The organism is Maridesulfovibrio pacificus (SeqCode), from assembly GCF_048612815.1.
GTDB lineage: Bacteria > Desulfobacterota > Desulfovibrionia > Desulfovibrionales > Desulfovibrionaceae > Maridesulfovibrio > Maridesulfovibrio pacificus.
In genome coordinates, this window is the sequence record NZ_JBLZNE010000001.1 from 1,755,067 (window position 1) to 1,870,409 (window position 115,343).

The following is a 115,343-nucleotide window of genomic DNA, read 5'->3' on the forward strand; positions in this document are numbered from 1 at the left end:
CGATATCAAGAGTGCGGATGATCACCGGATCACCGTTCATAGCCTTGGCAGCTTCCACGTATGCTTCGAACTGCTCCTGCTCATCCGGTTCCTGGTCACGATCCTGAAAAAGGAATTCGGTACGGAAAAGCCCTACACCCTCTGCGCCGTATTCCAGCACACGAGGCGCATCGGCAGGAGTACCTATATTACCCATGACCATAATTTCAGTGCCGTCCACTGTCCTGGCCGGGGCAGCACCTTTAGCCTTGGCTTCTTCACGATCAGCCAGCCACTGGTCACGCTTGGCGGATATTTCATCCAGCTTGGCCTGATCCGGAGCAGTCCAAACCATACCTCGAAAACCGTCCAACGCAATCATCTTGCCATCGGAAACCTGCTGAAAGCATTCCCCTGTGCCGATAACCGCCGGGATACCCATGGAACGGGACAGAATTGCAGCATGGGAGGTTGCCCCACCTATCTCGGTAACAATCCCGAGCACTTTTTCAGGGTCCATTCCGGCAACATCAGATGGTGTAAGATCATGAGCCACTATGATAGATTCGCGTTCAAGCCTTATGGCCTGCTCACCTTCTCCGGTAAGCACACGCAGTACGCGCCCGCCGCAATCCATAACGTCTGCGGCACGGGCCTGCATGTATGCGTCATCAAGTCCCCGGTAATCAGCAGCCATCTTGTCCATGACCTGAAACCATGCGAACTCGGCATTGACCTTTTCAGCGAAAATCAGATCAGCAGCGTTGTCACGCATATCCTTGTCGCCAAGGATCAAACCGTGCACTTCAAAAATTGCGGCATTGGCCTTGCCTGCGGTCTTTTCAGTTTCACGCTGCAAAGCCTGAATATCTGCAAGAGCCGTTGCGATTGCCTGATCTAGCCGCTTAGCTTCGGCATCAGTATCGGAAGCTTCAACCCGCTCCACTTCCGGCAAGGTTGCCAGATGCGCATAGACCGGACCGACAGCATAACCTGTGGATGCCGGAGCACCGGAGACAAATCCTTCTCCGCCGGCCTTGCACGGTTCGGTTTCCATGACCACTTCAGCTACGTCTTCATCACGCTCACCGAAATTATCGGCATGCAAAGTCTTCAAGCCTTCAATGGCCTGTCGCGCGTCAGGTCCGGTCGCAGTGACAGTGATGGTTTCGCCATTCTTGACTGCCAGCAAAGCAACCTGATTGATGCTCTTACCGGAGGCTGTCTTATCACCCTTGCGGATCTGGATGGCAGATTGAAATTTACCGGCCACTGCAACAAGATTTGCTGCCGGACGGGCATGCAATCCCATCTTATTGATGACCAACAGGTCGCAACTGACCTCTTCGCCTTCCAAAATGTCTTCCTGAACGGGACCGGCAGTCTGAACAGACTCTCCGGTAATCGGGGCCAGCTGCTCAATCTTTACATTCAAAGCTGCGCCAGCTTCGGCACTGACTTCTTTAAGAGAAGCGCCCACTGAAGCCTGCACTGCTGCAGCCATAGTTCCTTCAACAATAGGAGCCGAGCAAAGCAGAACCTTTTCCTTGACCTCATCGGGCAGAAAATCGAGCGCAGTTTCAGCACTCATGAGTGCGCTGCCAAGGTCCATTATGACCAGCACACCGTCTTCGGATTGTGCGGCAACGGATTCAATGGCCATCATAACCTTCATAGGGTCGGTACCGATGGGGTTGTCCGGATCATCGATGCCGCCTGCGGCTTCCATGACCACAGAGCCGCGAGTCATCTGCTCAGCCAGCTCCAAAACACCCTGAGCCAACATCTGGCTATGGGAAACAATTACTAATCCTACCATATTTAAATGCCTCCGGCGGCTCTCCGAGGGCCAGAGAAACTTTTTGAAAAAAGTTTCTCTGGACTCTTCAAAAACTTTTAATAGGGCTTCGCCACTTTTACGCAAAATTTTGCGATATATCAGTAGACAAAAAAATAATACGTTTTGGGATTCTTAAACCCTTTTGGAAAAGGGTTTGAGGCCCCCGGCAGGGCCGCCGGAGGCATATCACTTAAGAAAGAACTTCTTTTAAAGTTTCCAGCATGTAATAAGAAGAAGTTGCACCGGGGTCCTGATGACCGATGGAACGTTCGCCGAGATAGCTGGCGCGTCCTTTTTTAGCCTGCAAGGGGATGGTGTCGGCAAGGGCCTTTTCACCTACGGGCAGTGCAGCTTCAACTATGGCGAGAACATCATCACCGTTTCCGGCCTTCTCTTTAACCACTTCGAGCACAGGTGCCCAAAGGTCATACATGGTTTTGTCACCAAGATCAGGACGACCACGCTGGAGAATACCTTCAACACCAGCTTCGATTACTTTAGCGAAATCTTCGGGACTGAGTTCTTCCTTACCGCCCATGATCATGCCGCCCTTCATCCAGAAAGTACCATACAGGGGACCACTGGCACCGCCGACGCTGGACATGAGAGTCATACCAACTGTCTTGAGGATGGTACCGATATCTTTTGATTCTACGGTGGGCAGCTTTTCCATGACCTTACCGAAACCGCGGGTCATGTTGATTCCGTGGTCAGCATCACCGATAGCGGCATCGAGTTCAGTGAGGTATTCCTTTTTGTCGGCATAAACTTCGTTAAGCTTTCCGAGCCATGCAATAAGTTGAGCCTTGTTCATGGACATTTTCTATCCTCCAAAAGATGACGCCATTAAAAACTGGGTCAGGTTTAAAATTACGGTGGGCATATACGATAACAGCGTCAGCCCGGAAATACTCTTTGAAAAAGAGGTCTTATTTCTAAAACGGTAACGCAGACGTGGAAGAACTCTCCCACGCCTGCGCATTTTAAACTAATAATAAAGCAAAGTTAAGCCTAGCGTACAAAACCGGGAGTCTGTGCCGGAGCATCCCAGAACTTAAGCATTTCATCATCAACCTTAAGCAGAGTGATAGAGAAACCCTGCATTTCCAGAGAAGTGATGTAAGGTCCGACCAGATTACGGACAATGTTGATGCCCTTGGCTTTGCAGACTTCATCAAGCTTTCTGTACACAGCGTAGAGCTCGGAAACCGGGGTTCCGCCCATGCTGTTAACAAATGCGATAACGTTGTCGCCCTTGGCAAACGGCTCATCGGTCAGCTTTTTGTCTTCCCATTCGCTGCCGTTCCATTCGCGGACAGTGCGGGAGTATGCGGGGTCATCGATGATCTGCTCAGCTGCATACTGGGTCATTTCATCAACAGACTTAAGGGGCATACGCTCAATACCGGGCTCACCGTGGATACCGATACCCATTTCAACTTCGTCTTCACCGAGTTCGAAAGTGGGTTTGCCTGCCGCGGGAACGGTGCAGGAAGTCAGGGCCACGCCGAAAGAACGGCCATACTGGTTTACCTTGCGGCAGAGATCGGAGCATTTTTCGAGGTCGTACCCTGCTTCAGCAGCCGCGCCAACAATTTTTTCAGCCAGAACAGTAGTACCAACGCCGCGTCTACCTGCAGTGTAGAGACTGTCCTTAACGGCTACGTCATCATCAATCAAAATATTCTGAACCTTTACGCCTTCTGCTGCAACGAGTTCAGCAGCGGCTTCAAAGTTCATCACGTCACCAGTGTAGTTCTTTACCATAAAAAGAACGCCGGCACCGCTGTCTACGGCCTTGGCGCATTCGTACATCTGGTCAGGGGTGGGAGAAGTAAAAACTTCACCGGGGCAGGCGCCATCAAGCATACCTTTACCGACAAAACCGCCGTGCATAGGCTCATGACCGGAACCACCGCCGGAAACAATAGCTACTTTTCCTTTAACAGGAGCATCTTCGCGGACTACGTAGTAGGGATCGTAGTTTACTTTCAGTTCAGGATGAGCGAGGGCCATACCCTCAAGCTGTTCCTTAACCACATTTTCCACATCATTGATCAATTTTTTCATAGTTAAAATCACCTCTGGTTCTAGGTTCCTTACGTGATGGCAACATTAAATCAATTGAGAAACGTTGTCGACAAATGAACGCCTTTTTTTTCGCTTACATTTAAATCATTTTTATTTACGGAGTAAAATTTTCATTTTCGAAAACATTTTCCTTAATATTTTCCGTTATAAATGACCGTCATCGCTTTTTCATTCATGAGACAGTTTCAATTTAAACAAAATTCACGGGATTATATGCAGACTCTATCAAATGAGCACATAATAAAACCAAAAATCCTCCAGCAAAACATTTTCACTGGAGGATTTTTTTTACATGGTACGGATTCTAAAAATTACTTACTCAGATTGCTCACCGACTCCCGCTCAACAAGAGTAGGTTCAACCTTTATCTGCAAACCTTTGGTTCGCTTACTGGACAACCTATCGATAAGGGTATCCACTGCCCGGGCTGCTATTTCCTTCTTCGGCTGGTGAATGGTGGTCAATGCCGGAGCTGTAAACCGGGAAATATAAACATTGTCATAACCTATGACAGACAGGTCCTGCGGCACCCTGATTCCGAGCCTTGCCGCCTCACTCAGCACACCGATAGCCATCATATCGTTACAGACAAATACGGCACTGGGCAATTTATCAAGTCCGGTAAGATAGCGCATTGCTTCAACTCCGCCCTCACAGCCATAATCACCTACCACGATCCACTCTTCACGCACGGCAAGCCCCGTCTCGACCATAGCTTGTCGATAACCTTCCAGACGTTCCTTGGCAGAGCGGCGGTCCTGCGGTCCGGCGATGCAACCGATATCAGTATGCCCCTTGGCGATTAAATATTTAGTGGCCAGACGTGCTCCGCTAAGGGAATTGTCATAAATTCTGTCCACATTATCCGACTCCGGCCCCCAGTCAAAAACAACAATGGGAACACTGCGGTCAGCTTCAATCAGATTGATGATCTCATCATTAACTTCACTGCAAAGGAGCAGCAAGCCGTCTACACGCTTCTCCTCAAGCGCATCAAGGTTGGCTTCCATGCGGTTGATATCACCCTCGGTATTACACAGAAAAAGAGTATATCCACGCTCGTAGCATCGGCGCTCAACCCCATGCACCACCTCGGCAAAGAACGGGTTGCGGCTGGCAGTAACTAACATGCCCAAAGTGCGGGTCTGCTGAACTTTCAGGCTGCGCGCAATGGAAGACGGACGATAATTCAACTCCTCCACAGCCCTCTCCACCAGCTCCCGCTTCTCGTCACTGACGAATCGGGTCCGGTTTAGAACATGCGATACAGTAGAGGTGGAAACACCCGCCAATTTTGCTACGTCTTTGATGGTCGCCATAAAATTTTATGAATTATCCTTTATAAATTTATTCACTTCTTCAAGGCTGGGAATGGAAGTCTGAGCGCCAAGACGGGTTACAGAAATCGCTGCCGCACCGTGAGCGAAACCGATAGCCCGTTCGAGACTTGCGCCCTTCTGCATGGAAGCAACCAGCGCGCCGTTAAAAGTATCCCCGGCAGCAGTGGTATCCACAGCTTTGACAGTATAACCGCCGATCAACTTCTTCCCTTCGGCACGGCTCAAAAATGCCCCCTTCTCACCAAGGGTGATCAATACCGTTTCAACGCCTTTTCCGTGCAGAACGCAGGCGGCCATTGCTGCATCTTCCTCACTCTTCACCTTAACTCCGGTAAGCAGCTCCGCTTCGGTTTCGTTGGGAGTAATCATATCAAGATTCGCCAGCAGAGAATCGGGCAAGGCACGGGCGGGTGCTGGATTCAGAATTACTTTTGTCCCGGCAGCACGGGCTTCTTTTGCAGCAAGCTCAATTGTTTCCAGTGGACTTTCAAGCTGCATGAGCAGGGTTTCAGCTTCACGGATTAAACCAAGATGAGGCTGCAAAGCTTCAGGAGTAAGCGCCGCATTGGCTTCAGCAGAAATGGAAATGGCATTTTCACCGCCGGCAGCAATCTGGATCAAAGCGATTCCGGTAGGCAGACCTTCCACAGTCATAACCGCAGATGTTTCAATTCCGTCCTGCTGAAATTCATTGATCATACGCCGCCCGAAATCATCATCACCTACGCAGGCAATAAAACCGATTTCTGCGCCAAGACGGGCCGCAGCCACAGCCTGATTGGCTCCCTTACCGCCGGGTATGATCTGATAACCGTGCCCGGTAACGGTCTCGCCGGGACGGGGAAAATTATCAACCTGCAAAACATGATCGGCATTTACACTACCGAGAACGATTAATCTAGGGTAAGCCATCTCTGATCCCTTTTTAAAATATCTGGAAGTAGTCTTAACAAGCTAGAAGCGAAGCTTACTGAAAGGTTTTGAAAGGATGGGGTCAGGGGAAGGAAAACTTTTGCAAAAGTTTTCCTTCCCCTGCCGCCGGAGGCATCAATAATTATTTTACAACCATCAAGGGGACGGGAATGTAAGCATCAACCTTTTCGCCCTTGAGAACCTTATCGGCAGTTTTAACACCGAGAAGACCGATCAGTGCAGGCTGCTGAGCAATGGTTCCGGCCATGTCGCCGCGCTTAACTGCTGCAACACCGTCATCGGTACCATCAAAACCTACAACTACAACTTTCTTACCAGCGGCCTGAAGAGCGCGGATAGCGCCGAGTGCCATTTCATCATTCTGAGCAAAAACACCCTGCACATCGCCATTAGCGGCAAGCAGGTTTTCCATTACGTTCAGCCCCTTGGTGCGGTCAAAATCAGCAGGCTGTGAAGCGAGAACCTTGAAGCCGTTAGCTTTAACTGCTTTGGCAAATCCTGCGCCACGGTCACGTGCTGCGGAAGTACCGGCCAGACCTTCGAGCTGGATAACTTTTGCGCCTTTACCCAGTTTTTCTGCCATGAAATCACCGGCCATTTTACCACCTGCCACGTTATCGGAAGCAATGTGGGAAGCAACTTTACCTGCGGATGCTCCACGGTCGAGGGTCAGCACAGGGATATTGCTGCGGTTGGCAAGACGGATAGCGTTAACAACTGCATCGGAATCGGTAGGGTTGATTAAGATAGCCTTTACACCGCGTACAGTAAGGTCTTCAACGTTAGCCAGTTCCTTTGCAGGGTCATTCTGAGAATCGAGCACGATGAGTTCGTAGCCCATGTCTTTTGCTTTCTTAACAGCACCATCCTTGAGGGTGACGAAGAAGGGGTTGTTCAGGGTGGAAACTACAAGTGCTAGGGTTTCCTTAGCCTGTGCGGAAACGCTGAGGCCCAAAGTAAGTACCAGAGCCATGGCGAGGGTCATAAGTTTTTTCATCCTACACTCCTAATGTTTTTATTACTTGCTTTTGGTATCCACCAGAACCGCTAAAAGGATGACCAGCGCCTTGGCTATCATCTGATAATAGGAAGATACATCAAGCAAATTCAGTGCGTTATTTAGAAAGCCGATAATGAGTGCACCCAGCAGGGTTCCCATAATCGTGCCTTTACCACCCATAAGAGAAGTTCCGCCGAGAACAACAGCGGCAATAGCGTCCAGCTCATAGCCATATCCGGCAGTAGGCTGAGCCGAGGAAAGGCGGGAAGTTACGATCAGACCGGACAAAGCCGAAAGGAATCCGGCAATAGCGTAAACCGCAATCTTGATCCTATCCACATTGATACCGGAAAGACGGGTAGCCTCCTCATTTCCACCCAGCGCGTAAATGTACCGCCCAAGACGGGTATGATTGAGTAGGTACCACGCTGCGCCGAAGGTGAAAGCCATGATCCAGATGGGGAACGGAATGCCGAACAGATAACCGGTACCGATAAAGGCGAAAGAATCAGCAACGTCAGTAAATCCGGTGGAGATGGGCCGTCCATCAGTGTAAACAAGGGTCAGGCCGCGCACGAGGGTCATGGAAACCAGCGTGGCAATAAATGCCTGCACCTTGCCCTTGGCAATAATAATCCCGCTGATTCCGCCTAGAATCGCCCCGGCACCAAGGGACGCGCCGACAGCTACAATTACCGGCATCTGGGCCGCAATCAGGCTGGCACCTACAGCCCCGCAAAGGGCGAGTACCGAACCTACGGACAAATCAATCCCCGCAGTAAGAATAACAAGGGTCATACCCACTGCCATAACTGCGTTGATGGCAGTCTGGCGCAGTATGTTCAGGATATTCCCGGTGGTAAAAAAATGGGGATTGAGAAAAGAAACAATGACGATCATTACCACAAGAGCAATGAGTGTTTTCTGCTCAATCAATCTATCTTTGATGGACACTGTTTTAATCTGTCCGTTAACTGCTTCGCTCATGCGACCTCCTGTCCCGTACTTAAATATAAATTCACTGCCTATCGGCCCCTGCCGATGGCGCAGGCCATGAGTTTTTCCTGATCAGCTTCTTCCGCTTTGTATTCCCCGCAGATACGCCCCTCGTGCATGACGAGAATACGATCGGACATACCCAGAATTTCGGGCATTTCAGAAGAAACAAGAATGATGCTCATTCCCTCTTCCTTGAAGCGGTTGATGAGCTGGTAGATTTCTTTTTTGGCCCCCACGTCGACTCCTCGGGTCGGTTCATCGAGGATAAAAACCTTGGGTCGATCCATGAGCCCTTTGGCGATGGCTACCTTCTGCTGGTTACCGCCGGAAAGGTTACCGACAGACTGCTCCCGCGAAGGAGTACGGATATTGAAAGTACCTATGTAGGAATCCACAGCCTCATTTTCCCGGCTGCTATCAATGTGCCCTGCTGCGGATGAGAATTCACGCAGGGCGGCGAGAGTCATATTTTCTTTAATTGAGAGGCCCAGTACCAGCCCATCCGCCTTGCGGTCCTCGCTGATGTAAGCGATTCCCGCTTCAAGGGCATCGTGTGGGGATTTGATCTTCACAAGTTCTCCAAACATGGAGACAGAACCGCCTGTAACAGGATAGGCCCCGTAAATCGCCTTCATGAGTTCAGTACGTCCTGCGCCCATCAAACCGGAAATCCCGAGTATCTCGCCCTCATGAAGGGAGAAAGAAATATTCTCTAATCTCGGACCGGAAAGATCCTTAACTTCAAGGCTGACCTGTCCCGGCTGAACTTCTACGCGCGGAAATTGTTCATCAAGCCTGCGTCCAACCATCATTTCAATGAGACGGTCTTCGTCAATCTCGTCAACCGGACTTTCGCCGATAAATTGACCGTCACGAATAACCGTAACATCATCGCAGATTTCAAAAATTTCTTTTAAGCGGTGGGAAATATAAACAATACCGTGCCCGGAATCACGAAGCTCGTTAATTACATTAAACAGAGCGGCGGTTTCAGTCTCGGTCAGGGTATCAGTGGGTTCGTCCATGATGATAACCTTGGACTCAAATGAAATGGCTTTGGCGATCTCCACCATTTGCTGCTCACCAATACCCAACTCACCCAGCCTGGTTTTGGAAGACCGTTTCACTCCCAGCTTTGCAAGCAGCTTATCAGCACTGGCATACATATCCTTCCAAAGGATACGGCCCAAGGCTCCGACTTTTTCCCGGCCGAGAAAGATATTTTCAGCAATGGACAACTCAGGAAGCAGGTTAAGTTCCTGATGGATAATGCTGATTCCGGCTTGCTGGGAATCACGAGGCCCCTTGAAATTGCAATTTTGACCGAGGTAAGTAATGAAGCCCGCATCGCGTTTATAAATCCCGGTCAAAACCTTCATAAGCGTTGACTTACCTGCACCGTTTTCGCCCACAAGACCCATGACATTGCCAGCTGAAACATTCAGGTTAACGCCATCGAGAGCTTTAACGCCCGGAAAACTTTTTTCTATATCTTCCAACCTGAGCAGTACACTCATGGTTTCCCCCTAGAAAACTACGCCGGCCTTGAAAGTAATATTCGCGTAAGGAGTGAACTCTCCGGTCCGGACAATGGCAACGCTCTTTTTCGTGTTGAGCTTGAAATTTACGTGGCGCACATAATCCACCGGGATATCCTTGCCGCGCTGAGCAGACTCCATTTCAAGAACACTGATCAATTCATCATGTCTGGCCGGACTTACATCCTTGAACTCTTCTGCCAATTCAACAGATTCAAGCTCCATTTCCATAAGTACAGCCTTAACCACATCGATAAAGGACGGAATCCCTTCGGACACAGCCAGATCAATACGCAGCACACCTTCCGGAACAGGCAGTCCGGCATCGCATATGGTCAGCGCATCAAAATGTCCCAGCTTGGATATAATATATGATAATTCAGAATTAAGAAGTCCTGTTCTTTTCATGTTCTCTCCTATGTAAAAAGCATCCCCATACGGGCAAATTAACCAACCTGTAACACCATCGAAACGGTTGCGCAATCGATTCGATAATCAATTAGCGAGACAATTCATCTTAACGCCAACGCTGGACAATTTGACTTATACTACTCAATAACACATATTGATAACTTGGAGGAATCTCATGCAGAAGATTTTAATCTGGCTCACGTTATTATTCTGTGCGCAGCCTGCTTTTGCGCAGGACACTTTAAAAGCCGTCTTACTTGTTGACCGCCCACTCCCGCAGGAAACATACATATATAGACTACTTGAGCTTGCACTAAAAAATCAGCAGCAACCATATAAATTAGAGATTGAGGTTGTTGATGCAACGCAACCCCGAAGAGTTAAGATCGTAAGTTCTTCTCCGAAAAATTACGTCATAGCGCTAGGCAACCGCTCAGAACATGAAGAACTATTACAACCCATCTATATTCCTATTCAACTGGGATTAGGACTTGGGCACAGAATTATGCTGACTCGTGCTGACGTAGAAGACAGGCTGAAAAATGTTAAAAGTCTGGCAGATCTTTCAAAATTTATTTTTGCGCAGGGTCTGGGTTGGTCGGATGTAAAAATCCTGCGTGATGCTGGACTGAAAGTTCACACCCCGGCAGATACAACCAGCATTCCGGGGATGCTTATGCGTAAAAGAGTTGACCTGTACCCCCGCGGACTCTTCGAGATTGATCTTGAATACAAACGATATGCACCGGACCATCCGGGTCTTGTTATCGACGAGAATATAGTTCTTACCTATCCATTAGCATCTTTTTTTTACGTCAGAAAAGGGAATGCATTACTGCATGATGCGATCAGGAAAGGACTTAAAAAGGCATACTATTCAGGTCAATTGCAAGACCTGATCATGACCGATCCAACATTCAGCAAAACACTCCGCAACATCCATCTAGGTACACGAGTGAAGATTGAAGTGCCTGTTAAAAATCTTGATATTAGCGAAAAAGCATTATCGGCTTTGAAAGAGTTTATTTTTATGCCCGGAAAGAAGGTCGGAGAGAAGGTGAGATAAGGAAAAACATTTTTCAGGTCATTCGGTTGATAATTATGTTTTTTAAACAACAGAAAGGCTAGCCATATAAAATAAAAAAAGGCCCAACCTTTCGGTTGAGCCTTTCTGATGAAGCATGGTGGTTGCGGGGGCCGGATTTGAACCAACGACCTTCGGGTTATGAGCCCGACGAGCTACCAAGCTGCTCCACCCCGCGTCACAGGAAGAGGTTCTACAGAGGAGACTACTTCCTGTCAACAGCTATTTACAAATTATTTAAATTTTCTTATCTCATCTCTCGATATGACAAACCACTACGAACTATCTCTCGTGATCCCTGTCTACAACGAACAGGATAATTTACGAAAACTAATGCAGGAAATTGATTCGGCCTTAGAACCGACAGATATTCCATATGAAGTAATATTTGTAGATGACGGCAGCAAAGACAACAGCCTCGCCGTTCTCAAAGATATTTCATCAACCTATCCCAAAGCCCGCTATATTTCATTTGCGGAAAACCGGGGACAGTCCGCTGCCTTCTGTGCCGGATTCGATGAAGCCCGTGCGCCGCGTGTCGCCACCATGGATGCAGACCTGCAGAATGATCCTGCCGATCTTCCGGCCATGTATGCCCTCTACAATGAAGGACACACCATGACCATCGGCTGGCGTCAGAAACGCAAGGATGTCTGGATCAAGCGGATCGCCTCCAAAATAGCCAACGCCATCCGCAACAGGCTTACCAACGAAACCGTACAAGACACCGGATGCTCTCTTAAGATCATGGACACAGCCATGGTCCGCGCAATCCCACGTTTTAACGGCATGCACCGTTTTCTGCCCACACTCATGAAAATGCAGGGCGCCTCCGTTGCTGAAATGAAAGTTAACCACCGTCCCCGTTTCGAAGGTGAATCCAAATACGGCACTATCGACCGCGCAATTGCCGGTGGTTACGACCTGCTGGGCGTGCGCTGGCTGCTGGGTCGTCATTTTTCATACAGTGTAAAAGAACGCAGCGACGACAAGTAAATGAGTGCAGTAAGCAATGAATCAAAAGTAAGCATGAAAGCCCTGATCAAGGGACTTGCCATGCTCAGCGTATTGGGGCTTTCGGTCTATCTGATCCGCTATGCCGGACTTGCCGATGCACTTGATACTCACTGGATGGATGAACATGTGCGATCTCGCGGCCTTACCGGAGTACTCACCTATGTGGGATTGGCGGCATTCTTTTCGGCTGTCGGTTTTCCCAGACAGGTGATCTGCTTCATGGGTGGATACGCATACGGCTTCGCCCTTGGCACCCTGCTCGGAACCATCGGAACCGGACTCGGTTGCGCCGGGGCATTCGTCTATTCCCGGCTGGTAGGCCGTTCTTTCATTAAAAGGAAGTTCGGTGCCCGTATTCAGAAAGTAGATGATTTCCTGAGCCGCAGTCCCTTCAACATGGCTCTGACTATCCGTTTTTTCCCATTAGGCAGCAACGTGGTCACAAATATTCTTGCAGGAGTAACCAGCATTCCGGCCCTGCCCTTTATATTCGGCTCCACAGTGGGATACATCCCCCAGAACATGGTCTTCGCTCTCTTCGGCAGCGGTGTGGAAGTATCATCCACCCTACGCATGGTCATGGCTGTGGTTCTCTTTGTCATTTCCACCCTGCTGGGGTTTAAAATCTATCGTAAATATCGCAATCAAGCTGAAGCAGTAGTGGAATAATCTCCCTTCCTTAAGAAAAATAAAAAGCCGGATGCAAACGTATTCGGCTTTTTTTTGCGATTCTACATTGACATCGAGAATCGTTTTCAATATCAAAAACATTCATCTCCCAATAAAATAACAAAAAAACAGACGTGAGATTTACTTTATGAATCCTAGATTAATAGCCAATTCACTGCATACATTGATAAAAACCAAGCAGCCTACTTTCCTCTGGGGACCTCCAGGAGTTGGTAAAAGTCAGGTTGTAGCCCAAGTAGCTAACGAGTTGGACCTCAAACTAACCGATCTGCGCGCAGTATTGCTCGATCCGGTTGACCTGCGCGGCCTGCCCCGCATTTCCGATGAAGGCGATGCAAGCTGGTGCCCGCCCTCCTTCTTGCCGAAAGACGGCAAGGGTATCCTTTTCCTTGATGAACTTAACGCTGCACCTCCTCTGGTGCAGGCTGCCTGCTACCAGCTGGTCCTTGACCGCAAGCTGGGCGAGTATACTCTTCCAGAAGGCTGGACCGTGATAGCAGCAGGAAACAGGGAATCAGATAAAGCCGTAACTCATCGCATGCCGTCTGCGCTTGCAAACCGCTTCGTGCATCTCGATTTTGAAGTAAGCACCACGGACTGGCTTGACTGGGCCGCTGCAAACAACATTGCCGAAGAACTGCTCGCCTTTATAAAGTTCAGACCCGGCCTGCTGCATGACTTTGATCCGTCCCGCAATGAAAAAGCATTTCCTTCTCCCCGCTCTTGGGAGTTTGTATCCGGGATCATCAAGTCCTCACCCAGCCCGGAAGTCGAGTATGAACTTTTCAAGGGAACAGTCGGCGAAGGTGCTGCTGCAGAATTCAGCGGATTCTGCAAAATCTATCGCAAGCTTCCCGACCCTGAATTCGTACTCAAATCACCGGACAAAGTAGCCATCCCCGAAGATCCGGCTACTGCATATGCGCTTTGCGAATCAGTAGCATCCAAAGCAGCCCCGGAACATGCCGAATCAATCATGGTCTTTGCCTCAAGGCTGCCTGCGGAATTCGCTGTTTTACTGGTACGCAACGCAGTCAAAAAGGATCGGTCCATTGTCGAGTCAGATGGTTTCAACCGCTGGGCCACCGCCAACTCGGACATACTGTTCTAGGATTTTACCAATGAATGCTGACCGTAAACTGCTCAAGGCCCGTGCCGACCTGCTCCTAAAGCACCCGTTCTTCGGTTCTCTATGCCTGCGCATGGAACCGCAGGAAGACCGCACCTGCGACGGCACATGGACCGATGGCAAAACCTTTGCCTACAATCCGCACTTTGTAGACAAGCTTTCCAATGAAGAATTGCAGGGAGTACTGGCCCACACCATCATGCATCCGGCCTGCCAGCATCACAAAAGACGCGGTAACCGCGATGTGCGGCTTTGGAATATGGCCTGTGACTACTCCATCAATTGGATTCTGTTGGAGGCAGGATTTCAGTTGCCTGAGGGTTTTCTGGATGATGAAAAGTACCACGGCAAAAACGCCGAGGAAATTTTCACTGCATTGACAAAAGACTTCGACCAGTCCGGCAACCCTGAAATAGGCAAGCAGCAAAACGGCCCTAAACGCATCGATGTAGAATACGAAGACGGACAAGGCGAAGGCAATGACCTTGAATCCGGAGAAGACGAAGAACGTTCCCAGAACGGAGATGACGGCGAATCTTCCTCAGAGGGCATGGACTCGGAAGAAATAGAAGATTCCGAAGGCGAAATCGATCAGGATCAATCAGCTGACCCCGGAGGCACCGGAGAAGTCCGCGATGCCGATGAGGCAGAATCCGGTGACGGTGACTCCGGCGAAGAAACAGATAAAGACTGGCTGCTGGCACTGGCGCAGGCCACCAATCAGGCCCGCGATTGCGGAGACATTCCCGGCGGCCTTGAGCGGCTGGTGGAAAAACTGCTTTACCCGAAGCTGGACTGGCGGGAACTTCTGGAACGCTTCATCAGTGCCAGAGCACGCAACGATTATGCTTGGACACCGCCCAGCCGCCGTCACCTGCACATGGGCCTGTATCTGCCCTCGCTCTCAACGGAACAGCTGCCTGAAGTGGTGCTGGCTGTTGATACTTCCGGGAGCATCGCCCCGCAGGAACTGGAACAGTTTGCAGCAGAATTATCATCCATTCTGGAAGCATACGACACCACTATCCGGGTTGTCTGGTGCGATCTTGAAGTTACCGGCGAACAAACCTTTACCCGCGCGGACCTGCCACTCGAACTGCAACCGCAGGGAGGTGGAGGGACAGACTTTCGCCCCGTATTCAATTTTATTGAGAGTAAAAACATTGATCCGGCCTGCCTTGTCTATTTGAGCGACATGGAATGTGGACAATTCCCAGAACGCGAGCCGGACTACCCGGTGCTCTGGGCCAGAACAGGCGGCGCAGGATATCCCCCGCCCTTCGGAGAAACAATTGATGTAATTTAGTTATGATGCGCTTCGCGCTTTTAATAAATTGATTTCGCCTCCGGCGGCTTAAGGAGCTAAGCCCCTTAAGAATCCCTATTAGTTTTAAATTTATAAGGGGAAATAATGATCATCGAATGGAACATCACAAAAAAACGCGGGAACTTCCGCCCGGTACTGACTTACACAATCAGTCTGGAAGATTTTGAAAAGGAATTGGGGCTGCCGCAGGTGGTGCTGGAATCAACCATTCCAGAACCACCGGAGTCATGGTCTGCAAGCTGCCTTCCCGGTAAATGCGAACGTAACGGGTGCGACTGTACTGCATACCGTATCTATACTCCGGACCACAAAACCGGGGAAACCAGCGGCAAATTAATGCTCCCTTGGCGGGAAAACTCCGATTATCCTGAAATAGAAGCATCTTTCCTCAAACTCAGGAATAATTTCGAAGACGTACTCAAGGAAGCATACGACAGCCACCCCATTGACGTTGAAGGCAGGCTCGAACTTTCCGGAGACACACGCCGTCATATTGCCAGCGGTCTTGTCTCCCAGCGTTTTCTAAAAGCAGCGGGATTCTGATAATTACATAAAATCATGCAGGTCCCTCCACCGGCATGTTCAGGCGTAGCCGAGTATACGGTTACGCCTTTTTTATCACCATTTCCACTTAACAAACAAACGTAGTAGAGGTATGAGAACCACCTAGATCACTTAAGGAGTCCAATCCAACCATGCCTTTTTACGAAATTTTCATTATCTCCGTGGCACTCGCTATGGATGCCTTCACCATTGCCGTTGCTTGCGGTCTGTGTATGCCTGAAGTCAGTAAACGGCAGAATTTCAGGCTCTCTTTCCATTTCGGCCTGTTTCAGGCCCTGATGCCCCTTTTAGGCTGGCTGGCCGGACTTACCGTAAAATCAATGGTCGAAACATATGCTCCTTGGATTTCCTTTTTTCTCTTAGCATTTGTGGGCGGAAAAATGATTCAGGAATCTTTCGAAACAGACGATTCCTGCGATACATACAAGGACCCCACCAAGGGCCTCTCCCTGATATTCCTGTCAGTTGCCACCAGTCTGGATGCCTTAGCCGTGGGACTTTCCTTTTCCATAATGGACTATCCCATTGCATTCCCCTGCGTCATGATCGGGATTACCGCGCTGGTGCTGACTTCATTCGGTATCTGGCTGGGTAAATCATTTGCCAAAGCTTCGAGCTACAGCCATATTGCCGAAAGGATCGGCGGAGGAGTTCTTATTTTAATCGGGTTGAAACTGCTTCTACAGTAACTCCTTAACTCTCTTGGCAAGGATATTAATTACTTTGCGCATAACTCTTTTGACAGCGGACCTGCAAGCGTATATCGTCAGCTGAACTGTAAGCAACAATCAACCGGCTTCAATTGGGCAAGCCAAAGGATGGATATTTTTACCAAATGCCTTTATTGCAACCCCCTCCCTATAAACCCAAATTTCCTCTCCAATCGGGTCATCTCCAAACAATATTTCCACGCCTCTTCCGGAAAGTCAGCCTCCCGCCTGTAGTAAAAAGAAGAATCGAAACTCCTGACGGCGACTTTCTTGATATAGACTGGCACCTTGCAAGCAGCTCACGCCTTGCTGTCATCGCTCACGGCCTTGAAGGTAATTCCCGCAGACCGTATGTACTCGGCATGGCCCGCGCACTCGTGCTCGCCGGCTGGGATTGCATCACCTACACTTTTCGCGGCTGCAGCAATGATCCAAACAAGAAACCCGGAATGTACCATAGCGGCGACACCCGGGATCTCCACACCGTACTAGAATATGGACTTAATCATGGTATTTACGATGACGCTGCCCTTATCGGATTCAGCATGGGCGGCAACCACGTCCTGAAATACCTGGGAGAAGACCCTGACAAAGTTCCCGCTAAAGTTAAAAGGGCCATCGGAATATCTGTGCCCTGTGATCTGGAAGCATCTGCTGTAAAACTCTGTGAAAAATCCAATTTCATTTACAGCAGTTATTTTTTGCGATCATTGAAGCAGAAAATAAAGACTAAACACAAACAATTCCCGGATCTTTACCCCCTAGAGAAACTATCCTCCATCAAAAACATCGTTGATTTCGACAACGCGTATACTGCACCCATCAACGGTTTCACGGATGCTTACGACTACTACCGCCAATCATCATGTAAACAAGTCTTGAACAATATCAGGGTCCCGTCACTTATTCTGAGTGCAGAAGATGATCCTTTCCTGACCCCGGAATGCTACCCTGTTGAAGATGCGGAAAATAGCCAGTATCTGTACCTGCAAATCCCCAAGTACGGAGGACACGTCGGTTTTGCCGACCTGCCCATGGAAAAACAGCTCTGGTCAGAAGACAGAACTGTGAGATTTCTGAACACGTAATTAAAAAATCCCGGAGCGGTTGCCCCGGGATTTTTTATTTTTTGTTTGCATAATCGAGTAAAGGAATAAGCATCTTGCGTAATCGCATAAAGTAGCAACTTAGATACAAAGGGGAGGTACTATATGCGGCAGTTTCAATATTCCCCGCGATCTTGCTCAATTCATCAAGCCCAAGATTTACAAGACTTCCTTTCAAAGTATGGGCACTCGAAACAACAACTTCAAACTGCCCTTCATCGATTCCTTCATCAAGAGCATCCATGAGTACCTTCAGATGGATTGATGTTTCTTTCAAAAAATCAACCAGCTTTTCTGAGGGCAGACCGACTTTTTCAAGCAGGTGCTTCTCAACGATCTTGATCAGTTCAGAATCCATGAGCCCCTCCGGAATGCCGAATTAGGGACAGATAAATCTGTCCCTATAGCCTATCATTAATCTTCACTGCGCAACTCTTCAACCAGATTCAGAAGTTCCTGAACTTCAGTAGAAAGAGAACGGGTTCCTTCCGCGGCCAATTGACTATTATGAGCATTCTCCTCAGTCATAGTATCAATTTCACCAACACTACGGTTGATCTCTTCCGAAGTTGCGGACTGCTCTTCAGCAGCAGTTGCAATAGAGCGGACCTGATCAGCTGAGTTCTTTGCAAGCTCAACGATCTCATCCAGCATATCACCAGAGGAACGTGAGAGCTCGGTGGCACTTGCCACGACCTCAACAGTAGCATCCATACCCTTAACGTTTTCACGAGTTAAAGCCTGAATACCGCTGATGCTCTTTTCTACCTCATCAGTAGCGCCAATGGTCTTTTCAGCCAGCTTACGCACTTCGTCTGCAACAACTGCAAATCCCCTGCCTGCTTCACCTGCACGCGCAGCTTCAATAGCAGCATTCAGTGCCAGCAGGTTGGTCTGGTCGGCAATATCATTAATTACACCAAGCACATTACCGATTTCCACAGCCTGAGTATCCAGATGTTCCATAGATTCCTTCAGACTGGTGGTTCGCTGCTGAATATTACCCATAGCCAATATTACTTCTTGCACAACCTTGGCCCCTTCACTGGCCTTTTCCATAGACTGTGCGGAACTCTCATTGGTTTCAGTAGCGTTCTTAGCGACTTCAAGAACGGTAACATTCATCTCTTCCATGGCAGTGGCTGTTTCAGTAACACGCTGCTTTTGAAACTCACTTCCGCGCTGAATCTCTTCTGCATTACTGGAAACCTCAGTAGTAATACTTGAGACTCTTTCTACAACCTCCTGCAGCCTATCAGCAGCAGCAAGCATACCTTCCTTCTTTGCTCCCTCTGCCCTGATCTGGGCCTCGCGGGCTTCGGCTGCAGCTTCTTCTGCAATACGAGCCTGTTCTTGGGATTCAGCTTCCTTGGCCTTGATACTTTCAAGGTTGGCAGCCAAAGTCTCCACCATAGTATTCAAAGCAACCTGCAAAGTAGCGATCTCATTACGCCCTTCAGGATTGAGGGAAACGTCAAGGTTACCCTCAGCAACAGAAGTTGCTGCTTCAGTTGATGCAGTCAGCGGATTTACAATTGACCGGACCAAATACATGGAAAGAGGCAAAACTATCAGCAGCAGAACGGCTCCCGCCCCTATGACAATCTTCATAGTAAAAGCATTAGCACTTTCATGCATCAAACTATCCATCTTACCTGCTTCTACTTCGATATTATCAATGTAAACGCCCGTACCAATCCACATATCAGTGCCGGGAATCATCATGGAATAACTGATCTTAGGTTGCACACCGGATCCGGGCTTTTCAAAATAATACTTAACAAAACCGCCTCCAGAGTGGGCGACCTTGGAAAGCTCCTGAATAAGCAGCAACCCATTCTGATCCTTCAGCCCCCCAAGATCCTTACCATGCAGAGACTTCTTAGGAGGCATGACCATATTCACCGTGCCCTTATAGACAAAGAAATAACCAGAACTATCCTCTTCAAATCGAACTGGATCAAGGGCTGCGCGGAGGAATTCAAGCTTTTCATTTTCGTCACTGATATTCTTTATTTCCACACCAAGTGAACGGGCCATGGCAAGGGTGGCCACCTTGACCTTATCCTTTTGATCCTGGAACATTATTTCTTCTGTATTACTTACACCGAGATTGGTTACATCCCGAATGGCTCCCATAAAAAATAACCCAGTCACAATCAGGAAAAGCACCATCAAAGCCAGTAGCATAAAAAACCTTGCACCTATCGACAGATTCTTCAACATAGGCCCTCCCCCTCTTTATAGTTTTAGATAAAGATGCCCTCACACTTTATCAGGAAAAAATCCAAGTCTTAATAAAAATATACACCTTTGGTGGATAAATTCAAAGTTTTTCATAACAATTTTGCGCATAAATATTTACGCAAGAACATACACTGATGTACTTATCTTTACTAAAAACACCTCCTTTTATAAATATAAGCATTACTATTCAAAACACCAGTTACAAAAAAAGGCCGAAGACTTATCGTCTTCGGCCTTTTAAAGCGTATACAGCTATATTTAAATCACATAATCGATTGCATCTCGTGAAGACACTACTTCTTTGATAAATGCAACACATTCCTGATGCAGAGGATGCACTGCATAGGCCTGTAGGTCTTCCTTGCTGTCGAACTCTGAGTAAAGCACTAAATCCCATTTTTGTGTGGCTTCAAAAACATCCACACTGACCTCAACATGTTTGAGTTCTGCAATTTTACCGTTAAGAGCCTCAATCATTTCTTTGACTTTGACTCCATTTTCAGCAGCGGTTGCGCCGGCAGCTTCCTCTTTCAAGTTCCACATTACGATATGTTTAATCATTTTTTCCTCCGTTCCTTAAGTGCATATGAATAAAGGACAATGGATGATGTATTTCGAGGCTGTATTAGAGCCTATTTTTACAGGCTCCACAAGCCCAAATAAAGTTAACTTCTAAGTTCTTCCACCAATGCAACCAAAGCAGCAACTTCACGAGAAAGATCTGTGGCAGCTTCAGCAGCAAGCATACTGTTACGGGCGTTATCCTCAGTCATTGAATCAATCTCAGTTATGCTGCGATTGATCTCATCAGAAGTTGCGGACTGCTCTTCCGCAGCAGTAGCGATAGACTGAACCTGTCCTGCGGCATTTGAAGCCAGACTTACAATCTCAGAAAGCACAGCTCCGGAAGCACGGGAATGCTCAGTAGCACCACCGATAGCTTCTACAGCGTTACGCATACCTTCAATATTCTGCTTGGCGAGACCCTGAATAGAAGTGATCGACTTATCAACCTGATCAGTAGCACCAATGGTTTTTTCAGCCAGCTTGCGAACTTCGTCCGCAACAACGGCAAACCCCCTGCCAGCTTCCCCGGCACGGGCGGCTTCAATGGCTGCATTTAGAGCCAACAGGTTGGTCTGGTCAGCAATATCATTGATCACGCTCATAACATTACCAATCTCGATGGACTGGGTATTAAGCTGATCCATAAGTCTTTCCAGTTCATTGGTCTGTTCTTGAATGCCGACCATAGATTCAATTGTCCCTTGGACCACAGTCTGCCCTTCGCTGGCTTTATCTCTGGTTTGCTCGGTGTCTTCGTTGGTCTCAGTGGCATTTTTTGCCACTTCAAGAACAGTCGCATTCATTTCTTCCATGGCAGTAGCTGTTTCAGCGATACGCTGTTTCTGGAAGTCACTACCGTTCATGATTTCATTAGTGGACTTTTCTACATCGCGGGAGATTTTCACGATATTATTCAGAACGGACTCTAGTTTATTTGCAGCTGCCAGCATGCCCTCACGCTTAGCGCCTTCGGCCTGCTGGCGAGCCTCTTCGGCCTCGGCAGCCATTTTTTGAGCGACTCGAGCCTGTTCTGCCGACTCAGCTTCCTTGCGCTTAATATCAGTGAGATTCTCATCAAGAGTGGTAGTCATTGTGTTAATAGCCCGTTGCAAAGTAGAGATCTCACTTCTACCGGTCGGGTTGAGCGTGACGGTAAGATCACCTTCGGCAACACGGCTGGCGGCATCGGTAGCTTCCTTAACAGGATTAACTATGGAGCGGACGATAACGAGACAAAGCGGAGTAAGAGCAAAAAGCAGCATAGCGAGCATGATCAACACAATCTTGGTTGTGTCGGCTTTAACAGCTGAATCAATCATTGTTGCGACACGAAGCTTTGCCGCCTCGATGTTGTCAATATAAACACCGGTTCCAATCCACATATCAGTACCGGGAACCATGGTAGCGTAAGCAAGCTTTGGCTGAAGTCCTTTGCCAGGCTTATCGAAAATATATTGCACAAAACCACCGCCGTTTTGAGCAGCGCGAGCAAGCTCACGGACAAAAAACACACCGTTTTTATCTTTTGCTCCACTTAAATCCTTACCGTGTAAGGATTTTTTAGGTGGCAAGGCTACATTAACAGTACCCTTGTAAACAAAGAAATAGCCAGACTTGTCATTTTCAAATCTAAAACTGTCAATTGACTTACGGATAAAATCTATTTTTGCATCATCGCCGTCTACAGCGTGAAGCTGTGATCCCAAAGATTCGGCTGCTGCACGGGTGGCAACCTCCACCTTATCCTTTTGACCCTGTAACATAACGTTTTCAATCTCAGTGAGACCGATATTCTCGACCTGTCTGATCTCTGCAAGAAACATAACTCCGCAGACTATCAAAAAAACCAAGACTGAAGCCAGTAAAAGGACAAACCGCCCGCCGATTGACAGATTCTTCAACATACATATCTCCCTTTTTGTTAAAAAACTGCGACGATAATATCCTACGTTGCAGCTTAGAATTCACAATACAGATATATCGGAAGCATAACAACAAAAGTTAACCCAGTAGCCGTTATACTCAAATTACGAGAATCATTATTGCCCTTGGCGACTTGCAACAAAAAAGGCTTTTCCATCGGGCGAGCGAATGGAAAAGCCTTAGATGTGCGGCCTGTAACCGGCGTTTTCAGTTGCGAGGTGAAGGTACCGGGTTTGGAGGCATTATTACATGCCGCATTTTAAACCACTGTCCGCGACCGGCAAACATAGCCGCGGACAGTGAGCGTGTGTCATGTTTTATTTTCTGCGAGCTGCCATGTATTCAGCAATGTGCTTAACTTCGAGGTCAGCACCCTGCTTCTTGGCACCACCACGGATCTGCATTACGCAACCGGGGCAGTCAGTCAGCAGTATTTTTGCACCGCTTTCCTTCGCATTATTGATTTTCTTCTCAAGCAGCTGTTCGGAGATCTTGGGGAACTTCACAGAGTAGGTTCCACCGAAACCGCAGCATACTTCTTCTTCAGCACTTTCCTTGTAATCAAGTCCTGCTTTTGCCATCAGTTCGCGGGGAGCGGCTTTAACATCCAGACCGCGGCAGAGGTGGCAGGGAGCGTGATAGGTCACGGAGTCTCCGGCAGAATCAAGGAAGTCTTCTTTTTCAACACCGAGAACATCGTTCATGAAGGAGCTGTAGTCGATGACCTTGTCAGCAAATTCCTTTACGCGGGTTGCGTACTGAGGATCTTTGCCGAGCATCTTCATGTAGTTGTGCTTCAGGTGGGAAGCACAGGATGCACACATGGTCAGGATGTAATCGCAATCAGTACCTTCGAAAGCTTCAATGTTCTGGATAGCAACATCCCTTGCGGCAGTTACTTCACCCATCATCTGCAGCGGCAGACCGCAGCAGGACTGATCCATGGGGAATTCGAGGTTAACGTCCTTATTGCGCATGCTTTCCACGGTAGCAACAGACTGTTCAGGGTATACGAAGTCCTGTACGCAACCGGAGAAAAGACCGACTTTGTACTTGGGAGCTGCAACCTTTGCAGGCTGAACCTTCGCCCACATGTCACGGAAGGGAACTTCAGCAACGGTAGGCAGTGCCCTGAAGTCATGATCAGGCATGAAAATCATGGGCAGGTGACGCATGAAGCCGTCTTTGCCCTTCACAGGTTTCTGTGCAGTCTTAGCAATGCGCAGGAACTTGTGGAAGAGTTTGCGGTTCTTCATCATTTTCGCGAGGAAGGAGGAGTACATGGGATGTCCCTCTTCTTCCAGAATGCGGGCCTGAATGTCTTTAATCAGACCGGGCAGGTCAATTCCACCTGCGCAAATTTCCTTACATGCTCCACAGTTGATGCAGTTTTGAACAAGGTTCTTGGCTTTCTCAGTACCGTGGTAGAAGTAGGTAAGGATGAGGCCGATAGCCCCGATATAAATATGGCCCATTTTGTGGCCGCCGACCATGCGGTAGACAGGACAAACGTTGGCGCATGCGCCACAGCGTACGCAACGATGAACTTGAGAGAACACCGGGTCCTTTGCGAGAGCGCGTCTTCCATTGTCCAAAAACACGAAGTGCACTTTCTTCCTGTCATCCTCAGCCGCAGCACACTCGTTGGACCCGGTGATCCAGGTAACATAAGAGGTGATCGCCTGCCCGGTAGCGTTACGGGGCAGTGCCTTCAGCACGCGCAGAGCGTCATGAAGTTTGGGAGTCAGTTTATCAAGACCCATGAGAGCTACATGAACTCTGGGTAGAGTGGTAACCAGACGGGCGTTACCTTCGTTGGTAACCAGACCGATGGAACCGGTTTCGGCGATAGCAAAGTTACCGCCGGAGATGCCCATATCAGCATCAACAAAAGCCTGACGAAGTTCGCGGCGGGCAACCTTAACAAGAGCCTGAACATCATCACCCTGCTTCTGGCCGGTCACATCAGAGAAAAGGTCGCTGACCTGATGGCGGGAAAGGTGAATAGCAGGCATAACCATGTGGGAAGGCCCTTCGTGACGCATCTGAATGATCCACTCACCAAGGTCGGTTTCAACAACCTTGAGATTAAGATCATCTTCAAGATGGTGGTTAAGAAGAGTTTCTTCCGCAGTCATGGACTTGGATTTAACGATGGTCTTGCAGTTTTCCTCTACAGCGATGCGGCCGATGATTTCATTGGCTTCTTTAGCATCTTTGGCAAGGTGAACAACTGCACCGCGCTTTTCAGCTTCTTCTTTAAACTGGGCGAAAAGTTCGTCGATTCTCTGAGCAGCTGCATCTTTAGCATCTGCGATTTCACGAATCAGAGCTTTTTCATCCATATCTTTGAACGCATTGGCGCGGCTGCCACGATAGGCAACAGCAAATTTATCCATTGCGGTTCTGAGAAAATCGTTATCAAGGGATTCCCTGATCTCTTTCCTATATTCTTTAAGATTCTTAGCGTCCTGCATGATTAGTCCTCCAGAAGAAGAATATGAAGTTCAAGGGGACCGTGTACACCGATAGCGAGAACACGCTCGATGTCGGCAGTACGGCTGGCACCGGTGATGAATGCAGTGTAATCACCTTTCATCATGTTACCTTCCATCCATGATTCGAGATCGTAAGAGTTCTCCACAAGCTTGGACTTCGGCAGAACGGCTACGTGTACTTCACTGATCATGGTAGCAAGTCTCAATTCTTCACTGGGACAGTTGACTACGATGGTTCCGGTCTCGGCTATACCGTGGTCAGCATAGGTGAATGCGATATCAATACCGCCGAGATGGTTACGAACGCTATCTTTAATCAGGGTAAAACCGTTTTCCTCACACAGTTTTTCCAGTGCTGCTGACTCTTTCTTGGTCAGTGCCGGTGCGACGATGGTTTTACCAATTTTAGTTGCACAGAGCTGCTCAGCCTTGTTGGAGAGGTTCTGTTCACAACCAGAAATAAGCATTTTACAGGCTTCTTTTTTTCCGCAGAGATCCATTGTGTACTTGTAAGCTTCATCCAGAGAAGAAATCTCTGTTACTACAGCGGACACAAGCTCAGCTTTATCGGTAAAAAGCTTTACACTTTCAGCTTTAGCTGTCATTTTTCCCCCAAATACGATGGACGCTGTTATTAACACATTGTCCGTTAATATTTCCGTAAATGACCACCATATCCCTTCCACAAGACTGGTGGCACAGCCCCTTCCTTTAAGGCTGCTACGGACCGTTTCCTTCAGGCAGTGCTTCTTAATGATAAGCCTATCAAATTCATCGGTACGAATTTGATGTAATAAACATTAATTTATTGCTGGCTGTCACAGAAAATAAAGATGCCTGTCCATTCTTCTACCGGGGTGAAGTCTTCCGCACTTCACCCCGGTTTCTTTTACAATATATACTTGTCTACAGTCCGAGAACTTTGACAGTATCGTTAGCAATTTCGAGTTCTTCGTTAGTGGCGATGATCGCTACCTTTACAGCACCGTCGTCTTCACTGATGAAGGAGGGAGTTCTATCCCAGTTTTCGTTCTTATCTTTGTTGATGGTGATGCCGAAGTTTTCGAGACCGGAGAGGCAGTTCTCACGGTAAATTTCGTCGTTTTCACCAATACCCGCGGTGAATACGATAGCATCTACACGGCCCAGTTCGAATGCATAGGCACCGATGAACTGACGTACTTTGTGGCAAGCCATGTCCAGAGCGAGTTTAGCTTTTTCGTCGCCTTCTTCGATGCGAGCGTGGATGTCACGCAGATCGTTGGAACCGCAGATACCTTTGAGACCGGACTCGTTGGTCAGGGTAGCAACAACTTCAGCTGCGCTCTGCTTGGTTCTTTCAGCGATGAAACCTACGATTGCGGGGTCAATGTCACCGCAACGGGTACCCATGATAATACCGCCGAGAGGAGTCAGGCCCATGGAAGTGTCGTAGCACTTACCGTTCTTAACTGCGGAAATGGAAGCACCGTTTCCGAGGTGAACAGTAATGATGTTGGACTCTTCAAGAGGCTTGCCGAGAAGTTTAGCGGTTTCGCGGGCAACATACTTGTGGGAAGTGCCGTGTGCACCGTATCTTCTGAGACCCCAGTCTTCGTAGTATTTGTAAGGAACACCGTACATGTAAGCCTTGGGCTCCATGGTCTGGTGGAAAGAGGTGTCGAAAACGGCAACCTGTCTTACACCGGGGAACAGTTCCATAGCGGTTTCGATACCGATAACGTGACCGGGGTTGTGCAGAGGTGCGAGAGGAATACAATCGCGAATGCCCTGCAGAACTTTGTCGTCGATTTCAACGGGCTCGAAGAAAAGCTCACCACCGTGAACGATACGGTGACCGATAGCTGCGATTTCAGCTTTGTCTTTAACAACACCTTTGTCAGCATCAGTCAGCAGGTTGATGACTTCAACCATACCTTCCCTGTGAGTGGGGAAAGGCTGCTCAGCAGTGTATTTTTCACCGGTCTTGTAAGAGATGCTACCCATCGCTTCACCGATACGTTCAACAATACCGGAAGCAAGGTCATTACCGTTAGACATGTCCAAAAGCTGGTATTTGATAGAAGAGCTACCAGCGTTAATAACTAAGATTTTCATTAAATAAGTCCTTTTTCGGCCTGAGCCTGAATTGCTGTGATTGCGACAGTATTAACAATATCCGGAACAGTGCAGCCTCTTGACAGGTCGTTCACAGGCTTATTGAGACCCTGAAGTACAGGGCCGATAGCGACTGACTGTTCGGCGGAGCGTTGTACAGCTTTATAAGTATTATTGCCAGTATTAAGATCGGGGAAAATAAAAACGGTTGCCTGGCCTGCAACTTCACTATCCGGAAGCTTGGTTTTCGCAACGGAAGGATCGATGGCTGCATCGTACTGAATAGGCCCTTCGAGCTTCAATTCGGGGTTGCGTTCCTTGGCGATTTTTACTGCTTCCTTAACCTTCTCAACGTCTGCACCCTTACCGGACTGACCGGTGGAGTAAGACATCAGAGCTACACGGGGTTCAACACCGAATATCTTCGCGGTTTCAGCAGAGTTCAGAGCGATTTCGGCAAGCTGTTCCGCATTGGGGTTCGGGTTAACTGCGCAGTCACCGAAGACCAGTACTTTGTCTTTGAGGCACATCAGGAAGACACTGGATACGATGGACGCACCGGGCTTGGTCTTGATGAACTCAAAAGCAGGACGGATAGTCTGGGCAGTTGTGGTGATGGAACCGGAAACCATACCGTCTGCATCACCCTTCTGAACCATCATGGAAGCAAAGTAAGTGGGATCGAGCATGCGGTCACGTGCATCAGACATACGGATGCCTTTGTGTTCACGCAGCTTGAAGTAGGTTTCGCAGTAGTCATCAAACTGAGGTGCAGACTCGGGATCGAGAATACGCACATCGTTCATTTCAAGACCAAGCTGGGAAATCTTACCGGCAACTTCATCAGCCTTACCAAGCAGAACGATATCTGCAACGCCGCGACGGGTAAGAATATCAGCAGCGCGAAGAACTCTTTCGCTTGTTCCTTCAGGCAGTACGATAGTCTGCTTGTTGGCTTTCGCTTTCTGGACCAGCTTGTACTCGAACATCTTGGGAGTAACTTTGCTGGACTTGCTGGTGATAAGACGATGTCTGAGTTCATCGGTCTTTACATTTGCTTCAAAGGTACCGAGGGCGGAAGCAGTCTTGCGCTGATCGTCAGGATCAATTCTTCCGTACAGTTCGCTCAGTAACTGAGTGGTACGATAAGTGTTTGTTGATACGGAAAGGATGGGGGTGGGAACACCGGTCCAACCTTCGATAAGACGATGTACGGATGCGCTGGGCTGCAGGCCACCGGTAAGCAGAATACCGGAGATATCCGGGAAAGAGCTGGAAAGACGGGAAGCCAGAGAGCTCAGAATAATATCGGAGCGGTCACCGGGAGTGATAATAAGGCTGCCGTCTTCGATGTACTCAAGGAAGTTACCGATACGCATCGCTGCGATAACATAGTCATCAACGAGAGTATCGAGTCTTCCGTGGCCGTACAGTACGGAACCGTTCAGCCATTTACGTACATCATTCATGCTGGGGTTACCCAGGCTTTCATTTTCATCGATACCGTAAACAAGAAGTTCCTGAGTGCATCTGGTCTTGCATTTGATGCTGGACAGGATTTCATTCTTTTCTTCGTCGGTAGCAGTGAGCCTGTTGATGATTGCGGCTACGGTGTCTACGCCCTTGTCTTCGAGTGCATCGATAACAAGCTGGGTGGATGCAATTATGTCGTCAGCGCTCTTCCCTCTTCCGTTTGCAACCAGAAGAACGGGGCAGCTGAGGTTGGCGGCGATTTCCGCATTGATGTCAAACTCAAAGTTCTGGTCTTTGCCCTGAAAGTCGGTTCCTTCGCAAAGCACGAAATCGTACTTCTCTTCAAGCTGGCTGTACTTGTTGAGGATATTTTCCAGCAGCAGGGAGTGTTTGCCACTGTTGATGAGTTCACGTGCTTCCTTCAGTGTGTAGGCATAGGTGTCTTCATAACTGATATCCAGATTGAAGTACTCCATGATCAGATTGATATCGTGATCGCGGGATCCGGTCTGGTTATCATTAATGATAGGACGGAAGATGGCGACATGCTGCAGGTCTCTCAGCAACAGTTGCATCACGCCAAGAGCAATGGCAGATTTACCACTCTTCTCTTCGGTGGCTGTGATGTAAAGGTTTTTAGACACTGGGATTATCTCCTGTGTAAAGCGTGAACGGCTGGAACCTTCAGAGCCGCATTTGAAGAGTCCACGCTATTTCATTTAGTTAATCTTGGGCCGGATCTGAACTTTGACGATCCTACAAACCCGGAAAAATTGTTTCCAGCCAATCCCTATTTGAACGTTTTTTAGTGAAGTAGTCCAGAATGAAATCATTCTGGACTACTTTCGTATACTACTTCAGGGAATCGGCGTAGATTTCAAGGACGTGTTTTACCTCTACTCCACCGCCGGTCTGGGACAGCATGTCACCGAGTTGCATCATGCATGCAGGGCAACCGGTTGCCGCAACCTGTGCACCTGCGTCGCGGACATTTCCTGCCTTGCGCTCACCGATGCTCTTGGAGAGGTCGTAGTGGTAAAGGTTGAAGGAACCACCGCAGCCGCAGCAACGGTTGGCTTCGTTCATTTCCTTGAACTCATAGTTTTCATTCTGCTTCAGCAAGGTACGGGGCTGTGCAGTAACACCAAGTGATTTAGAGAGGTGACAGGGGTCGTGGTAGGTGACGACCTTACCGCCCTTCTTGGCTTCTGCAGGAGCCTTAACGCCCACGATATCAACGAGGAATGCGTTAATGTCCATAGTCTTAGCTGCGAGATCCTTAACTTTTTCAATAAAAACGGGATCTTCGTTTTCAATCATCTTGGGCCAGGTCTCATGGAGAGTAGCTGTGCAGGTAGCACAGGGAGTCACCAGATAATCATAGGTTCCGTTTTCGAAAGCCTTGATGTTCTGCTTCATGAGCGCAACCATGGTATCAGCATCACCGGAAGCCAGTGTGGGGATACCGCAGCATGCCTGTCCCTTGGGCAGGAAGATTCCGACGCCGTGGTGTTCAAGAATCTTGATTGCCGCATGACCTACATTGGGGAACATCTTATCCACAACACAGCCGGGGTAGAAAGCTACCTTGAGACCGCTTTTACCGCGGGGAGTATCCAGTTCAGGATAATCCTTGCGGAAAGGTCTTTTGGCCAGAGGCATGAAGTGACGTTCACCGAGAAGCGGGTTCAGCATGGCACAGCTTGCAGCACCGGATGCCTTGTCGGCGATCTTTGCAAACGGGCCCTGAAACTTCGCACTCATTTCAGTCAGAGTGTTAAAGAGCTTGGGACGGGTAAGCAGTCCCTTGAAGATCATCTTCTTAGCGGGAGAAAGTCCCTTGTAAGAGGTAACGATAACGCGCGCCTTCATGAAGATGTCCATAATCTTTACGCCGGACGGACAGTTGGCTGCACAGGAACCGCAAAGCAGACACCTGTTAAGCTTTTCGTTAACCTGATCAGCGTCTTTGACCATTTCATGAGCAAGCTTCTCAAGAAGAGCAATCTTGCCGCGGGTCACGTCAGCTTCCTGCATGGTTTCGGCAAAAACAGGACATACTGCCTGACACATACCGCACTTCATGCAGGCGACCATCTGGTCATCCAGCTCCATGAGGTTTTGAGCTAATTGCTTGAGATCTTCCATGCTATACGTCTCCGATGATCTTGGTGGGGTTCAGAATGCCCTTAGGATCAATAGCACGCTTCATTTTCAGGGAGTACTCAAGGGTAGCCTTGGAAGTTTCTTTTTCCATCCACTTGGATTTTGCCATACCGATTCCGTGTTCACCGGAAAGGGTACCCTTGAGGGAAAGGGCAACATCAAAGATTTCGTTAACTGCTTCTTCTACGCGGTGGAACTCTTCTTTGTTACGGTTGTCGCAGAGGATGGTGGGGTGCAGGTTACCATCACCGGCGTGACCGAAGGTTCCGATGTCGATTTTGTACTTAGCAGCTATTCTTTCCAGACCTTCCATCATTGCAGGAATCTGGGAACGGGGAACGGTAGCGTCTTCAAGAACAGTAGTCGGTTTCGCACGTGCAAGAGCAGGCAGAGCGTTACGACGAGCAGTCCAGAGAGCTTCACGCTCTTCAGCGGTTTCAGCCATTTTAACTTCGTTGGCACCGCATTTCTTACAAATGTTAACAACCTTTTCCGCATCTTCGATGACTTCAGCCTGATGGCCGTCAACTTCGATGAGCAGGATTGCGCCAGCATCAGTGGGCAGGCCGGCTTTAGTGAAGTCTTCCACGTAACGGATGGTGGAATTATCAAGGAATTCGAGGGTACAGGGAACGATGTGGTTCGCGATGATGGAAGCAACTGTTTCAGATGCTTTGTGAACGTCAGGGAACACTGCCATCATAGCCTTGGAAGCCTTCGGCGGAGGAACAAGCTTAAGGATGATGTTGGAGAACACACCCAGAGTTCCTTCGGAAGCAACCATGAGACCAGCAAGGTTGTAACCGGTTACGCACTTAACTGTGCGGGAGCCGGATTTAATCAGGTCACCGTTTACATCATAGAAATCCATGCCCATGACGTAGTCTTTGGTAACACCGTATTTAAGTCCGCGGAGTCCGCCTGCGTTCTCAGCAACGTTACCACCGATGGTTGAAACAGCCTGGGAACCCGGATCCGGGGGATAGAAAAGTCCTTTAGCGGCAACCTGTGCTGCAAACTGTGCAGTTACAACACCGGGTTCTACTACTGCGTAGAGGTCCTGCTCATTAATTTCGAGGATTTTGTTGAGACCGTTAGTCAGAACAACAACACCGCCGGGATGGGGAATGGTACCACCGGAGAGGTTGGTTCCAGCGCCGCGAACGGTCATGGGCAGGCCGTGCTCATTACAAAGCCTTGTTACGGGACCGAGCTGTTCGGTAGTGGTAGGCTTAATTACGAGTGAGGGTACCTGGGGATCGAGTACCGCGGAATCGTAAGAATACGCATGGAGGTCAGCCTCTTCGTGCATGACATTTCCAGCACCTACAATCTTTTCAAAGTCTTTTGCTAATTTAGCGTTGGACATGTTTTTTTTGCTCCTGAATCTAAAAAACAATCATTTATATGAATCAATCTGGACTAATCAAACTCTCAGGGCCGGAGCCGTCTCCGGCCCTGAGGGGACGTTATTTAATTAGAACAGAGTCGGATACATTACGAAGGAAAGTACGCAAGCTACGATACCTACAACCACACCGTATACGAGGAAGGGCCATACGGTACGTTTGAGGATTGCGCCTTCCATACCGGAGAGACCTACAACAGCACATGCTGCAACAATGTTATGGATGCAGATCATGTTACCCATTGCACCACCAACACCCTGTGCTGCTACTATGATCTGACGGGGCAGATCGAGTTTAGCTGCTACGCCCCACTGGAATTCAGCGAAGAGAAGGTCGGATACGGTGTTAGAACCGGTGATGAAGGAACCGAGACCACCTACGAAGGATGCAAACATGGGCCAAGTGTGACCGGCAAGACCGGAAACAGCTTCAGCCAGTGCCAGAGGCATGGACATGTAACCGTTGGGGTTCAGTGCTGCATCAGCAATACCGGAACCGCGGAAGATGGATACCAGCGCTACAGAGAAGAACAGTGCGATGGTGGGGTTCTTCATTTTTGCGATTGCTTCTTTCCAAGCGGTTGCAGCTTTAGCTGCAGGCATGCCGTGGATGAAGATGGTCAGTACTGCAACAAGTGCGAAAGGAATGGTACCGGGGAGGTACAGAATCTTGATGGAGTTGTTTACGGATTCAAACCCGAGAATGTTTTTAAAGGGAATTGCAACACCAGCGAGCATGCCTTTCAGGCCGAGCTCGGGGATACGGGTAATAACAAGGATGAGACCGATAAGAATGTAAGGGGTCCATGCCTTAAACTGGCTCATGTGAGCTTTAAATTCACCGGAGTTTTCAGCGGATACGGAACCGGTCCATTCAGCATCCCAAGTGGAGGGTGCGCCGAAGTCCCAAGATTTTTCAGGTACGCAGAAACCTTTCTTTGCGCCGAATACAGCGATACCAAGACCTACGAGACCACCAATAAGGGAGGGGAACTCTGGTCCTACGAACCAAGCGGTAAGGAGGTAAGGAACGGTGAAAGCGGTGGATGCGAAAAGGGAGAATTTCCATGCGCCAAAGCCTTCAGACCAGCTCTTGTTTTCACCGAAGAAACGGGTCATGAAGCCGAGCATGAAAATGGGCAGGATGTAAATCATGGGAACATGCATTACAGTTGCCCACTGACCAACGATGGAGTTGAACATTTCCATGGAGGAGAAGTTCAGGCCAGGAACTGATGCTGCGATAGCCTGGTCAACATAAGAGGTCAGGTATTTAAAACCGAGAATAACCGGGGTACCAACAGCACCGAAGGTTACGGGGAAGGAGTTGTAAACCAGACACATTACAACTGCACACAGAGGGGGGAACCCGAGGCTGAGGAGCAGCGGAGCTGCCAGAGCTGCGGGAGTACCGAAACCTGCGGCACCTTCAATGAATGCGGCAAACAGGTAACCGATAATCAGAACCTGTACGCGACGGTCACGGCTGATACCCTGGAAACCATACTGAATGGTCTCCATACCGCCGGAATATTGCAAAGTATAAAGAATGATAATAGCCCCGAAAACAATAATCAGGACGCCGATAGCGGTGATAAAACCGTGAACGGTAAGAGCAGCAACGTAAGTTGCGGGCAGATTCCAGACGGCAATTGCGCCTGCAACAGCAGAAAGCCATGCAACGGGCATAGCTTTAGTAGCGGGCCAACGCAGGCCAACCATCAGTACCAATGCCAGTACGATCGGGATGATCGCAACAAGGGCTAAAATTCCTACAGACATGTTTCCTCCTTAAGCAGTGAAAAATCACTTGTGTTCTTGCCGCACTCTGATGAGAACACTCCCATCATACCACATAAGTGCGGCACAGGCTCAACGTTTTTTTGGTAAGTCTGTTGAAACGACTTCTGCCCTGCCCTCCTCTTACTACGATACCTTCCACAATTCGCAGAAAGAGGGGGTGCTGCGGACGGGCCACCTGTGCAGGCCCGTCCGCAGGCGCGGGTGGTGCTATTTGCTTCCGCTGTAATCAGCTTCAGCCATATATTTCAAGATTTCGTACCTTTCGTTATAATCTTTTTCGATTTTAGCGCGGTACTCTTTGGATGCTTCGGGGTTGAGACGCTCGAGCAGGCCGTAGCGGTTTTCGCCAGCCATGAACTCCTGCATGGTTCCGTCAGGAGCTTTGGACTCCAGAACGAAGGGGTTCTTGCCTTCATCAGCAAGCAGGGGGTTGTAGCGGTAGAGCGGCCAGTAACCGGAATCTACTGCGAGCTTCATTTCAAGCTGGGTCTTACCCATACCCTTTCTGATACCCTGGTTAATGCAAGGAGCGTAGCAGATTACGAGAGAAGGACCGGGGTAAGCTTCAGCTTCCTGGATTGCCTTCATGAACTGCTGCTTGTTAGCGCCCATGGATACGGATGCTACGTATACGTAACCGTAGCTCATCATCATGCGGCCAAGGTCTTTCTTGCCGGTGTTCTTACCACCAGCTGCGAACTTGGCGATAGAGCCGAGAGGGGTAGCCTTGGAGGACTGACCACCGGTGTTGGAGTATACTTCAGTATCCATTACGAGGATATTGATGTCGCGACCGGAAGCGAGGACGTGGTCAACACCGCCGAAGCCGATGTCGTATGCCCAGCCGTCACCACCGAATACCCAGAGGGATTTCTTGGTGAACAGATCTTCCATGTCAGCGATCTCAGCGAGAAGTTCGGTCTGGGGAGCACCGTAGATGCCGTCCAGAACTTTCTGACCGTACTCTTCGGAGAGAGCGGAATTGTCTTTGTTTTCCAGCCATGCCTTCATGTCAGCTTCGAGTTCAGCGGGAACGCCTGCTTCGACAGCTTCGGTCACGAGGTCAGCCAGTTTTTCACGGCGATGGGAAATACCCATTTCGATACCGTATCCGAACTCAGCTGCATCTTCGAACAGGGAGTTGCCCCATGCGGGACCGTGACCGTTCTTGTTGGTGCAGTAAGGAGTGGTCGGAGCGGATGCACCCCAGATGGAGGAACAACCGGTGGCGTTTGCAATGATCATGCGTTCGCCGAACAGCTGGGTGAGAGTCTTAACGTAGGGAGTTTCACCACAACCGGCACATGCACCGGAGAATTCCATCAGAGGACGCTGGAACTGAGAACCCTTAACAGAAGTTCTGCTCATGAGGCCATCCTTTTCAGGAATGGTCATGGCAAAATCAAGGTTGGGAACTTCAGTGTCGAGCTGAGAAGCGATGGGCTTCATTTCCAGAGCAGGAGTCTTTGCGGGGCAGATATCTGCGCAGTTACCGCAACCAAGGCAGTCCTGAGCATAAACCTGCATGCGGTATTTGAGACCTTTGATCTCTTTACCTTTAGCTTCGATGGTTTTGAAGGACTCAGGTGCGTCTTTCAGCTCTTCATCAGATACGAGCACGGGGCGGATAGCTGCGTGGGGGCAAACAAATGCACACTGGTTACACTGGATGCAGTTCTCAGGCAGCCATTCGGGAACGTTGATAGCAACGCCGCGTTTTTCATACTGAGAGGTGGAAAGAGGGAAGAGGCCGTCAGGCTCAAAAGCGGAAACAGGCAGGTTGTCACCTTTCTGAGCAAGGATGGGACGGACAACATCGGTGATGAATGCCGGATCATCAGATACGGCCACTTCTTCATCAGTGAGGTCTTTCCAAGATTCGGGAACATTGATTTCAACAAGGTTGGCAACAGCCTGGTCAACAGCAGCGTTGTTCATGTTGACAATCTTGTCACCTTTCTTGCCGTAAGCTTTCTTGATGGATTCTTTGAGGTACGCAACAGCGTCATCAAAAGGAATAACATCAGCGAGCTTGAAGAATGCAGTCTGCATTACCATGTTGATGCGACCGCCGAGGCCTACTTCAGCTGCGATTTTAACAGCGTCGATGGTGTAGAACTTGAGGTTCTTCTCAGCGATGGTGCGGCGCAGTTCAGCGGGAAGTTCCTTCTCCATGTCTTCAGCAGACCAGGGAGAGTTGATAAGGAAGGTTCCGCCTTCTTTGATGCCTTCAAGCAGGTCGTACTGATGTACGTAGCTGGAGTTGTGGCATGCGATGAAGTCAGCGCTGCTTACGAGGTAAGTAGACTGGATGGGGCTGTGACCGAAACGCAGGTGAGACATGGTGATCCCGCCGGACTTCTTGGAGTCGTATGCGAAGTATCCCTGTGCGTACATATCGGTTTTGTCACCGATGATTTTAATAGCCTGCTTGTTAGCACCGACAGTACCGTCAGCACCGAGACCCCAGAATTTACACTGAACGGTTCCTTCGGGAGTGGTGTCCATATCAGGACCGACTGCGAGGGAAGTGTTGGTAACGTCGTCTTCGATACCTACGTTGAAGTGGTTCTTGGGACCGGCAGCTTTCATGTTGTCGAACACTGCTTTAACCATGTTAGGACGGAACTCTTTGGAACCGAGACCGTAACGGCCGGCAGTGATAACGGGGTTCATGCCGCTTTCCATGAATGCGGTGCAGATATCCTGGTACAGGGGATCGCCGAGAGCGCCGGGCTCTTTGGTGCGGTCCAGTACAGTGATGTTGGTGCAGGTTGCGGGCAGAACGTTGAGGAAGAACTCGGTGAGGAAAGGACGGTACAGACGGACTTTAATGAGACCGACTTTTTCGCCTTCAGCAACGAGCTTGTTAACAACTTCTTCAATAGCTTCACAGCCGGAACCCATAGCAACGATAACTCTTTCAGCTTCGGGGTGACCCACGTAGTCGAAAGGCTTGTAGTAACGACCGGTCAGGTCGCCGACTTTCTTCATGCAGCTGGTTACGATAGCGGGGAGCTGGTCGTAGAAACCGTTAGCTGCTTCACGTGCCTGGTAGTAAATATCAGGGTTCTGAGCAGTACCGCGGATAGCGGGGTTCTCAGGATTCATTCCTCTTGCGCGGAAAGCTGCAACGGCATCCCAGTCTACGAGAGACTTCATGTCTTCGTAATCGATAACTTCAATCTTCTGAATTTCATGAGAAGTACGGAAGCCGTCGAACATGTGCAGGAAAGGCACGCTGGATTCGATGGATGCGAGGTGGGAAATAAGGGCGATGTCCATACATTCCTGTACGGAGCTGGATGCCAACATCGCGAAACCGGTCTGGCGGCAAGCCATTACGTCCTGATGATCACCGAAGATGGAAAGAGCCTGTGCTGCAATGGCACGGGCGGAAACATGAAAAACACCGGGAAGAAGTTCACCGGAGATTTTGTACATGTTGGGGATCATAAGCAGGAGACCCTGCGATGCAGTATAAGTAGAAGTAAGCGCGCCAGCTGCGAGAGCACCGTGAACGGCACCGGCGGCACCAGCCTCAGACTGAAGCTGTTTTACGTTGAGAACCTGACCGAAGATGTTCTTGCGGCCCTGTGCTGCCCACTCTTCTGCGACTTCACCCATGGTGGATGAAGGAGTGATGGGATAGATGGCAGCAGTATCGCTCATCGCATAAGATACGTGAGCAGTAGCTGTGTTACCATCCATAGTTTTCATGTTCTTAGCCATTAAGTAAGCTCCTTAAGAGATTTTAATGTAGTAACCTCACCGAGTAATAAAAACCTTGCTGAAACAATCGGAACCCAAGGCGCAAGGTTGAACACTCACATAACCCCAGTTATCAATTTACGTGCCAAGTTTCTGACAAATGATAAAAGCACGGATATTCAGGCGTTTAACCGCCACCAACCCTTACATTCATAAGTGAACGCTCATCTATGTCCGATTTTTAAGACACTCAAAAATCGCTTTAAAAAAAGCATCTATCTGTCATAGGACTGAAACATTGAGAGAAAAGCCCGCATCCCAACGATTATTGTCCACAGCACGTAAAAAAAGCCTTGTCCTCAAAAAAAGACAAGGCTTAGTCTTAAAAACCAGACTGAATGTTTATTCAATGATTATTTTGTGTTTCACAATTCACAACAGGCACTTACTAACGTTAATCATTTATTCCATGCTTCTTCAAAAGAGCATAGAAATGGGAACGTGAAAGACCTGATATTTTGAGGATTGTAGCTGTATCACCCTCATGTCTCAAAAGCAGTTCTTCAAGATATTTTTTCTCGGCCATACCCTTAAAAATTTTAAGTGGCGGCAGCTCTTCAGTAAGTATATCTGTCACAGTACCGCCAAGAACTGAATCGTGGTTCAGTCTCGAAGAGTCTTTTTTTTCAGACACTGGTTGAACCGCTGGCTGAGCCACATTCCGCTCAAAAGAATTACCCTCTTCCGAAAGCACCTTACCACTCTTTATGAGGTTCGATTTGGCCAATTTGATACGTAATGAATCAGAAAGATGCATTGCATAGATAGTATTTCCGGAACCGGAAGCCACAAAAGCCTGTTCGACAACATTGAACAACTGGCGCACGTTCCCGGGCCAATCGTAATTGTCGAGGACATCATAAAAATCAGAACTGGCGACCTTTGGCGGCACGCCATACTGTGAACTGAGCCGTGAAAGATGGAAAGAGGTCAACTCGCGGATATCTCCCCCTCTCTCGCGCAGCGGGGGCAAATGAATATGGATCGTCTGAATACGATAAAGCAAATCCTGCCTAAACTCCCCTCTTGCGACCATAGCCTCAAGATCACGGTTTGTTGCGGCAATCAGCCTGAAATCACTTTTGAACTCTCTATTCTCACCAACCGGACGATAAGTGCGCTCCTGCAAAACCCTAAGAAAAGACTTCTGGACCGAAAGAGGCATCTCCCCCACTTCATCAAGAAACAAAGTACCCTTATCTGCTAATGGTATAAGTCCCTTACGGTCTGCCTGCGCCCCGGTAAAAGAACCGCGCTTGTGCCCGAAAAGAGTGCTCTCTACCAAAGTTTCAGTCAAAGAGGCACAATCCACCACTACAAAATTATTCCCCGATCGCTTGGAATTTTCATGGATGGTCTGGGCGAAGAGTTCTTTACCGGTTCCTGTCTCACCATTGACCAACACATTGGCATCAGAACCTGAAGCATGGGCGATAAGATCATAACACCCTTTAATTTCGACACTCTTCCCTACTATATTATCCAGATTCAGAGCCACGCACTGAGCTTTGTTCTGCTTCTCTTCATGGAACTCAAGAGCCCTGCGCATAGAAAGAGTGATCTGCTTTACAGATGAGGGTTTAACCAGAAAATCCCAAGCCCCGCCTTGAATGGCCAGCTCAGCACCATCAGCATCACCCTTACCGGTCAGGATGATCACTTCAGGACAACCTGAGGAATCCTTAACCTGCTGTAAATAATCAAGCCCATTCCCGTCAGGCAGGGAAATATCAAGGAATACAAGATCAAAATCATCAGACTTAACCTTGGAAAGGCCGTCCCTCAAATTGTAAGAACTGACAGCTTCATGCCCGGTCCGGACAATGAGACTCTCAATTGTCTCACAAACCTGAACATCATCATCGATAATCAGAATTCTACCCATCTATGTTCTCCGTAGAAGAAAGAACTTCTCGAATTGCGTCGGCAATAATTGTTTTATTGTAAGGCTTCATTAAAACCTTCTTAACACTTTTAACGTCATATTCAACATCCGCTACATAACTGAGCACATTTCGCCTGCCGGAAACCACCAAAATAGGCAGATCCGGAGCTACATCCTGAACCATGCGGGCTAATTCAAGGCCGTTTGTATGCGGCATGTCATAATCAGTTATCATCAAATCAAATCGCCCGGGTTCGTCCACAATCAAGTTAAAAGCCGCCTCCGGCGAAGCAAGGGCTGTAACCATATACCCGAGACTCTCAAGAATCCGCGGTGTAGTTTCCAGCTGATCCTCATCATCCTCTACGAAAAGGATGTTCTCCCGTCCCATAGGCAAGGACCTGAAACTCTTACGTGCAATATCACGCAGTTGGCCCTGCACCGGAAGATAAATTTCAAACGAAGTCTTAACATCAGGAGTACTGCTCACGGAAATGCCTCCGCCGTGCCCCTTAATCAAGCCATGCACAACGGCCAGTCCAAGCCCGGTTCCTTCAGCCTTGCCTTTGGTGGTAAAGAAGGGATCAAAAATTTTATCCAGTATTTCAACGGGTATACCCGGTCCGTTATCAGAAATTTCCAAACGGATATATACACCGGGAGCAACACGCATGAACTGGGCCTGCTCATCTTCAACCTCAACAGTGGTCAGCGCAACATCAATGCTTCCGCCCCGTCCTTTCAGCGAATGAAAAGAGTTGGTGCACAGGTTCATGATCACCTGATGGATCTGAGTCGGATCCGCCATGACCAACGGCGCCCCTTCCGGGACCCTGGCTGATACCCGAATATTACGCGGCAGTGAAGCCTTAATAAAATCGACTGTCTCCTTAACGACCTCACCTATGTCAGTAGGCTTGAATCCTTCCTGTGAGGGCCTGCTGAAAGTCAGGATCTGCTTAACCACCCTGCTGCCGCGCTGGGCAGCCTTAATGGCCCGGTCAAGGTCTTTCCACGTGATAGTACCTTCCTCAATATCGCTCAGGGCCAGCTCCACAGAGTTCATAATAGAAGTCAGGATATTATTAAAATCATGGGCAATACCACCGGCCAGAGTACCGATCGCTTCCATTTTCTGGGACTGAAAAAGCTGCTTCTCAAGGTTGACCTTGCGAGTCACATCCTCAGCGGTTGAGAGAGTACCGACAACCTCGCCTTTTTCATTGTAAAGCGGAACCTTGTTAATCTCCAACCAAACCGGGTCTTCACCATCACGGATAAGGGACCAGTTGATACCCATACGCGGCTTGCCGGACTTCAGCACTTTCTTGTCCCAGACGGCAGCCTGCTCCGCAAACCTACGGTGGAGATCTATCTCCGAATCATTTAATCCAACTACCGCCCACGGCGAGCCTAGTCCAAAAAAATCAGTAAAAGAATGGTTGGCCCCCAGATAACGTTGCTGCTTATCTTTCCAACAAATCAGCAGAGGAATGGTATCCATGAGGATTTCCTGAAAAGAAAGCTGTGCCTTGATGCGCTTTTCCACCTTACGCCGTTGCAAAATGGAAATGATCAGCATGACCAGGATTAAACTTAATCCAAGAATAGAGACGATAATTATCCAGAAAACCTGCTTATCCAATTTGTAAAAATAATCAGGTTCATTAATTATTATGCTGTCTTCAGGGAGGATATCGCTATTAATATTGAATCGGTCCAGCACGTTATAATCAAACATATAATATTCATTAGTAACCTTAACGACCCGTTCTTTAGGCATCGTGCCGGTCCTAAGCACGTGCAAAGCCATCTCAGCTGCCTTGCGCCCCTGATCATTACCGGAGAGCAGCTTACCTCCAACGATCCCGTGGCCAAGCAAAAACTCCCAGACACTAAAGATCATCACCGGAGAATTTTGATAAATAATATTAAGCACTTCTTCAGATGAAAAGAGCTCTCCGTGAGCACCTTTGTAGAATGGGGTAAAAAGAAGAATTTGGTTCTCAGTCATCGTCCGGGAATGAGCCAAAAGATCAACCAGAGGCATATCATTCCAATATTCAAATTTTATCACGCCCTTGAACAAGGGTTCAGCCTTCATAATCTGCGCCTTAATGGCTCGGGAAGTAACAGACTGGTCCCCCACAACAACGACTTTGCGAACATTAGGATTAATCTTCAAGGCAAGCTCTAAATTATCCTTGATATCCGGGTTCTCCAGCACCCCGCAATAATTATCAAGACCTTCGATAAGCTCTGGACGGAAGTCATTGATTCCGCTGAAAATAACCGGCACACCGGGAAAGAAAGTATCCCGGTAACGAAGCATAAAATTTAGGGCATTATTATCCGAAACAACAATGGCTGAGAACTTGTACTTCTGATATTTGAAAACGTAATATGAATGCAGGATCTCCATGAAATCCTGATCCTTAAAACGTTTTGTGTCCATATACTCAATATGCAGGTCGATATTAAGCCCGCTGGCCGCAAATGTATCGCGAACACCATCGAGAATATCATCCGACCACCTATAGCCGTTCTGATATGAGTTCAGGTAAAGGACGTTACGCTTCTCACTGTCGGCCTGAGCGAATGAAGAAAAGAATACGCTTAAAATAAGAAAAGTTAGAGTGAATAGCTGTTTCACTTTCCATGTTCTCCGGTTAATATGCCTTAAGAGCAAAGGTAGCCAAAATCCTATTTTCAGTCACACACAAAGGCTTCCCTATGCAGCTTTTACTATATACAAGAAACGTACCGTATTTAATCAAATTTTACGTTATCTGCATAGCTTATAATCTAAAAACGCCTTCTTCGAGATAAAAAAATTGAAAAAAATCGTTATCTTCATTCTCATTCTTTGCAGCACCCCCCTGAATTTACTTTTCGGGGCATCCTCTGAAATGAAAAATGCAGCCCAGCCGGAACTAAACCCAATCCCGATTACTTTAGTAAGCGAACAAGAAGGACCGCCCCCAGAAAAAATGGCGGATCTATCTCCGTCCGAGCTTAAATACCGTGGCACCTTGATTCTGAACAGCCCTTACCCTGCTTTTGGAGGATTTTCGGATATACTGCTCAGCGATGACCGCAAAAATTTTCTGGCAATATCCGACTTGGGATTCTGGTTGAAAGGGTCCCTGAATTACAAACAGGACGGTTCCTTAAAAGGTGTTGAGCGCAAAGCCGAAATGGGCCAACTCCTCAACACTGAAGGTAAAACTTTCGCAGTAAAAAACTATGCTGACAGCGAAGCCCTATGCCGTGCTCCTGAATCAGGCTACCTTGTCGCCTTTGAAAGAGTCCATCGTATTAACCGCTATGATTCAGGCAAATCTCTCAATCTTTCCGGCAAAGCAACTTCACTATCCATCCCTGAGCACCTGAAAAACATACCTGTAAACGGCGGCATTGAAACAATACTGAAGCTACCCGACAACAGTATTTTTACACTGGCAGAGGGTGATGACTCAGTAAGCCCCCTCTCGAAAGCGGCAATGCTGGTAAATGGTGAGTGGACCAGCTTTGAGTATAAACGCAACTCTCATTACCGTCCAACTTCTGCCGGGAATCTCGCTGACGGAAGAATACTGATTCTCGAACGAAAATACCTAGGTCCCGGAACACTGGGAATCCGTTTCTGCACCATAAACAGAGCTCAAATCAAAGAAGGAGCTATTCTAACCCCGGAATTATTTTGTGAGATAAATCTCCCCATTCCTCGCGATAACTATGAAGGCATGGATATTATTAATGACGAAAAAGGAAACCAGTGGATTTACATAATTTCCGATAACAATTTCTCTCCAGTCCAACGGACATTGCTGACCTTGTTTGAACTTAAAAAAATAAGCTTCAATTAGTCGTTAAATTCTGTATCCCTGCAAATTTATCTTAAAAATTACACAACTATTCCAAGCACTTAAACACAAAACAAAATATCCATACAATTCAAGAAGATTGAATTTATTTCCATTTTTTTTACTAAGAAGCGTTGTTTTGTTCCTCTGTAGAGGTTATCTTCTTACTGGGTAAAAGTACCTTTTAACCAACGGAGGAAGCCATGAAACAGAACAAGAGTCCGAAAACAAAGCCCAAAGTGACGGCCTGCCCGATCATGAACCTGAAGGACAAAAACGACCTGTTCATGATTTCAAGTGACAATTGGAACACTCAGGACAGCCGCACATTCATTATGAATGCAGATTTCCGCCAGATGGATTCAGCAAGAGACAAAAAGTAAATAGTCTCTGACCGTCTTCCCTCCCACTCTCGCAACGTTTACTCCCTGTCGATCCCCCCTTTGAATGAACTCTGAAGGGGGGATGAAAACAAAAAAGGCACCCTACTTCTAGCAGGATGCCTCTAGGTAATTACCATTTAATAACGTTAGAAATTCTTATTAATTGCCGACAGAATTCTTCGGGAAGCATCTTCATCGCCTAAAATCCCGTATCTGACTGTAACTTCGGTCACTTTAGTAGAGACATAGGTCAGATCGATAAACACATCCTTATCAACATCCAATGCTTTAATTGACGCATCACTAAGTCTTTTTTTGCTATCTTTCACCGTCAAATTCAAATCCTGACAGGCTTTGAGAGCTGCCCTATAAGTGCTGCCCAGATCGGCATTAAACTTTTGCTTAGCCTGACCGGTTATATATACATATGTGCCGCCTGCAGCAGCCCCGCCAAGCACAACAGCTGCGCAACCGGAAACAGCAATACACAGAGCAAAAGCAAGACAGAGAGCTAAGATTCGTTTTTTCAACATAATGCAACTCCTTGGCATAAATATTTACAAATTAATTATCCTGTCACCTGCGGCTGGTCAACAATTCCTTCCGGACCGGCTCAACGTATCAAGACCAAGCCTTCCTCGACAATGACACAACGAAGCACTCACACTTATTTAGCCATCATGCAAATATGAGTTTGGATTTATAATTTTGCGAAATGCGAAATTAAAAACATGCCCCACTCACCAACAAGAAAATCGAGCAGACAAACTTAACGCAAAACATCTTAAAAGCCGCACAATAACGCGCCTGAGCTGACTATACACTTTTCCTGCCTACTTGACACCCTTACCATCAGCAGGCAAGGTAAGCCTTATTTAGGGCATATTAGTGACATCGCCTAAATTTATTTTAGAGTAAAACTCTACGCAATCCGCAACCAAAATTTTTACATCCGCACTCAAATGGCTGCAATGAAAATCGGCTGCATCGGCCCTTCCGACTCCATTAAGCTTGTTACAGAAGTTGCCGCAAGGTGCTGCCCGGACATCTCCCTGCTCACTTACGTGAGAGAACGGGCTGAAGATTCGTGGGAAGTGCTTGAACAATGTCAGCGCGAAACAAGCGGAACCCTTTTTACCGGAATTGCGGTACAGGAAGGGGCTAAAGCCCGTGGAACGATCACAAATCCCTACGAGCACATTCAGCGCGGTGGATACAGCCTTCTGCGTGTGCTTTCGGAAATGAACCGGAAAGGTATCAAATCCGGCAGACTCAGTATTGACGTGGTCAGTGACGACATTCTTGTTGAGGTTGTGCGCGAATTCGGAGTTGAACTGGAAGACATCCATTCCATGCCTTTTGCCTTGCACCTTAGTGAGCAGGAATATTTAAACCGCCATATTGAACTATACGAATCGGGCAAAGTTGAAGCGATCGCAACAGGATTCGGCTATGTATACAGCGAACTCCGGAAACAAGGACTTCCGGTCTTCAGGCTTTATGCCAGCACCCTCCAAATACGCGATTCACTAAGCAGACTGACCGGACGCATCAAAAACTTGAGCCTGCGCTCCGCCGGTATCGCCATTCAACTTGTAAAGCTCAAATCCATCACCCGCAGTTCCATCAACCAATACGACGACATGAAGAATGGCGGCAGATTTTATCTGGAACTCCTCGAATACGTTCGCGCCATTCAAGGCAGTCTCTTCAACTTCGGAACTGAAGAACACGTCATCTTTGCCACCCGAGGCCTCATCGACAGCAAACCGCATCGCGAACACTTTGAAAGACTGCTTAGCTGGGGGCGCGAACGCAATATAATTTTTTCTTCCGGCATCGGTATCGGGGCAACAGCCTTTGAAGCTGAGAAATCAGCCCGCAAGGCTCTGGATAATGCAGTTAAACTCGACAAAGGAGGGCTTTTTATTGTCGAGGGTACGCAGATTCGCGGTCCTATCGGTGAGGAAGATGAGCTGGAGTACAGCACGCATGTCGTTGACGACAAGTTGCTTGAGATGTCTAAGAAAATAGGTATCAGCCCCAGCTATCTGGATAAAATCAGGTCCCTTATGGACAAAACCCGCAAAGACACTTTTGACACCTCGGACTTTGCCGCCTGCCTTGGAATTGGCGAGCGCAGTGCCCGAAGAGTCTTAAAGAAGTTTTTGGACAGCGGTTTTGCAGAAATCAACGGCAGGGAAGTGGCAAATCAGGTAGGCCGTCCCAAAAAGATGGTCCGCCTGTTGATTTAAGGGACTCTGCTTTTTTTTCGGCGCATTTTCGGACATATTTATGTCGTGTCCGAAAACAAATTATGGTCTTGCCTGCAAAGGCATTTTGTTCAACAACTTTCCGGCTGCCATACGCAGCCAACATCAGTGGAGTGTTTTATGAATGAAGCTGTGAAAAATGTTAAACTGCACCTCGTGGTTCTCGCTCTGGTTGTAGTTTCCGAACTCATAGGCATTATGACTTTTAAAGTAGGCCCGGGTAAACTGGTACTGCTGCCCATGCTTTATGCAATGTTTATCGGAATCTTCCTCGGCCCCAAATTCTGCAAGGTAGTAAAAGAAAAGGATATGTTTCAGGCCAGCACACTTGTAGGTCTGACACTGCTCCTGCTTATGGCCCGTTACGGCACACTTGTAGGTCCGAAATTCTTTGAAATCCTCAAGGCCGGCCCCGCTCTGATTCTGCAGGAATTCGGTAACATTGCCACCCTCATCCTCGGTATCCCCATTGCCATGTACCTCGGCCTTAAACGCGAGGCGATTGGCGCAGCCCACTCCATCGCACGTGAACCCAACGTGGCTCTCATCGGTGATATTTACGGTCTCGACTCCGCTGAAGGACGCGGCGTAATGGGCGTATATATCTGCGGTACTGTTTTCGGAACCATCTTCTTCGGCTTGATGGCATCTTTCCTTGCAGCCTTTGAAATCTTCCACCCATACGCGCTGGCCATGGCCTCCGGCGTTGGTAGCGCGAGTATGATGACTGCATCTGTTGGTAGCCTCAGTGCCGCATACCCGGCAATGGCTGAACAGATTCAGGCTTTCGGCGTGGCAAGTAACACCCTCTCCGGAATCGACGGCGTATACATGTCCCTGATTCTGGCCCTGCCCATGTCCAACAAGCTCTACAACTATATTTACAAACTCAAATATAAAACTGCTCCGGAGGGCGTATAATGACTAAGCAGCAAAACCTCATAGAATCCGTAGCCGTTCTCGTTCTGGTAAGCATCATGGTCCTTATCGGTAACTATGTCGGCTTCAACAACAACATGGTGGAAGCCCTGCCCGGTATGGGCATCCTGCTTGTACTCTGCATAGCCGGTGTTGCCACCAACATGTTTGTATTCAAGAAAATCCCTTCTGTACTCTTCGTTATCACTTACGGAGTAATTGTCAGCCTCCCTGGATTTCCCATGTCCGAAACAGTCAACGCGTATGTAGCCAAAGTCCACTTTCTGGCTCTGACCACCCCCATCCTTGCCTATGCCGGTGTCTCTATCGGTAAGGACCTTGACACATTCAAGAAAAGCGGCTGGCGAATTGTCATCGTAAGTATCTTTGTCATGATTTCTACTTATCTCGGCTCCGCTGCCATTGCCCAGAGCGTGCTCAAGTTCATGGGAGACATTTAAATGGCTTTGAATTCTGAAGTTCTTGCCCTTTTTGACGAAATGAAGGAAATCCGGCGCAATATCCACCGCAATCCCGAAGTGGGACTGGACACGGTGGAGACCGCAAAATTGATCAAGTACAAACTTGATGAATACGGTATTCCTTACTCTGATTGCGGTGTGAACTCAGTGGTAGCTGAAATCAAAGGCGGAGAAGGCGACACTACCGTGGCTTTCCGTGTTGATTTTGATGCCCTTGAGATGGAAGAAGAAAACGACTTCGCATACAAATCCCAGGTCGAAGGCAGAATGCACGCCTGTGGTCATGACGGACACTGCACCTCTTTGATCGCACTTGCAGCCTACCTCTCCAAGAACCGTGATTTTAACGGCACAGTACTCCTTCTTTTTCAGTCCGGTGAAGAAGGATACGAAGGAGCGCTCAGGGTTATCGAAGACGGTTTCTTTGATAAATACAAAGTGGACTACATGTTCGGATTCCATAACTGGCCCGGACTTGAAACCGGTAAAATTGCAGTTCACAACGGTGCCTGCATGGCCTCCGAAGACCGCTTTGAAATCCACGTGACCGGAAAAAGCGGACACGCTTCCATGCCTCATGTCAGCAACGAGCCTTTTGCCGCCGTTGCGGATATCATTAAGGGTTTGCAGTCAATAATCGTCCGCAAGGTTCCTTCTCATGAACGCGGGGTTATTTCCATTACCCAGGTTCATGGCGGAAGCATGCGTAACGGAATTCCTGACCGAGTCATGGTTCAGGGCAACGTTCGCACCTGCAACGAAGATGTTCAGGATCTCATTGAAGAGTCCATCGGACAGGTAGCCAAAGGAGCTGCGACCATGTACGGAGTTAAAGCGGAGCTGGATTATGTCCGTAAACATCCGGTACTGGTTAACTCGGTTCCTGAAATAGGCTTAAAAGCAGCAGAAAAGGTTGTCGGCGCAGAAAACGTCGTTACCGACATGGAATCATCCATGGCTGCGGAAGACTACGCTTTCTTCATGAAGCACACCAAAGGATGCTATGTCTGGATCGGTAACGGTTCCGACTCCGCCGCCCTGCACAACAGCAAATATGATTTCAACGATGAAATCATGCCCGTTGCGGCAAGCTTCTTCATCGCCGTCATTGACGAGCTTCTGTAATAAAAAAAAGCGGGGCCCTCCACAGGCCCCGCTTTTTTATGCAGCTTGTTTAATCGAAATTTATTAAAGAATGTTATTCTCACGCAGCTCATTCATGACCTGCACCTTACTAAAAGGTTTGACGATATAACAACTGGCATATCCCTTAAAAAAGGCCTGACTGACATTTTTAGTATCCTTCAGGGAAGTGATCATGACCAGCTTGAATTCATCCGGTCCATCAATCTTCAATTCTTTCTCCAGATCACGCAACTTCTTGGTCGCTTCATGACCGTCCATTTCAGGCATAAGAATATCCATAAACACAGTATCGAACGGATCTTCTTCTTCATATGCCTTCTTGTAAAGTTCAATGGCATCAGATCCGTTGAACACTGCCTCACACCGGGCATACGGTGAGAGCAGTTTACTTAGGTACATGTGGACGGTTTCATCATCGTCAATAATTAGAAACCTCATATCCCCTCACTTACACAGTATCAAAGTCAGATATAATTCAAGACCTGCAATTTGTTTAATTTCTACTCTATACAATAAAATAAATAAAAAACCATAGCAACTTGAAATTCAAAAAAATACACCCATATCTGCAAACAGATTTGCCATCCCCATGCAATCTGTCAACATACTATATTAAAACAAAAAACGCCGTCCCAAAATAGAGACGGCGTTTCAGATAAAACTAAATAACAATTAGATATCAACACCGTAGGCCTTGATGACCGCCATTCCACCCTGAGTGTTATGGACCTCTTCAAAACCAAGAGCATCAAGCATAATCTGAGCTTCATAGGAACGACCACCGGTATTGCAGACCAGCACCAGTTTCTTATCCTTCGGCAACTCTTCATATCTTTTAGGAATCTCACCCTGCGGAATATTGTGCCAATGTTCAGGATACTTTTCGAGAAAAGGCTCAGCATCGGCTTTTTCACGTACATCGAGGAAGCAGTATTCACCGCTTTCGCGATTTTCCCAATACTGAGCAAACATATCCGGACCATGACCGTGGTTCATACCATTGATTGCGTTATCGGCCATATTGGCAATAGCGTTGAGAACGTCCATGGCAGAAGCAAACGGCGGAGAGTAGGCAACTTCAAGGTTGCTGACATCTTCGATCGTGGGCTGGTATTTCATGATCGCAGCCACTGCGTTGATACGGCCGACAAGAGCATCGCCACCAGCAGAAATACCCTGAATACCGAGAACCCGGCGAGTTGCCTTATCAACAACCATCTCAAGGGTCATCATATCTTTTTCAGGATAAAAATGAGCACGGTCAGCCATGATCAGCATAACACTGATAGCATCAAATCCTGCCTGCTTTGCAGCACCAAGGCTCATTCCGGTACCGGACATAGCCCGCTCGAAGATCTTAACGCACCATGAACCGGCTGCGGCGGGAAAAGTTTCCTTGCGTCCGGCAAGGTTACCGCCGATTACCCGACCCTGCCTGTTAGCCATGGACCCCATGGGCAGGAACAAGGGAGAACCGTCTACAGCATTTTTAATGATTGCGCAGTCACCGCCGGAGAAAATCAGGGGATCAGTAGTACGCATGGTCTCGTCAACAATGATACCGCCACGCTCGCTGCACTCAAGGCCGCATTCACGGGCAAGGCTGTCATTGGGAATGACACCCGCAGAAATGATGACGATATCGGCTTCAACTTCACCGTCAGAGGTAATTACGCGCTCAACCTTGCCATCACCTTCGATTCTGGAAACAGTCTGGCCGAGTTTGAAGGCAACGCCCTCTTCTTCCATGTGTTTCTGGCCCATTTTTGCCAGTACCGGACTACACATACGGGGCAGAATCTGGTCGAAAATTTCTACAACAGTGGTTTCAATGCCCCACATGTCGGAAAACGCTTCAGCCATTTCAAGACCGATGAATCCTGCACCAACCACTACAGCTTTGCCGTACTGGCCCTTGGTGATGCCTTCTTTGATCTTTTCTGCATCATGCATATTGCCGACATAGAAAACATTTTCAAGCTCTTCACCGGGAAGACCAAGCTTACGGGGAGTGGCTCCGGTACCGATTACGAGCTGATCGTAATCCAGAACACTCTTTTCACCTGTCTTAAGATTAGTGATGTGAACCTGTTTGTTTTCACGGTCGATTTTGGTGGCTTCGGTAGAAGAAAGCACTTCCACGCCTTTAATGTCGTTAAAAAACGGTTCATCACGAACCATATGGAAAGCGGTGGTACGAAGCTGGTTGGCCTCGGACACATCTCCGGAGACAAAATAAGGGATACCACAACCGCCGTAGGAAAAAATTTCGTCCCTGTCGATAAGGGTAACGCGGGCATCCTGCCTGATTCTCTTATAACGGCAGGCCGCTTTGGGACCAAGTGCAACAGCACCGATGACAACTACATGTTCTGACATGAACTGAACCTCTGTTTTGAGATTTACATAACTACTGAAAAGCATCCAAATCAGTAGGGGAATTGTCTTTGGTCTACGAACTAATCATTTTAAAGGATAAACGCAAGCGGCTTAGAAAAGAAAAGCATGGTGCAATTGATGCTTTAAGCCTTTTTGCACAAGGGTTTAAGAAACCTAAAAAGCGTTAACGTGTCTCGTATATAGCGTGGGCAGCCAACTTTCATAAAAAAAGACCGCAATATCTCGAAAGATATCGCGGTCTTTTTTAAATTATCAAATTTAAAGTTTACTCTGCCTTAAACACTCCGGACTTGCCGCCTTCTTTGTAAACGAGTCGTACATCAGAGATAATTACATCCTTCTGTACTGCCTTACACATGTCATAAATGGTGGCGCAGGCAACCTGAACGGCTACAAGTGCTTCCATTTCAACTCCGGTTTTACCGGTGCAGCGGGCCTCGCCTTCAACTTCGATGGTCAGTTCGGCATCGTTAATTGCAAACCGCACATCAACGTAGCTGAGTGCAATAGGATGACAGAGCGGAATGAGGCGATGAGTTTCCTTGGCTCCCATGATGCCTGCAATCTTTGCAGAAGCAAGGGCATCCCCTTTGGGGAGAGCCTGCTGCTTAAGCAGATTGAAGGTCTCCTCGTTAAGGATGACCCGTCCCTTGGCAATTGCTGTGCGTTTGGTGTCCGCCTTAGCGGCCACGTCCACCATTACCGCATTGCCTTCGGCATCAATGTGGGAAAACTCACTCATGCTACTAACCCATCACTTTATCTTTAGCTTTCTTAAAAAGCTTCTTAACTTTCTTCATCGGCTTCTCTTCATCAAGGGCTTCGAATTCCCTGAGAAGCTCTTCCTGCCTGCTGTTCAAGCCGGTCGGAGTCTTGACCTTAACTTCCACCAGCAGGTCTCCCTTATGGGAGCTGCCGAGATAAGGAAGACCGAGTCCACGGAGCTGGAAGACCTCACCGGACTGGGTTCCCTTGGGAATGTCCATTTCGATGGGTTCATCCAGAGTAGGAACTTCGAGCTTGTGTCCCAGCGCAGCCTGAACAAAGGAAATCTCAGTGCTCAGAACCAGATCCTGTCCCTGACGCTTGAAGACCTTGTCCGGCTCCACAGTGATAACCACATACAGGTCACCGTGGGGGCCACCGTTCATCCCGGCTTCACCTTCACCGCGCAGACGCAGGCGTGAGCCATTGTCCACGCCGGCAGGAATGCGCACGTTCAGATCTTTCTGCTTACGCACATATCCGGCACCGCGACATTCAGGACAGGGATCAGTAATAACCTTACCCCGTCCATTACATGCGGGACAGGGAACGGAAATACGGAAAAAGCCCTGATTCTGCTCAACAGCTCCCCTGCCGCCGCAATGAGCGCAGGTCTCGGGAGATGTTCCGGGAGCGGAACCGCTACCGTCGCAGGTGTCACAGGTATCGGTTACCGGGATATTCAGTTCAACTTCGGTACCCTTGGCTGCGTCACGGAAAGACACAGTCAGGTTGTAACGGAGGTCGGAACCGGCCTGCATGCGATTTGCACCGCGGCCACCGCCACCGAAACCGAAGATATCACCGAAGATATCGCCAAAAGCACCGAAAATATCCTCGGAAGACTGGAATCCGCCAAATCCACCGTTCATACCGTTCATGCCCTGATGGCCGAAGCGGTCGTAACGGCTCCTTTTTTCAGGATCCCGCAGGACGTCATAAGCTTCCGCGGCTTCCTTGAATTTCTCTTCAGCTTCCGCATTACCCGGGTTACGGTCAGGGTGAAATTCCATAGCCTTCTTACGATAGGCTCTTTTAATTTCCCCTTCCTGGGCTTCTCTGGAAACTTCTAAAACTTCATAATAGCAACGTTTTGACATGACTTATTCGCTGCCGGGCTTTTTACCATCGGCAGTGTGGTAGCTCTCGGGAAGCACCTTGGCTGCGGCAATTTCCCTGAGAGCGGTTACGATTTCTTTGTTTTTGGATTCAACAAGAGGAGTGTAACCTTCACGGTACTGCTTCACTCTTTTAATGGCCATCTGGACAATAAGGAATCTGTTACCAACCTCAGCCAGACAATCTTCAACTGTGATTCTTGCCATGCGATCTCCAACACAATGGTTTTACCGGGTGTCCCGGTTATTTTCTGAGAGGAATCTGACCCTGCAGGTCTTCAAGCAGCTTGTCCGATACCGGATAGTATCCGCTGCCATCACCTAAAGATAGCCAGCATTGCCCATCGGGCAGTTCAGGATCTGAATAAAAAGAAACTTTAACGACGCGTTTGCCGTTCTCGTCAATTAATTCCAGATCCATTACCTTTTCGGAAGTTTCCGAAAGGGATGCCTTTGGTTCCGCCTCGAATTTTAATTCATTAAGTCGCCATAAGGACATGTCAATGCCCAGCAGCGGCTTTTTATCCTCAAAATTAATCCAGCTCTTATCGGATTTGATTCCGGTAAAAGTCTGATTACCCTGCACAACCCTTACAGTTCCAAGCTTTCCGGTCGCAATGGAAACAACGTTACGCTGCTGCATTGAAAAAGCTTTTTTATCCAATTGCTCATAATGTTCTTTACTGAGAACCAGATATCCGCTCTGGGAGGATGATCGGGCAAAATAAAATTTCTCTCCATCACCCGGCTCAAAAATTTCAAGAGTCTCAACTTTTTTACCGGATAATGAAATTTCAATATTTAAAAGGATCCTGCTTTCCTTATTCGGAATACTGGAAACAAGACCTTTTGCAGGCACTTCGAGCAATGAATGGAGGAAAAGGTCCACCTCACTGACGCTGGCCTGTTTTCCCCCAAGGGGGGCGGGAAAAGAAAATACGAACGGACCGTCCTTGCGGATAAGGGTCCATGAAAAAGAGCCTCCATGGCCCAAAGAAATAGCAACAACCTCGTCCGGTTTTCCCGAAACCAGATGCAGGTTATAATAATAGTCAGCTGGAAAGTCGCACCGACTTACCATTTTCTCCCCAAGCAAGAAGAGACTGCCTTCTTCCTTGGAATTAAGTGCATAAAAGCCTTCGCCGGAAGGATTTTCAGAACCGACGGAGATAGCAAGCTCCTGCCCGCCACCGGCGGCAATGCGCATCCGGGGAGATTCAAAACCATATTCAGCAGGAATGGGTTCCGAGACACGTCCCATAAAGCGCAGAGCTTTATCCTGAGCTAAAACATCAAGCAGGGAGTTCACCTTTTTCAGATCGGCTTCAACAGTTTCGCTCCAACCGTGCTGAACCACACCCCAACCATCTGTTCTACGGACAAGTGAAAAGCACTCTTCTCCCAGCGAGCACACGTCAAGCCTGTCTACCTGATCCTTATTAAGAACAGGCCAAACAGGCTCAGCTCGTTCAACCGGATTTTTCGGCGAACTCAAATAAAAGGCTCCGCAAACAATGGAGACCAGAGTCAAAAATATTAAAAACCTTTTCAGCACAAACAGCACCTTGGGATTACTAGACTCACGACATTATTCAACAACGGAGCAATTTGCTAAAATAAGAGATATAAACTTGCATGTCAACCTATTTTAAGGCAGAATCCCTATCCCGTCGGTCTGAAATAGACTCCGACGCTAATTAGGTACCAATAAAATATAAATACGATTTTTTCCACAACTTATTAGATAAGACTTGGAGCAAGAAATGGCCAAATGGGGAAAACTGAGCTTTGCCCAGAAAAAATGCGTATCCACTGTGGGTATGCTCATGCAGAAAACCGAAATGGTCAAAGATGGAGACCGCATCGGCATTGCCGTATCCGGAGGAGTTGACAGTTTCGTACTCATCCGCACTATGCTCATCAGGCAAGCCATCATACCATTTAATATAGAGCTCATGGTGCTGCATGTTAACCCCGGCTTTATTCCCGACAGCCACTACCCTCTTTCTGACTGGTGTCGCGAAAACGGAATTGCCTCCCACATCGAACTTACCGACTACGGTCCGAGAGCCCACGGCCCTGAAAATAAAAAAAAATCTGCATGTTTTTATTGCAGCCGATTGAGACGCAAAAGACTCTTCGAACTCTGCGACCAATACAATCTTACCCACCTCGCTCTCGGACACACTGCAGACGATCTGGTGACTACATTCCACATGAATATGCTTCAGAACGGACGGGTCCAAGGCCTCTCTGCCAATGAGTCTTTTTTCAAAGGAAAACTGCAAGTTATCCGCCCGACACTAATGCTTGAAAAGAAATACATCAAAGCAGCAGCACGGCAGTGGGAGCTCCCCATCTGGAGCAACAAATGCCCCTCCAATGACAACACCAAACGCAGTGAAATCAACAACTGGCTGGAAGAAGAATGGCGAAAAATGCCCGGCTCCAGAAACAACACATTCAATGCTTTAAGACGCTGGCAGCTTGACTTAAACATGAAAACATCTTAAAAATTTTTCAAATTTATTGCGCCTGTTAACCAGAGACATATTTAACGTCATAATTAAGCAAGGCCAAAAACCAATTATGCTATTAAAAAAATACCACGTAGTCATTTTTAAGAATCCCTGCGACAATGCCCGCAAATTCCAGATCCGCGGCTGGACATTCTTTTTCCTCTTCGCCCTTATCGCAGGCTTAGCCGGAGGAAACGTATACCTCTGGAAGTATTACCAAAGCTACTCAGGACTGGAAAATAATCTGGCCCGTGCCGAAAAAGCTGTACAGGAGCAGAAGGCACAGCTCATCTCTCTTTCACAGAAGATGCAGAATATTTCGCAGGATCTTGACCGAGTTCACAACTTTGACTCCAAATTACGCGTAATGATCAACCTTGACCAAGGTAATGTTCAAAACGTAGCCCCCAAAGGGGGATCAACCGGAGCTGATTTTTCCAACAGCTATCTGCCGCTGTACAGGCAGGAACTACTTGTCCGCAAAATGCATGACTTCCTCGCCCAGCTCAGCACAGAAGCAAAGCTGGAAGAAGTGCGCCAGCAGGAAATCATCCACTCCATGCGCTCCAAGCAGGACGCTTTGGATGCAACACCGTCCATCTGGCCCGCAGAAGGCTGGGTAACCTCACCTTTCGGATGGAGAAGCTCACCCTTCACCGGCAAACGTGAATACCACAAAGGTATAGATATTTCCTGCCCCACCGGCACCCCCATCTACGCTCCGGCCAAAGGAACCATCTCTTTTTCCGGCTTGCAGGGCGGATACGGTAAGCTGGTAAAAATCAACCACGGAGCCAACCTTTCCACCCGCTACGGCCACATGAAACAACCCATAGTGAAGAAAGGACAAGAGGTAACACGTGGAGAACTTATCGGTTACGCAGGTAACACAGGTCGTTCCACCGGCCCGCATGTTCATTACGAAGTAAGACTTGGCGGCGTTCCGGTAAACCCCATGCGCTACATACTTAACTAAGTCGCCGCAAAATCCAATAAAAAAAGGTCCGTAAGGTAATCACTTTACGGACCTTTTTTATTGGATTTGTTGAAAAAAATTTACCGTTATGGCTAGGCGGGCTTTGCCCTCTGCGGCTCTTAGTGATAATAGAGCGTAAAGAATGGGTCCTGATTTTGCAGACCCGTCTGAAACGAGGACAGCATGACTTTTTTTAATTTCAATCCCAGCGACCTGATGAGCTTTTATCTCACCCTGTTCAGGGTGAGTATTGTGCTGTTTTTGCTTCCCTTTTTTGGAGGGAACTCTATTCCCAAAACAGTTAAGGCAGCACTAACCATTGTTTTGACGCTTGGAATCTGGCCCCATGTAACCTTTGACGGAAGCCTCATGCCGGCAAGCCCTTACAATATTGCCCTGATGATTCTGGGAGAAATGGTACTCGGGCTGGTCATGGGAATCTCTGTTCATGTCATGTTTGCAGCAATCCAGACTGGTGGTAACCTTATCGGGGTTCAGATGGGTTTTTCAATGGTTAACGTCCTCGACCCGCTAACCGGGACAAATGAAGCTGTCACCGCCCACTTCCTGTACATGTGTGCAATTCTGGTTTTCCTTAGTATCAACGGACACCTTTACCTGATGTCTGCCATGGTGGAGAGTTTCAAATATATCCCACCGGGACAAATCTTCATTTCATCCACGCTGACCAGCCAGATAATGTCAATTTCAAAAGACCTGTTCGTACTTGCTGTTAAAGTAGCATCACCCATCATCGCGACCATTTTCGTTGTCGACCTCGGCCTTGCCTTGATCAGTAAAATGGCTCCTCAGATGAACGTACTCATGCTCGGTTTCCCTCTCAAAATTTTAGCCGGATTTTTTGTTCTGAGCCTTGTATTCACAGTCCTCTCACTGCATGTGGGAGAATTTGTGGCAGACCTGCCCAAATACTTATTAAGCATAATCAAAGCCGGCAGCCCACCGGCTCTACCAATCGGTAACTAGGAGGATGCTGTATGGCTAAAGATCCTAGTAAAACTGAGAAGGCGACACCCAAACGAATAAATAAAGCCCGAAAGGACGGAAGTGTCGCCAAAGGGGAAGAAATGGGCAAAATAATGACCCTTATTGCAGGTGTAATCTGCCTGCGGGCCATTATCGACATGTACTACGAGCAATTTTATGAAATATTCCAGTGGTTTTTTACTAAAGGTATATTCATTGATTTGGATAAACAATCTGTTTACCAGCTTTTTCAATGGTGCTCGCAAAAGCTGGCTGTCATACTTCTGCCACTATTTCTGTTTATCGCCTTCATAGCCTTTCTTGTCCTGCGCCTTCAGGTCGGTAAATTATGGACTACGAAGGTCTTCAAGCCCAAATTCTCAAAGATGTTCAATCTTGTGCAAGGGTTTAAAAGATTACTATTTGACCTAAAAACAATAATCAGACTCGTTAAAAGTCTGCTTTTTGCCATCATAGTAGGAATCGCACCCTACATAATCATTAAGAATGAAGTAGGAAATTTCCTGCCGCTCTTTTATTCCAGTGCCCATGAACTGGCCGTCTATATACTTCAGATCGGTTACAAAATGGTCACTTACACCATGCTGCCTATGCTTGTTCTTGCTTTAGCCGACCTCTGGTATCAGCGCCACAATTATCAGGAAGAGATGAAGATGAGCAAAGATGAAGTAAAGGACGAGCGAAAACAAGCTGAGGGTGACCCGAAGATCAAACAACAGCAGAAGCAAAAGATGATGGCAATCCTTCAGCAACGCATGATGGCGGAAGTTCCTAATGCGGACGTGGTCATCACCAACCCTACCCACTACGCCATTGCCTTGAAGTACGATCCTATGGTAGCCCCAGCACCACTGGTCCTTGCCAAAGGGATGAATAAAGTTGCGGAGCGAATCAAGGAAGTTGCCCGCGAAAATAAAGTACCGATCCGTGAAAACAAGCCTTTGGCACAGGCCTTGTATAAACAGGTTGAGATCGGTGACATCATTCCGGAAGAACTCTATAAGGCAGTTGCGGCTATACTTGCCAAGTTAAACAAATTTACCCGCAAATAAAGGCCTGAGCACCTCTTCCGGTGACCATAAAGATCACCAGAAAACAACCTGAAAGGGGTGTCAAAATCATGGCCGAATCAAAATCGATAAATTACCAGAAATTTGCCAAGCAGGGTGATATTCTCCTCGCGGGCGGCGTTGTAGTCATTCTCTTCGTCATGCTCATTCCCCTGCCGACAATGTTTATCGACTTCATGCTCAGTGTAAGTATTTCACTGGGACTGGTAATCCTGATTACCTCCATGTTCCTGCAGTCACCCCTTGAATTTTCCATTTTCCCTTCACTTCTGCTGGTAACCACCCTGCTCAGACTGGCTCTAAACGTAGCCACCACACGTGCCATCCTTCTTCACGGGGATGAGGGTACGTCGGCTGCGGGTAGTGTTATTCAGAGTTTCGGTGAATTTGTTGTCGGCGGTAACTATGTCATCGGTATCGTCATCTTTATGATTCTGTTCATCCTGAACAAAACCGTTATCGTACAGGGTACCACCCGTATTGCTGAAGTTGCTGCACGATTCACTCTTGACGCAATGCCCGGTAAACAGATGGCTATTGAAGCTGACCTCAACTCCGGTCTAATCGATGAAGAAGAAGCAAGATCCCAGCGTCTAAACCTGCGCCGCGAATCAGACTTTTACGGCGCCATGGACGGTGCCGGTAAGTTCGTACAGGGGGACGTTAACGCTGGTATGCTCATCACCGCCATCAACATCATCGGCGGAATTCTTATCGGTGTACTGCAGAAAGGAATGCACTGGACCGATGCAGCCCAGACCTATACCCTGCTGACTATCGGTGACGGTCTCGTATCGACTATCCCTTCACTGATCATCTCCACTTCCGCAGGTATCATTGTTTCCCGTGCAGCAGCAGAAGCCAAGATGGGTGAAGAATTCATCGGACAGCTTACTTTTCACTCCCGTGCACTCAAGCTGGTATCCATCATTCTTGTAATATTCGGAATTGTTCCCGGCATGCCCACCATTCCTTTCCTCTGCCTTTCAGCGATTATTTACGGTGTATCTCTCCTCGGCCGCGACACTGAAGCCGAAGAGCAGAAGGAAGAAGCAAAAGCACAGAAGGCAAAGGCCGAACAGCCTTCACTGGACAGCCCGGAAGAAGTTCAGGCACTGCTGCCGCTCGATTCCCTCGAACTGGAAGTCGGCTACGGCCTTATCCCGCTGGTTGACGAAGAACAGAGCGGCAACCTGCTTTCACGCATCCGCTCCATCCGCCGACAGTACGCTCTGGATATGGGTGTCATTATCCCGTCACTGCACCTGCGCGACAACCTGCAGCTCAAGCCCGGTGAATACCGTGTGCTCATCAAAGGCAACGCTGTGGCCTCTGCTGAGATCCTCATCGACCACCAGTTGGCTATGGACCCGGGTGACGCAAAACACAGAATTAAAGGTATTGAAACTGTCGAGCCTGCATTCAACCTTCCTGCTATCTGGATTCCCGATACCCAGAAAGAAGAAGCTATGCTCGCCGGATACACAGTTGTCGATCCCTCAACTGTTATAGCAACCCATCTTACCGAAGTATTCCGCCGCAACCTCGGTGAATTCCTCGGCAGACAGGAAACACAGGATCTGCTGGACAACCTTTCCAAACGCGCTCCCAAGGCTGTTGAAGACCTCGTCCCCAACATCCTTTCCCTCGGCGTGGTTCAGAAGGTGCTCCAGAATCTTGTTCGCGAAAACGTATCCATTCGTGACCTGCTGACTATTGTTGAAGCTATGGCTGACTACGGTCCTTCCATTCAGGACCCGAACCAGCTGACTGAATACGTCCGCTCCCACATGAGCAGGACCATTATCAAGCCTTACCTTGCCAGTGACGGCAGCCTGCCCATCATGACCTTCGGCCCCAATGTGGATGCCAAGCTCAATGATGCGGTTCGTTCATCTGAAAACGGTGGTTTTCTGGCCCTTGATCCCGGCAGTGCCCAGCAGCTCATCCAAAGCGTTAATGCAACCGCTGAAGGTGTACTGGAAACTGACGGTCAACCGGTCCTCTTGTGTGCTCCTCAGCTGAGAAGCCACTTGGCACAACTGATGGTACGCTTCTTGCCTACAATCCCTGTAATATCGCAGGCCGAGATTCCTGCGAGCGTAAGAATCATGTCTGCGGGTACCGTAGAGTTCTAAAAAGGTTGGTAATATGCGGGTAAAAACATTCAGAGGAAGCAGCACAGCAGCGGTCTTCGCCGACATCAAAGCGGAATTCGGCGACAACGCTATTATCCTCAGCAACAAATCAGTTGAAGAGGATGGCCGCAAGATCCATGAGATCATGGTCGGCGTTGACGGTCAGGAAGAAGCTGTTCAGGCGCAGGAAACACGGGACGAAGTCATTGATGCCGCAATGAACAACATCCCGGACTGGAATCAGGAATGGAACCAGATCAAGGGACACATGATGGCCCTGCTGAAGCCGCAGATGAACCTGAACCTGCTTGCCCCCCGCCAGCGCCTCGCGCTGGAATACCTTGAGAGGGAAGGCGTTGAAAACAATGTCATCCTTGATCTCTTTCAACAGCTTCGCGGCGACAAGTCCAAAGCCATCCTGCCCGAACTGGAAAAGATTGCTCCTGTCCGCGCACTGGACTCAAAGAATTGGCCCCAGAAATTTCAAGCCCTCGCCGGACCGCACGGCGCAGGTAAAACCTCCACTATTATCCGCCTCGCACTTAAGGAAAAGAAAGAAAATCCCGCAGCACGCATCTGTCTTGCCTCTGCTGATCAGGGACAAGGCAAGGGACGTCTTGTACTGCGCCACTATGCTGACCTCTCCGGACTCGAATTCAGGGAACTGGCCAGCCGCGAAGATTTTGCCAAACTTATAGGTGAAAGCCAGAGATTTGACAGAGTATTCATCGACCTGCCCGGCCTGGCCGGAAATGCAGAGCTGGAAGGCTGGCTGGCAGCATGCGGCATGCACGGCCCCTGCGATCTGGCAGTACATCTTGTACTGAACCCATACTACGCCCCGGCGCAATACACCGCTTTCCTTAAAAAATTCCAATCTTCCAAAGTAAAAAGCCTCATCTGGACCAAACTTGATGAAGCATGCAACTACGGAGCACTGGTTAATACTTCTTATGAAAGTGGCCTACCGGTTTCCCTGCTCTCTTACGGCTCAGGACTAAGAAACAGCATGAAGCCGGCCTGTGAAAAAGATTTCTGGAGACTGGTCTTCAAACACCAGCTCCCCGTACAGGAAAAAATGAAATTCGCTAAAGCGGTCTAACCGCCTTTTGCCAAAAAAATAAGATAAATCAGGTACAATATTCGTTGCATAAAAATCGCTGGCAACGTAAACAGTATAGATAAATAAGAACAGGGTGATACAAATGAATTCCAATCTTCCCATGGTATTTTCAGTAACCTCCGGCAAGGGGGGCGTAGGCAAAACGAATATTTCCGTAAACCTGGCCTACAACTTAAGCCGCATGGGCAAGAAAGTCTTGCTGCTGGATGCCGACCTCGGCCTCGCCAACGTCGACGTCCTGCTGGGAATAGCTCCCAAGTACAACCTTTTCCATCTCTTTCACGAGGGAACTGGTATCAGGGAAGTTCTTCACAAGACCGATTACGGATTCGACATACTCCCTGCTTCTTCCGGCGTAAGTGACATGGTATCTCTTTCTACCGGCCAGAAACTGGATCTGCTGGAAGCAATGGACCACCTTGAAGAAGAGATCGACTACCTGATCGTTGATACCGGTGCAGGAATCAACGACAACGTTCTCTACTTCAACCTTGCGGTTCAGGAACGCCTTCTCGTACTGACCCCGGAACCGACCTCCCTTACTGACGCATATGCACTTATTAAAGTCATGAAACTGCATCACGGGGTTGACAAATTCAAGGTTCTGGTAAACATGGCACCGGATATGAAAGAAGCCAAGGAAGTTTTCAAGAAACTCTATATGGCCTGTGATCATTTCCTTAGCGGAGTTTCTTTGGATCTGGTGGGAGTTATCCCCCGCGATCCCAACATGAGGCAGGCTGTCATCAAGCAGACTCCTTTGTGTAAGATTGCACCTTCAAGCCCGGCTTGTACCCAGATTGCTGAAACCGCTAAAAGAATAACCAAATGGAAAGCAACATCCGAGCTAGATGGTAATATCAAGTTCTTCTGGAAAAAACTCCTCTTCCAAGAACAGTCCGTGGCTTAATTTAGAGTCCGGATCTACTGGTTGGGAAGATTTTTCGCCCTCAGATCAAGAGGCGATAGTACGGCATTACTCACCGAAAATCCGTATCATCGCGCTCCGCATGAAAGCCAAGCTCCCGCAGAATGTGGAGCTGGGAGAGTTGATCAGTGCCGGAAGTTTGGGTCTTGTTGAATCACTTGGAAAATTTCGCCCTGAACTGAAAATCAAGTTCGAAACATATGCTGAAAACCGCATCAAAGGTGCCATGCTCGATGAATTGCGACGCATGGACTGGTTTTCACGCGGACTGCGCCAAAAAGTTAAGACAATCGAGAACAGCATTCGCGAGATTGAGCACGAGACAGGTGAAAAACCTACCAGTGCTCAGATTGAAGAAGCGACCGGATTCTCCGCCAAGGAAGTCCAGCAGGGACTCGAAGCCCTCCAGAATCAGCTTTGCGTCAATCTCGACGCATTTAACGACAATATTCCAAGCAACAAAGATTCCCAGCTTGATGATGAGCCGTTCCAGTCTGCTGTTTTTCAAGAAACAGTAGACAAGGTAGCTGATCTGATTGATAATTTGACGCCGAGGGAAAAACTGGTATTATCACTGTACTACGGGGAGGAACTCAATATGAAAGAGACCTCCGAAGTAATGGAAATTACAGAAGGCAGGGTATCCCAATTACACTCTCAGGCCTTGAAAAAATTGAGAAAAATGTTCCACGATAAATATTCTACGGAACCTTAAGGAGAAATAAATGGCGATTGATTACTCTATGAAAGTTCTTGTTGTGGATGACTTCGCAACTATGCGTCGTATTATTAAAAACATCCTCCGCCAGATCGGCTTCACCAACATCGTGGAAGCTGATGACGGAACAACTGCCTGGGAAACACTGAACAAAGATGACAGCATCGAGTTCATCGTTTCCGACTGGAACATGCCCCAGATGACCGGCATTGAACTGCTGCGTAAGGTAAGAGCCAGTGAAGAGTTCGCCGATATTCCTTTCCTGATGGTTACTGCAGAAGCTCAGCAGGAGAACATCATTGAGGCTGTTCAGGCCAAGGTTTCCAACTACATTGTTAAGCCTTTCACCCCTGATACCCTCGGCCAGAAAATTAATAAGATTTTTGAATAAAAAATTCCTGTTCAGCGGACATGTCCCGGCATGTCCGTTGAACCATATTTCAGGCGGCAGCTAAGGCAATTCCGCCCGGAACCTTGTCTATCAGGATACGTACATGCTCTTCCTCGCTGTTGATGATATTGATGATTCTGAATCCGGGGAAGATACTCAATCTTCAGCCCCTGCCAGCAAGGCAGCTCAAAAGGTAGAGCTGGACCTTGATGATGCGCCTTTTCTTGAAGACGAGGACGATGAAGACGATATTCCGGAAGAAGAACCGGAAGAACTTGAGGCTCTTGAGGAAGAGCCGGCTGAAAAAAAACCGAAGACTAAACTTTTCATTTTTATCGGAATCGGAGTAATCATACTCCTGCTTGTTGCGATTCTGGTAAAACTTTTCTTTTTTGACTCTCCACCACCGCCGCCCAAGGAAGAAACTGCTGTTGAAGAAACAGTGGAAGAAATTCCTTTGGAAGTCCCCAAAGACACTCCTCCGCCTCCACCGGAAGAACCCGGTGTAACCCTGCTGCGCATGGACCCTTTCTGGATCGAACAGAAAGATAAAGACCAGCGAACAAGATTCCTCATAGCCCGCTTCGCCATGACAACAACTGATGAACGTGTTGTTGCTGAATACGGACGCAAAACTCTCATCTTGCGTGATGCGGTCTACTTTTACCTCAAAAATAAAGATTTACAGTTTTTAGCCGATGAGAAGAATGTAGAGAAACTGAAAAAAGACCTGCTTATGGTGATCAACCAGTACATTGTTGCAGGCGAATTTGAGAAAATCCTGTTTGAGGAGTATCTCGTGAGGTAACAATCATGCCCGGTCCAGTGGATATGCCCCTGATCATTTCGCAGCTTGCGAATGTCCAGAAGATTTCCAACTCTGAAGTTACCAAGTCCGGACTTCAGCAAACCCTTATGATCAATCCGGAAGAGCAGGAAAAGAACAAGGAAGCGCAGAAACAAATCCAGAAGACCGAAAAAGATGAAGCCGCTATTTCTGTGCGCGACGATAGCGGAAGCAAGGGTGGGCAGCAGTTCAAGCGCAAAAAACAGAAAAAGGACGAAGAGCCTGAAGAAGAAGCCCCGACCAAGAAATCTCCGTGGTCTGGAAACATAATCAATGTAAAGATTTGAGTTAGCGCACCTATTGCCCTTCTTCAGCAAACAGGGCAAACTGTCACAGATTCTATGAACCTCTACCTTAGCTAATTATGACTGTATTCCTGCTCATTTTCTTTTCCATAACTGAGATAGCCCTGCTTATCGCCGTAATCTTTTTTTTCCTCAGGCTGCGCAAGTCCGAAGAACTTGTGACTCGGTTGCAGGTTAAGCAGGAGGAATTTGTCAAGAAACTCCAGTTTAACACCCAGCTTGAAAACGAGATGATGAATACTTTTGCCGAACGGCAAGAAGAGTTGGCTCAATTGGATATGATGCTGGACCGCAAATCCAAAAAGCTCAAAAAGATACTGTCTCAGGCTGAAGAATTTTCGCGCTCACCGCAGTTCCTGCGCCAGATCATACTTACAGGTCACAAAGAAGGAAAGCCAGTCAGCAGGCTCGCTAAAGCCACTGGGCTGTCTATTGAAGAAGTAGAGCTTATTATTGATCAGCATAGTTAAACTATCATGAAAATTTCAAGATATGGTAGCCGCGGCTTTGGTGGAGGCGGCAGCAAATCATCGGCACGCTCTACCATGTTTCGCAAGAGATTTTCCGTTGGCGATATCCTGCAAGGAAAACTGATAAAATGGTATCAACCCAAGCTGGGCTGGGTAGTTATTGAAGATTTGGAACTGCTTGCCAGCATCCAAACGAATGCAACCCCGGGAGACATTCTCACTTTCCATGTCGAGCAACTTTACCCGGACATAATTCTCAAAGAAATCAACCCGAATCATCTGAACGGGCAAGGCGCTTACATTAACCCGACAGAGGTTACCCGCGAATTCGTCAGTAACCGGGCAACATTCCAATCACAAGCCAGCGCTATTTTCAAAAAACTCAATGAAGAGAGAATTCCCAGCGCCAATGACCGAAAAGAACGATTTCTTGAGCTGCTGGAAGATGATGTAAAAACAGCAGTTATATTTTTTAAGACTCTCGGGTGTGCCGCGAAACTTAATTCTGTTTTAAAATCGACAAAGCTCTACTACATGCCATGGCTGGTTCCCTGCGGATTCAATCAAGAAATAGTGCTCAAAACCAGGATAGATAGCGAAAATACCGACAATTCATTCTATGAATTGCTATTTTCGCTGGACCTTCCCCCGTCCGTACCTGCTCGATTTAAAGTCATGTATAAGAAGCCGCAATGCGGATTCAAGCTGCTTGCTGATGCCCCGCGCATAAAAGCTTTGCTCGGGCCAAAATTCAAAGATGATTTCAGCGAATTTCTCGCCATGGAACGCATCCCGCCGCATAACGCTGGCGGGGTCCTATCTGAACTGTTCTCCAGTTAATCCTTCTCTACCTTGAATGCAGCAACTTCTTCCTCAAGGCTGGCAACAGAATTTGAAAGCTGCTCGGTAATTGATACGAACTCAGTCAGAGCGTCTTTGGTCTGAATGGATGTTTCGCTAAGCTGAATCATGGCTTTGCTGATCTGCTCGGCCCCTTCGCTTTGATTCTGCATACCTTCGTTTACAGATTCGAAACGCGGTGTCAGGGTCTGAACCTGATTTACTACCCCGGTAATTCCATCTCCAAGCACCGCCACATTGCTGACTCCGTTCTCAACCTGCTTGCGGAACTTATCCATTTCCATAACCCCGGCAGAAACAGCGGAAAGCATCTCCGCTACGATTTTTTCGATATCAAGGGTGGACATGGCTGTCTGGTCAGCAAGCTTACGGATTTCACGCGCTACAACAGAAAAGCCCTGCCCGAATTCCCCTGCTTTTTCTGCTTCAATTGCAGCATTCAAGGACAGCAGGTTGATCTGTTCAGAAATCTTGGAAATGGAAGTCACCACTGAACTGATGTTGGCAGCTTTAGAGTTGATTACCGAAAGCTTGGAAAAAATTCCGCCGGAAGCATCTCTCATGGCATCCATGGTTACACCCATCTCACCAAGGTCACGAACTCCCTGAGCCGCCAACTCACCGGTTGAAACAGCAACAGTCGTAGATTCGTTCATCGTCCGGGCCAGTTCCTGCGATGTAGCAGAAATTTCACGGGACGAGCTGCCCAATTCCTGAGTTGCGGCAGCCTGATTCTCAACAGCAGCTTCAAGCTGATTGATGGCAGTGCCAAGCTTTAAGGCCGACCCGGTAACCTGATCCCCAGACCTCTGGACCTGACTGACCAGTGAATTCAAGGTGAGCAGCATGGTATGGATAGACTTAACAAGGTGGTCCACCTCATCAAACCGCTTTTCTTTTCCAGTCTCAAAAGAATCCACGACTTTTTTCAGATGCCCCTTATCAGTGGCCATAGCAAAAACTTTCTTGGCCTCACGCAGATCCCCTTTGGAAACATGATGGGCGACCTTTGAAACACTGCGGATAGGCAGGCAAATTCTGCGAATCACATAATAAATCACACCGATGGTCAGCAACAGAATGATAAAGCTGATTGCGCCCTGCTTTACGATCAGCTCCTCCACAGGTGCAAATATCTCCTGCTTGGGTACAGTTGAAGCCACGTACCAGCCCAAGGGGGCAAAATAGCGCACGTATGATTGACGCTCGACAATTTCACCGTCCTGCCGACGCACCCGATAATCAAGACGCCAATCCCCGAGTTTGCCAACTTCCTTAAGGTCATGCATCAGGGAATTGCCGGTATTCAAATTCAAAGTTTTTGCGAAATCAGGTCCCGCACCCAAAGGCGGAACAAGAACTTTCTTATTGTTATCAAAAATAAAAAGACGTCCTGTTTCTGCCAGCCTGATTTGTGAAAAGCCCTTGCGCATATCACGAATTAGGTCCTGTTTCTGGTTTTCAACCGCGCCTTCAATATCATCCACATAGGCTCCGGTACCAATAATCCATCCCCATTTCGGAAAACCTTTAACATATAAAAGCTTTGAAATAGGTTCTCTCTCACCCAGTCTGGTCCACAGCAGATTTACAAACCCTCCACCCTCGCGTGTGGCCTTACGAATCATGTCTGGACCAAAGGCATACCCATTCTTATCAACACCCTTTGATAGATCACGACCTTCAAGAGAACGGTCCGGGTGAGCAAGAGCTTTTAACTTATCAGTATAAATGAAAAAATAATCATTATTGAAATATCTTGTATTGCGGGCAAGTTTGTATGCTGCTTCCTTGGCTTGCTTTTCGCTTAGCTCTCCGGCCTTGTACAATTCGTAAAAACTGCCGACCTGAGCGAGAAAAAGAGTCATCGCATCTTTGACTGCCTGCTTGCGGTCTTGAACTGCATGTTGGCGATAGCGGTCAAGAGCCTGATGGCCTTCCTGCAGATAAAGCATCCCGACCCTGATAGTGTTCCGGGCTGTCCGACCTTGAAAATGCGCCATGTCTTCTTCCAGAGTCGAACTCGTAAACACAAGCGTAACAAGAGATGAAGCAATGACAACGGCTGCAACTATATATGAAATTCTAGTGCTGATTGACCGGAACATGAATTCTCCTTCAAAATGAAACTACCTACAGGCTATTGAAATCAATACAGCCATTTTTACCGCTGCATACATTGTAGTCAAGCCTGTCCCTGAAATATCTGCATAACAGCAAAAAAAAGACCCGCCAAAATGACGGGTCTTAAAATTTACACTGCAAAGTCCTTGCTATGCCGGTGCAGGGACAGCTTCGGGAGTAACAGGAGTAAAAACTTTTTCTTCAACTTTTCCGGCAGCAGGTTCAAGGACACGCTCTTCCAGATAATCAACTGCATTTTCATGTACATAACGCAGGAAAGCATTGTTAAGAGCATGACCTGAAGCATACACTTCAAAACGGCCCTGCAGGGGAGCTTCAAGAACAGCCATATCGCCGATAAAATCCAGCATTTTATGTCTTACAAACTCATCAGCAAAGCGGAGGCCGCCGTCATTCAGGATGCCGTAGTCATCAAGAACAACTGCGTTATCAAGAGAACCGCCAAGAGCAAGACCGTTGGCATGCAGATATTCAACTTCTTTCAGGAAACCGAAAGTTCTGGCTTTTGCCAGCTCGTCCATAAAAACATCAGGAGTAATTTCAAGAGAGAGAGTCTGTTTACCGATCTGGGGATGTTCAAAATCAATAGTGTAATCAACAGCAAATCCGTCATGGGGAAAAGCCCTGACATACTTGCCGTCCTGCTCGAAATTAATGGATTTGGTCACGGCCAGAACCTTGCGGGGCTTAGAAAGTTCACGCACTCCGGCCTGACGGAGAAGATATACAAAAGGACCGGCACTGCCATCCATAATGGGCAGCTCGTTACCTCTTACTTCAACATGAATGTTGTCGACACCCATCCCGCGCACAGCGGCGAAAAGATGCTCAACAGTGGAAACAGAATCCTGCCCGTTGCCGATAGTAGTGGCAAGTCCGGTGGCTACAACCAGATTAGGATTGGGAGTTATAAAAGAGCTTCCGGAACCGGTGTGAACTGAAAAAAGGATACCGGTATCGGCTACAGCGGGCCTGAGTACGATTTCCACCTGCTTACCGCTGTGAAGGCCGATACCCTTGCATCTTACTGTATTCTGAATCGTTGTTTGTAGCATATTATCTCCTGTTGCCCCTTCTTACAGCAAATAATATGCCATTTCTAGAAAACATCATAAGTAGCTATTTTTAATAATCTTTTAGGTCGTGAAAAACATCACGACCTCTAACTAGTTGTATTTTTACAACAACACAAAACATACATTGTGGTTTTTTTGCAAACATGCAGCAAAGCTATCTCTTTTTTGCCACAACGATCCGGTCATGCTCAGAAAGGTCTTTTTGAACCTCCACACAACCGGAAAACTCCGAACAGGAGTCAAAAATACTGTGAGCAACCTTGCCCTGAAGATATCCAATCTCCATAAACACCGTGCCACCCTGCTTAAGAGCACTAGCAATACGTGGAGCGCTACCCTTGATATCTTCATCACCGTCAGGACCGCTGACCAGAGCAGACACAGGTTCAAACTCGGCTACTTCATAACTGATCTCATCCAGCTCTGCTTCACAAAGATACGGTGGATTGGCTAAGATCAGATCAAACTTAGTATCTGCTAGAAGAGGTGCATTAAAATCAGCCCTGACAAAAAGTACGCGATCTGCCACACCGTGCAGATGGGCATTATCCTGCGCAATCACCAAAGCCGCAGGACTGAGATCAATTGCGATCCCACGCGCCTTCGGAAACAGCTTAGCTACGGTTACGGCCAGTATTCCCGATCCGGTACCGAAATCAGCAAACAGGAATTCATCGTCCGCACTGAAAAGCTGCTGAACCTTCTCGACAATTTCTTCAGTCTCAGGACGCGGAATAAGTACGCCGGGACCGACCTTGAAATCAAAGCCGAAAAACTCTTTTACGCCAAGGATATATGCAGCTGGTTCACCGGAAGCCCTGCGCTTTACAAGAGCATCAAACTCAGCGGCTTTTTCTGGATCCACGGAACTTTCCAGCTCCATGATCAGTTGCACACGATTCAGATCAAAAACCTTTTCCGCAAACAACTGAGCAGATAAGGCAGGAGAATCAACGCCAGCATTATTAAGCTGCGCAGTGGCTCTAGAAAGAACTTCTTTTAATTTTTGATCAGCCAAATCTTTTCTCCAGAAAATAAAAAGAGCGGGATATTTCGAAAATATCCCGCTCGAATATTCTAAACTAAAAGAACTAACCGTCCTGAGCCTGCTGCTTCAGGGCTTCGGACTGGTAGTGACTGATAAGGGATTCTACGAGTTCTTTCATATCCCCTTCGATTACAGCATCCAGTTTGTAAAGGGTCAGGTTGATACGGTGATCGGTCACCCTGCCCTGCGGAAAGTTGTAAGTACGGATACGTTCGGAACGGTCTCCGGAACCAACCTGAGCGCGACGCTGCTCAGCCATTTCCGCATGCTGCTTATCCTGCTCCGCCTGCAGAAGGCGGGAACAGAGAACCTTCATTGCCTTGGCCTTGTTCTTATGCTGGGACTTTTCGTCCTGACAGATAACAACCAGCCCGGTGGGAAGGTGGGTAATGCGGATAGCGGAGTCAGTGGTGTTAACGGACTGACCGCCGGGACCGGAAGCACGGAAAACGTCGATACGCAGATCTTCGTTACGCACCTGAACGTCAACTTCCTCAGCTTCAGGCATAATCGCCACAGTAGCTGCAGAAGTGTGAATACGTCCCTGAGTTTCGGTTGCAGGCACACGCTGAACACGATGAGTGCCGGACTCGTACTTCATCATGGAGTAAATACGGCTGCCGCTGATTGCTGCGATGATTTCTTTGAAACCGCCTGTTCCGGTGGGGTTGGAGTTCATGACTTCAACCTTCCAGCCGTTGGATTCAGCAAATCGGGAGTACATACGGAAAAGATCAGCCGCGAAGAGAGCAGCTTCTTCGCCACCGGTACCTGCACGAATTTCAAGAATGATGTTCTTGCCATCCATGGGATCTTTAGGCAGCAGGAGGAGCTTGAGTTCTTCTTCCAGCTTGGGCAGACGGGCTTTGATCTCAGCAATTTCCATCTCGGCCATTTCACGAATTTCGGGATCGGAATCCTTGGCCATTTCCTTGTTGTCTTCAAGGTCGGCAGAAAGCTGCTTGTACTCGCGGAATGCTGCCACAACATCACCAAGCTCAGCATGAGCCATGGTTACTTTGCGGTAGCGCTCCTGATTATTGTAAACTTCCGGGTCTGCAAGCTCCTGCTCCAGATCCATGAAAGAACGTTCAATATCTTCCAATTTGGCAAACATCAGCTGTTTCCTCCATCAGCATCGGCAGCAACCGCCGTATTGAGCGCCGCAAGAGCAACTTCGATCTGCTCTTCGTCCGGCTCACGGGTAGTCAGCAGCTGCATTCCCATCCCCGGCAGGCAGGCAGCCTTGCACAGGGCTTTGTCCTCATGCTTGGAAGACACCTTGATCATCTCATAGGCGACCGCACTAACAGGAGCCATCAGCAGCAGCTTGATACCGACTATATATAAATGTTTAAGCACAAACCCTTGCGGTGCCCAGATAGCTACGATCAGGGGAACCAGCACGGTAAAAAGCAGAATACTCACCACCAGTACGAAAAGCAGAAATGCTGTACCGCAACGGGGATGGAGCCTGCTGAATTTCTTAATATCGCAAACCTCAAGATTGCCGCCAGCTTCATAAGCCCAGATAGCCTTGTGCTCTGCGCCGTGATATTCGAACACGCGCTTAATATCCGGGACGAATGAAATGGAAACAATGTAGCCGATGAACATGAGCATCTTGAAAAAACCGTCCCAGATATGAAAACTCAGGGAATCCACATCGCCGGAAACGCCCCACCATTTCATGGCTACGGAAAAAAAGTGCGGCAATACCACGAAAAGGCCCAGTGCAGCTCCAAGAGCGATGACCATGGTCAGCACGAGATGAAAGGTGGTCAATTCGCCATCTTCCTCTTCATCAAGAGCCTGAGTTGCGGAATAGTTCAAAGCTTTAACCCCGTTAACCATGGTCTCCATAAAAATAGGAAAACCGCGCAGAAAAGGTTTTTTCATGAACGCGGGTGTCATTGAGAACCAGGGACGAAGTTCAACAGTAATTTCGCCGTCAGGACGACGGACAGCGATGGCGAGGTTGTCCTTTGCGCGCATCATAACGCCTTCGATAACAGCCTGTCCGCCAACGGTTTTGGCTGCGGACATAAGAAGAGGTAATTTCAAATCCGTTTCCTCACTGATAAAGACCTCACGGCCCGTAAAAATAGTAATGTTCTCAGGTAAAATAATCATTAACAGCCGTCAAGCAAGACTGAAATTGAATATCATTACAAAAGAACACAGCGGGGAGGGATTTGAAATGTCCCACCCGGCTACGATGCAGGACTCTAAAATGTTTAAAAAAAGGACATGCCTCTACCGTAAAATACGGCAGAGGCATGTTCACGCGGCAAAACCGCAGAAATATGAGCTAGTTGCCCTTAACTTTGCTTGCTGCGTCGAAGTTACCAAACTTCTTCTTGAAGCGGTCAATACGACCAGCGGTATCAACAAAACGCTGCTTACCAGTGTAGAAAGGGTGGCAGTTGGAACAAATTTCAGTGCTCACCTCTTCACCGATGGTGGAGTAGAGTTCGGACTCGTAACCGCAGTGGCAGCGTACAGTTGCCTTATGAAGTTTAGGATGGATATCTTTTTTCATGACTTTCTCCTGTCTTTGTTAACCGTGAAAACAAGGCCGAATACACCTGCATATAATAATATGCAAGCATTATTTGCCCAGTTCCGCAATTTTTGGTGCAATAAGTTAACAGGCTCGCCGGACATACGTCAAGCGACCGGGTTGAGCAGGCAACCAGATGCCTACTGACACTTCAGCTATTTAGCGGGATACATCTAAATCTCTTCCACATAAATAACCGGAATGTCACCATTCACCTACTTGCCGTTATCGAACAAAAAAGGCGGGACCGCGAGGATCCCGCCTGAATATTCTGAAAGCTGTCTGGAACTAAACGCAGCCAGTAGGCTTAGGCAGACCAGCCATCTTACAAGCTCCCTTACCGGGACCGGAGGGGAACAGTTCGTAGATGTGCTTCAGTTTGAAACCAGTTACTTTAGAAAGGATACGCACCATGGGAGCGATACCGTTCTTCTTGTAGTAGTCCTGCAGGAAGTCGATAACTTTCTGGTGTTCTTCGTTGAGTTCTTTGATGCCTTCTGCGTCTTTGCAGAAATCAACCCACTCAGGGCACCAGTCTTCAAACTTCAGGAGGAAACCATCTTCATCAACGTCAAAGCTTTTGCCTTCGAATTCTACGATAGCCATAACAATACTCCTAGGAATATTTACATTTATTACTGTAGGTTCTAACTGAGTTGAACCCGCCATATCCAAAAACAGCGATCCGCTGTTTCACGACTATTTTTTAATTCGCAAAATCATAATGTGTTTTTGCTCAGACTGAAATAAGCTTTAAATCCGGTTCTTGTCAATCAAGTACGGAATTTATTTGTCGAGTAATTCCTGAAGATGCGGCAAAGCATACTCAAGGGAAGGGTCGAGTTCAAGCGCGGTACTCAGGTACTCAATCGCCTCATCATCTTCACCCATAAACTTATGACATAACCCCAGATTGGCAAGGTCTGAAGCAGACCCGCTGTCCAAAGCAAGCGCTGCTTTAAAATCAACAGCAGCCAACGCATAATCTTTAGCCTTGAATTTTGCTACACCGCGCAGGTTGAAGTACTCTTTGGCTTCATCATCAAGCCCGATAGCTCTGTCGAGATAAGGAATTGTTTCCGGCCAACGCTCCTCAAGGGAAAGTGCGTAAGCGGTATAGAATGCGGAAAGAGCCTTTTCTTCATCTGCAGGCTGCATATCAACCGCAATGCTGAACATGTCCACCGCTCTGGAAGTATCACCGCCACGCAGTGCCAGCATTCCTTCAAAAAAAGGAACAAAATACGGATCACCGTAAATGTCAGAAATTACGTCCAAACCGTCACCTGCAATATCAAGGGCAACTTTCTCGGAAAGGATGCGGCCGACAAAAAGTCCGAGGCTGGCATGAGGGGTACGCTCGCGAAACTGGAATCCGGGCACAAAGTTGTAGTTTGCGGGCACACCCAGTTCAGGATGGGTGGTGTCCACTGTGTACAAGGTGTAGCCTTTCTCTTCCAGCTGAGCTGCAAACAGTTTCAGTTCATCGTAGATGTCGTCACTTTCTACAGAAGGCAGGGATTTCATCTTCACGCATTCTCCTGCACCAAGCCAGCCGGTCTGCTCAATCTCGGTAAACTTAGGCAATCCGGAAGCTTCATACACCCTGCCGGTCTCAAAGTCCCCGGCAAGCTGCGCAACTTCGGTAAAGGCGCGAATTGCAGCTTTACAAGGCGAAGCGGATGTTCCTGCGGTGAAGACGATCTCACTCATACCCGGAAAGGTGGAGGGGTCCCATGCAGTGACCGCAACCGTGGGCAGAGGCATGCCAAATGAAAAATCATTGATAATATACTTGATACCGTTGTCATCGAAGCATTTGCAAAGATTGGACAGCACTTCATCTTCGCAGGAAGCCGGGTCAATAACCGGAACTTGAGGGCGCTCTCGGTCAATAACAGCGCATACATGCCTTTCAACCAACTCACTGCCGCCCTGCAGAACAGACTCCTCGGGAGTATTACCAGCAGAAGAACCATTGAATTCATTAAGAATCTTAAACCAGTCCAGAGGTACATACTCCTCTTCTCCGGTGTGCACGTTCAGCGCGGGGTAAAAATGCCAACGCACCAGATCAAGGATCACCCGCGCTTTACCGGGGTCCATTTCTTCGCCTACAGACTGCAAAATCTTCTCAATGGAAATAACCTTACCGGGCCAAAGCTCTTCAGCCTCACTGTAAGTAGCAAGAGTAAAATTATCAGACTTGGACCAGAAACTAAAAAAACTGAACCGCTCTACAAGCTCCATAAGTGCGGAAGCTTCAGCCTGAATAACAGAAGCCCCCTTACCCATCTGTTTACGGGTAGGCATAACTTCACGGGCAGTATCACCGCATTCACTGATAAATACTGGAATCCCAAGACGTCCGGTATCGACTTTGCGGGTACATTTAAGGACTCCATTACACTTCTCGCCCAGCAGAGCTTTAACCCGTGAAACAGTCTCTTCGGGGCTGACCGCCTTATCCTGATCCTTGGAGTAAATTTTAGGGCATGATTTGAGTTCCAGCATTATTTAACTCCCATCCTGACCAAGGAAACAATTGATTTTCCTTCACCGGCATTTCCGGCAAAAGGCACTTCCTGCTTCATCAGACGATAACTATCCTTGGTCTGTTCAAAAAATTTCTTTCCGCCGCGTTTTTTATCCATAGCCAGCAGCACTTCGGAGTCCTTGGACTCTTCCAGATGCTTGGCAATGAATCCGGGCAGAGCTTCAGCAACATCGTCACGGTGCAGGATTTCGCATCCGATAATATAATTAAACTTTTCTTCCAAATCGGTCTCAGCGAAATCAACCTTGCGCATGCTGACTTTCTCTTCAAGCTTGTTGCGGGAAACATTCAAGCGCGCAAAAAGCAAAGCATCGTCATCAGTATCGGCCAGAACAACTTCATAACCACGGCTGGCAGCAATCATACCGCAGAGGCCGCCATCAGTGCCCACTTCAAGAAACCTTGCACCTTCGGCAGCCTTAAATTTGAGCGCATAAAAACCGAGCACGAGAGAAGAAGGCCAGATTTTCGCCCAAAGAGGCAAATCAATCTTCTTGCCGCCACGGGCTTTATTCACAAGCTTATCAAGGTACGCAGGCATATCTGCAATCTGGGCCAGTTCAAAAATCTGATCACCAACTTTAACTTCTTCAAACTTGATCGCACCGAATTTATTCCGGGCCGCTGCAAGCAGCTCATCAAATGTTGCATCCGGCTTTAACGCTATATTTTTCAAGGAGACCTCCTGAAGGGAATTCTATTTATTTCATCCTAGCGTGGTAGGAAATTTTTCCTTATCTTTCTGAAAATGTCAGCCACAGAGGAAGATGAATAATCATTAACCTGAAGACGGTCAACATTCGTCACAAAATGCACAAAAAAGGGTCGACCATATTGATCGACCCTGAAATTCTGGAGCGGGAAACGAGATTTGAACTCGCGACCTCAACCTTGGGAAGGTTGCACTCTACCGCTGAGTTATTCCCGCTGAAATTTAATTGTAAAAAAGAAAAAGGGTCGACCTTATTGATCGACCCTGAAATTCTGGAGCGGGAAACGAGATTTGAACTCGCGACTCCAACCTTGGCAAGGTTGTACTCTACCACTGAGTTATTCCCGCTGATGGAGGCGGCATCCAGATTTGAACTGGAGAATGGAGGTTTTGCAGACCTCTGCCTTACCACTTGGCTATGCCGCCGAAATATTTGGAGCGGGAAACGAGATTTGAACTCGCGACTCCAACCTTGGCAAGGTTGTACTCTACCACTGAGTTATTCCCGCTCAGCAAGTTTTTCTTCAAGTGGCCTGAAGAAGGGACGATGCAATATCGCCCAAGAAATTTAGTGGAGCGGGAAACGAGATTTGAACTCGCGACTCCAACCTTGGCAAGGTTGTACTCTACCACTGAGTTATTCCCGCTCGTGGAGGCGACATCCGGATTTGAACCGGAGAATGGAGGTTTTGCAGACCTCTGCCTTACCACTTGGCTATGTCGCCGAAATTTTTTGGAGCGGGAAACGAGATTTGAACTCGCGACTCCAACCTTGGCAAGGTTGTACTCTACCACTGAGTTATTCCCGCTCACGAAAAGCGAAGCAGTTTTTAACTTTATGAGTTTAAACTGTCAACACTTTTTTATTTATTTTTGCTTTTTTTTGCTTTCCTTAAATTGGCAAGACGCAGATAAATTTATCAATTATCCTGACAGCTTTAAGTCCTGAAAGTCAAACAAAATATTTTCAAAGAACCGACGCGAATGTCGTGAAAGAGTGTTTAGGGCAGCTGTTTTTTTTTGTCAACCGTTTTATTTTTTTATTTTTTTATTTTTTTTTATCATGCACTTTACTTCCATGCCCACTTTAGGATAATACCATGCATCTTAAAAATAGTTTGAGTTGTTTTGGCAAATTGTAACCCCACCTCCTATCTTTTAAAGAGAGGTTATCAATATGGAACAGAAAGATATTGAATACTTCCGTGAGACCCTTAACAAGATGCTCGACGACATCCTCCAAAAGGGACAGGAAACCATTGAAGACATGACAGAATCCGGGGAAACCTATGCAGACCCCGCAGACCGAGCAACCGCTGAGTCCGATCGTGCCTTCACTCTCAGACTCAGGGACAGGGAACGCAAACTGATCAAGAAAATCCAGAAGGCCATTCAGCGTATTGATGACGGTGACTTTGGTGTCTGCCACGCCTGTGGAGACGACATCTCTGTACCAAGGCTTAAAGCCCGCCCAGTAACCACCCTCTGTATTGCGTGCAAGAGCAAGCAGGAGGAAGAAGAACAGAACCGTGGAGATTAATCCCGGACGAATCTAAATGGATGCACACTTCTTTCGTGCCCTGACCGGAGAACTTGAGGAAAACCTCAAGGGACGCAGGGTGGAAAAAATATTTGCCCCCGCTGAGGGAGTGTGGACTTTCGCGCTCCAATCAAAGGGAGGTAAGGAATATCTTCTTTTCAGGCCCGCCAAATCGGTGGGCCTGCTCTTTCTTTCAAGGGTGAAACCGGTCAATCCTTCCAGTCCCCCGTCACAGGTGATGTGGCTGCGCAAGAGACTGGCAGGACGCAGGCTTTTCGAAGCCCACCATGACTGGATCAACCTGCGGGTTGCCTTCACCCTTTCACCATGGAAACAACGCGATAAATATCGCTACCTGCTGTTGGACATGAAAAAGGGAGTATCCCTGATCCATGATCTTCCGGAAGGATTCCCTGCGCCTGTCAGCTGGCCTTCTTACGAGGAAGCCCGTTCCAACGAAGAAATCTGGCGAGAATTCCCGCAGATATCCCCTCCCCTGCGCAAAACTCTAAATGCACTGGAGGAGAACGAAGGCCGTGCCCTGCTGCACCGTCTTGAGATCGGAACTGCTGACCATTTCTATATTGCAGAAAAGAAAGGCGAGCTCACTCCGCCACGCGTATGGTCAAATCCAAAAACAGATGAACAGGTATACGATTCGGCAATCGAAGCAACTTCCGTCTATGGCGAAAAGATTCTCTTTCCGGTCATGGAACGCATGGAGAATGCCGAGCAACGCAACACTCTCAAAACCGGCAAAAAGAAATTCAAAAAGATTTTCACGCGCATTGAGCAGGAAGAGGAACGTTTACGCGCCCTGCAAGCCCGCAAGATCGAGGCTGAAGCCCTGCAAGCGGAGATGTACCGCCTAAAAGACCTTCGCGAGCTGGACAAAGTAACAGTGACCCATCCTGAGCACGGAGAGATTGAGGTAAAGCTTGATCCGCTGCTGACTCCTGCTGAGAACATGGAAAAAATATTCAAGTTCGCAGCCAAGGCCCAGCGAGGCTTCAAGCACATGGAACGGCGCAAACAGGAAGTTGAAGCTGAACACGAGCAGTTCCTCAAAGCCAACCTCATGCCCTCAGCGGAAAAAGGGCGTAAGCAAAAAAACATTGAGATACCTAAGAAATACAAGAATATTGCGGCCTCACTATTCATATCATCCGACGGATTTCTCATGATTCGCGGCAAGAACAGCAAGGCTAACCACGAAATTCTGAGCAAGGTATCGTCAGTTTTCGATTACTGGTTCCACGTACAGGGCGGTCCGGGATCACATGTGATCCTTAAACGAGACCATCCCGGTCAGGAAGTACCTGAGCAAACCCTGCGTGAAGCCGCCGTACTGGCAGCCCTGAAAAGCTACCGTACAAATGACTCCAAAGCAGACGTTATGTGCGCGCTGGTAAAAGATGTGCGTAAAGTCAAAGGCTGGGCGCACGGGCAAGTAGCAGTAGACAGTGTGCTCCAGAACCTGCACGTTGATATTGATCAAAGTTTAGAAAAAAAACTGGCTAAGAAATAATGCCTCCGGCGACTTAAACCCTTTTGGAAAAAGGGTTTAAGAATCCCAAAACTTTTTAGTAGGCTTCGCCGCCTCGCGAGCTGAATCGTACAAACAAAAATAACCGTAATATCTTTCGAGATATTGCGGTTATTTTTATGAAGGTAGGCCGACAAATATTATGCAAAGCTAATTTATAATTTTTGAAAAGACAGAGTCTGGAAAGGTATACACCTACGCCGTCTTGGAAATTCCCTTTAGCATGGACAGAACCATGTTCTGCTCCTGATTGAAGCGGCTGGCTACGCTCTTCTGTACTCTTTCAGTGGAAGAGCCGAACTGCCCCTTGCGTTCACCATAGATTTCCTTAACCAGATCGGCAGGGAATCCTTTGCTTTCTGCGTTGGCTGCCAGCTTATCTATAGCTTTGGCGATCAAACGGGACGCTCCGGTAGGACCGTGCTGTACCGAGGTGGACCAAAGCACTTCACGTACAGGCGCGGGCAGGGAATTCATGTCGATGCCGGTTTTCTCAAGAATCATTTTAGCAGCGGGATCGTAGTGGCTGCCCTGAATAAAATCGTGCTGTAATTTTTCAAAACCAGTGGGATCAGCATCAGCTATCTGCTTCCAGATATCTGGCATTTCACCTTTCTTTGAACCTGTGTCCGCAGGTCCGGCCCCAAGCAATTTATTGGCAATTTCCGGGGCCTTATCCTTCAAAAACTGGATAAATTTATCCATAGTCCCGGTTTTGGAAGCTATCTGATACTTTCCGTATGAAGTGCCACCAACACGGTCATAGCCGATAGCGGAAACTCCCTTTGAACCGGATTCAAATTTTGCGGAAAGATCACCGGACACAAGCGAGGTGTCCATTTTTTTGACAGAGATATTGTCCACAGCTGCAGCTTTAGCACGATAGGAATTCATAGCTTGGGCATTTTGCATACCAGCCCCGCCCTGCAATCCCTTAATGGAATTGAGCGCAGTAAGGGCTTCCAGCATAAGCACATCATTCATTACACCCATGTCCATGCCACCGGCAGAGAAGCCATCATTGGAACCGCCTGAAAACATTTTGTTTGCCATCATCAGTTCCATATCAAAGGCTCCTGCCTTACCTTTCATGGCGGCAAGATTAGGAGTACTGCTTCCATCTTTCCCGGAAACATTACCCAGCATTTTCATCATCGCTGCAATATCATTGGTCACGTTAGTCATGGCTTACCTCTGTCAAAAAAATATTTTTTCAACATAGGTTTTGCAGCAAACGTACCAACAGCAACTTTTATAAATTCCACCAAAAAAGCCTTCCCGGAAACAAACCGGGAAGGCCTTGAATTTAAATGTAATCAGCAGATCAATCGTCATCCTTACCGTCATCGATGAGAAAAAGTTCCCTTTTCTTTTTCTCGAAAACTACCGCTGCACGGAAAGCAGCAATGGCAAGGGCCAGAATACTTAAAATCAGAATTAAACCTTTCTGAAACTCCCACTTCTGGCGAATAATCATATCGACAATGAAATTCGATTGAAAATTATTCGAGTAGTAGATCAACATGGGAATACACAGCAAGGCCAGCCCGAGAAAGACCACTTCCAGCCAAATAAAGCTTCTTCCCAAAAGCATAATGAACAATGTTGAGTCACGAATAACCCGCAGGGTGACCAGCCTTTTGCGCAACTTCCTCAGACGGTCATCAATACGGTCCAAGTAACGCTGAGTCTTGCGGAATGTTTCAGCAACATTGAGCTGCTGGGTCTTAATCCAATAAATTTTATCCGCGCAATAGTTAAAATCACCATTAAATTCAGTCAAAAGCTTTGGAAATGGAAACCATGAAGCCTCACGCTGAACATCCAACAATTCCTCACGATATATTTCAAGCTTCTTGTTGATTACCTTAATCTCGTATTCAACACGTTTCTCAATTTCCTCAGTAAGACGGGCAATACCGCTGGTCAGCTGTCTGAAAGCTACATAGTTCTTAATTTTGGACAGCTTATTCATGCGATCCATAAATCTGGCAGCTTCGTCTGCAAATTCGTGCCCTTCCTCAAACCACTGGGCAATATCAGAAGAAAGAGTATCCATCCCTGACGCAACTTCTTTGGCCTCTGCTTCGGCAATCTCCCAAAGCTCTCCCATCTCCTGCAAAACGGTTAACCTGCCGCGATCAAGCTCAGGGTCGATTGCTACACGGTTAAAATAGTGCGGATCCTTTTCGATTATATTCTGGAATGTAGATATGGCCTGCTCCGCAAATCCCATTTTAACCATGCAGACAGCTCGTCGATACTGTGGCTCAAGCCATTCCGGGCACATATTTTGTGCTCTTTTATAAATATCATTGGCCTCACCGAACTCGCCCATTACTTCTCGCATCCTGCCCTGCAAATAGATAAAATATCCTTGCTGCAATGGTGAGTAACAAAGTCTTTCAGCTTCCTGCCAATAAAAATATGCCTGTTCAAGATCGCCACCCTCAAGTTCATAAAACGCCATCAATGAACGGGGCTGAAAACTGCGGCTGAACCTGATCATAGCATTTTTAATCAAGGTCTCAGCTTCACTTCTCGCACCGTTCTGCATGGCTTCATAAGCCGACCAGATAAGTTCGCCCTCTTCCGGTCCCTGATCCTTGATTCCAAGAGGCCAATCCTTGCCACGGCTACGCCACACCAAGTATAAGGTTCGCAACTGAGAAATAGCATTAATTGCAAACAGAGAACGGGTTATAATTCCTTCATATCCCTTACCATTATGCAATAGCCTGGAGAACTCTTCTACAACGTTTTCCTTGCCCTGCATCTGCAAATCAATATTCTGAAATCCCTCATTGAACTTTTCACTTTCAATGGCTGCAAGCTGTTTCCAAACCACCGGATCAAGACCTTGCAAGGTTCGGCTTGGACATTCCGAAGGATGATGGTTCTTCATGCCGCAATAAAAACAATCATCCATCTCACCGACAGAAACACGGCGCGAAATTGTTACGGAGATTGCTGCTGAACTTGTATCATGAACCCCCTGCCTTAAACTGACATGACACCATCCATCCACATTTTCCTGTTCACTACCGAAACGAACTTCGTTTACGGCAAAATCAGATCCTAGCAAAAACGCATCCCGATAACGCAAGTGAGGGCAATCAGGGGTAAGCTTATCCCAATCAAGGTTTACCTTACGAATAACCTCATCGTTAAAGCTCATATTCATCTGTGGAACAAGAGCCATAACTGAGGGCCAATAAGAGACCTCCTCGGTCTGCTCATTACTCCTGACCCGATTAATGAGCATGAGCAACTCACGCAAAAAAGTCCTCAATAAAGAAAAAGACGCAATGGGCATAATTACTTTGACGTCCGAAGTTATGTACTGGATGCCCAATTTTTGGAGCATGACCTGAACTTCAGAGAAGAAAGAGCGCCATCCCTTAATGAATTCCTTGTCTGACGGGTTGCCCACCGGAATAAGAATAAAATACCAGTTCTGCAGGGAGTCATAGCCCAACCCCTGATCAGGGACCAAAGCCTGCCAGCCGGATTTGGATATCCCTGTAGGTGTTCTGGTATCTTCCAGATTCAATCCTGCTATGGTCTTTACCGAATCGGCAAGCTTGGGATGAATTAAAATCTCAAATTCCGTAGGCAGAGCTGTTTCCTGATTAGTAAACTCTCCATCAACTTTAAGCGAAAGATTCCGATTGTAGTCTACAAGGAGTGTTGCCGGCATAACCTGAATGTATACAGGCATAGGATTGAGTCTTGCCCAGATTTCAAGGCGGGCCACGACCCGGAAAACATCATCACTGAAAAAGAACCAATAAGCCTGATTATGCTCCTCACTCATGAGCATACCGCCAAAATCGCGCATGCTGCGGACAATGGAGTCTTCAAGAGTGTCAGCCCAGACCATCCAGACACCGAATCCACGATTTACCATGCGTGAATGGCTGACAACCGGGAATTTTTCAAATAAGCTTGAGATCGAATACAAAACAACAACTCCTTACTTACGGAGGTACTATGGACATTTCAAAAAAAATTGCTGAACTCAAACAGGACCCTGAATTCGCCGATAATGTCGGCATGATCCTGATCCATAACGGAGTCGTCCGAGGCTGGTCGCGAGGTACCCGTGAAAAAGTAACCGGAATCGAAATCAAGGCCGACCACGCAAAGATTGAACAAATCCGTCAGGAACATGAAAAACATCCCGGAATTTATAAAATTGTGGCCCACGCTAACGAGGGCGTGTTCAAACCCGGCGATGACGTACTTTTTCTCATCGTAGCCGGAGATATCCGCGAAAACGTCAAAGCATGTCTCTCCAGCCTGCTTGACACAGTCAAGGCCCAAGCTTTCACTAAAAAAGAAGTTCTGGCCTAAGAAATTATTCAGGGGACCGGGTCAGTTTAAAAACATCCCGGCCCCTTTAGTTTTCGATAATTTCAACAGGCAGGACCGTCTTTCCATCCACAATATCCTGCACCAACCGTTCTATTCGCACGGCCTGTTCATCGCGCCCCCGCTTCCTGCATCCGCCGATATAAAAACCGGCCTTACGCTGAAGTTCATCAAGGGCCATCTTCCGCTCATCAGCAGACAGGATTCCTGCTTGAAGCAATTTCACTATAGCGTATATTCTGTATAAATCCAAACACCCTACGCTATTAGATAATTGATCTGGACGGCCGCCATGTTTAATGGTCAGTCGCTCGCGCAAAAGCCCCACCGGATACTTAATCCCGGCCCGAATCCAGAGGTCATAATCCTCACAGGCAGGCATCTCTTCATCGAAAGGTCCCAGTTCATCCCAGAATTTCCGGCTGAAAATCACACAAGAAGGACTGACCATACACATTTCAAGTGAACGTTCGAAAAACATCCCTTCCGGTTTTTCATGCTTTTTACACTGGTTGACCCGCTTGCCCTTACGAATCCAGATTTCGTCAGTCTGACTGATTTCAAAGCCAGCCTTCTCCATAAACGGCACCTGCTTCAGAAGTTTTTCCGGCACCCACTCATCATCGGAATCAAGCAACGCAATAAAACCACCGTGCGAGGCAGCGATGCCGAAATTGCGTGCAGCAGAAACACCTTTGTTCTCCTGCCGGATAATCTTCAACCGGGGATCATCGAATTCCGCAAGCCTTTCAGCAGTACCATCAGTGGAACCATCGTCCACCACCAGACATTCAAAGTCCGTAAACGTCTGCGCCAGAACCGATTCCACTGCCTTACACACCCTCTCAGCCCGATTATAAGTCGGTATAATCACGGACACTTTGGGTTCATTATTAAAACTTTCCAATTAATCACCTGTATTATTGCAATAAAAAAGCATGTCCATATAAAAACGTATTTGATCATGTTAATAAAAAAACATAGGCTGTGTATAGCTGCACATGCACGGATTTTTAATCTGAACGAATTGAATATCGGTTATTTTGCCCGACCCATTAGTTTTTTACGGAATATCATATACTCACATGCGAATTTTCCAAGTCATCAACGTACGCTGGTTCAATGCCACTTCGTGGTATGCCCTTTACCTGAGCAAACTCCTGCAGGATGCCGGACACGAAGTCCTTCTCATCACAGTCCCCGGCTCTGAAACCGAGGAAAAAGCAGTTGAAATGGGACTCAATGTTAAAACCATTGAACTCAACTCCGCTCATCCGCATAAACTCATCAAGGCCTGTGCTCAGGTATATTCCCTGATCAAAAAGCACAAACCGCAAGTGGTAAACTGCCATCGCGGCGAAGCATTCTTCTGGTGGGGTATCCTGCGCAAAATAGGTATGGGTTACAAACTGGTCAGGACCAGAGGTGACCAGCGGCTACCAAAAAGCGACTTCTTCAACCGCTACCTGCATTCCAAAGTAGCTGATGCAGTTGTGGTAACCAATAAAAGAATGGCCGACCATTTTCTAAATAAAATGGAACTGGCCGAAAACCGCCTGTGGTTAATCCACGGCGGTGTAGACAGTGATAAATTCTGCTTCGATCCCGAAGGTCGCCAGCAGGTAAGAGGAAAATACGGATTCAGCGAAGACGATGTTGTCATCGGCATGCTTGGCCGGTTCGACCGGGTTAAAGGTCAGAAGGAACTCATCGAGGCTCTGGCTAAAACCCGCAACAACGTTCATGGCAAGAGCATCAAGCTATTCCTGATAGGCTTCCCAACAGCGACCAGCAAGCATGAAGTTGATACTTGGCTCACAAGTAACGGACTGACCGATATCACAGCCATCAGCGGAAAATGTGAAGACGTAACAGCCTGCATCTCAGCTATGGATATCGGGGTAATTGCTTCGCTCTGGTCTGAGACCATTGCCCGTGCTGCGCTAGAAATCATGGCCTGCGAAATACCGTTGATCTCAACATCAGTAGGTGTAATGCCCGACCTTCTGCCGCAAGAAGCACTCGTACCCCCGCAGGATGTCAATCAACTTTCGCTCAAGCTGACCGAAGCAATCAACGACCCTGAATTCAGGCAAAGACTTCTTACTGAACACAAAAGAACAATGTCCCAACTATCAGGAGAAGACTTCCTGAAAAGGACCATGACTTTATACCAAGGCATATTGTGATGCCCCCGGCGTCTGGAGAAGGGAAAACTTTCACTATGCTTCGCATATAGCTTATCAAGATTAATATCAAAACAAGACCGCAATATCTCGAAAGATATTGCGGTCTTGTTTTGAAAATTGCCTAGCCAATTTATACGCGAAGCTTAACAAAAAAGTTTGGGATTCTTAAACCCTTTGCAAAGGGTTTAAGGCCCCGACAGGGTCCCCGAAGGGTCGCCGGAGGCAAATATTACTCAGGTCCGAAAGTGGAACGTATTTTTTCGAGCTGCCGGGAGACTTCGTAAATCGTCCGGGCGTAGACCATGGAATGGTTATAGCGGTAGATTACTTTGAGCTTCTTTTTCTTACTCAGGGAATTTTTCCAGCCGTGGCGTTTCAAAAAACTTGCCATGCTGAAAAGGGCATCCTCGCGGCTGAAAAGGTCGATACGCCCATCCTTGTCGCCATCTACAGCGTAGTGAATAGCGGTACTGGGCATAAACTGGCAAATTCCAAAAGCTCCGTAAGGGGAGCCGGGAATCTCTGTGGGGACAAGGGAGTTTTCAGATGAAAACTTTAATAGCGCGGAAAGCTCACGGTAGGCCCAGTCAGCCTTTTTCCTGGTCCTTTTTTTAAGCCAGGCCAGATCTTTTTCTTCCAGCTTTTCATAACCGAGTTCATCAATAAATTTAAGAGGATCAGGGCTGGCAGCCATGTTAGCAAGGTTGCTGAAAGCAGGAGCATCGCCAAGGGTAAACCCAAGCTTGGTCTCTACCAATAGAAGTGCAACCAACACTGACGGCGCTACACCGTATTCTTTATCAATTTTCTGCAGCAGAGTGTAATGCTCACGAAGATAAGAGTATCCGCCGGCCAACATGATCGGACCGACGTACCTTTCATCAAATTCCTTTTCCCGGGCAACTTTTTTTGCCGGGGGCTCAAATCTTCGCTTGAGTAAAACCCGCATCTTGCGAGCCATCATAGCCGAGTCATACTCCAATGAACTGACGGAAAAGACAGTATCAACATACTCGCGGTTGAATCCATCAGCCACAAGTCTATCTTTTAGTTCGTCCCAGCTATGTGAATCTCCAGCGTAAACAAAACCGCTGCTTCCAAGAAATAAAATAAGAAAAAGTACTGCCAGTTTCCTGAACATTTTACCGTCTAACTCCGTTAAAGCCTGTTCATGGGTACATTAGCCATTTCTTCTTCAAAATCGTCGTCTATGTATTCCGAATAATCAGCTACATTGAATTTACTGCCGCAGGACCCGCAGCGTAAAAACACGCCGCGTCACTCGCGATGCGTATACAGATCTCCACCACACTTGCTGCAACGCCCCTCTTGATCGGGGTTGTTGTCATGCTTCTTATTGAAAAGACTACGCCCTCTAAACATTTTCCCTCCGCTCATCCGCAATATAAATTTCATCAAAGCTTTCTGTCCACAACAAAAATCCGGCAGACTGCCTACTGGCAGTCTGCCGGATAAAATCAATCATATCAGAGTATGATGATCCCGGTCCTTAGTTAGTTTTAAGGGAGGGATTCATGTCACCCATGGCAACGTAAAGTTTAGCGAGTGCAACCTGATAGTCAGACAGAGCCTGAATCAGCTGTGCTTCACTGTCACTCAAACGGGACTGAGCGTTAAGCACTTCGTTGTTGGTGCTGACCTGAGCCTGATAACGGGCCATGGCCATTCTGTAACCTTCGCGACCTGCTTCAACGGACTTACGGCCAACACCGATACGGTCGGCAGCAGCTTTGAGTCTGAGCAGCTGGTCCTTAATTTCGTAGGAAGCTTCAAGGCGGGTATTATCAAACTCAGCCTTGATTTTCTTTACGTTGTCTTCGGCGCGCTTGGTGTCGTAGTAAGTCTGACCCCAGCTGAAAACTTCCCAGTTCAGGTTAGCGCCTACATTCCAGGAATCGGGGCGGTTGCGGTAGTTGTATTTGTTGGTGCTGACAGAAGGATCATCACCATCACTGCTGTAATTGAAGTCAGCAGTAATATCGGGATAAAAACCGCTTTCGGCGATGGTCACATCTTCTTCTGAAATTTCAACTGCCTTACGGGCAATCTTCAGGTCGGGACGGCCTTTGTCAGCTTTCTCAATGCACTGATCAAGAGTCATTGAAAACGGCAGGTAGGTCAGCTCACCGGAGTAATCCACTTTTTTCTCAATGGGCAGGTTGAGCAAAGTGTTCAACCTTGCAGCCCTCGAATCCACGGAGTTCTTGGCGATAAGCAGATCCTGTTCTGCGTTTGCAAGCTCAACTTCAGCCTGCAGAACATCAACTCTCGGACGAAGGCCGACCTGATAGAAAGCCTGAATAACATCAAGCTGGGACTGCAGACGGGCAACAGAGTCCTGCTTACTTTTAACTTCCATACGTCCCTGCAGCAGGGTCAGGAAAGAAGTCTGAATATTACTGATCAGGGTCAGTTCTGCATTGTAAAGGCTGGCCTCGGTTGAAGCACGCTGCAGCTTGGTTTTCTGGTACTTAGAAAGCAACTCGAACCCCTTGAAGACAGGCTGGCTGACATTAATTGAAAAAGCCCACTTGTCCTGATAGCCGGCCGGAGTATCTCCTGAGCGAGGCGTGTCATCAAAATGAGTGTAACCGTACTTGGCAGTAACAGGACCACCGAAGGCTCCGCGCTGTCTCTTTACATCGCTTTCAGCCGCCAGCAGATCTTTACGAGCTGCAATGATGGACGGGTTCTGCTTCAGCCCAAGCTTTACGCACTCCTCAAGGGTGAGTTTAACCTCAGCACCCACAGCGTCATCAGTGACAGCCTGCGGGACCTGTGCTGTAGCCTCTTCCATAGAGACCGGTGCTTTTGCTTCACCGAGGGTGTTTTCTCCCTGATCCTGTGCATGAGCAAAGGAAACTGATGACAGCATGAAAATCAAAACTAATAAAAACGGAACATTGCGTTTCATTCTACACATCCTGAACGTGTGGTTATTATCTTTGGAAGAATTAATATACAAAAATCAAAACCTATATAGATGTTCCAGCGGAAGGAATCAAGCATCAATTTTGTTTTAAACACTAGGAAACAGCCGCACAATCGGTTTTATCTCCCTGCAGCTTGTCCACTGCATGCTTCAAAGCGGGCAGTACAGCTTCAAGACTTTCCCGCACAGCTTTGGGACTACCGGGGAAATTAACAACTACACTTTCCCCGAGCGTACCGGCAACAGCACGCGAAATCATTGCGTGGGGAGTTTTTTCCAATCCAGTAGCGGTGATAGCCCTTTCAAATCCCGGTAAACGCTTTTCGATTACGGCCAGAGTAGCTTCAGGAGAAACATCGCGCGGCCCAACTCCGGTTCCGCCCGTGGTCATAATCAGGTCATAACCGTCTACGTGCGCCAGATGCATAAGCAGAGCTTTCAAATCAGCGCACTCATCAGGAATGAGATAACCTTCGGCAATGGAAACCGGAAGTGCATTTTTTATCATTTCGGCAATAAGCGGCCCGGCTTCATCTTTTCTTTCGCCTGCGGCCCCCTTATCACTCAAAGTGACGTAAGCTAGGGAGTAGCCTTCTTTTTTTATGGTTAAAGGAGCAGTCGTATCCGGCAATTCAGCAAGGACCTCAGCAATCCATGACTTTGCACCCGGAACCCCGGAAGTCCAAAAGCCGGATATAATGCGCAGTAGTTCGACTCCACCGTTCTCAAGCACCATCCCGGCCCGCAGTCCTTTGGTCCCCCCGAAAACTGCAGCACAGACACATCCCTTCGGCAGGAAACTGGAATCACCTAACACAATTCTGCTTCCGGGACCTACTCCATTTGTCGTAGAAAAATCACATTCAAACACAAAAAAACTCCTTATGAAAATCAGGCCAGCAATACAGCCAGAATCCCGGTAATAAAAATTCCGTCAAAAGTTCCGGCCCCGCCGATAGAAACCACCGGAGCATCAAGCACCCTGCGGGTGGCCGGAGTAGCAAGGTGCAACAGGTCCGCACCTATCAAAGTACCGAGGCTTCCGGCAACATAAGCCGCTATAGGTGCCATTTCACCCTGCACAAAAATCAAAGCCGCCAACGCGGTAATTAATGGCGGGATAAGCACCGGAATACCAATCCCGACACCGGGAATAGGCCGGGCAAGGGCGTAAGTCGCCGCGCTCACCAATGCCACGCAAAGCAGAATAGAAAAGTCAAACCCGGATCTGCTAAGTAAAGACAAGGACAGCAGAACCGGAATTACGCAACCGCCCAAATTCACGGCAACAACCTGATTGGTTAGGGTTGCTGCTTCGCGCTGTACATCCAGCGGAGAATAGGGGTTAAACATACGTACCTGCCTGATTCGCACATCAGGGACAAGTCTTTCAGAACGAAAGACCGGGATATTAACCCCGCTTCCGAATAAAGTGGCTATAAGGAGCAGAAAACCCTGTCCCGCAGTCAGCCCCAGCTTTGAGAAAGCTACGGTAATGAGACCAACCTGTACAAATATAAACAAAAAGAATATGAGGACAAAAAAAATGACGCCCAGAAAAACTACAGTGGGCAGTGAAAACATGGGGCCGCGCATAGTACGTAAACTCCTTGTTTGCGAAGTTGGACAAATTCAGGCTATTTAATGCTATAAATGCAGACACCTCAAGAATTTATTGTTAATTTAATTACGGCTTACCAGAGAGAATCACTGTAAGGAAGGTATAAAATGAAAGGAATTATTCTGGCCGGGGGGTCTGGTACCAGACTTTATCCCCTGACAAGAGTGGTCAGCAAACAGCTCCTGCCTGTTTATGATAAACCCATGATCTACTACCCGCTTTCCATCCATATGATGTCGGGTATCCGTGATATCCTGATCATATCCACCCCGGAAGACCTGCATAGATTTAAAGACCTTCTTGGTGACGGCTCAAATCTGGGGATCAACATTTCATATGAAGTACAGCCGAAACCGGAAGGTTTAGCGCAGGCGTTCATTATCGGTGAGGATTTCATAGGCGATGACAGCGTAAGCCTGATCCTCGGCGACAACATATTTTACGGACACGACCTGCCGCACATCCTGCAAAAGACAGCTGCACTGGAAGAAGGCGGGACTGTTTTCGCATACGCAGTCAAGGACCCCAAACGATATGGCGTTGTAGAATTCGACAAAAACCAGACCGTGATCAGCATTGAGGAAAAGCCGGAAATCCCCAAATCTAAATTTGCGGTAACAGGGCTCTATTTTTACGACAACTCGGTCATTGAAATCGCCAAGAGCATCAAGCCTTCTTCCCGCGGAGAATTGGAAATCACTGATGTGAACAACGAATATCTCAAGCGCGGTAAGCTTAATGTAGAGCTGCTTGGGCGCGGATATGCATGGCTGGACATGGGTACCCACCAATCTTTGCTCCGCGCCGCTTCTTATGTTGAAGCGGTTCAGGAAAGACAAGGATTCATGCTGGCCTGTCTGGAAGAAATCGCCTTCCGTATGGGATATATTTCCATTGAAGAACTTAAAGACATGGCTACAGATATGCTTAAAAATGACTACGGACAATATCTGATGGGAATCTACAACGACGCAAAGGCGAAAAGTTAATGAAAAAAACAATCATCACATTGATTATCACCTTGGCCCTGCTGGCCCCATGTGCAGGATTTTGCGGAACCTCGGACATCTCAGCCCAGTTTGATAAGCTTTCAGGAGTTGAAGCCTCCTTCAGAACTCTAGGCATGAAAATAGAGAAGATAGCCGGAGCCGACACCAAACCGGACCGGGTATACGCACTGCAGGACATGGCCGACATGTGCAAAACCAGCAAAATGCAAGTTCACAGCCTGACTTCGCTTTTCTCTGTAGTCAACCTTGTTAAACGCGAAAAGAATTTTCAAAACAGGGAAGCGGAATTACTTAAAAAGAAATGTGGATATGCACACAACGACTTCAGTCGGCGCAAAGCATTCATCCGGGATATTCTAGCCAAAGCCAAAGATCAGAAGCTGAAAGATCTCGCTCATATCTTTGACGCACAACTTGAGATAGTGCTGGAGCAATTGACAGCGATAAACAACAAATTCAAATAAAAAAGGCCCGCACTTGCGGGCCTTTTTTATTTGAAAAGAACAAATAGTCTTTTCTAAAATTTCTTAATGATGACCTTCGTTTTTGGTTTCATTAATCCTGCGGAAGATCATGAAAAGCATCCATGCAAGATAACCAAAAATGAGTGATACACCTACAAAGCCAGCAGTGGTGCTGTGGCCCATGTTGCTGATAAGTTCGCCGATCATTCCCAAATACCTCCAAGTATTTAACCCGATTCATTACAAAAATTTTAATTAGTCTTCGCTATATTTCTCAATAATGTCAAGCTCTAGTTTAAGTATAAATATTGACAAACTGCTTCATATATATATGATAAAGCATAGATAGAAATAAATTAAGCTTAACTATACTAGCGAATTATACAACAGCTAGTTGATGTTACTCTTTTTAATTTCACCAGGGGATGAGAATGGGGAAGGATAAAACAGAGAGCAAATCCGGACTGATGGGCAAACTAAAGACCAAGCTGGACCGCATGCTTGGTAGAAATGCGGAAGAATCACTGGATATTGAATTCAAGCCGCAAAAAGATATACCTGCCGCAAGGCGTGCTTTCAGAATTGACGTGGATAATATGCATGTCATCTGTCGCACCCCAAGAGTCAAATGCCGCATACTGGACATCAGCGCCGGCGGCATCGGTTTTGCCAGCAACAAAGAATTTCCCGTAGGCACTGTTGTCGAGGCGGTACTGCTCTGGTCCGGAAAACCGGTTCTGAAAAATGTTAAGCTCAAAATTGCCAGAAGAACCCCGAAAATAGTGGGCTGTGAATTTATAGAACTTGAAAGAGCTCAAGACAAAGTTATCAGCAAGATAGTACTTGCCGCCCAGAAACGTTTAATCGAGAAAAAACACTCCGGCAAACACCCTGACACAACAGAAGAAGAAATGGCAAAAGAAATTGAAGCCCAAAAAAAACGCGGCATCACTCCTGCTTCCAAGAAAAAAATAAAGCTCTAACCCCGACTACAGGCCGGAAATAACAGGAAAAAGCCCATGAAAACAGTTATTCTTGACAGCTACACATTAAATCCAGGCGACAATCCATGGACCGGACTGGAAGAGCTCTGCGAACTGGCTGTATATGACCGCACTAAACCGGAACAAATTCTCGAAAGAGCCGCTGAAGCGGACATTATTCTGACCAACAAGACCGTTCTGAATGCGGACACTATCAAGGCTCTGCCCAAACTCAAATTTATTTCAGTACTTGCCACCGGATATAACGTGGTCGACCTTGATGAGGCAGCAGCCAGAAATATCCCGGTATCAAATGTCCCGGACTACTCTCCGCCCTCTGTTGCCCAGCATGTTTTTGCCATGATTCTTAACCATGCCAACAGAGTCGCCATGCACGATCAGGCAGTGAAAGAAGGCCAATGGGCACAGCAGGAAGATTTCTGCTTCTGGAACGCACCGCTCATCGAACTGGCTGGCAAGAAGATGGGAATCGTCGGATTCGGCGCCATCGGCCAGAAAGTTGGAACAATAGCCAATTCTTTCGGCATGGAAGTTCTAGCCTATGCACCAAGACCGAAACCGGAACCGCATTACAGTCCGTTTAACTTCGTCTCCCTTGAAGAACTCTTCCGGGAAGCTGATGTAGTCTCCTTGCACTGTCCGCTGACAGCCGAAAATGAAAAATTTATCAACAAAGAACTGCTTTCAACTATGAAAGCAAATGCATACCTGATCAACACCGCGCGCGGACCTCTCATTGATGAGGCTGCCTTGGCTGAAGCTCTGACAGAAGGAGTTATAGCCGGAGCAGCTCTTGACGTGGTAGAGAAAGAACCGATGCTCCCCGGCAATCCCCTTTCAGGGACACCCAACCTGACCATTACTCCGCATATCGCTTGGGCAACCCTTGAGGCCCGCTCAAGACTGACCGGAATTACCGTGGCTAACGTGAAAGCCTTCCTGCAAGGAAAAGCGGTAAATGTAGTTAACGGGGTTTAGGAACCATCACTAAAATAATAAAAAGGGCTGATATAGATATCTATATCAGCCCTTTTTATTTGGTCTCATTTAACTATATAAAAATATCAGATTTCACCGGCACCGTATTTCTGAACAGTGAAGATGAGGTCTGCCTTGCGAACAGGTTTGGTCAAAAAGAAATCACAGCCGACCTCATAAGCTTTGTCTTCATTTTCCGGCAATGCATGTGCAGTTACAGCGACGATGGGGGTTTTTTTCCGGCTGTTTTCTTTCTCAAAACCGCGAATAAGTGTGGTTGCCTCGTAACCGTCAGTTACAGGCATTTCAATATCCATGAGAACCACATCATATTCGTTACGTTGGAACAATTCGAAAGCTTCGCTGCCGTTTTCAGCTACATCAATGGAATACGGAAACTTCTTCAAGTACAACTGCACCAGAAGCACATTGTTCTCACAATCTTCTGCAAGTAAAATATTCAAAGGCCTAACCGCTCCATCCAAAACTTTTACACCGACAGCACTTTTTTCTGCATCAAGCATTTATACACCCTGCACTAACTCAAAAAAACAGACCCCCGAAAACAGCCTGCTCCTCCCTATGCCCCGACCAGACTTGATATACTAACACATCACCAAAAGCAACCGCCCATAGAGACAAAATAACACAGCTAACCAAAGTAGCAAGTGCTAACTTATTTATCTTCCGGACATTGCCCTTACCTTTGCCGCAAACAACTCCAGATCATTAGGATCTCCGTCCTTGTAATCATCCGGATAAAGAAGTGCGGACATAAAAAAGACACTGCCAACCTCAAGGGACTGGGAAGCAGAAAGAGAAAAACGCTCAATGCGCTCTTTTACTTCATTCTGAACTGATTCAGTCAATGGTGCAATTTCATCGAAGAGACCTGCCAGTACCATGGCTTTTCGGCGCATTAATTCTTTGTAGCCGGCGTCATCATTATTATCATAAAGTACTTTATGCGCCTCTGCTTCTATTTCGCGAATCTGTTTGGCAATACTTTCAAGCCTGTCCGCCAGCAATTCATATGGATTACCGGAAACCATAACTCCTCCAGCTTTTGTTTTGCAGGCATATTAGGACCCGGCCAGCACAAAAGCAAGAGGAGTTAAAAATATTCAGCCTATACTGAGTTCTCATAACGAACCGCACATATGCCGGTAGTTTCCGCATTCAATTTTATTCATGAAAGGACAAGGACTTTTCATAAACCACTTCTTGCGCGGACACCAGAAACGATCCTTAAACGGCTCGTTGCATCCATCGGATGTCAACTTTTTTCTACGCTGATTACCAATTGTTATATAGTTACCTTCGGTGCGTACTTCAATGAGAGTCATAATGACCTCCACCGGCTTGCTTCAGCTCATATTGACTGAATCCTCCTTTGGGCAGTTACCTGATTTACAATCTTCTACAACTGAAATATATTATGCACCTAATATGCCATACTAAGCAGATAGGAAATTCTTTCCCTTTACATCCTGAAAAAATGGTCATAACAGATAACGTTTGTGTTTATCATCACAGCGAAATAAATCCGGCAGTGCCAAAAGGGTGACAGTCGGTTCAAGGAGCATACTTTGCCAATACTTTCAGCCAGCACAGGAATCACCAGATACAGGATCCTGGAAGACGTCAGCGATGATCTGATCCGGGAAATACCCGAAAAATTAGCTAAATTTGCTTTCAAGGATATTGACCATACTGCTGAAGAACGTTCCTTCGGCTGGGTAAACATGGATGATATGCTTGATGACAAATGGGCTGTATCTCCGCCGGAAAAAGCCCAGTACTTCACATTTTCCCTGCGCCTTGATACCCGAAGAATCCAGCCCGCAGTACTGAAAAAACATTTCCAGATTGCGCTTAATCATGAGCTGGCTGAAGCTAAGAAAGAGGGAAAAAACTTCATCTCCCGTGACCGTAAAAGGGAAATCAAGGAACAAGTTTCCCTTAAGCTGCGCGCACGCTCCCTGCCCATCCCGGCGGTTTTTGATGTGGTCTGGAACGTACCTGAAAACCGGGTCTACCTTGCTGCCACCAACTCCAAGGTCATGGACCTGTTCACAGACCATTTTTCAGACACTTTCGAACTGACTCTCGAACCACTGACTCCCTTCTTTCTGGCCATGGAAATGCTCGGCGAAGAGGCTGTACAGAAACTTGAATCGCTCGACCCCACCTACTTCGTAGGCTAGGGAATTAAAGAATCTACTCAAAGGAGCACCAGTTATGGACCTCATGATGTTAGCCGAAAGGGAAAACACACTTCTGGGTCAGGACTTTCTGACCTGGCTCTGGTATAAAAGTGAAATTCAGGACGGCATGTTTGAACTTGAAAACGGCGAACGCTTCATGCTCTACATGGAACAGCGCATGTCTGTTCAGGGCGGCGACGGCGAGAACGTTGATACCGCAACAGTGAACTCCGCCAGCGGCGATATGACCGAAGTGCTCTATGGCCTGCGCACCGGTAAGAAAGTTACCCGCTGCCAGCTGAAGATGGAAATCGACGAGAACCTCTGGCAGGTTCAGCTCAAGGCTGAAGATTTCACCATGAGCGGGCTTAAAACCCCTAAAGTGGAGATGAAAGACGAAGAAGGCGATGATCCGGATGCAAAGTTTCTGGAAAAGATCTATTTGATCGAAAAATGCATTTCCCTCTTTGACCACGTCTTCAAAGAATTCATAACCGTCCGCATTTCAGACCAATGGAAAGATGAGGTTTCCCGCTTCCAGAGCTGGCTGCGCGAAGGAGAAAAATAGGCATGGCTAAGATCACATTGGCGGCATTCGGGGACAGTCTAACTGAAGGGTACGGTCTTCCGGCTTACAGCTCCCTTCCGGCACAGCTTGAACGCAAACTGCTGGAAGAAGGCTTCCATGTGGCTATTAATAATTTCGGCCTGTCCGGGGATACTTCCGCGGACGGGCTCTTCCGCCTTGCCAATGTTATCGAAAGCGAACCGGATGCAGCGTACATCGAATTCGGCGCAAATGACTGCTTCCAGCTCATGGACCCCGAGCAGACCAAGATAAATCTCTCCCGCATGGTGGAGGCATTTCAGGAAGCAAATATCCCGGTCCTGCTGCTTGGCTTCAAACCCATGAACTTCACCCCGCAATCCTATTCATCCGAATTCAGCAGCATCTTTACTGACGTTGCCGATAAATTCAGTGTTCCCCTCTACCCGTCCCTGACCGAAGGGATCGGTGAAGCCCCTGAATATTACCAGCCTGACGGCGTACATCCGAACAGCGAGGGTGTAGCGGTAATGGTCAACAAAATGTTTCCTGCATTCAAATCCTTTCTGGAGTCCATCTCCGGGTAATTGATATTGTTTTTTCCACTCAGCCCATGTATCTTTTGCATTAAAGCATGGGAGAAAAGATGGAAAAGAACAGTAGCCCCGAATCTGCTACAGCCGAAAATACAGCAGAAGAACAAATTATGGGACCTCAAGCCCCTGAGCGTCCTTCTGTTGCATTGATCATAGGTTCGGAAGGGATAAAATCATTCTGCGCTCTGCCTTTTATAGAATACCTGCAAGAAGAGAAGATTAACCTTGATCTTGTAATAGGGGTCAGCGGCGGAGCTCTGCTGGCCGGATTCATGGGTGCAGGCTATGATCTCAAGCAGATTCAAGAAGTCTTTTCCAAAACCGTAGACCCACGCTTTTATACCGACGTAGACTATAATTCCGTACTTGAAATAGCCAGCACCGGCATGGGCAAGTTCACTGCCGAATCCGGTATCCTTAAGACAGACTGTCTACGCCGAACTTACGAAACCCTGTTCAAAAAAACTGACATTTCCGACCTTTCTCCCAAAACCCTAATTGCCACCACCGACCTTGAAACCGGAAAACCGGTCATTCTTGAAGAAGGTAACCTTGCGCAGGCCATCTATGCCAGCAGCGCAATCTACCCGCTCATGCCGCCGGGAAATGTTGACGGCAGGCGACTCATCGACGGTGCATTCTCCTCACCTGTGCCGATCATGGAATGCGTAAAGCGGCAGATAGACATCATTATCGCCATCTATTTTGACGATGCCTGCAACCCGGAACCGGACAGTTTTGTATCCAGCTACTTCAATACCTCGCGCATCTTCAAACGCTCCATACTCACCAGTCAACTTCCTCTTTCCATAGACATGCACCACCATGAAATCATTCCGGTATACATCAAACATCCACGTCCCATAGAACTCTGGGAAGTAAAGAAGCTCACTGAAATCGTTCATGCAGGAAAAGTAGCCTTCACCAATAAGAAATCAGATTTCAATGAAGCAGTCTCAGAATTTAAAATTAAAATGAAGCAGCGCGAAGCAGAGCGACAGGAAAAAGAAGCAGAACTGAAAATAGAACAGGAAAGAGCTGCTGCCGAAGAGAAAAGACATGAAGAGGCCTTGAAAAAAATGAAACAAGGAACCTCTGCAAAGAAACAACCTGAACAGCCTAAAGCAGAAGAACCTCCCAAAAAACGGAAGTTTAAAATCGTCAAAACACACAAAGACCGTAGGGGAAGCGGTGTATGAAAACTTTCATTTTGCTGCTGGCTATAATCTGCATGCCAATTCCGCTGCATGCCGGGGAAATCGTACTGGGCGCTATGTTCGGCCTCCGGGACAGCCAAGCACCCACGGCTCAGGAAGCCCTGAACGGCGCATTACTGGCGGTTAAAAAAATAAATAAATCCAAGAGCGAGATTAAAATAAGACTCGATATTGAAGCCACCACCGGAGAAACAACAGGTATTCTTAACGGTGCGAATAAGTTAGCCCAGTCCAAAGGAATCATCGCTGCCACCGGAATAATTGATGACAACGCGGCCCTCACTGCCGGACCGGCATTTCAAGCTGTCCAACTTCCATTCCTATGTACAGGAGCACAGTCAGACGCGCTCTCCCATATAGGCTCAAACATTTTCAGCCTCGCTGTTCCCGACATACGAACAGGGCAACTTCTGGCAGAATTCACTACCAACACAATGCAAATCAGCAACATAATGCTTATCCGTTCCGACCTTGCCGACAGCACTGCCCGTCAGGCAGACAGCTATGCCCGCCGCTTCAAACACAACGGCGGCAAGATTATGGCAGAAATGCGCATCACCGAACCGGAACCGGACCTCTCTTTCATCAGCACAAAACTACAAGAATTAGTTCCCCCGCAACCAACGAACAGCACGGTGGTAAATGACACAGTTGGAGTCAGCGACTTCGTAGACAGTGCAGCAGGCATTACCACCCAGAAACGGGAAACCGAACCAGCCAAGCCGCAAGTGGAAGCCGTTGTAATCTTTGCCCCGGCCTATATTGCCACTAACATACTTGGACAACTGCAAAAATACGAACAAACCTATTCCATAATCGGCGGGACTTCATTCGATACCGTTCCCATGCAACAGCCCATGAAAGATTACCCATCAACCGTTTATTTTGCAGCTCAGGCAGCCATTGATAGTGAAGCACAATTGGTGCGTTCTTTCGTTGATTCCTACAAAGAACTGTTCGGCAATTCTCCCCAGACAGGCTACGCTGCCTTAGGTTTTGATTCCATCATGCTTCTGGCTGCGACAGCGCAAAAACATGGAGCATCATCTGCAGCAGTTCGCAATGGGCTGGGACAGATTAAAGACTTCGAAGGAGTGAGTGGAACAATATCATTCCAAGGCAATGGAGCGGAAAAACCGCTTTATGTGATGCAATTCAGATCAGGTCAAAAATCAATGGCGACAATACTCAAATAAAATCAGTCATCTTCAAGACTACGCCTTACAGCACGAACCAAAAGAAGTATCAGCACTGCTGCGGCTGCCAGCACTGCCACCATTTCCAAATTCACAGTGCCCATGCGTACTCCGGCAGACAAAAGATGCCCGCCGGCAGTTAGAAATACAGTCTCAGGTATCAAACAAACCACACTCATGATCAGGAACGGCAGGAAGCGCACGCCAGTTGCCGCCCACAGATAGTTGGCAATAGAATAAGGAACCACTGGGACAATCCTGCTTAAAGCAAGAACCTTAAGCGGATGCTTGCGGCTGAGCATTTCCATCTTCATAAAATTCGGGTTATTGCGAAATATTTTGAACATCCGCCCGCGCAACACAAATCTTCCCAGAAGAAAAGACAAAGACGATCCCACAGCCATGCTGACCAGACACATGGCCGTTCCTTTTACGGCCCCGAAAAGGACTCCGGCAACCACAGTAAACAGGGTCTGTGGGATTACCAGCACCATGCCGATCACATTAATAAGCATAAACAGAAATGGTGCAAAATTGCCGCTGGCCTCAATCCATGCAGTAAGCGCGGAAAGGTGCCCTTCTCCGTAATGCTCGATTGCAAAAGAAAGAATCCCCACGACCGCCATAATAACGACACCGTGCAGAATCAGTTTTTTCGAATGAGATTTTTCCGAATGCATATTCCCCCTTCACTTGACGCCTTAAATATCATACCTTCACGGTCGGAAGTTGACGTGACATCCATCAAGGATAAGGATAACACTCGCTGACCGACTCACTATTTAATTACTGAAAAAATCAGTTTCAGAAAACAATAATCAGGGGAAAATATGCGCTACGAACTCAAACTCATGGACACCCTTTCCGGAACCGGATGCTTTGCCGCGTTCCCCGGTCCCAACCTGAGCTTCTCTGAAGTACTGGCCTATCTGGAAGAACATCCATACGACGAATTCATGCACCGCCATATGCTGGACATGCTGGGTAAACACCGGACCCGCAAAATCCAGAAGCTGATCAAGGAGATCAAGGGTGATCCTAAAAAGAAAGTTCTTGCCGCCCTCATTTACGAAGCAGCCATCACCCATCCCCGCCTTGCCTCTTTGCGTGCTGAAGTGGAAGCAACCTTTGATGCTGAGGAGCTCAAAGAGTACAGCCCGACTCTGCACCTGCGTTCCCATCTTCTGGAAGACCAGCCCCTGCACAACAAGTGGACCGGTATTTTCTCTGACAATATGGAAATGCACGAAGAACTGCCCACAATTGAAGAAGCCGGGATTGAGCAACTCTACAAGCCAGAAGAACTGCCCTCCAAAGATTTCACAACCGCTTCCACCATCCGGGAGAAACTGGGCAATGAATCAAAACTTCCTCCGGCCAAGGAGCGCGCACCAATTGAGGAAGTAACCGCCAACGCCAACAAGAAACTTGAAGCTATCGGTGTTTTCATGGGTCCTCAGATGCGCCAGAAAGGATGCCTCAGCCCCTTTGCTGTTCTCCATCACTGGATGGTCGACAACCGCACAGACAACGGCTGTCTGAGCAACTCCCTGCGCGCCATCCAGACCAGTTACGGTCGCGGTTTCACTTTTGAGCAGGCCTGCGTATCCTGTACAATGGAGGTTGCCGAAAGAGTCAGTTCCTATGCAAGTGTCGACAAATCCGGCATTGCCAACCGTACTGCCTCCCTGCCTGTCAGCAAGGGATCATACGAAGAAATTTCCAAAGAAATTCCGGCAATCAACCCCGATGACCTCGGCCTTGAAGCTCCTTACGAAGGTCAGGAAATCTGGTGGATGCCTGCGGAAAAATTTGACGGGGAAAAGCATGTACAGGCGAAAGTTCCGGTACAGCACGTCTTCCTGTTCTGTAACCTTGACGAACAAAACCTGTTCAGCGGACTCAGCTCCACCGGACTTGCATCCGGCAACACCGTTGCTGAAGCACGCCTCAGCGGCCTGCTGGAGGTTCTGGAACGCGACTGCAACACCACCACTCCCTTTAATAAAGAAAGATGCTTCACCATTGAATCCGAAGCCCCCGAAGTTCAGAAACATCTCAATGCCATGGAAGAAAGTGGTATCAAAGTATGGTTTCAGGATATGACATCCGAACTGGGTGTTCCCTGCTACACCGCCTTTGCAGTGGGCAAACACGGGGACATCAACAAAGGTGGAGGCTGTTCGCTTTCCGGCAAACGCGCCCTGCTCTCGGCACTAACCGAGATTCCATATCCGTTCCCCGGACCGCCCACTTCTGAAATTCCTGAGGGGCTCCCGGTACGCAAGCTGGAAGACCTGCCCGACCTGACTACCGGAAGTGCGGACGGCGATGTGATGGTTATTGAAAACACACTGGCTGCCAACGGTTTTGCCCCCTACTACGTGGACCTGACCCGCAAGGATCTCGAAATCCCGGTAACAAGGGCAATCATCCCCGGACTCGAAATAGTTTCTGATCTCGACAAGTTCTCACGCATCAGCAAAAGGCTGTATAGAAACTATCTCGACATAAAAAATCTTCTGTAATATGTTCTCTCTAAGCTTGACTACTTAAAAGACAAAGTATATCAAGCATTACTTCCGTGCCGGGATGGTGGAATTGGTAGACACCCGAGACTTAAAATCTCGTAATCCTTGCGATTGTGCGGGTTCAAGTCCCGCTCCCGGTACCAGATAAAAATAAGGGTTCAGCTAAAATCTTAATGATTTCAAGCTGAACCCTTTTTTGTTTCGATATTTGAATATTTGGCTGTTTATCAGAAATTGCCAATCAATATGCTGGAATTGAGCAACATGTCCGCAACAGACATCTATGCTCGTTTACATTCAGTCACTATCTGCTGCACACCAGTAATATTCACTGGCAAGATCATCTTGCTGTCAGCACCTTTGCTGCTACCATCACCCAGCAGTACAACAAACGGCTTCCAATTCTCCACACTCTGAGCGCGAACCTCATCAGCTACCTGCTCAAAAATATCTCCCGCCAGATCTTCACTTATTAAGACAATGTCGGGCCTCAACAAAGAAACTGCCCGCAAGCCTTTATCAACCGTTTCACGAATGACCAGAGTAAAGCCGTTCCAATTGGAAGATATTTTTCGCATTTCATTAATATTTTCGGGATCATCATCAATGCACAAGATAGTAGGAACAGGCTCATCGTCTTCCACCTGTTCAGGCTGTTCATCCACTTCAGTATTAATGGCAGAATTTTCGGGTTCAGCCATTGAAAAATCGAGAACTTCCGAAATAATCTCTTTCAAATGATGAACGGCAGATGCAATATTCTCTACATCGGAACGCATTTTTCCCGGTAGACCATCATCACTCAATAAAACATCTGAAAATTCAACAATGGTATTGAGAGGGGTGCTCAGCTCGTAACTCATACGGGATAGGAACTCTGATTTTGCCTTACTCGCAGCATCGGCAGACTCCTTCGCATCCTTGAGCTGCTTCTCAGCTAAGACTCTATCGGTGATATCCACAAAACTTTCCAGCAAATAAGCATCCTCACCTCGCTTGAACGGTACAACACTTTTTAAAATAGATTTGCCATTGGACAACCTGCGTACAGCATGATCAACTTCCTGCCCGAAATCCGTCACCGGGCACTTCCCAACTTCAGCAGGACATATATATTTGTGGCAGACAGTTCCCAAAGCCTCCTCGCGATTTACACCGATAATCCGGGCTGCCGTTTCATTCATATCCGCAATTGTATGAGTATCGGCAGCAATGACTACAACTCCGGCCTGCACCCCCTGCAAAACAGCGTTGGTATAATCCTGCTGATCCTTGAGCCGTCTTTCCATCTCACTGCGCTGGCTGATATCCATAAATGCTTCAAGAACAAGACGCTCGCCTGACAGAGTGATATAAGCCGCATTTTTCAGCACTGTGAGTTCTTTACCTCTGGCGGTCTTAATCTTCACCTCATTTTCATAAGAACTCTCAATATTACGCGAAAACGGGCAGTCATGTTCAGAAGAAAAACAAAAGACCTTATCACAACGATTACCGAGAACCTTTTCCTCAGAGTCGGCCTCGAAAAGACGCAATGCTTCGGAGTTGGCCTTAATCACTTCCCGGTTCTCGTTGACAATAACCATCCCGACCGGAATCGAATCAAGGATAATTTCAATGGCTGATTTGGCATCTTCAAGGTTTTTAGCCTTGGATTCCCGGTCATCCAGAATAGAGCGGATGTTGAAAATAATGCGAAAAAAAATGAACAGACAGAGCGGAATGGAAACAATAATAACCCCCAACCTAAAATTATTCATTCTGGCATTCGCTTGCGCCTTAAGCGAACTCAGACGTTTTATTTCTATCTGAGTCTCATGAAAAATCTTACTGGAAGATTCCCTGGCCCTGAGGATAAGGGCTTCTATCTGCATACCCCGAAAGTTCAACGCATCGTGAACTTTTTTCAGCGTAGGACTATCATCCGAGCCTAGCAATTTCCGCAAACCAGAATAAATACCTTCTGTCGCTACTTCCAGCTCATAAATCTTAGGGTTCAGATCAATAACTTCCAGAACATATCCGGCTTCCTTTTCTCTGTGAAATGAAATCAACTCATCAACTTCATCCCTATCGTAAAAGTTTGCCGGGAAAGTGTTCTTAAAAGTTCCGCCCCCCTGCAGCACAGACAAAATATCTTCAAGCTTGCTGAAGCTGTGATTAATATCCTTATTGAGGACCTCAACTTTACGCAGGTCCGTGGTATCAATCATCCTTGCTATGCCCAGTTCCACCATAAGTAAGCGATGCATAATCGCCTTCCCCAGCTCCGAACGGGCCTGCTGGTTTTCAATTTCACGGTCATATCGATTCAGATAGTTCAGCTGCAACCTGTCCACGACATAAATCACTGCAAAAGTGATAAAGAAAACCAGGCAGAGAAATAAAACTTTGGAAGTAACCTGCTCTTTGAGCAAGCCGGAAAGTTTTCTATTTAACATCATATAATCCGTATTTATTGAATATGGCCTTGCCTTCAGCGCTGGACGCATACTCCATAAAAGCCTTGGAAATATCAGGGTAACGGGAGAATCGCAGCAATCCGATTATTAATTTCTTTTTTCCTGCATACTTATCACTGATCGGCAATACACTTAAGCTTTCACTGTTTTCCGACCAGGTTGAAGTAGCGTACCAGTTAATAACAAGGTCAGCCTCTTTATCCTTAAGAACACGGACAAGATCTTTTGAGTCTGTGGTCATCATCTGCACATTGTCGGCAACTTGTGTGAATATTCCTTTTTTGGTCAATATTTTCTCGGTCTCGCGCCCGATACTGCCACTTTCCGGGTTACCGATTACCACGTAATAACTTTTGTCGGCCATGCTATCCAGATTACCCGGAATATTTTTAGGATTACCTTTTTGAACCATCATAGCAGCCTTATTAAATCCAACATGAACGGTATCCGTGACCAATCCCTGCTCAAGGCAGGCCTGAATATAAGAACCTGAACCGGGCAGATAAAGATCTCCGATCTTGTTAGCTTTAATGGATTTTAAAAGATTCCCAGATCCACCCTTGGTAATCAGTACTTTGCAATCATATTTTTGCTCGATAATGCCTGCTATCTCGGTCATGGGCTTAATCATGGTAATGCCGCAATAGATCAATATTTCTTTTTCCTGCTCAACTTCCTGCTGCTGGCACCCGGACATGACAACCAAGCCCAGTACAAGTAAGAGAGTGAGAACAAATTGATTAATATTTATATTTAGCTGACACAATTTCATTTTACTTTCCCTGATTCAGGTTTGCTTATGTTGGTGAAAACGATCCATATCATAACATAAATTTGAATCAAATATTGAGATATATGCCTGAGCAAGAGAATTAAGCTCTCACTTATACTCAGTCAGCCATAAAAAACTTGCATTTATCCCATCCATAGGGCACTCAACCCGCGGCGTCAGTAGCACGCCTGATCCACGCAATAATAAACTTTTCACCTTGAGGCCAATCACCATGGACAAACAACCCAAGGACTGGCGGTTTGCGCAGGCTAACAAAGAAGCCCTGTTCACTCTCGGGGCTTATGCCCTCTATTTTATCTGGTGGTACGTCTGTGCCTACGGCATGGGCAGCGGAGATCCGGACCAATACGAATATGTTTTCGGACTGCCGGAATGGTTTTTCTACAGCTGCATTGTGGGCTACCCGCTCATCACCATTCTGCTCTGGGCATTGGTCAGATTCAAATTCAAGGATATGCCCCTTGATGATGAAGTTGACGAGATAAATAAGGAGAAGCTGTCATGAGCACCACAATGATGACCGTCATTCCTGTAATTATTTATCTGGCATTGTCATTCGGAGTCGCTCTCTGGGCGCGCAAAAAAGCCGAATCCACAACATCCTCCAAAGGATTTATCGAAGATTACTTCATCGGCGGACGCTCCATGGGCGGCATGGTGCTGGCTATGACCATTATCGCCAGCTACACCAGCGCCAGCAGCTTTGTCGGCGGCCCCGGAGTAGCCTACAAGCTGGGCCTGAGCTGGGTGCTGCTGGCAATGATTCAAGTCCCCACAACTTTCCTTACTCTTGGAATCCTTGGTAAACGTTTCGCCATTATGGCCCGTAAGACCGACTCCGTAACTATCACAGACTTCCTGCGCGCCCGCTACAAAAGCGACGCTGTAGTCATCCTTTGCTCTGTGGCCCTGATCGTATTTTTCATGGCTGCAATGCTGGCACAGTTCATCGGCGGGGCAAGACTTTTCCAAACCGTAACCGGATACCCGTACATTGTAGGCCTCGTTCTTTTCGGGGTCAGCGTAGTTCTCTACACCGCCATCGGAGGATTCCGGGCTGTAGTACTAACTGATGCCATTCAGGGTATTGTCATGGTTGTTGCCGTGGTTGTTATCCTGCTGGCGGTCATTAATGCGGGCGGTGGCATGGAAAACTGTATTCAGTCTCTCAAAACCATTGACCCCGGCCTGATTACCCCCACCGGACCGAAAGAAGCTGTACCGCAGCCGTTCACCCTTTCCTTCTGGGTGCTGGTAGGTATCGGTATTCTCGGCCTGCCCCAGACCACCCAGCGTTGCATGGGTTACCGTGATTCTAAAGCCATGCATGATGCCATGATCATCGGCACCCTGCTCATCGGATTCATGATCCTCTGTGCCCACCTTGCCGGAACCCTTGGACGTGCTATTCTTCCCGAGCTCCCGGCAGGTGATCTGGCTATGCCGTCGCTTATCGTGGAGCTGCTCTCCCCGGTCTGGGCCGGAGTTTTCATTGCCGGACCTCTGGCGGCAATCATGTCTACAGTAGACTCAATGCTCCTGCTGGTCTCAGCCGCCATCATCAAAGACCTCTACATCCACTACCGACTCAAAGGGGATGCCTCACGCATGACTCTGGTCAGCCTCAAAAAAATGAGCCTGATCTGTACCGTAGTTGTAGGCCTGATGGTGTTCGTGGCTGCCATTGAGCCGCCGGACCTGCTGGTCTGGATCAACCTTTTCGCTTTCGGCGGACTGGAAGCGGCTTTCCTCTGCCCCATTGTAATCGGGCTGTACTGGGATAAAGCCAACTCCACCGGAGCCATATCCTCAATCGTCATCGGCGTGGGGACCTTCATTGTGTTGACCATCATGAAGCCTGCCATGGGCGGGGTACATGCCATTGTGCCGACAACATTGGCCTCTCTGACCGCTTTTGTACTCGGTTCATATGTCGGACACTCCAAAACAAGGAACGACCGGACTCCTGCATAAAAGAACTTGTGCCAGTTATATCCACTATCCCGAAACAGGGACGACATGTTTTCGTAACAAAGATAACGTAATTGCTAACTGCGAAGCATGTTTGGAAATAACTGCCACTGAATATAAAAGCCCTCCAGTCCGGGCACAGGAGTAAATGATATGGATATGCACCATCCTCTGAAAGTATATGAAGAGGAACTTGCCGACCTTCAGGGCCTTGTCCTTGAACTCGGTAATCTGGCTCTCGACCAGTTGAATAAGGCTATTAAGACTTTCGAGGACAATGATCCCGAAAAAGCTGAAGCTATCGTTAAAATGGATGAGAAGATCAACGATCTTGAACATGAAGTGGACAAAATGTCCCTGATGATCATCACCAAGATGGAACCCAAAGCCGCTGATCTTCGTTACGTCCTGACAGCCAGTAAAATTGCTTCCGACCTTGAACGCATTGCCGACTATGCCAAGAGTATTGCAAAGAAAGGCAAACGCGGATTCGCCGAAGAACACACCCAGCATCTGGGCTATGTTCAGCACATGGGTCAGGAGTTGAACGCCATGCTCTCCAGCATCCTTGAAGCATTTAAGGAGCTGAGCGTGGAAAAAGCACTTGATGTCTGGCACAGCGACAACAATGTAGATGCCCTGTTCAAGGAAGGTGTAACCGGCATGAAAGACTGCGTGGAAGCTGAAGACCTTGAAGGGAAAGGATTCATCTCCCTGCTCTTTACCATGCGCTGCCTTGAGCGTGTCGGCGACCATATCACCAACATTGCCGAGCATATCTATTTCATTAAATATGCTGAGTATTTTGCCGGTAAAAAATAAGATTTATCCATTGTATTCAAATGGCGGAAACACTGTGGTGTTTCCGCCATTTTCTTTTTCTCCTTTACACGACCAACCGTTTTGAATAACCTCTTTCGCTGCTGGGGGTGCCTTATCTGGCTGAGATGGCGTAATAGCCTGTCCCTTCGAACCTGATGCGGGTAATCCCGCCGTAGGGAAGCTGCATAGATTCTGTCGTTATATCTATTGTTGCGCTCGCCCTACGTGGTGAGCTTTTTTTTTACGGAGTGAAAATGATCGTAAAATTGAATGGCAAAGAAGCCGAACTGGCCGAAGACATCACCATCCTCGAACTGCTGGAATCCAAAAATCTCACACCGGACACTGTAGTTGTTGAACTCAACATGGAAATCATCCCGGCTGAAAACTACGGCTCCACACAAATAAATGACGGGGACCACCTCGAAATACTGCGCTTTGTAGGCGGAGGTTGATTACAATGAACAACGATATTTTCAAACTGGGCGGCCTTGAATTCAACAGCCGCCTGCTGACCGGAACAGGCAAATACGCCGACGATTCCGTAATCCCGGATGTATGTGAAGCTTCCGGCTCCCAGATCATCACCGTGGCCCTGCGCCGCGTTGACCTTGAATCTGACACCGGAAACGTCATGGACTTTATTCCCAAGCACATGCAGCTGCTGCCTAACACTTCCGGCGCACGCACAGCAGAAGAAGCGGTTCGCATCGCCCGTCTTGCCAAAGCCATGGGCTGCGGTAACTGGATCAAGATCGAAGTCATTTCCGACAACAAATACCTGCTCCCCGATGGCTACGAAACCGCCAAGGCAACTGAGATCCTCGCTAAGGAAGGATTCGTGGTCCTGCCCTACGTGAACGCCGACCTCTACATCGCCCGTTCGCTGGTGGATGCCGGAGCAGCAGCAGTCATGCCGCTTGGCGCACCCATCGGAACCAACCGAGGCCTTAAAACCCGCGAGATGGTCCGCATCCTGATCGACGAGATCGACCTGCCCATCATTGTTGATGCCGGAATCGGCCGCCCGTCTGAAGCCTGCGAAGCTATGGAAATGGGTGCTGATGCCTGTCTGGTTAACACCGCCATCGCCACCGCATCCGATCCCAAAATGATGGCTAAAGCATTCGGTCGGGCAGTGAAAGCCGGACGCGAGGCTTACCTTTCCGGTCCCGGAGCAAAACACAGCCATGCCAAGGCCTCCTCACCCCTTACCGGATTCCTGCACGAAGGATAAAATAAAATGAGCTTCTATCCCATCTGCGCCGAATACAACGACGCCCCCCTTGCCGAGCAATTCGGCTCCGTAACTGAACACGATGTCAGGCGCGCTCTTAACAAGACAACTTTAAGCCCGGAAGACTTTCTTGCCCTGTTAAGCCCCGCAGCAATACCTTTTCTCGAAGAAATGGCCGCAAAAGCCAGCCAGCTGACTTTGCAGCACTTCGGTAGAACCATTCAGCTGTTTACCCCGCTGTATATGGCTAACTTCTGCACCAACAAGTGTGTTTATTGCGGCTTCAACACCAAAAACAACATTCCTCGCTCCCAGCTGGGACCGGAAGAATTGGAAAAAGAAGCCAAAGCCATTGCGTCCACCGGGCTTAAGCACCTGCTCATCCTCACCGGGGATGCGCGGGCCAAGTCTTCCCCGGAATACATAGAATCCTCGGTGGAAATCTTGCGTAAACATTTTCCGTCCGTTTCCATTGAAATTTACGCCATGACCGAGGAAGAATACTCCCGACTGGTGAAGGTCGGCGTGGACGGCATGACCATGTTTCAGGAGACCTACAACGAAGAACTATACCCGACACTGCACCCTGCAGGACCGAAGCATGATTACCGCTTCCGCCTCGATGCACCTGAAAGGGCCTGTAAAGCCGGGATGCGCGTGGTCAATATCGGTGCCCTGCTCGGACTTGATGAATGGCGTCATGATGCGCTGAAAACCGGTATTCACGCCGCGTATCTGCAAAACAAATATCCCGAAGTGGACATCGCCGTCTCACTGCCGCGCATCCGTACGCATGTTGGTGATGCCTTCACTCCGAAATCCCTTGTCAGCGACACCGCCCTTGTGCAGAACATGCTGGCCCTGCGTATTTTCCTGCCCCGCTGTGGAATCACCATTTCCACCCGCGAGGCACCCGATTTCCGCGAGAACATCCTTCCGCTGGGCGTAACCCGCATGTCCGCAGGTGTTTCCACTGAAGTCGGCGGGCATACCTGCGAAGAAGAAGAAAAAGTCGGACAGTTCGATATCAGCGACGAGCGCAGTGTGGATGAAATGTGCGCGGTACTCCGAAAACACGGTTACCAGCCCGTCTTCAAAGACTGGCACCCTTTGCAGGAAGCATCGTGAACCGTACAGAACAAGGCATAGCAAAATATCTCGGTGAGGATCGTCTGCGCTATCTGCAAACGGTCCGCATCGGCATTGCCGGAGCCGGAGGGCTGGGTTCGAACTGCGCCATGCATCTGGTTCGCAGCGGGTTCAAGCAATTCGTCATTGCCGACTTTGACCGGATCGAGGAATCAAACCTCAACCGCCAATTCTATTTCATGGAACAGGTCGACACCAATAAGGTTGAAGCCCTCTGTAATAACCTGAAGTCCATCAACCCGGACCTCGACATCACTGCCCATGCTACCGCCGTCAGCCGTGAAAATGTCCATGAGTTGTACGACGACTGCGATGTTATCATCGAAGCCTTTGACGGCGCAGCGGCAAAAAAAGCACTGGTGGAAACATTCCTGCCCACGGGCAAACTGCTGGTAACGGCATCAGGAATGGGCGGAACAGGCAATACGGATGAAATCAAAACCCGCAAGGTCCGCGACAACTTCTACATTGTCGGGGACATGAAAACCGAGTGCAATGCCGAGACTCCCCCGCTATCGCCAAGGGTAGCAATCTGCGCCGCAAAACAAGCCGACATTGTTCTCAACCATTACCTGAACAAATTCCAAGAAGCCAAATAGGGACAAAGAATGAGCACCAGAAAAATCACCCGTCAAAACATCCTTGATACAGATATTTACTGCCTTACCGCCCTGAAATTTTCTAAGGATCGTTCCAATATCGAAGTTGTCCGCGAGATGCTTGATAACGGCATCAAGCTGATCCAGTACCGCGAGAAGGAAATCAAGTCCGGTCAGAAATACGAAGAGTGCATGGAAATCCGCCGCATGACCCGCGAAGCAGGGGCTGCATTCATCGTCAATGACGACATCGATCTCGCCATGATGGTCGGCGCGGACGGCATCCATATCGGGCAGGAGGATTTTCCTGTTCATGCGGTAAGAAAACTCATCGGTGATGAAATGGCTATCGGTCTTTCCACCCACGCGCCCGAGGAAGCACAGGCTGCTGTTGAAGCTGGCGTGGATTACATCGGCGTAGGACCTATTTTCAAAACCTACACTAAAGACGATGTTGTTGATCCCGTGGGCTTCGAATACCTCGACTGGGTGGTCAAAAACATAGACATCCCCTTCGTAGCTATCGGCGGTATCAAAGAGCACAACATTGCCGAGGTAATGAACCGGGGTGCCAAATGCGTAGCCCTTGTCACCGAAATCGTCGGTGCAGATGATATCGGCGGCATGATTAAAGACCTACGCTCTGCAATGCCTAAATAAATTTCAAATCGGAACCACTCACACGAAGACACCCCTGAACCGAGAAATAAGTAAGCTCCGGTTCAGGGGTGCGGTGTTGAAACGTTTTAATTAAAACGGCTGTGAATTATTTAATGGATTATTTGTATCTGTAAATCCACCTGCCCCACTTCTCATTCTCCAAATTGATCCAATCAAAGCTTTGCGCAATTTCGAATCAGACGAAGACCACTCAATAGTTGCATATCCGGCAGTTCTTTTAATTCCTGAAGGCGACTGCATCCAATACAGGCGGGTACTGTGAGCGGGGATTTCGAAATCTCCAGTCCCAGTGGCAATAGTAGGCCAACTACCTTGGCCCCCTTTAACAATCTGACTAAGATGAGTTATATCATTGTCATCATGGTCATATACTCTGACTTTGCATTGAATGGTTTCACCTGTAATATTTGTTAATACAAATCGCGGAAGCATATAGTTAGAGGAACTTGTGTACAAATAAACAAGTCCCGGAACGGTTATACCGCCCTGAGGCACAAAAGAACTCTGCGCCATCGCCCCGCCGCTCATCAGCACAAGCATAGCCATCGCCAATACAATCTTCATTGCTTTTTTCATTGTTTCTCCTTACTCATCTAGAATTATGTCTATAAAAACACAGGTAAAGTATTCTTTACATAACCCAGTTTTATCTGTCTAGAAAAAGCCTAGAGTATACAATGTTCAAGCAAAAAGAATGGCCCTTCTCCGATAAGTCAGGCCAAGAGTATATCTTCGGAATATTCGCTAAAACCCGCCCTATTCCTGAATACGGCGGGATCTACATACTCGCCTATACACACCCGCGCGGGCACCGGGCCGGATTTAAGGTAAACATGCTGTACGTTGGAGAGACGGATAACTTCCGCAAAGAACTTGCGACCCCACCCCACGCTGACTGCTTATGGGATGGCTGTTGGAACTGTATCTACCTGCTGAAAATTGATGAACTCAAAAATAGAAAGACTGTGCTTGCAGATCTAATTGCGGGCAATGATATTTCCTGCCAACACTAGAATTTTGCAGCATTAATCTCATTATTTTATTAGACTCCGCGAACCACAACAATCTATTTTATTTCCCTGATATTTAAGTTATAGTTAATTAGTGAGGTTTCTTATGCTTAGATATCTACTTACCACTATATCCTTATTATTTATCCTGAATGCCACAGCAACGGCCCAATCACTGAATGACACTGTCTTTATTACTGAAGAACTACCGCCATACAACTTTGAAATTGACGGAAAGCCCACTGGATTTGCCGTAGACATTCTTTTGGCAGCACTCAATGCTACAGGGATTAAAGCTGATATTTCAAAGGTGCATGTCTATCCTTGGCCAAGGGCTTACAAGGATGTTTTAGCCAAGCCCAACCACTGCCTTTTCAGCACGGTACGCAACAATGCCCGGGAAGAATTATTCAAATGGGCCGGCCCCATTGCAAACTATGATGTTGATTTCATCGCTACTAAGGGCCAAATTAAAATTAATGGCATTGATGATATTAAGAAGTTCAAAATAAGTGTGATCAAGAACGATATTGCATATGAAACTATTCTCGCTGAAAAGTTTGATGAAGAGCATATAGACCTATCATATTCTGTTATTTCAATGATTAAAAAACTCAATAAAGGCAGAGTAGATATAATAGCCGGAAATAGGGAGGCCATATTCTATAAAATGGAGCAAAAAAATGTAAACCCGCATGCTTATGAGGTTGTGTTCTCGTTAAAAATGCCACCTCTATACTTCGCTTTTAACAGATATACGAATGATGCTGTAGTTAGAAGACTTCAAATAGGAATTAATAAGATCAAAGAAGAAGGCAAGCTGGATTGGTTAGTAAGAACGTATCTCCCAGACAATTGATTATACATTGACTGTGTATGCAAACACAAAAACCGCCACAACCTCACAGGCTACGGCGGTTTCCCATTTCAGTTTCCCAATTAAATTCTACAGCACATTCCAAGGAGTTTCAGTCAAAGGCAGATAATCCTTTTCCTGTGCGCTGATATCAAGATGCACAAGTCCCAGCGGAGCGACACGTGGGTCCGGCTGGTCGCTGAGTTCGCGGGTATCGATGGTAACGAAATAATGCTTGCAGGATTCACATACATCGACACGCTCATTCTTGCGTTCATCTGCCTGCAGGTAACGGAGCTTCTCGATATCCTCATTTTCGCACCACGGGCAGGTATTACGCTTAAAACGCCACTCGTGCCCGCAACAGGAACAATGTAACCAACGCTGACCGCCATGTGACTTCAGATAAGCATTGTCATCACCGGATTTTTTGAGCAAAGCCAGATCAGGAAAAGTACCGCAGACCGGACAGTATCCCTTGTGCCAAGCCATATTTTCAACAGCCTTAGCTGCTTCGGGTTCCATACGGGCCATAAAAGGCTTAAGGGCCAGCGTACCGATAAATGCCAAAGTCTGGTCATCAATCTTCCACTTTTCAATCAAGGACCGCAGCAGCTTGCCATCCTCATCCCAAAGAGCCTTGGCAAGATCATTAAAATTCTCGACCTCACCTACTGCAATTACGATCTCATCGACCTCTTTGGAAATGGCAGGCAGTCCCTCAGCAACCGCCCCTGCAACCAGCATGAACACTTCGCGATACTTTTCGCCAAGGTCAGGCAGGTCCATGTCAGACAACAGTGCAACGCCCTGCTCAAAACGCGGGGCATATGCTTCCGGGATTTCATAGCCATTCCAGTCGGCAAGCAAATCATCAGCTTTTTCCAGAGCTATAACCAACGGCCCGAAAGCATCGAAAATATTCTCAAGAGCAGGCATTCTCTTACGCAAAGCAAGAAGCCCAGCCTGAACGTCACGTTTTTTCTTATTCTTACCCATTAATAATGCTCCAGAAATATTTGATGCGCTACGCGCTATTTATCAAAATATTTCGCCTCCGGCGGCTTAAACCCTTTAAAAAGGGTTTAAGAATCCCAAACTTTTTTACTAAGCTTCGCATCCGGTAACGAAAGACTGTAGAAATTTGTTTTATTTTAATTCAACCCCATTTCATCATCCCCAACGGCGAAGCCCTACTAAAAAGTTTTGAAGGGATGGGGTCTGGGGAAGGGAAACTTTTCCCAAAAGTTTCCCTTCCCCAGCCGCCGGAGGCTATTCTTTACCCAAACATGCGTTTTGCAGGCTTGGCGAGATTAGCGAGGAACTCTTTGCGGGTTACGCCTTTGCCGACGCCGGAAGCGTCTGCGGTAACGTACTCGTAGTAGAGT

Annotated in this window: 108 protein-coding genes, 9 tRNA genes and 1 riboswitch (2 of these 118 only partly in view); of the genes, 52 read left to right on the forward strand and 65 right to left on the reverse strand. The window is 47.7% G+C overall.

All coding sequences use genetic code 11. The features are described from left to right. From ptsP to rbsD, 9 genes are all read right to left on the reverse strand, one after another. On the reverse strand, positions 1 to 1,798 hold the 5' portion of the coding sequence (gene ptsP / locus ACNI23_RS08245) for a phosphoenolpyruvate--protein phosphotransferase (protein ID WP_420247850.1). The gene continues 692 nt to the left of window position 1, outside the view; 1,798 of the gene's 2,490 nt are visible here — the first part of the coding sequence; it begins with the start codon at positions 1,796 to 1,798; its stop codon lies off the left edge, out of view. Positions 1,799 to 2,009: 211 nt separating this feature from the next. Continuing rightward, positions 2,010 to 2,639, reverse strand: coding sequence for a dihydroxyacetone kinase subunit DhaL (gene dhaL, locus ACNI23_RS08250; RefSeq protein ID WP_420247852.1), 630 nt, complete (start codon positions 2,637 to 2,639; stop codon positions 2,010 to 2,012). A 191-nt stretch (positions 2,640 to 2,830) separates the two neighbouring features. Beyond that, a complete protein-coding gene (gene dhaK, locus ACNI23_RS08255) occupies positions 2,831 to 3,889 on the reverse strand; it encodes a dihydroxyacetone kinase subunit DhaK (protein ID WP_420247854.1) in 1,059 nt (352 codons plus the stop codon). Between the two features lie 332 nt (positions 3,890 to 4,221). After that, positions 4,222 to 5,229, reverse strand: coding sequence for a substrate-binding domain-containing protein (locus ACNI23_RS08260; RefSeq protein WP_420247856.1), 1,008 nt, complete (start codon positions 5,227 to 5,229; stop codon positions 4,222 to 4,224). A 6-nt stretch (positions 5,230 to 5,235) separates the two neighbouring features. Then, positions 5,236 to 6,162 (reverse strand): ribokinase, encoded by a 927-nt coding sequence (rbsK, locus tag ACNI23_RS08265; RefSeq protein WP_420247858.1) that lies wholly within the window; start codon positions 6,160 to 6,162, stop codon positions 5,236 to 5,238. 142 nt (positions 6,163 to 6,304) lie between these two features. Then, positions 6,305 to 7,180 (reverse strand): ribose ABC transporter substrate-binding protein RbsB, encoded by an 876-nt coding sequence (gene rbsB / locus ACNI23_RS08270; RefSeq protein ID WP_015852422.1) that lies wholly within the window; start codon positions 7,178 to 7,180, stop codon positions 6,305 to 6,307. A 21-nt stretch (positions 7,181 to 7,201) separates the two neighbouring features. Further along, positions 7,202 to 8,170, reverse strand: a complete 969-nt coding sequence (gene rbsC / locus ACNI23_RS08275) for a ribose ABC transporter permease (RefSeq protein WP_420247859.1) — start codon at positions 8,168 to 8,170, stop codon at positions 7,202 to 7,204. 38 nt (positions 8,171 to 8,208) lie between these two features. Next, entirely contained in the window at positions 8,209 to 9,699 is a 1,491-nt protein-coding gene (gene rbsA / locus ACNI23_RS08280) for a ribose ABC transporter ATP-binding protein RbsA (protein WP_420247860.1), read from the reverse strand. Positions 9,700 to 9,708: 9 nt separating this feature from the next. Beyond that, on the reverse strand, positions 9,709 to 10,128 hold the full coding sequence (gene rbsD, locus ACNI23_RS08285) for a D-ribose pyranase (protein WP_420247862.1): 420 nt from the start codon (positions 10,126 to 10,128) through the stop codon (positions 9,709 to 9,711). Positions 10,129 to 10,306: 178 nt separating this feature from the next. On the opposite strand from rbsD, the gene ACNI23_RS08290 reads away from it, so the two are divergent. Beyond that, on the forward strand, positions 10,307 to 11,197 hold the full coding sequence (locus tag ACNI23_RS08290; protein WP_420247864.1) for a hypothetical protein: 891 nt from the start codon (positions 10,307 to 10,309) through the stop codon (positions 11,195 to 11,197). A gap of 119 nt (positions 11,198 to 11,316) precedes the next feature. On the opposite strand, the gene ACNI23_RS08295 is transcribed toward ACNI23_RS08290, so the two are convergent. After that, positions 11,317 to 11,393: transfer RNA gene (locus tag ACNI23_RS08295), tRNA-Met, on the reverse strand. Between the two features lie 86 nt (positions 11,394 to 11,479). On the opposite strand from ACNI23_RS08295, the gene ACNI23_RS08300 reads away from it, so the two are divergent. From ACNI23_RS08300 to ACNI23_RS08330, 7 genes are all read left to right on the forward strand, one after another. Next, a complete protein-coding gene (locus ACNI23_RS08300; protein ID WP_015852427.1) occupies positions 11,480 to 12,211 on the forward strand; it encodes a glycosyltransferase family 2 protein in 732 nt (243 codons plus the stop codon). Continuing rightward, a complete protein-coding gene (locus ACNI23_RS08305; RefSeq protein WP_420247866.1) occupies positions 12,212 to 12,901 on the forward strand; it encodes a TVP38/TMEM64 family protein in 690 nt (229 codons plus the stop codon). It abuts the gene before it with no gap. A 148-nt stretch (positions 12,902 to 13,049) separates the two neighbouring features. Beyond that, the gene (locus tag ACNI23_RS08310) at positions 13,050 to 14,033 is read left to right on the forward strand and encodes an AAA family ATPase (protein WP_420247867.1); all 984 of its coding nucleotides are present in this window, start codon (positions 13,050 to 13,052) and stop codon (positions 14,031 to 14,033) included. 10 nt (positions 14,034 to 14,043) lie between these two features. Continuing rightward, on the forward strand, positions 14,044 to 15,357 hold the full coding sequence (locus tag ACNI23_RS08315) for a vWA domain-containing protein (protein WP_420247869.1): 1,314 nt from the start codon (positions 14,044 to 14,046) through the stop codon (positions 15,355 to 15,357). Positions 15,358 to 15,462: 105 nt separating this feature from the next. After that, on the forward strand, positions 15,463 to 15,921 hold the full coding sequence (locus ACNI23_RS08320; protein ID WP_420247871.1) for a hypothetical protein: 459 nt from the start codon (positions 15,463 to 15,465) through the stop codon (positions 15,919 to 15,921). A 152-nt stretch (positions 15,922 to 16,073) separates the two neighbouring features. Further along, positions 16,074 to 16,631, forward strand: a complete 558-nt coding sequence (locus tag ACNI23_RS08325; RefSeq protein WP_420247873.1) for a manganese efflux pump MntP — start codon at positions 16,074 to 16,076, stop codon at positions 16,629 to 16,631. A 146-nt stretch (positions 16,632 to 16,777) separates the two neighbouring features. Then, positions 16,778 to 17,740, forward strand: coding sequence for a YheT family hydrolase (locus tag ACNI23_RS08330; RefSeq protein WP_420247875.1), 963 nt, complete (start codon positions 16,778 to 16,780; stop codon positions 17,738 to 17,740). 34 nt (positions 17,741 to 17,774) lie between these two features. On the opposite strand, the gene ACNI23_RS08335 is transcribed toward ACNI23_RS08330, so the two are convergent. From ACNI23_RS08335 to ACNI23_RS08400, 14 genes are all read right to left on the reverse strand, one after another. Further along, positions 17,775 to 18,116 carry an Hpt domain-containing protein gene (locus tag ACNI23_RS08335; RefSeq protein WP_420247876.1) on the reverse strand — a complete coding sequence of 114 codons (342 nt, stop codon included), beginning with the start codon at positions 18,114 to 18,116 and terminating at the stop codon, positions 17,775 to 17,777. A gap of 56 nt (positions 18,117 to 18,172) precedes the next feature. Then, on the reverse strand, positions 18,173 to 19,984 hold the full coding sequence (locus ACNI23_RS08340) for a methyl-accepting chemotaxis protein (protein ID WP_420247878.1): 1,812 nt from the start codon (positions 19,982 to 19,984) through the stop codon (positions 18,173 to 18,175). A 279-nt stretch (positions 19,985 to 20,263) separates the two neighbouring features. Next, entirely contained in the window at positions 20,264 to 20,566 is a 303-nt protein-coding gene (locus ACNI23_RS08345; protein WP_015852437.1) for a Dabb family protein, read from the reverse strand. A gap of 104 nt (positions 20,567 to 20,670) precedes the next feature. Further along, positions 20,671 to 22,476 carry a methyl-accepting chemotaxis protein gene (locus tag ACNI23_RS08350; RefSeq protein ID WP_420247880.1) on the reverse strand — a complete coding sequence of 602 codons (1,806 nt, stop codon included), beginning with the start codon at positions 22,474 to 22,476 and terminating at the stop codon, positions 20,671 to 20,673. A 336-nt stretch (positions 22,477 to 22,812) separates the two neighbouring features. Beyond that, the gene (gene ldhH / locus ACNI23_RS08355) at positions 22,813 to 24,972 is read right to left on the reverse strand and encodes an L-lactate dehydrogenase (quinone) large subunit LdhH (protein WP_420247883.1); all 2,160 of its coding nucleotides are present in this window, start codon (positions 24,970 to 24,972) and stop codon (positions 22,813 to 22,815) included. A gap of 2 nt (positions 24,973 to 24,974) precedes the next feature. Further along, complete coding sequence (locus ACNI23_RS08360) at positions 24,975 to 25,598, reverse strand: lactate utilization protein (RefSeq protein ID WP_420247885.1); 624 nt, start codon at positions 25,596 to 25,598, stop codon at positions 24,975 to 24,977. 301 nt (positions 25,599 to 25,899) lie between these two features. Beyond that, positions 25,900 to 27,090, reverse strand: coding sequence for an acetate kinase (locus tag ACNI23_RS08365; protein ID WP_420247887.1), 1,191 nt, complete (start codon positions 27,088 to 27,090; stop codon positions 25,900 to 25,902). Beyond that, a complete protein-coding gene (gene pta, locus ACNI23_RS08370) occupies positions 27,090 to 29,207 on the reverse strand; it encodes a phosphate acetyltransferase (protein WP_420247888.1) in 2,118 nt (705 codons plus the stop codon). The genes ACNI23_RS08365 and pta overlap by 1 nt, the downstream gene beginning before the upstream one ends. A 208-nt stretch (positions 29,208 to 29,415) precedes the next feature. Continuing rightward, positions 29,416 to 30,711, reverse strand: coding sequence for a (Fe-S)-binding protein (locus ACNI23_RS08375; protein WP_420247890.1), 1,296 nt, complete (start codon positions 30,709 to 30,711; stop codon positions 29,416 to 29,418). Position 30,712: 1 nt separating this feature from the next. Beyond that, positions 30,713 to 32,098 carry an FAD-binding oxidoreductase gene (locus ACNI23_RS08380; protein ID WP_420247892.1) on the reverse strand — a complete coding sequence of 462 codons (1,386 nt, stop codon included), beginning with the start codon at positions 32,096 to 32,098 and terminating at the stop codon, positions 30,713 to 30,715. Between the two features lie 108 nt (positions 32,099 to 32,206). Then, positions 32,207 to 33,919, reverse strand: a complete 1,713-nt coding sequence (locus ACNI23_RS08385; protein ID WP_420247894.1) for an L-lactate permease — start codon at positions 33,917 to 33,919, stop codon at positions 32,207 to 32,209. A 228-nt stretch (positions 33,920 to 34,147) separates the two neighbouring features. After that, positions 34,148 to 37,672: a pyruvate:ferredoxin (flavodoxin) oxidoreductase gene (gene nifJ / locus ACNI23_RS08390; RefSeq protein ID WP_420247896.1), complete on the reverse strand. Its 3,525-nt coding sequence runs from the start codon at positions 37,670 to 37,672 to the stop codon at positions 34,148 to 34,150. A gap of 433 nt (positions 37,673 to 38,105) precedes the next feature. Next, the gene (locus ACNI23_RS08395; RefSeq protein ID WP_420247897.1) at positions 38,106 to 39,596 is read right to left on the reverse strand and encodes a sigma-54-dependent transcriptional regulator; all 1,491 of its coding nucleotides are present in this window, start codon (positions 39,594 to 39,596) and stop codon (positions 38,106 to 38,108) included. Continuing rightward, a complete protein-coding gene (locus ACNI23_RS08400) occupies positions 39,589 to 42,249 on the reverse strand; it encodes a hybrid sensor histidine kinase/response regulator (RefSeq protein ID WP_420247898.1) in 2,661 nt (886 codons plus the stop codon). Before ACNI23_RS08400 ends, ACNI23_RS08395 begins: the two co-directional genes overlap by 8 nt. 337 nt (positions 42,250 to 42,586) lie before the next feature. On the opposite strand from ACNI23_RS08400, the gene ACNI23_RS08405 reads away from it, so the two are divergent. Beyond that, a complete protein-coding gene (locus ACNI23_RS08405; protein ID WP_420247900.1) occupies positions 42,587 to 43,465 on the forward strand; it encodes an esterase-like activity of phytase family protein in 879 nt (292 codons plus the stop codon). Positions 43,466 to 43,665: 200 nt separating this feature from the next. Beyond that, on the forward strand, positions 43,666 to 43,845 hold the full coding sequence (locus ACNI23_RS08410; RefSeq protein ID WP_420247902.1) for a hypothetical protein: 180 nt from the start codon (positions 43,666 to 43,668) through the stop codon (positions 43,843 to 43,845). A gap of 146 nt (positions 43,846 to 43,991) precedes the next feature. Here the strand turns inward: ACNI23_RS08410 and ACNI23_RS08415 are convergent, their stop codons facing one another. After that, positions 43,992 to 44,378 carry a DUF3568 domain-containing protein gene (locus ACNI23_RS08415; protein ID WP_420247904.1) on the reverse strand — a complete coding sequence of 129 codons (387 nt, stop codon included), beginning with the start codon at positions 44,376 to 44,378 and terminating at the stop codon, positions 43,992 to 43,994. A 429-nt stretch (positions 44,379 to 44,807) separates the two neighbouring features. Here ACNI23_RS08415 and ACNI23_RS08420 point away from each other — a divergent pair, with 429 nt between their 5' ends. The 4 genes from ACNI23_RS08420 to ACNI23_RS08435 all read left to right on the forward strand — a co-directional run bounded on the left by ACNI23_RS08420 (position 44,808) and on the right by ACNI23_RS08435 (position 48,643). Beyond that, entirely contained in the window at positions 44,808 to 46,100 is a 1,293-nt protein-coding gene (locus ACNI23_RS08420) for a hypothetical protein (protein WP_420247905.1), read from the forward strand. 138 nt (positions 46,101 to 46,238) lie between these two features. Next, a complete protein-coding gene (locus ACNI23_RS08425) occupies positions 46,239 to 47,039 on the forward strand; it encodes a DUF3100 domain-containing protein (protein ID WP_420247906.1) in 801 nt (266 codons plus the stop codon). Beyond that, positions 47,039 to 47,497, forward strand: coding sequence for a hypothetical protein (locus ACNI23_RS08430; protein ID WP_420247908.1), 459 nt, complete (start codon positions 47,039 to 47,041; stop codon positions 47,495 to 47,497). The genes ACNI23_RS08425 and ACNI23_RS08430 overlap by 1 nt, the downstream gene beginning before the upstream one ends. Continuing rightward, complete coding sequence (locus tag ACNI23_RS08435) at positions 47,498 to 48,643, forward strand: amidohydrolase (RefSeq protein WP_420247910.1); 1,146 nt, start codon at positions 47,498 to 47,500, stop codon at positions 48,641 to 48,643. Positions 48,644 to 48,706: 63 nt separating this feature from the next. Here the strand turns inward: ACNI23_RS08435 and ACNI23_RS08440 are convergent, their stop codons facing one another. From ACNI23_RS08440 to ACNI23_RS08465, 6 genes are all read right to left on the reverse strand, one after another. Beyond that, positions 48,707 to 49,102, reverse strand: coding sequence for a response regulator (locus ACNI23_RS08440; protein WP_420247911.1), 396 nt, complete (start codon positions 49,100 to 49,102; stop codon positions 48,707 to 48,709). A 234-nt stretch (positions 49,103 to 49,336) separates the two neighbouring features. Beyond that, positions 49,337 to 51,043, reverse strand: coding sequence for an FAD-dependent oxidoreductase (locus tag ACNI23_RS08445; protein WP_420247913.1), 1,707 nt, complete (start codon positions 51,041 to 51,043; stop codon positions 49,337 to 49,339). Positions 51,044 to 51,329: 286 nt separating this feature from the next. Next, positions 51,330 to 51,806 (reverse strand): cyclic pyranopterin monophosphate synthase MoaC, encoded by a 477-nt coding sequence (gene moaC, locus ACNI23_RS08450; RefSeq protein WP_015852457.1) that lies wholly within the window; start codon positions 51,804 to 51,806, stop codon positions 51,330 to 51,332. 4 nt (positions 51,807 to 51,810) lie between these two features. Next, the gene (gene dnaJ / locus ACNI23_RS08455; RefSeq protein ID WP_420247915.1) at positions 51,811 to 52,929 is read right to left on the reverse strand and encodes a molecular chaperone DnaJ; all 1,119 of its coding nucleotides are present in this window, start codon (positions 52,927 to 52,929) and stop codon (positions 51,811 to 51,813) included. A 3-nt stretch (positions 52,930 to 52,932) separates the two neighbouring features. Continuing rightward, positions 52,933 to 53,154 carry a DNA-directed RNA polymerase subunit omega gene (gene rpoZ, locus ACNI23_RS08460; RefSeq protein WP_420247917.1) on the reverse strand — a complete coding sequence of 74 codons (222 nt, stop codon included), beginning with the start codon at positions 53,152 to 53,154 and terminating at the stop codon, positions 52,933 to 52,935. Positions 53,155 to 53,191: 37 nt separating this feature from the next. Then, entirely contained in the window at positions 53,192 to 54,442 is a 1,251-nt protein-coding gene (locus ACNI23_RS08465) for a DUF4340 domain-containing protein (RefSeq protein ID WP_420247919.1), read from the reverse strand. Between the two features lie 268 nt (positions 54,443 to 54,710). Here ACNI23_RS08465 and ACNI23_RS08470 point away from each other — a divergent pair, with 268 nt between their 5' ends. The 13 genes from ACNI23_RS08470 (at position 54,711) to ACNI23_RS08530 (ending at position 66,280) form a co-directional block, all read left to right on the forward strand. Continuing rightward, entirely contained in the window at positions 54,711 to 55,460 is a 750-nt protein-coding gene (locus tag ACNI23_RS08470; protein ID WP_420247921.1) for a tRNA lysidine(34) synthetase, read from the forward strand. Between the two features lie 76 nt (positions 55,461 to 55,536). Further along, on the forward strand, positions 55,537 to 56,442 hold the full coding sequence (locus ACNI23_RS08475; RefSeq protein WP_420247923.1) for a peptidoglycan DD-metalloendopeptidase family protein: 906 nt from the start codon (positions 55,537 to 55,539) through the stop codon (positions 56,440 to 56,442). Positions 56,443 to 56,625: 183 nt separating this feature from the next. Further along, positions 56,626 to 57,429 (forward strand): flagellar biosynthetic protein FliR, encoded by an 804-nt coding sequence (fliR, locus tag ACNI23_RS08480; protein WP_420247925.1) that lies wholly within the window; start codon positions 56,626 to 56,628, stop codon positions 57,427 to 57,429. An 11-nt stretch (positions 57,430 to 57,440) separates the two neighbouring features. Further along, a complete protein-coding gene (gene flhB / locus ACNI23_RS08485) occupies positions 57,441 to 58,502 on the forward strand; it encodes a flagellar biosynthesis protein FlhB (protein ID WP_420247928.1) in 1,062 nt (353 codons plus the stop codon). A 68-nt stretch (positions 58,503 to 58,570) separates the two neighbouring features. Continuing rightward, positions 58,571 to 60,658 carry a flagellar biosynthesis protein FlhA gene (flhA, locus tag ACNI23_RS08490; RefSeq protein WP_420247930.1) on the forward strand — a complete coding sequence of 696 codons (2,088 nt, stop codon included), beginning with the start codon at positions 58,571 to 58,573 and terminating at the stop codon, positions 60,656 to 60,658. A 13-nt stretch (positions 60,659 to 60,671) separates the two neighbouring features. Then, positions 60,672 to 61,760 carry a flagellar biosynthesis protein FlhF gene (locus tag ACNI23_RS08495; RefSeq protein ID WP_420247932.1) on the forward strand — a complete coding sequence of 363 codons (1,089 nt, stop codon included), beginning with the start codon at positions 60,672 to 60,674 and terminating at the stop codon, positions 61,758 to 61,760. A 103-nt stretch (positions 61,761 to 61,863) separates the two neighbouring features. After that, positions 61,864 to 62,691 (forward strand): MinD/ParA family protein, encoded by an 828-nt coding sequence (locus ACNI23_RS08500; protein ID WP_420247933.1) that lies wholly within the window; start codon positions 61,864 to 61,866, stop codon positions 62,689 to 62,691. Then, the gene (locus tag ACNI23_RS08505; protein WP_420247935.1) at positions 62,633 to 63,424 is read left to right on the forward strand and encodes a FliA/WhiG family RNA polymerase sigma factor; all 792 of its coding nucleotides are present in this window, start codon (positions 62,633 to 62,635) and stop codon (positions 63,422 to 63,424) included. The genes ACNI23_RS08500 and ACNI23_RS08505 overlap by 59 nt, the downstream gene beginning before the upstream one ends. A gap of 10 nt (positions 63,425 to 63,434) precedes the next feature. Continuing rightward, positions 63,435 to 63,818, forward strand: a complete 384-nt coding sequence (locus tag ACNI23_RS08510; RefSeq protein WP_163350979.1) for a chemotaxis response regulator CheY — start codon at positions 63,435 to 63,437, stop codon at positions 63,816 to 63,818. A 103-nt stretch (positions 63,819 to 63,921) separates the two neighbouring features. Beyond that, complete coding sequence (locus ACNI23_RS08515; RefSeq protein WP_420247937.1) at positions 63,922 to 64,626, forward strand: flagellar basal body-associated FliL family protein; 705 nt, start codon at positions 63,922 to 63,924, stop codon at positions 64,624 to 64,626. A 5-nt stretch (positions 64,627 to 64,631) separates the two neighbouring features. Then, a complete protein-coding gene (locus ACNI23_RS08520; RefSeq protein WP_420247938.1) occupies positions 64,632 to 64,952 on the forward strand; it encodes a hypothetical protein in 321 nt (106 codons plus the stop codon). 77 nt (positions 64,953 to 65,029) lie between these two features. Beyond that, positions 65,030 to 65,440 (forward strand): hypothetical protein, encoded by a 411-nt coding sequence (locus tag ACNI23_RS08525; RefSeq protein WP_420247939.1) that lies wholly within the window; start codon positions 65,030 to 65,032, stop codon positions 65,438 to 65,440. Positions 65,441 to 65,446: 6 nt separating this feature from the next. Next, positions 65,447 to 66,280, forward strand: coding sequence for a hypothetical protein (locus ACNI23_RS08530; protein WP_420247941.1), 834 nt, complete (start codon positions 65,447 to 65,449; stop codon positions 66,278 to 66,280). Here the strand turns inward: ACNI23_RS08530 and ACNI23_RS08535 are convergent. The 16 genes from ACNI23_RS08535 to ACNI23_RS08610 form a co-directional block, all read right to left on the reverse strand. After that, entirely contained in the window at positions 66,277 to 68,409 is a 2,133-nt protein-coding gene (locus ACNI23_RS08535; RefSeq protein WP_420247943.1) for a methyl-accepting chemotaxis protein, read from the reverse strand. The two genes, ACNI23_RS08530 and ACNI23_RS08535, sit on opposite strands and share 4 nt — an antisense overlap. A gap of 165 nt (positions 68,410 to 68,574) precedes the next feature. Then, positions 68,575 to 69,501: a UDP-3-O-acyl-N-acetylglucosamine deacetylase gene (lpxC, locus tag ACNI23_RS08540; RefSeq protein ID WP_015852475.1), complete on the reverse strand. Its 927-nt coding sequence runs from the start codon at positions 69,499 to 69,501 to the stop codon at positions 68,575 to 68,577. 175 nt (positions 69,502 to 69,676) lie between these two features. After that, positions 69,677 to 70,540 (reverse strand): peptide chain release factor N(5)-glutamine methyltransferase, encoded by an 864-nt coding sequence (gene prmC, locus ACNI23_RS08545; RefSeq protein WP_420247945.1) that lies wholly within the window; start codon positions 70,538 to 70,540, stop codon positions 69,677 to 69,679. A gap of 73 nt (positions 70,541 to 70,613) precedes the next feature. Then, positions 70,614 to 71,687: a peptide chain release factor 1 gene (prfA, locus tag ACNI23_RS08550; RefSeq protein WP_420247946.1), complete on the reverse strand. Its 1,074-nt coding sequence runs from the start codon at positions 71,685 to 71,687 to the stop codon at positions 70,614 to 70,616. Continuing rightward, complete coding sequence (locus ACNI23_RS08555; protein ID WP_041722259.1) at positions 71,687 to 72,616, reverse strand: DUF1385 domain-containing protein; 930 nt, start codon at positions 72,614 to 72,616, stop codon at positions 71,687 to 71,689. The genes prfA and ACNI23_RS08555 overlap by 1 nt, the downstream gene beginning before the upstream one ends. Before the next feature lie 265 nt (positions 72,617 to 72,881). After that, a complete protein-coding gene (gene rpmE, locus ACNI23_RS08560; RefSeq protein WP_163350946.1) occupies positions 72,882 to 73,112 on the reverse strand; it encodes a 50S ribosomal protein L31 in 231 nt (76 codons plus the stop codon). A gap of 309 nt (positions 73,113 to 73,421) precedes the next feature. Continuing rightward, positions 73,422 to 73,739, reverse strand: coding sequence for a TusE/DsrC/DsvC family sulfur relay protein (locus tag ACNI23_RS08565; RefSeq protein ID WP_420247948.1), 318 nt, complete (start codon positions 73,737 to 73,739; stop codon positions 73,422 to 73,424). A 180-nt stretch (positions 73,740 to 73,919) separates the two neighbouring features. Beyond that, positions 73,920 to 75,647 carry a YcaO-like family protein gene (locus ACNI23_RS08570; RefSeq protein WP_420247950.1) on the reverse strand — a complete coding sequence of 576 codons (1,728 nt, stop codon included), beginning with the start codon at positions 75,645 to 75,647 and terminating at the stop codon, positions 73,920 to 73,922. After that, positions 75,647 to 76,366, reverse strand: a complete 720-nt coding sequence (locus tag ACNI23_RS08575; RefSeq protein ID WP_420247952.1) for a class I SAM-dependent methyltransferase — start codon at positions 76,364 to 76,366, stop codon at positions 75,647 to 75,649. The genes ACNI23_RS08570 and ACNI23_RS08575 overlap by 1 nt, the downstream gene beginning before the upstream one ends. Before the next feature lie 177 nt (positions 76,367 to 76,543). After that, positions 76,544 to 76,618, reverse strand: a tRNA-Gly gene (locus ACNI23_RS08580). A 57-nt stretch (positions 76,619 to 76,675) separates the two neighbouring features. Further along, positions 76,676 to 76,750, reverse strand: a tRNA-Gly gene (locus tag ACNI23_RS08585). Between the two features lie 3 nt (positions 76,751 to 76,753). Continuing rightward, positions 76,754 to 76,828: transfer RNA gene (locus ACNI23_RS08590), tRNA-Cys, on the reverse strand. Between the two features lie 8 nt (positions 76,829 to 76,836). Beyond that, positions 76,837 to 76,911 (reverse strand) — tRNA-Gly (locus ACNI23_RS08595). Positions 76,912 to 76,974: 63 nt separating this feature from the next. Beyond that, a tRNA-Gly gene (locus tag ACNI23_RS08600) sits at positions 76,975 to 77,049 on the reverse strand. Positions 77,050 to 77,052: 3 nt separating this feature from the next. Next, a tRNA-Cys gene (locus tag ACNI23_RS08605) sits at positions 77,053 to 77,127 on the reverse strand. Positions 77,128 to 77,136: 9 nt separating this feature from the next. After that, positions 77,137 to 77,211, reverse strand: a tRNA-Gly gene (locus ACNI23_RS08610). A gap of 368 nt (positions 77,212 to 77,579) precedes the next feature. On the opposite strand from ACNI23_RS08610, the gene dksA reads away from it, so the two are divergent. Further along, a complete protein-coding gene (dksA, locus tag ACNI23_RS08615; protein ID WP_015852483.1) occupies positions 77,580 to 77,942 on the forward strand; it encodes an RNA polymerase-binding protein DksA in 363 nt (120 codons plus the stop codon). 16 nt (positions 77,943 to 77,958) lie between these two features. Further along, on the forward strand, positions 77,959 to 79,470 hold the full coding sequence (locus ACNI23_RS08620) for an NFACT RNA binding domain-containing protein (RefSeq protein WP_420247954.1): 1,512 nt from the start codon (positions 77,959 to 77,961) through the stop codon (positions 79,468 to 79,470). 213 nt (positions 79,471 to 79,683) lie between these two features. Here the strand turns inward: ACNI23_RS08620 and ACNI23_RS08625 are convergent, their stop codons facing one another. Together ACNI23_RS08625 and ACNI23_RS08630 are read right to left on the reverse strand one after the other, a co-directional pair. Continuing rightward, a complete protein-coding gene (locus ACNI23_RS08625; RefSeq protein ID WP_420247956.1) occupies positions 79,684 to 80,673 on the reverse strand; it encodes a VgrG-related protein in 990 nt (329 codons plus the stop codon). A 139-nt stretch (positions 80,674 to 80,812) separates the two neighbouring features. Next, entirely contained in the window at positions 80,813 to 83,452 is a 2,640-nt protein-coding gene (locus ACNI23_RS08630) for a hypothetical protein (RefSeq protein ID WP_420247958.1), read from the reverse strand. A gap of 29 nt (positions 83,453 to 83,481) precedes the next feature. Here ACNI23_RS08630 and ACNI23_RS08635 point away from each other — a divergent pair, with 29 nt between their 5' ends. Then, positions 83,482 to 83,844, forward strand: a complete 363-nt coding sequence (locus ACNI23_RS08635) for a molybdenum cofactor biosynthesis protein MoaE (RefSeq protein ID WP_420247959.1) — start codon at positions 83,482 to 83,484, stop codon at positions 83,842 to 83,844. A 46-nt stretch (positions 83,845 to 83,890) separates the two neighbouring features. Here the strand turns inward: ACNI23_RS08635 and ACNI23_RS08640 are convergent, their stop codons facing one another. Beyond that, positions 83,891 to 84,769 carry a glycosyltransferase family 2 protein gene (locus ACNI23_RS08640; RefSeq protein WP_420247961.1) on the reverse strand — a complete coding sequence of 293 codons (879 nt, stop codon included), beginning with the start codon at positions 84,767 to 84,769 and terminating at the stop codon, positions 83,891 to 83,893. Positions 84,770 to 84,947: 178 nt separating this feature from the next. Between ACNI23_RS08640 and ACNI23_RS08645 the strand changes: the two genes are divergently transcribed. Beyond that, positions 84,948 to 86,051, forward strand: a complete 1,104-nt coding sequence (locus ACNI23_RS08645; protein ID WP_420247963.1) for a glycosyltransferase — start codon at positions 84,948 to 84,950, stop codon at positions 86,049 to 86,051. A gap of 229 nt (positions 86,052 to 86,280) precedes the next feature. Here the strand turns inward: ACNI23_RS08645 and ACNI23_RS08650 are convergent, their stop codons facing one another. From ACNI23_RS08650 to ACNI23_RS08670, 5 genes are all read right to left on the reverse strand, one after another. Beyond that, positions 86,281 to 87,192 (reverse strand): lytic murein transglycosylase, encoded by a 912-nt coding sequence (locus ACNI23_RS08650; RefSeq protein WP_420247965.1) that lies wholly within the window; start codon positions 87,190 to 87,192, stop codon positions 86,281 to 86,283. 17 nt (positions 87,193 to 87,209) lie between these two features. Beyond that, complete coding sequence (locus ACNI23_RS08655; protein WP_420250563.1) at positions 87,210 to 87,449, reverse strand: dual CXXC motif small (seleno)protein; 240 nt, start codon at positions 87,447 to 87,449, stop codon at positions 87,210 to 87,212. Positions 87,450 to 87,561: 112 nt separating this feature from the next. Beyond that, a complete protein-coding gene (locus ACNI23_RS08660; protein ID WP_420247966.1) occupies positions 87,562 to 88,986 on the reverse strand; it encodes a TolC family protein in 1,425 nt (474 codons plus the stop codon). 112 nt (positions 88,987 to 89,098) lie between these two features. Beyond that, the gene (locus tag ACNI23_RS08665) at positions 89,099 to 89,875 is read right to left on the reverse strand and encodes a MogA/MoaB family molybdenum cofactor biosynthesis protein (RefSeq protein ID WP_420247968.1); all 777 of its coding nucleotides are present in this window, start codon (positions 89,873 to 89,875) and stop codon (positions 89,099 to 89,101) included. Between the two features lie 20 nt (positions 89,876 to 89,895). Next, positions 89,896 to 90,600 (reverse strand): DUF1614 domain-containing protein, encoded by a 705-nt coding sequence (locus ACNI23_RS08670; RefSeq protein ID WP_420247970.1) that lies wholly within the window; start codon positions 90,598 to 90,600, stop codon positions 89,896 to 89,898. A gap of 132 nt (positions 90,601 to 90,732) precedes the next feature. Here ACNI23_RS08670 and rfbA point away from each other — a divergent pair, with 132 nt between their 5' ends. Beyond that, complete coding sequence (rfbA, locus tag ACNI23_RS08675; RefSeq protein WP_420247972.1) at positions 90,733 to 91,614, forward strand: glucose-1-phosphate thymidylyltransferase RfbA; 882 nt, start codon at positions 90,733 to 90,735, stop codon at positions 91,612 to 91,614. Further along, entirely contained in the window at positions 91,614 to 92,099 is a 486-nt protein-coding gene (locus ACNI23_RS08680; protein ID WP_420247973.1) for a hypothetical protein, read from the forward strand. The genes rfbA and ACNI23_RS08680 overlap by 1 nt, the downstream gene beginning before the upstream one ends. A gap of 63 nt (positions 92,100 to 92,162) precedes the next feature. Here ACNI23_RS08680 and ACNI23_RS08685 read toward each other — a convergent pair whose 3' ends face one another. Next, a complete protein-coding gene (locus ACNI23_RS08685) occupies positions 92,163 to 92,306 on the reverse strand; it encodes a hypothetical protein (RefSeq protein WP_015852496.1) in 144 nt (47 codons plus the stop codon). Between the two features lie 224 nt (positions 92,307 to 92,530). Between ACNI23_RS08685 and ACNI23_RS08690 the strand changes: the two genes are divergently transcribed. Further along, the gene (locus ACNI23_RS08690) at positions 92,531 to 93,082 is read left to right on the forward strand and encodes a PilZ domain-containing protein (protein WP_420247975.1); all 552 of its coding nucleotides are present in this window, start codon (positions 92,531 to 92,533) and stop codon (positions 93,080 to 93,082) included. Positions 93,083 to 93,118: 36 nt separating this feature from the next. Then, positions 93,119 to 94,081 (forward strand): D-2-hydroxyacid dehydrogenase, encoded by a 963-nt coding sequence (locus ACNI23_RS08695; protein ID WP_420247976.1) that lies wholly within the window; start codon positions 93,119 to 93,121, stop codon positions 94,079 to 94,081. Positions 94,082 to 94,167: 86 nt separating this feature from the next. On the opposite strand, the gene ACNI23_RS08700 is transcribed toward ACNI23_RS08695, so the two are convergent. The 3 genes from ACNI23_RS08700 to ACNI23_RS08710 all read right to left on the reverse strand — a co-directional run bounded on the left by ACNI23_RS08700 (position 94,168) and on the right by ACNI23_RS08710 (position 95,427). Then, positions 94,168 to 94,605 (reverse strand): response regulator, encoded by a 438-nt coding sequence (locus tag ACNI23_RS08700; RefSeq protein ID WP_420247978.1) that lies wholly within the window; start codon positions 94,603 to 94,605, stop codon positions 94,168 to 94,170. 156 nt (positions 94,606 to 94,761) lie between these two features. Continuing rightward, a complete protein-coding gene (locus tag ACNI23_RS08705; RefSeq protein WP_420247979.1) occupies positions 94,762 to 95,133 on the reverse strand; it encodes a hypothetical protein in 372 nt (123 codons plus the stop codon). A gap of 90 nt (positions 95,134 to 95,223) precedes the next feature. After that, positions 95,224 to 95,427 carry a hypothetical protein gene (locus tag ACNI23_RS08710; RefSeq protein WP_420247981.1) on the reverse strand — a complete coding sequence of 68 codons (204 nt, stop codon included), beginning with the start codon at positions 95,425 to 95,427 and terminating at the stop codon, positions 95,224 to 95,226. A gap of 243 nt (positions 95,428 to 95,670) precedes the next feature. Here ACNI23_RS08710 and rdgC point away from each other — a divergent pair, with 243 nt between their 5' ends. Genes rdgC through ACNI23_RS08735 form a run of 5 tightly spaced genes read left to right on the forward strand, consistent with a single transcriptional unit; the run spans position 95,671 to position 99,844 of the window. Continuing rightward, the gene (gene rdgC / locus ACNI23_RS08715; protein WP_420247983.1) at positions 95,671 to 96,288 is read left to right on the forward strand and encodes a recombination-associated protein RdgC; all 618 of its coding nucleotides are present in this window, start codon (positions 95,671 to 95,673) and stop codon (positions 96,286 to 96,288) included. A gap of 34 nt (positions 96,289 to 96,322) precedes the next feature. After that, entirely contained in the window at positions 96,323 to 96,856 is a 534-nt protein-coding gene (locus tag ACNI23_RS08720; protein ID WP_420247985.1) for a hypothetical protein, read from the forward strand. Positions 96,857 to 96,858: 2 nt separating this feature from the next. Further along, positions 96,859 to 97,422: an arylesterase gene (locus tag ACNI23_RS08725; protein ID WP_420247987.1), complete on the forward strand. Its 564-nt coding sequence runs from the start codon at positions 96,859 to 96,861 to the stop codon at positions 97,420 to 97,422. 59 nt (positions 97,423 to 97,481) lie between these two features. Continuing rightward, the gene (locus ACNI23_RS08730) at positions 97,482 to 98,630 is read left to right on the forward strand and encodes a patatin-like phospholipase family protein (protein WP_420247989.1); all 1,149 of its coding nucleotides are present in this window, start codon (positions 97,482 to 97,484) and stop codon (positions 98,628 to 98,630) included. After that, complete coding sequence (locus ACNI23_RS08735) at positions 98,627 to 99,844, forward strand: ABC transporter substrate-binding protein (protein ID WP_420247990.1); 1,218 nt, start codon at positions 98,627 to 98,629, stop codon at positions 99,842 to 99,844. Before ACNI23_RS08730 ends, ACNI23_RS08735 begins: the two co-directional genes overlap by 4 nt. 2 nt (positions 99,845 to 99,846) lie before the next feature. On the opposite strand, the gene ACNI23_RS08740 is transcribed toward ACNI23_RS08735, so the two are convergent. Continuing rightward, on the reverse strand, positions 99,847 to 100,524 hold the full coding sequence (locus ACNI23_RS08740) for a TVP38/TMEM64 family protein (protein ID WP_420247992.1): 678 nt from the start codon (positions 100,522 to 100,524) through the stop codon (positions 99,847 to 99,849). A gap of 150 nt (positions 100,525 to 100,674) precedes the next feature. On the opposite strand from ACNI23_RS08740, the gene ACNI23_RS08745 reads away from it, so the two are divergent. Further along, positions 100,675 to 102,372: a YcaO-like family protein gene (locus tag ACNI23_RS08745; RefSeq protein WP_420247994.1), complete on the forward strand. Its 1,698-nt coding sequence runs from the start codon at positions 100,675 to 100,677 to the stop codon at positions 102,370 to 102,372. Positions 102,373 to 102,430: 58 nt separating this feature from the next. After that, a tRNA-Leu gene (locus tag ACNI23_RS08750) sits at positions 102,431 to 102,518 on the forward strand. A 138-nt stretch (positions 102,519 to 102,656) separates the two neighbouring features. Here the strand turns inward: ACNI23_RS08750 and ACNI23_RS08755 are convergent. Then, complete coding sequence (locus ACNI23_RS08755) at positions 102,657 to 104,816, reverse strand: PAS domain-containing protein (protein WP_420247996.1); 2,160 nt, start codon at positions 104,814 to 104,816, stop codon at positions 102,657 to 102,659. Next, on the reverse strand, positions 104,806 to 105,609 hold the full coding sequence (locus ACNI23_RS08760) for a substrate-binding domain-containing protein (protein ID WP_420247998.1): 804 nt from the start codon (positions 105,607 to 105,609) through the stop codon (positions 104,806 to 104,808). The genes ACNI23_RS08755 and ACNI23_RS08760 overlap by 11 nt, the downstream gene beginning before the upstream one ends. Before the next feature lie 232 nt (positions 105,610 to 105,841). On the opposite strand from ACNI23_RS08760, the gene ACNI23_RS08765 reads away from it, so the two are divergent. The 8 genes from ACNI23_RS08765 to thiE all read left to right on the forward strand — a co-directional run bounded on the left by ACNI23_RS08765 (position 105,842) and on the right by thiE (position 112,068). Next, the gene (locus ACNI23_RS08765) at positions 105,842 to 106,135 is read left to right on the forward strand and encodes a YhdT family protein (RefSeq protein WP_420248000.1); all 294 of its coding nucleotides are present in this window, start codon (positions 105,842 to 105,844) and stop codon (positions 106,133 to 106,135) included. Beyond that, a complete protein-coding gene (gene panF, locus ACNI23_RS08770; RefSeq protein ID WP_420248001.1) occupies positions 106,132 to 107,604 on the forward strand; it encodes a sodium/pantothenate symporter in 1,473 nt (490 codons plus the stop codon). Before ACNI23_RS08765 ends, panF begins: the two co-directional genes overlap by 4 nt. Positions 107,605 to 107,754: 150 nt before the next feature. Then, positions 107,755 to 108,423 (forward strand): phosphate signaling complex protein PhoU, encoded by a 669-nt coding sequence (phoU, locus tag ACNI23_RS08775; RefSeq protein ID WP_420248003.1) that lies wholly within the window; start codon positions 107,755 to 107,757, stop codon positions 108,421 to 108,423. Between the two features lie 93 nt (positions 108,424 to 108,516). Beyond that, positions 108,517 to 108,619: riboswitch (TPP riboswitch) on the forward strand. A 58-nt stretch (positions 108,620 to 108,677) separates the two neighbouring features. After that, positions 108,678 to 108,878, forward strand: a complete 201-nt coding sequence (gene thiS / locus ACNI23_RS08780) for a sulfur carrier protein ThiS (protein WP_420248004.1) — start codon at positions 108,678 to 108,680, stop codon at positions 108,876 to 108,878. A 5-nt stretch (positions 108,879 to 108,883) separates the two neighbouring features. Further along, on the forward strand, positions 108,884 to 109,660 hold the full coding sequence (locus ACNI23_RS08785) for a thiazole synthase (RefSeq protein WP_420248006.1): 777 nt from the start codon (positions 108,884 to 108,886) through the stop codon (positions 109,658 to 109,660). A gap of 6 nt (positions 109,661 to 109,666) precedes the next feature. Beyond that, a complete protein-coding gene (gene thiH, locus ACNI23_RS08790) occupies positions 109,667 to 110,788 on the forward strand; it encodes a 2-iminoacetate synthase ThiH (protein WP_420248008.1) in 1,122 nt (373 codons plus the stop codon). Continuing rightward, positions 110,785 to 111,408 (forward strand): sulfur carrier protein ThiS adenylyltransferase ThiF, encoded by a 624-nt coding sequence (gene thiF, locus ACNI23_RS08795; protein ID WP_420248009.1) that lies wholly within the window; start codon positions 110,785 to 110,787, stop codon positions 111,406 to 111,408. The genes thiH and thiF overlap by 4 nt, the downstream gene beginning before the upstream one ends. 9 nt (positions 111,409 to 111,417) lie before the next feature. Continuing rightward, positions 111,418 to 112,068 (forward strand): thiamine phosphate synthase, encoded by a 651-nt coding sequence (gene thiE, locus ACNI23_RS08800; RefSeq protein ID WP_420248011.1) that lies wholly within the window; start codon positions 111,418 to 111,420, stop codon positions 112,066 to 112,068. Positions 112,069 to 112,158: 90 nt separating this feature from the next. Here the strand turns inward: thiE and ACNI23_RS08805 are convergent, their stop codons facing one another. Further along, positions 112,159 to 112,665 (reverse strand): hypothetical protein, encoded by a 507-nt coding sequence (locus tag ACNI23_RS08805; RefSeq protein ID WP_420248012.1) that lies wholly within the window; start codon positions 112,663 to 112,665, stop codon positions 112,159 to 112,161. A 101-nt stretch (positions 112,666 to 112,766) separates the two neighbouring features. Between ACNI23_RS08805 and ACNI23_RS08810 the strand changes: the two genes are divergently transcribed. Together ACNI23_RS08810 and ACNI23_RS08815 are read left to right on the forward strand one after the other, a co-directional pair. Next, positions 112,767 to 113,102 (forward strand): hypothetical protein, encoded by a 336-nt coding sequence (locus ACNI23_RS08810; protein ID WP_420248014.1) that lies wholly within the window; start codon positions 112,767 to 112,769, stop codon positions 113,100 to 113,102. 103 nt (positions 113,103 to 113,205) lie between these two features. Then, positions 113,206 to 113,958, forward strand: a complete 753-nt coding sequence (locus ACNI23_RS08815) for a substrate-binding periplasmic protein (protein ID WP_420248016.1) — start codon at positions 113,206 to 113,208, stop codon at positions 113,956 to 113,958. Between the two features lie 87 nt (positions 113,959 to 114,045). On the opposite strand, the gene ACNI23_RS08820 is transcribed toward ACNI23_RS08815, so the two are convergent. Then, on the reverse strand, positions 114,046 to 114,954 hold the full coding sequence (locus ACNI23_RS08820) for a formate dehydrogenase accessory protein FdhE (protein ID WP_420248017.1): 909 nt from the start codon (positions 114,952 to 114,954) through the stop codon (positions 114,046 to 114,048). A 280-nt stretch (positions 114,955 to 115,234) separates the two neighbouring features. After that, positions 115,235 to 115,343 carry the 3' portion of a 4Fe-4S dicluster domain-containing protein gene (locus ACNI23_RS08825; protein ID WP_420248019.1) on the reverse strand. 626 nt of this gene lie beyond the right edge of the window, so 109 of the gene's 735 nt are visible here — the last part of the coding sequence; its start codon lies off the right edge, out of view; its stop codon occupies positions 115,235 to 115,237.

Bases quoted from the DNA above. Each gene is read 5' to 3' on its own strand.
- ACNI23_RS08365 (WP_420247887.1), bottom strand. From the start codon at position 27,090: ATGAAAATCTTAGTTATTAACGCTGGTAGCTCTTCTATCAAATACCAG.
- ACNI23_RS08395 (WP_420247897.1), bottom strand. From the start codon at position 39,596: ATGGGTAGAATTCTGATTATCGATGATGATGTTCAGGTTTGTGAGACA.
- fliR (WP_420247925.1), top strand. From the start codon at position 56,626: ATGACTTTTTTTAATTTCAATCCCAGCGACCTGATGAGCTTTTATCTC.
- ACNI23_RS08340 (WP_420247878.1), bottom strand. From the start codon at position 19,984: ATGTTGAAGAATCTGTCGATAGGTGCAAGGTTTTTTATGCTACTGGCT.
- prfA (WP_420247946.1), bottom strand. From the start codon at position 71,687: ATGTTTGCCAAATTGGAAGATATTGAACGTTCTTTCATGGATCTGGAG.
- ACNI23_RS08620 (WP_420247954.1), top strand. From the start codon at position 77,959: ATGGATGCACACTTCTTTCGTGCCCTGACCGGAGAACTTGAGGAAAAC.
- ACNI23_RS08305 (WP_420247866.1), top strand. From the start codon at position 12,212: ATGAGTGCAGTAAGCAATGAATCAAAAGTAAGCATGAAAGCCCTGATC.
- ACNI23_RS08695 (WP_420247976.1), top strand. From the start codon at position 93,119: ATGAAAACAGTTATTCTTGACAGCTACACATTAAATCCAGGCGACAAT.
- ACNI23_RS08680 (WP_420247973.1), top strand. From the start codon at position 91,614: ATGAAAAAAACAATCATCACATTGATTATCACCTTGGCCCTGCTGGCC.
- ACNI23_RS08380 (WP_420247892.1), bottom strand. From the start codon at position 32,098: ATGTCCAACGCTAAATTAGCAAAAGACTTTGAAAAGATTGTAGGTGCT.
- ACNI23_RS08420 (WP_420247905.1), top strand. From the start codon at position 44,808: ATGGCTGCAATGAAAATCGGCTGCATCGGCCCTTCCGACTCCATTAAG.
- ACNI23_RS08530 (WP_420247941.1), top strand. From the start codon at position 65,447: ATGAAAATTTCAAGATATGGTAGCCGCGGCTTTGGTGGAGGCGGCAGC.
- ACNI23_RS08360 (WP_420247885.1), bottom strand. From the start codon at position 25,598: ATGACAGCTAAAGCTGAAAGTGTAAAGCTTTTTACCGATAAAGCTGAG.
- nifJ (WP_420247896.1), bottom strand. From the start codon at position 37,672: ATGGCTAAGAACATGAAAACTATGGATGGTAACACAGCTACTGCTCAC.
- ACNI23_RS08330 (WP_420247875.1), top strand. From the start codon at position 16,778: ATGCCTTTATTGCAACCCCCTCCCTATAAACCCAAATTTCCTCTCCAA.
- ACNI23_RS08760 (WP_420247998.1), bottom strand. From the start codon at position 105,609: ATGAAATTGTGTCAGCTAAATATAAATATTAATCAATTTGTTCTCACT.
- ACNI23_RS08500 (WP_420247933.1), top strand. From the start codon at position 61,864: ATGAATTCCAATCTTCCCATGGTATTTTCAGTAACCTCCGGCAAGGGG.
- ACNI23_RS08310 (WP_420247867.1), top strand. From the start codon at position 13,050: ATGAATCCTAGATTAATAGCCAATTCACTGCATACATTGATAAAAACC.
- ACNI23_RS08700 (WP_420247978.1), bottom strand. From the start codon at position 94,605: ATGCTTGATGCAGAAAAAAGTGCTGTCGGTGTAAAAGTTTTGGATGGA.
- ACNI23_RS08350 (WP_420247880.1), bottom strand. From the start codon at position 22,476: ATGTTGAAGAATCTGTCAATCGGCGGGCGGTTTGTCCTTTTACTGGCT.
- ACNI23_RS08820 (WP_420248017.1), bottom strand. From the start codon at position 114,954: ATGGGTAAGAATAAGAAAAAACGTGACGTTCAGGCTGGGCTTCTTGCT.
- ACNI23_RS08260 (WP_420247856.1), bottom strand. From the start codon at position 5,229: ATGGCGACCATCAAAGACGTAGCAAAATTGGCGGGTGTTTCCACCTCT.
- ACNI23_RS08810 (WP_420248014.1), top strand. From the start codon at position 112,767: ATGTTCAAGCAAAAAGAATGGCCCTTCTCCGATAAGTCAGGCCAAGAG.
- panF (WP_420248001.1), top strand. From the start codon at position 106,132: ATGAGCACCACAATGATGACCGTCATTCCTGTAATTATTTATCTGGCA.
- ACNI23_RS08660 (WP_420247966.1), bottom strand. From the start codon at position 88,986: ATGAAACGCAATGTTCCGTTTTTATTAGTTTTGATTTTCATGCTGTCA.
- ACNI23_RS08625 (WP_420247956.1), bottom strand. From the start codon at position 80,673: ATGACTAACGTGACCAATGATATTGCAGCGATGATGAAAATGCTGGGT.
- lpxC (WP_015852475.1), bottom strand. From the start codon at position 69,501: ATGCTACAAACAACGATTCAGAATACAGTAAGATGCAAGGGTATCGGC.
- dhaK (WP_420247854.1), bottom strand. From the start codon at position 3,889: ATGAAAAAATTGATCAATGATGTGGAAAATGTGGTTAAGGAACAGCTT.
- ACNI23_RS08325 (WP_420247873.1), top strand. From the start codon at position 16,074: ATGCCTTTTTACGAAATTTTCATTATCTCCGTGGCACTCGCTATGGAT.
- ACNI23_RS08645 (WP_420247963.1), top strand. From the start codon at position 84,948: ATGCGAATTTTCCAAGTCATCAACGTACGCTGGTTCAATGCCACTTCG.
- phoU (WP_420248003.1), top strand. From the start codon at position 107,755: ATGGATATGCACCATCCTCTGAAAGTATATGAAGAGGAACTTGCCGAC.
- ACNI23_RS08515 (WP_420247937.1), top strand. From the start codon at position 63,922: ATGCTCTTCCTCGCTGTTGATGATATTGATGATTCTGAATCCGGGGAA.
- ACNI23_RS08705 (WP_420247979.1), bottom strand. From the start codon at position 95,133: ATGGTTTCCGGTAATCCATATGAATTGCTGGCGGACAGGCTTGAAAGT.
- ACNI23_RS08815 (WP_420248016.1), top strand. From the start codon at position 113,206: ATGCTTAGATATCTACTTACCACTATATCCTTATTATTTATCCTGAAT.
- ACNI23_RS08730 (WP_420247989.1), top strand. From the start codon at position 97,482: ATGGAAAAGAACAGTAGCCCCGAATCTGCTACAGCCGAAAATACAGCA.
- ACNI23_RS08300 (WP_015852427.1), top strand. From the start codon at position 11,480: ATGACAAACCACTACGAACTATCTCTCGTGATCCCTGTCTACAACGAA.
- rpmE (WP_163350946.1), bottom strand. From the start codon at position 73,112: ATGAAAAAAGATATCCATCCTAAACTTCATAAGGCAACTGTACGCTGC.
- ACNI23_RS08375 (WP_420247890.1), bottom strand. From the start codon at position 30,711: ATGGAAGATCTCAAGCAATTAGCTCAAAACCTCATGGAGCTGGATGAC.
- ACNI23_RS08635 (WP_420247959.1), top strand. From the start codon at position 83,482: ATGGACATTTCAAAAAAAATTGCTGAACTCAAACAGGACCCTGAATTC.
- ACNI23_RS08475 (WP_420247923.1), top strand. From the start codon at position 55,537: ATGCTATTAAAAAAATACCACGTAGTCATTTTTAAGAATCCCTGCGAC.
- ACNI23_RS08650 (WP_420247965.1), bottom strand. From the start codon at position 87,192: ATGTTCAGGAAACTGGCAGTACTTTTTCTTATTTTATTTCTTGGAAGC.
- ACNI23_RS08755 (WP_420247996.1), bottom strand. From the start codon at position 104,816: ATGTTAAATAGAAAACTTTCCGGCTTGCTCAAAGAGCAGGTTACTTCC.
- ACNI23_RS08725 (WP_420247987.1), top strand. From the start codon at position 96,859: ATGGCTAAGATCACATTGGCGGCATTCGGGGACAGTCTAACTGAAGGG.
- ldhH (WP_420247883.1), bottom strand. From the start codon at position 24,972: ATGCAGGACGCTAAGAATCTTAAAGAATATAGGAAAGAGATCAGGGAA.
- ACNI23_RS08440 (WP_420247911.1), bottom strand. From the start codon at position 49,102: ATGAGGTTTCTAATTATTGACGATGATGAAACCGTCCACATGTACCTA.
- ACNI23_RS08690 (WP_420247975.1), top strand. From the start codon at position 92,531: ATGGGGAAGGATAAAACAGAGAGCAAATCCGGACTGATGGGCAAACTA.
- thiH (WP_420248008.1), top strand. From the start codon at position 109,667: ATGAGCTTCTATCCCATCTGCGCCGAATACAACGACGCCCCCCTTGCC.
- ACNI23_RS08415 (WP_420247904.1), bottom strand. From the start codon at position 44,378: ATGTTGAAAAAACGAATCTTAGCTCTCTGTCTTGCTTTTGCTCTGTGT.
- ACNI23_RS08765 (WP_420248000.1), top strand. From the start codon at position 105,842: ATGGACAAACAACCCAAGGACTGGCGGTTTGCGCAGGCTAACAAAGAA.
- flhB (WP_420247928.1), top strand. From the start codon at position 57,441: ATGGCTAAAGATCCTAGTAAAACTGAGAAGGCGACACCCAAACGAATA.
- ACNI23_RS08510 (WP_163350979.1), top strand. From the start codon at position 63,435: ATGGCGATTGATTACTCTATGAAAGTTCTTGTTGTGGATGACTTCGCA.
- ACNI23_RS08425 (WP_420247906.1), top strand. From the start codon at position 46,239: ATGAATGAAGCTGTGAAAAATGTTAAACTGCACCTCGTGGTTCTCGCT.
- dksA (WP_015852483.1), top strand. From the start codon at position 77,580: ATGGAACAGAAAGATATTGAATACTTCCGTGAGACCCTTAACAAGATG.
- moaC (WP_015852457.1), bottom strand. From the start codon at position 51,806: ATGAGTGAGTTTTCCCACATTGATGCCGAAGGCAATGCGGTAATGGTG.
- ACNI23_RS08535 (WP_420247943.1), bottom strand. From the start codon at position 68,409: ATGTTCCGGTCAATCAGCACTAGAATTTCATATATAGTTGCAGCCGTT.
- ACNI23_RS08520 (WP_420247938.1), top strand. From the start codon at position 64,632: ATGCCCGGTCCAGTGGATATGCCCCTGATCATTTCGCAGCTTGCGAAT.
- ACNI23_RS08320 (WP_420247871.1), top strand. From the start codon at position 15,463: ATGATCATCGAATGGAACATCACAAAAAAACGCGGGAACTTCCGCCCG.
- ACNI23_RS08555 (WP_041722259.1), bottom strand. From the start codon at position 72,616: ATGTCCGCAGCCAAAACCGTTGGCGGACAGGCTGTTATCGAAGGCGTT.
- ACNI23_RS08495 (WP_420247932.1), top strand. From the start codon at position 60,672: ATGCGGGTAAAAACATTCAGAGGAAGCAGCACAGCAGCGGTCTTCGCC.
- ACNI23_RS08410 (WP_420247902.1), top strand. From the start codon at position 43,666: ATGAAACAGAACAAGAGTCCGAAAACAAAGCCCAAAGTGACGGCCTGC.
- ACNI23_RS08720 (WP_420247985.1), top strand. From the start codon at position 96,323: ATGGACCTCATGATGTTAGCCGAAAGGGAAAACACACTTCTGGGTCAG.
- ACNI23_RS08445 (WP_420247913.1), bottom strand. From the start codon at position 51,043: ATGTCAGAACATGTAGTTGTCATCGGTGCTGTTGCACTTGGTCCCAAA.
- ACNI23_RS08670 (WP_420247970.1), bottom strand. From the start codon at position 90,600: ATGCGCGGCCCCATGTTTTCACTGCCCACTGTAGTTTTTCTGGGCGTC.
- ACNI23_RS08745 (WP_420247994.1), top strand. From the start codon at position 100,675: ATGCGCTACGAACTCAAACTCATGGACACCCTTTCCGGAACCGGATGC.
- rbsA (WP_420247860.1), bottom strand. From the start codon at position 9,699: ATGAGTGTACTGCTCAGGTTGGAAGATATAGAAAAAAGTTTTCCGGGC.
- ACNI23_RS08710 (WP_420247981.1), bottom strand. From the start codon at position 95,427: ATGACTCTCATTGAAGTACGCACCGAAGGTAACTATATAACAATTGGT.
- thiE (WP_420248011.1), top strand. From the start codon at position 111,418: ATGAGCACCAGAAAAATCACCCGTCAAAACATCCTTGATACAGATATT.
- flhA (WP_420247930.1), top strand. From the start codon at position 58,571: ATGGCCGAATCAAAATCGATAAATTACCAGAAATTTGCCAAGCAGGGT.
- thiS (WP_420248004.1), top strand. From the start codon at position 108,678: ATGATCGTAAAATTGAATGGCAAAGAAGCCGAACTGGCCGAAGACATC.
- ACNI23_RS08470 (WP_420247921.1), top strand. From the start codon at position 54,711: ATGGCCAAATGGGGAAAACTGAGCTTTGCCCAGAAAAAATGCGTATCC.
- ACNI23_RS08385 (WP_420247894.1), bottom strand. From the start codon at position 33,919: ATGTCTGTAGGAATTTTAGCCCTTGTTGCGATCATCCCGATCGTACTG.
- dnaJ (WP_420247915.1), bottom strand. From the start codon at position 52,929: ATGTCAAAACGTTGCTATTATGAAGTTTTAGAAGTTTCCAGAGAAGCC.
- ACNI23_RS08335 (WP_420247876.1), bottom strand. From the start codon at position 18,116: ATGGATTCTGAACTGATCAAGATCGTTGAGAAGCACCTGCTTGAAAAA.
- ACNI23_RS08685 (WP_015852496.1), bottom strand. From the start codon at position 92,306: ATGATCGGCGAACTTATCAGCAACATGGGCCACAGCACCACTGCTGGC.
- ACNI23_RS08405 (WP_420247900.1), top strand. From the start codon at position 42,587: ATGGCGGATCTATCTCCGTCCGAGCTTAAATACCGTGGCACCTTGATT.
- dhaL (WP_420247852.1), bottom strand. From the start codon at position 2,639: ATGTCCATGAACAAGGCTCAACTTATTGCATGGCTCGGAAAGCTTAAC.
- ACNI23_RS08525 (WP_420247939.1), top strand. From the start codon at position 65,030: ATGACTGTATTCCTGCTCATTTTCTTTTCCATAACTGAGATAGCCCTG.
- ACNI23_RS08785 (WP_420248006.1), top strand. From the start codon at position 108,884: ATGAACAACGATATTTTCAAACTGGGCGGCCTTGAATTCAACAGCCGC.
- ACNI23_RS08565 (WP_420247948.1), bottom strand. From the start codon at position 73,739: ATGGCTATCGTAGAATTCGAAGGCAAAAGCTTTGACGTTGATGAAGAT.
- rbsC (WP_420247859.1), bottom strand. From the start codon at position 8,170: ATGAGCGAAGCAGTTAACGGACAGATTAAAACAGTGTCCATCAAAGAT.
- rbsB (WP_015852422.1), bottom strand. From the start codon at position 7,180: ATGAAAAAACTTATGACCCTCGCCATGGCTCTGGTACTTACTTTGGGC.
- ACNI23_RS08735 (WP_420247990.1), top strand. From the start codon at position 98,627: ATGAAAACTTTCATTTTGCTGCTGGCTATAATCTGCATGCCAATTCCG.
- ACNI23_RS08290 (WP_420247864.1), top strand. From the start codon at position 10,307: ATGCAGAAGATTTTAATCTGGCTCACGTTATTATTCTGTGCGCAGCCT.
- ACNI23_RS08435 (WP_420247910.1), top strand. From the start codon at position 47,498: ATGGCTTTGAATTCTGAAGTTCTTGCCCTTTTTGACGAAATGAAGGAA.
- ACNI23_RS08505 (WP_420247935.1), top strand. From the start codon at position 62,633: ATGGTAATATCAAGTTCTTCTGGAAAAAACTCCTCTTCCAAGAACAGT.
- ACNI23_RS08345 (WP_015852437.1), bottom strand. From the start codon at position 20,566: ATGATTAAACATATCGTAATGTGGAACTTGAAAGAGGAAGCTGCCGGC.
- ACNI23_RS08430 (WP_420247908.1), top strand. From the start codon at position 47,039: ATGACTAAGCAGCAAAACCTCATAGAATCCGTAGCCGTTCTCGTTCTG.
- rfbA (WP_420247972.1), top strand. From the start codon at position 90,733: ATGAAAGGAATTATTCTGGCCGGGGGGTCTGGTACCAGACTTTATCCC.
- rbsD (WP_420247862.1), bottom strand. From the start codon at position 10,128: ATGAAAAGAACAGGACTTCTTAATTCTGAATTATCATATATTATATCC.
- ACNI23_RS08570 (WP_420247950.1), bottom strand. From the start codon at position 75,647: ATGCTGGAACTCAAATCATGCCCTAAAATTTACTCCAAGGATCAGGAT.
- ACNI23_RS08805 (WP_420248012.1), bottom strand. From the start codon at position 112,665: ATGAAAAAAGCAATGAAGATTGTATTGGCGATGGCTATGCTTGTGCTG.
- ACNI23_RS08315 (WP_420247869.1), top strand. From the start codon at position 14,044: ATGAATGCTGACCGTAAACTGCTCAAGGCCCGTGCCGACCTGCTCCTA.
- rpoZ (WP_420247917.1), bottom strand. From the start codon at position 53,154: ATGGCAAGAATCACAGTTGAAGATTGTCTGGCTGAGGTTGGTAACAGA.
- ACNI23_RS08740 (WP_420247992.1), bottom strand. From the start codon at position 100,524: ATGCATTCGGAAAAATCTCATTCGAAAAAACTGATTCTGCACGGTGTC.
- rbsK (WP_420247858.1), bottom strand. From the start codon at position 6,162: ATGGCTTACCCTAGATTAATCGTTCTCGGTAGTGTAAATGCCGATCAT.